The organism is Halomonas smyrnensis AAD6 (assembly GCF_000265245.1).
GTDB classification, from domain to species: domain Bacteria; phylum Pseudomonadota; class Gammaproteobacteria; order Pseudomonadales; family Halomonadaceae; genus Halomonas; species Halomonas smyrnensis.
This window is the reverse complement of the sequence record NZ_AJKS02000002.1, coordinates 168,426-281,893: the sequence shown is the minus strand read 5'-3', so window position 1 is coordinate 281,893 and position 113,468 is coordinate 168,426. Positions and strand designations below refer to the sequence as shown.

At 65.3% G+C, this 113,468-nt stretch carries 100 protein-coding genes, 1 other RNA gene, 6 pseudogenes and 1 riboswitch (2 of these 108 cut by a window edge); of the genes and pseudogenes, 54 read left to right on the top strand and 53 right to left on the bottom strand.

Features of this window, described 5'->3' with window-relative positions:
- Positions 1-723, bottom strand: the 5' portion of a protein-coding gene (locus UYS_RS0203390) for a LysR substrate-binding domain-containing protein (protein ID WP_016854085.1). 183 nt of this gene lie to the left of the window's left edge; 723 of the gene's 906 nt are visible here — the first part of the coding sequence; its start codon is at positions 721-723; its stop codon lies off the left edge, out of view.
- A gap of 243 nt (positions 724-966) precedes the next feature.
- Between UYS_RS0203390 and UYS_RS0203385 the strand changes: the two genes are divergently transcribed.
- From UYS_RS0203385 to hglS, 3 genes are read left to right on the top strand one after another with little or no spacing between them, the layout of a single operon-like run.
- The gene (locus UYS_RS0203385; RefSeq protein ID WP_016854084.1) at positions 967-2,214 is read left to right on the top strand and encodes a 2-aminoadipate transaminase; all 1,248 of its coding nucleotides are present in this window, start codon (positions 967-969) and stop codon (positions 2,212-2,214) included.
- A complete protein-coding gene (locus UYS_RS0203380) occupies positions 2,211-5,387 on the top strand; it encodes an FAD-binding and (Fe-S)-binding domain-containing protein (RefSeq protein ID WP_016854083.1) in 3,177 nt (1,058 codons plus the stop codon). Before UYS_RS0203385 ends, UYS_RS0203380 begins: the two co-directional genes overlap by 4 nt.
- A gap of 59 nt (positions 5,388-5,446) precedes the next feature.
- Positions 5,447-6,808, top strand: coding sequence for a 2-oxoadipate dioxygenase/decarboxylase HglS (gene hglS / locus UYS_RS0203375; RefSeq protein WP_016854082.1), 1,362 nt, complete (start codon positions 5,447-5,449; stop codon positions 6,806-6,808).
- A gap of 530 nt (positions 6,809-7,338) precedes the next feature.
- On the opposite strand, the gene UYS_RS19030 is transcribed toward hglS, so the two are convergent.
- Positions 7,339-7,554, bottom strand: coding sequence for an ogr/Delta-like zinc finger family protein (locus tag UYS_RS19030; RefSeq protein ID WP_301339551.1), 216 nt, complete (start codon positions 7,552-7,554; stop codon positions 7,339-7,341).
- 267 nt (positions 7,555-7,821) lie between these two features.
- Here UYS_RS19030 and UYS_RS0203365 point away from each other — a divergent pair, with 267 nt between their 5' ends.
- Together UYS_RS0203365 and UYS_RS0203360 are read left to right on the top strand one after the other, a co-directional pair.
- Entirely contained in the window at positions 7,822-9,072 is a 1,251-nt protein-coding gene (locus UYS_RS0203365) for a glycoside hydrolase family 68 protein (RefSeq protein ID WP_016854079.1), read from the top strand.
- Between the two features lie 10 nt (positions 9,073-9,082).
- Positions 9,083-9,433, top strand: coding sequence for a phage holin, lambda family (locus tag UYS_RS0203360; protein WP_016854078.1), 351 nt, complete (start codon positions 9,083-9,085; stop codon positions 9,431-9,433).
- A gap of 705 nt (positions 9,434-10,138) precedes the next feature.
- Here UYS_RS0203360 and UYS_RS0203355 read toward each other — a convergent pair.
- Positions 10,139-11,047 (bottom strand): LysR family transcriptional regulator, encoded by a 909-nt coding sequence (locus tag UYS_RS0203355; protein WP_016854077.1) that lies wholly within the window; start codon positions 11,045-11,047, stop codon positions 10,139-10,141.
- A gap of 144 nt (positions 11,048-11,191) precedes the next feature.
- On the opposite strand from UYS_RS0203355, the gene UYS_RS16800 reads away from it, so the two are divergent.
- The 8 genes and pseudogenes from UYS_RS16800 to luxS all read left to right on the top strand — a co-directional run bounded on the left by UYS_RS16800 (position 11,192) and on the right by luxS (position 24,893).
- Positions 11,192-12,325, top strand: coding sequence for a 4-oxalomesaconate tautomerase (locus UYS_RS16800; RefSeq protein WP_202802760.1), 1,134 nt, complete (start codon positions 11,192-11,194; stop codon positions 12,323-12,325).
- A 58-nt stretch (positions 12,326-12,383) separates the two neighbouring features.
- Positions 12,384-13,502, top strand: coding sequence for a Bug family tripartite tricarboxylate transporter substrate binding protein (locus UYS_RS0203345; protein ID WP_026068318.1), 1,119 nt, complete (start codon positions 12,384-12,386; stop codon positions 13,500-13,502).
- Between the two features lie 78 nt (positions 13,503-13,580).
- On the top strand, positions 13,581-15,530 hold the full coding sequence (locus UYS_RS0203340; protein WP_016854074.1) for a tripartite tricarboxylate transporter permease: 1,950 nt from the start codon (positions 13,581-13,583) through the stop codon (positions 15,528-15,530).
- 76 nt (positions 15,531-15,606) lie between these two features.
- Positions 15,607-18,353 (top strand): annotated as a pseudogene (gene acnA, locus UYS_RS16795) (aconitate hydratase AcnA).
- Positions 18,354-18,651: 298 nt separating this feature from the next.
- Entirely contained in the window at positions 18,652-21,639 is a 2,988-nt protein-coding gene (locus UYS_RS18795) for an HD domain-containing phosphohydrolase (RefSeq protein WP_016853434.1), read from the top strand.
- A gap of 38 nt (positions 21,640-21,677) precedes the next feature.
- A complete protein-coding gene (locus UYS_RS0203325; RefSeq protein WP_016854073.1) occupies positions 21,678-23,087 on the top strand; it encodes a D-alanyl-D-alanine carboxypeptidase family protein in 1,410 nt (469 codons plus the stop codon).
- Between the two features lie 125 nt (positions 23,088-23,212).
- A complete protein-coding gene (locus tag UYS_RS0203320) occupies positions 23,213-24,088 on the top strand; it encodes a DMT family transporter (protein WP_016854072.1) in 876 nt (291 codons plus the stop codon).
- A gap of 280 nt (positions 24,089-24,368) precedes the next feature.
- Positions 24,369-24,893: an S-ribosylhomocysteine lyase gene (gene luxS, locus UYS_RS0203310; RefSeq protein ID WP_016854070.1), complete on the top strand. Its 525-nt coding sequence runs from the start codon at positions 24,369-24,371 to the stop codon at positions 24,891-24,893.
- 206 nt (positions 24,894-25,099) lie between these two features.
- On the opposite strand, the gene thiE is transcribed toward luxS, so the two are convergent.
- The 16 genes from thiE to UYS_RS0203230 form a co-directional block, all read right to left on the bottom strand.
- On the bottom strand, positions 25,100-25,726 hold the full coding sequence (gene thiE / locus UYS_RS0203305) for a thiamine phosphate synthase (protein ID WP_016854069.1): 627 nt from the start codon (positions 25,724-25,726) through the stop codon (positions 25,100-25,102).
- Positions 25,716-26,540, bottom strand: coding sequence for a hydroxyethylthiazole kinase (thiM, locus tag UYS_RS16785; RefSeq protein ID WP_016854068.1), 825 nt, complete (start codon positions 26,538-26,540; stop codon positions 25,716-25,718). The genes thiE and thiM overlap by 11 nt, the downstream gene beginning before the upstream one ends.
- A gap of 32 nt (positions 26,541-26,572) precedes the next feature.
- A riboswitch (TPP riboswitch) is annotated at positions 26,573-26,675 on the bottom strand.
- Between the two features lie 48 nt (positions 26,676-26,723).
- Entirely contained in the window at positions 26,724-27,014 is a 291-nt protein-coding gene (locus UYS_RS0203295) for a hypothetical protein (RefSeq protein ID WP_016854067.1), read from the bottom strand.
- Positions 27,015-27,122: 108 nt separating this feature from the next.
- A complete protein-coding gene (locus UYS_RS0203290; RefSeq protein WP_016854066.1) occupies positions 27,123-28,481 on the bottom strand; it encodes an ATP-binding protein in 1,359 nt (452 codons plus the stop codon).
- The gene (locus UYS_RS0203285) at positions 28,478-29,152 is read right to left on the bottom strand and encodes a response regulator transcription factor (protein WP_016854065.1); all 675 of its coding nucleotides are present in this window, start codon (positions 29,150-29,152) and stop codon (positions 28,478-28,480) included. The genes UYS_RS0203290 and UYS_RS0203285 overlap by 4 nt, the downstream gene beginning before the upstream one ends.
- A gap of 71 nt (positions 29,153-29,223) precedes the next feature.
- A complete protein-coding gene (locus UYS_RS0203280) occupies positions 29,224-30,042 on the bottom strand; it encodes an SDR family oxidoreductase (protein WP_016854064.1) in 819 nt (272 codons plus the stop codon).
- Positions 30,029-30,721 (bottom strand): iron-containing redox enzyme family protein, encoded by a 693-nt coding sequence (locus UYS_RS0203275; protein WP_016854063.1) that lies wholly within the window; start codon positions 30,719-30,721, stop codon positions 30,029-30,031. Before UYS_RS0203275 ends, UYS_RS0203280 begins: the two co-directional genes overlap by 14 nt.
- The gene (locus tag UYS_RS0203270) at positions 30,718-32,214 is read right to left on the bottom strand and encodes an AMP-binding protein (protein WP_016854062.1); all 1,497 of its coding nucleotides are present in this window, start codon (positions 32,212-32,214) and stop codon (positions 30,718-30,720) included. The genes UYS_RS0203275 and UYS_RS0203270 overlap by 4 nt, the downstream gene beginning before the upstream one ends.
- The gene (locus UYS_RS0203265; protein WP_016854061.1) at positions 32,198-32,833 is read right to left on the bottom strand and encodes a thermostable hemolysin; all 636 of its coding nucleotides are present in this window, start codon (positions 32,831-32,833) and stop codon (positions 32,198-32,200) included. The genes UYS_RS0203270 and UYS_RS0203265 overlap by 17 nt, the downstream gene beginning before the upstream one ends.
- 126 nt (positions 32,834-32,959) lie before the next feature.
- The gene (locus UYS_RS0203260) at positions 32,960-33,259 is read right to left on the bottom strand and encodes a DsrE family protein (protein ID WP_016854060.1); all 300 of its coding nucleotides are present in this window, start codon (positions 33,257-33,259) and stop codon (positions 32,960-32,962) included.
- A gap of 14 nt (positions 33,260-33,273) precedes the next feature.
- A complete protein-coding gene (locus UYS_RS0203255) occupies positions 33,274-34,065 on the bottom strand; it encodes an ABC transporter ATP-binding protein (protein WP_016854059.1) in 792 nt (263 codons plus the stop codon).
- A complete protein-coding gene (locus tag UYS_RS0203250; RefSeq protein ID WP_016854058.1) occupies positions 34,062-34,814 on the bottom strand; it encodes an ABC transporter permease in 753 nt (250 codons plus the stop codon). The genes UYS_RS0203255 and UYS_RS0203250 overlap by 4 nt, the downstream gene beginning before the upstream one ends.
- A complete protein-coding gene (locus tag UYS_RS0203245; protein WP_016854057.1) occupies positions 34,811-35,839 on the bottom strand; it encodes an ABC transporter substrate-binding protein in 1,029 nt (342 codons plus the stop codon). Before UYS_RS0203245 ends, UYS_RS0203250 begins: the two co-directional genes overlap by 4 nt.
- Before the next feature lie 201 nt (positions 35,840-36,040).
- Positions 36,041-36,676, bottom strand: coding sequence for a peroxiredoxin (locus UYS_RS0203240; protein ID WP_016854056.1), 636 nt, complete (start codon positions 36,674-36,676; stop codon positions 36,041-36,043).
- A gap of 98 nt (positions 36,677-36,774) precedes the next feature.
- Positions 36,775-37,284: a C40 family peptidase gene (locus tag UYS_RS0203235; RefSeq protein ID WP_237738415.1), complete on the bottom strand. Its 510-nt coding sequence runs from the start codon at positions 37,282-37,284 to the stop codon at positions 36,775-36,777.
- A 73-nt stretch (positions 37,285-37,357) separates the two neighbouring features.
- The gene (locus tag UYS_RS0203230; protein WP_016854054.1) at positions 37,358-37,702 is read right to left on the bottom strand and encodes a hypothetical protein; all 345 of its coding nucleotides are present in this window, start codon (positions 37,700-37,702) and stop codon (positions 37,358-37,360) included.
- Between the two features lie 267 nt (positions 37,703-37,969).
- On the opposite strand from UYS_RS0203230, the gene gloA reads away from it, so the two are divergent.
- Together gloA and UYS_RS0203220 are read left to right on the top strand one after the other, a co-directional pair.
- Positions 37,970-38,503, top strand: a complete 534-nt coding sequence (gene gloA, locus UYS_RS0203225) for a lactoylglutathione lyase (RefSeq protein ID WP_016854053.1) — start codon at positions 37,970-37,972, stop codon at positions 38,501-38,503.
- 111 nt (positions 38,504-38,614) lie between these two features.
- Entirely contained in the window at positions 38,615-39,571 is a 957-nt protein-coding gene (locus tag UYS_RS0203220) for an ABC transporter substrate-binding protein (protein ID WP_016854052.1), read from the top strand.
- A gap of 76 nt (positions 39,572-39,647) precedes the next feature.
- Here UYS_RS0203220 and UYS_RS0203215 read toward each other — a convergent pair whose 3' ends face one another.
- The 6 genes from UYS_RS0203215 to UYS_RS18635 form a co-directional block, all read right to left on the bottom strand.
- The gene (locus tag UYS_RS0203215) at positions 39,648-40,103 is read right to left on the bottom strand and encodes a DoxX family protein (RefSeq protein WP_083868074.1); all 456 of its coding nucleotides are present in this window, start codon (positions 40,101-40,103) and stop codon (positions 39,648-39,650) included.
- A gap of 350 nt (positions 40,104-40,453) precedes the next feature.
- Positions 40,454-41,356: a LysR family transcriptional regulator gene (locus UYS_RS0203210; RefSeq protein ID WP_016854050.1), complete on the bottom strand. Its 903-nt coding sequence runs from the start codon at positions 41,354-41,356 to the stop codon at positions 40,454-40,456.
- Positions 41,357-41,465: 109 nt separating this feature from the next.
- Positions 41,466-42,506: a metal ABC transporter solute-binding protein, Zn/Mn family gene (locus tag UYS_RS0203205; protein ID WP_016854049.1), complete on the bottom strand. Its 1,041-nt coding sequence runs from the start codon at positions 42,504-42,506 to the stop codon at positions 41,466-41,468.
- 38 nt (positions 42,507-42,544) lie between these two features.
- Entirely contained in the window at positions 42,545-43,438 is an 894-nt protein-coding gene (locus tag UYS_RS0203200; RefSeq protein WP_016854048.1) for a metal ABC transporter permease, read from the bottom strand.
- A complete protein-coding gene (locus tag UYS_RS0203195) occupies positions 43,422-44,156 on the bottom strand; it encodes a metal ABC transporter ATP-binding protein (RefSeq protein WP_016854047.1) in 735 nt (244 codons plus the stop codon). Before UYS_RS0203195 ends, UYS_RS0203200 begins: the two co-directional genes overlap by 17 nt.
- Entirely contained in the window at positions 44,156-44,305 is a 150-nt protein-coding gene (locus UYS_RS18635) for a hypothetical protein (protein WP_016854046.1), read from the bottom strand. The genes UYS_RS0203195 and UYS_RS18635 overlap by 1 nt, the downstream gene beginning before the upstream one ends.
- A gap of 244 nt (positions 44,306-44,549) precedes the next feature.
- Here UYS_RS18635 and UYS_RS0203185 point away from each other — a divergent pair, with 244 nt between their 5' ends.
- Entirely contained in the window at positions 44,550-45,092 is a 543-nt protein-coding gene (locus tag UYS_RS0203185) for an outer membrane protein (protein ID WP_016854045.1), read from the top strand.
- Positions 45,093-45,185: 93 nt separating this feature from the next.
- Here the strand turns inward: UYS_RS0203185 and UYS_RS0203180 are convergent, their stop codons facing one another.
- A complete protein-coding gene (locus tag UYS_RS0203180; protein ID WP_016854044.1) occupies positions 45,186-46,190 on the bottom strand; it encodes an aldo/keto reductase in 1,005 nt (334 codons plus the stop codon).
- Between the two features lie 607 nt (positions 46,191-46,797).
- On the opposite strand from UYS_RS0203180, the gene UYS_RS18355 reads away from it, so the two are divergent.
- Positions 46,798-47,223, top strand: coding sequence for a hypothetical protein (locus UYS_RS18355; protein ID WP_156821527.1), 426 nt, complete (start codon positions 46,798-46,800; stop codon positions 47,221-47,223).
- Here the strand turns inward: UYS_RS18355 and UYS_RS0203175 are convergent.
- Positions 47,212-48,228: an IS30 family transposase gene (locus tag UYS_RS0203175; RefSeq protein WP_026068315.1), complete on the bottom strand. Its 1,017-nt coding sequence runs from the start codon at positions 48,226-48,228 to the stop codon at positions 47,212-47,214. The genes UYS_RS18355 and UYS_RS0203175 overlap by 12 nt on opposite strands.
- Positions 48,229-48,501: 273 nt before the next feature.
- On the opposite strand from UYS_RS0203175, the gene UYS_RS18725 reads away from it, so the two are divergent.
- Entirely contained in the window at positions 48,502-48,765 is a 264-nt protein-coding gene (locus UYS_RS18725; protein WP_202802764.1) for a hypothetical protein, read from the top strand.
- 52 nt (positions 48,766-48,817) lie between these two features.
- Here UYS_RS18725 and UYS_RS18350 read toward each other — a convergent pair.
- A pseudogene (locus tag UYS_RS18350) lies at positions 48,818-48,949 on the bottom strand (transposase); the annotation flags it as partial.
- Positions 48,950-49,297: 348 nt separating this feature from the next.
- Between UYS_RS18350 and UYS_RS18345 the strand changes: the two are divergent.
- The 4 genes from UYS_RS18345 to UYS_RS0203150 all read left to right on the top strand — a co-directional run bounded on the left by UYS_RS18345 (position 49,298) and on the right by UYS_RS0203150 (position 52,788).
- Complete coding sequence (locus UYS_RS18345; protein WP_156821526.1) at positions 49,298-49,471, top strand: hypothetical protein; 174 nt, start codon at positions 49,298-49,300, stop codon at positions 49,469-49,471.
- A gap of 361 nt (positions 49,472-49,832) precedes the next feature.
- The gene (locus tag UYS_RS0203160) at positions 49,833-50,819 is read left to right on the top strand and encodes a Bug family tripartite tricarboxylate transporter substrate binding protein (RefSeq protein WP_026068314.1); all 987 of its coding nucleotides are present in this window, start codon (positions 49,833-49,835) and stop codon (positions 50,817-50,819) included.
- Complete coding sequence (locus UYS_RS0203155) at positions 50,816-51,268, top strand: tripartite tricarboxylate transporter TctB family protein (RefSeq protein ID WP_016854040.1); 453 nt, start codon at positions 50,816-50,818, stop codon at positions 51,266-51,268. The genes UYS_RS0203160 and UYS_RS0203155 overlap by 4 nt, the downstream gene beginning before the upstream one ends.
- Positions 51,268-52,788: a tripartite tricarboxylate transporter permease gene (locus UYS_RS0203150; RefSeq protein ID WP_016854039.1), complete on the top strand. Its 1,521-nt coding sequence runs from the start codon at positions 51,268-51,270 to the stop codon at positions 52,786-52,788. Before UYS_RS0203155 ends, UYS_RS0203150 begins: the two co-directional genes overlap by 1 nt.
- Positions 52,789-52,913: 125 nt before the next feature.
- Here UYS_RS0203150 and UYS_RS17855 read toward each other — a convergent pair whose 3' ends face one another.
- Positions 52,914-53,576, bottom strand: a complete 663-nt coding sequence (locus UYS_RS17855) for an IclR family transcriptional regulator (RefSeq protein ID WP_083868072.1) — start codon at positions 53,574-53,576, stop codon at positions 52,914-52,916.
- Positions 53,577-53,692: 116 nt separating this feature from the next.
- Between UYS_RS17855 and UYS_RS16780 the strand changes: the two genes are divergently transcribed.
- From UYS_RS16780 to UYS_RS0203120, 5 genes are read left to right on the top strand one after another with little or no spacing between them, the layout of a single operon-like run.
- Positions 53,693-54,868, top strand: coding sequence for a CaiB/BaiF CoA transferase family protein (locus UYS_RS16780; protein WP_083868071.1), 1,176 nt, complete (start codon positions 53,693-53,695; stop codon positions 54,866-54,868).
- Positions 54,865-55,710 (top strand): citryl-CoA lyase, encoded by an 846-nt coding sequence (locus UYS_RS0203135; protein WP_016854035.1) that lies wholly within the window; start codon positions 54,865-54,867, stop codon positions 55,708-55,710. Before UYS_RS16780 ends, UYS_RS0203135 begins: the two co-directional genes overlap by 4 nt.
- Before the next feature lie 46 nt (positions 55,711-55,756).
- Entirely contained in the window at positions 55,757-56,761 is a 1,005-nt protein-coding gene (locus UYS_RS0203130) for a TAXI family TRAP transporter solute-binding subunit (RefSeq protein WP_016854034.1), read from the top strand.
- Between the two features lie 27 nt (positions 56,762-56,788).
- Positions 56,789-58,693: a TRAP transporter permease gene (locus UYS_RS16775; protein WP_016854033.1), complete on the top strand. Its 1,905-nt coding sequence runs from the start codon at positions 56,789-56,791 to the stop codon at positions 58,691-58,693.
- Positions 58,690-59,619 (top strand): SMP-30/gluconolactonase/LRE family protein, encoded by a 930-nt coding sequence (locus UYS_RS0203120; RefSeq protein WP_026068313.1) that lies wholly within the window; start codon positions 58,690-58,692, stop codon positions 59,617-59,619. Before UYS_RS16775 ends, UYS_RS0203120 begins: the two co-directional genes overlap by 4 nt.
- Before the next feature lie 257 nt (positions 59,620-59,876).
- Here UYS_RS0203120 and UYS_RS17850 read toward each other — a convergent pair.
- Positions 59,877-60,866 (bottom strand): annotated as a pseudogene (locus tag UYS_RS17850) (IS5 family transposase).
- Positions 60,867-61,219: 353 nt separating this feature from the next.
- On the opposite strand from UYS_RS17850, the gene UYS_RS0203105 reads away from it, so the two are divergent.
- The 3 genes from UYS_RS0203105 (at position 61,220) to UYS_RS0203095 (ending at position 66,914) form a co-directional block, all read left to right on the top strand.
- Positions 61,220-61,783 (top strand): hypothetical protein, encoded by a 564-nt coding sequence (locus tag UYS_RS0203105; RefSeq protein ID WP_016854030.1) that lies wholly within the window; start codon positions 61,220-61,222, stop codon positions 61,781-61,783.
- A 69-nt stretch (positions 61,784-61,852) separates the two neighbouring features.
- Positions 61,853-64,330: a hypothetical protein gene (locus UYS_RS0203100; RefSeq protein WP_016854029.1), complete on the top strand. Its 2,478-nt coding sequence runs from the start codon at positions 61,853-61,855 to the stop codon at positions 64,328-64,330.
- A complete protein-coding gene (locus UYS_RS0203095) occupies positions 64,314-66,914 on the top strand; it encodes a site-specific integrase (protein WP_016854028.1) in 2,601 nt (866 codons plus the stop codon). Before UYS_RS0203100 ends, UYS_RS0203095 begins: the two co-directional genes overlap by 17 nt.
- 592 nt (positions 66,915-67,506) lie before the next feature.
- Here UYS_RS0203095 and UYS_RS18340 read toward each other — a convergent pair.
- The gene (locus UYS_RS18340) at positions 67,507-67,935 is read right to left on the bottom strand and encodes a hypothetical protein (RefSeq protein ID WP_156821524.1); all 429 of its coding nucleotides are present in this window, start codon (positions 67,933-67,935) and stop codon (positions 67,507-67,509) included.
- Positions 67,932-68,537, bottom strand: coding sequence for a DUF6036 family nucleotidyltransferase (locus tag UYS_RS0203090; RefSeq protein WP_016854027.1), 606 nt, complete (start codon positions 68,535-68,537; stop codon positions 67,932-67,934). Before UYS_RS0203090 ends, UYS_RS18340 begins: the two co-directional genes overlap by 4 nt.
- A 162-nt stretch (positions 68,538-68,699) precedes the next feature.
- Here UYS_RS0203090 and UYS_RS0203085 point away from each other — a divergent pair, with 162 nt between their 5' ends.
- Positions 68,700-69,017, top strand: a complete 318-nt coding sequence (locus tag UYS_RS0203085) for a hypothetical protein (protein ID WP_016854026.1) — start codon at positions 68,700-68,702, stop codon at positions 69,015-69,017.
- Between the two features lie 88 nt (positions 69,018-69,105).
- Here the strand turns inward: UYS_RS0203085 and UYS_RS16765 are convergent, their stop codons facing one another.
- Positions 69,106-69,375, bottom strand: coding sequence for a BPSL0761 family protein (locus UYS_RS16765; protein WP_016854025.1), 270 nt, complete (start codon positions 69,373-69,375; stop codon positions 69,106-69,108).
- Positions 69,376-69,874: 499 nt separating this feature from the next.
- On the opposite strand from UYS_RS16765, the gene UYS_RS0203075 reads away from it, so the two are divergent.
- The 5 genes from UYS_RS0203075 to UYS_RS0203055 all read left to right on the top strand — a co-directional run bounded on the left by UYS_RS0203075 (position 69,875) and on the right by UYS_RS0203055 (position 74,421).
- Positions 69,875-70,279, top strand: coding sequence for a hypothetical protein (locus tag UYS_RS0203075; protein WP_016854024.1), 405 nt, complete (start codon positions 69,875-69,877; stop codon positions 70,277-70,279).
- Between the two features lie 604 nt (positions 70,280-70,883).
- Entirely contained in the window at positions 70,884-71,090 is a 207-nt protein-coding gene (locus UYS_RS0203070; RefSeq protein ID WP_016854023.1) for a hypothetical protein, read from the top strand.
- A complete protein-coding gene (locus tag UYS_RS0203065; RefSeq protein ID WP_016854022.1) occupies positions 71,087-71,725 on the top strand; it encodes a hypothetical protein in 639 nt (212 codons plus the stop codon). Before UYS_RS0203070 ends, UYS_RS0203065 begins: the two co-directional genes overlap by 4 nt.
- Positions 71,722-73,248, top strand: a complete 1,527-nt coding sequence (locus tag UYS_RS0203060) for a DEAD/DEAH box helicase (protein ID WP_016854021.1) — start codon at positions 71,722-71,724, stop codon at positions 73,246-73,248. The genes UYS_RS0203065 and UYS_RS0203060 overlap by 4 nt, the downstream gene beginning before the upstream one ends.
- A gap of 177 nt (positions 73,249-73,425) precedes the next feature.
- Positions 73,426-74,421, top strand: coding sequence for a site-specific integrase (locus tag UYS_RS0203055; RefSeq protein WP_040477860.1), 996 nt, complete (start codon positions 73,426-73,428; stop codon positions 74,419-74,421).
- 123 nt (positions 74,422-74,544) lie between these two features.
- On the opposite strand, the gene galE is transcribed toward UYS_RS0203055, so the two are convergent.
- Positions 74,545-75,564, bottom strand: coding sequence for a UDP-glucose 4-epimerase GalE (gene galE / locus UYS_RS17845; RefSeq protein ID WP_192813910.1), 1,020 nt, complete (start codon positions 75,562-75,564; stop codon positions 74,545-74,547).
- Positions 75,565-75,820: 256 nt separating this feature from the next.
- Here galE and UYS_RS0203040 point away from each other — a divergent pair.
- Positions 75,821-76,060 (top strand): annotated as a pseudogene (locus UYS_RS0203040) (transposase); the annotation flags it as partial.
- Positions 76,061-76,063: 3 nt separating this feature from the next.
- Here the strand turns inward: UYS_RS0203040 and UYS_RS18790 are convergent.
- A pseudogene (locus UYS_RS18790) lies at positions 76,064-76,782 on the bottom strand (IS30 family transposase); the annotation flags it as partial.
- Positions 76,783-76,786: 4 nt separating this feature from the next.
- Here UYS_RS18790 and UYS_RS16755 point away from each other — a divergent pair.
- Positions 76,787-77,667: pseudogene (locus tag UYS_RS16755) on the top strand (DDE-type integrase/transposase/recombinase); the annotation flags it as partial.
- A gap of 205 nt (positions 77,668-77,872) precedes the next feature.
- Here UYS_RS16755 and UYS_RS17830 read toward each other — a convergent pair.
- Positions 77,873-78,799, bottom strand: a complete 927-nt coding sequence (locus tag UYS_RS17830; RefSeq protein WP_337587455.1) for a glycosyltransferase family 4 protein — start codon at positions 78,797-78,799, stop codon at positions 77,873-77,875.
- Between the two features lie 206 nt (positions 78,800-79,005).
- Between UYS_RS17830 and UYS_RS0203025 the strand changes: the two genes are divergently transcribed.
- A complete protein-coding gene (locus tag UYS_RS0203025; RefSeq protein ID WP_026068309.1) occupies positions 79,006-80,208 on the top strand; it encodes an ISL3 family transposase in 1,203 nt (400 codons plus the stop codon).
- Here the strand turns inward: UYS_RS0203025 and UYS_RS18335 are convergent.
- The 11 genes from UYS_RS18335 to smpB form a co-directional block, all read right to left on the bottom strand.
- A complete protein-coding gene (locus tag UYS_RS18335; protein WP_156821523.1) occupies positions 80,139-81,269 on the bottom strand; it encodes a restriction endonuclease subunit S in 1,131 nt (376 codons plus the stop codon). The genes UYS_RS0203025 and UYS_RS18335 overlap by 70 nt on opposite strands.
- Positions 81,266-83,245 carry a type I restriction-modification system subunit M gene (locus UYS_RS0203015; RefSeq protein ID WP_016854012.1) on the bottom strand — a complete coding sequence of 660 codons (1,980 nt, stop codon included), beginning with the start codon at positions 83,243-83,245 and terminating at the stop codon, positions 81,266-81,268. The genes UYS_RS18335 and UYS_RS0203015 overlap by 4 nt, the downstream gene beginning before the upstream one ends.
- A gap of 127 nt (positions 83,246-83,372) precedes the next feature.
- Positions 83,373-83,882 (bottom strand): helix-turn-helix domain-containing protein, encoded by a 510-nt coding sequence (locus UYS_RS0203010; RefSeq protein WP_016854011.1) that lies wholly within the window; start codon positions 83,880-83,882, stop codon positions 83,373-83,375.
- A 160-nt stretch (positions 83,883-84,042) separates the two neighbouring features.
- A complete protein-coding gene (locus UYS_RS17685) occupies positions 84,043-84,618 on the bottom strand; it encodes a hypothetical protein (RefSeq protein ID WP_016854010.1) in 576 nt (191 codons plus the stop codon).
- Between the two features lie 101 nt (positions 84,619-84,719).
- Complete coding sequence (locus tag UYS_RS16745; protein ID WP_016854009.1) at positions 84,720-86,651, bottom strand: DUF927 domain-containing protein; 1,932 nt, start codon at positions 86,649-86,651, stop codon at positions 84,720-84,722.
- Complete coding sequence (locus tag UYS_RS16740) at positions 86,641-87,591, bottom strand: toprim domain-containing protein (protein ID WP_083868067.1); 951 nt, start codon at positions 87,589-87,591, stop codon at positions 86,641-86,643. Before UYS_RS16740 ends, UYS_RS16745 begins: the two co-directional genes overlap by 11 nt.
- A 6-nt stretch (positions 87,592-87,597) precedes the next feature.
- Complete coding sequence (locus tag UYS_RS16735; RefSeq protein ID WP_016854007.1) at positions 87,598-87,861, bottom strand: helix-turn-helix transcriptional regulator; 264 nt, start codon at positions 87,859-87,861, stop codon at positions 87,598-87,600.
- 103 nt (positions 87,862-87,964) lie between these two features.
- Positions 87,965-88,621 (bottom strand): hypothetical protein, encoded by a 657-nt coding sequence (locus tag UYS_RS0202985; RefSeq protein WP_156821522.1) that lies wholly within the window; start codon positions 88,619-88,621, stop codon positions 87,965-87,967.
- 115 nt (positions 88,622-88,736) lie between these two features.
- On the bottom strand, positions 88,737-89,963 hold the full coding sequence (locus tag UYS_RS0202980; RefSeq protein ID WP_016854005.1) for a tyrosine-type recombinase/integrase: 1,227 nt from the start codon (positions 89,961-89,963) through the stop codon (positions 88,737-88,739).
- A gap of 283 nt (positions 89,964-90,246) precedes the next feature.
- Positions 90,247-90,625, bottom strand: a transfer-messenger RNA (tmRNA) gene (gene ssrA, locus UYS_RS17825).
- A 42-nt stretch (positions 90,626-90,667) separates the two neighbouring features.
- Positions 90,668-91,159: an SsrA-binding protein SmpB gene (smpB, locus tag UYS_RS0202975; protein ID WP_016854004.1), complete on the bottom strand. Its 492-nt coding sequence runs from the start codon at positions 91,157-91,159 to the stop codon at positions 90,668-90,670.
- Positions 91,160-91,288: 129 nt separating this feature from the next.
- On the opposite strand from smpB, the gene UYS_RS0202970 reads away from it, so the two are divergent.
- Together UYS_RS0202970 and UYS_RS0202965 are read left to right on the top strand one after the other, a co-directional pair.
- Positions 91,289-91,732, top strand: a complete 444-nt coding sequence (locus UYS_RS0202970; RefSeq protein ID WP_016854003.1) for a type II toxin-antitoxin system RatA family toxin — start codon at positions 91,289-91,291, stop codon at positions 91,730-91,732.
- A 1-nt stretch (position 91,733) separates the two neighbouring features.
- On the top strand, positions 91,734-92,033 hold the full coding sequence (locus UYS_RS0202965; RefSeq protein ID WP_016854002.1) for an RnfH family protein: 300 nt from the start codon (positions 91,734-91,736) through the stop codon (positions 92,031-92,033).
- A 12-nt stretch (positions 92,034-92,045) separates the two neighbouring features.
- Here UYS_RS0202965 and UYS_RS0202960 read toward each other — a convergent pair whose 3' ends face one another.
- Positions 92,046-92,468 (bottom strand): outer membrane protein assembly factor BamE, encoded by a 423-nt coding sequence (locus UYS_RS0202960; RefSeq protein WP_016854001.1) that lies wholly within the window; start codon positions 92,466-92,468, stop codon positions 92,046-92,048.
- Positions 92,469-92,540: 72 nt separating this feature from the next.
- On the opposite strand from UYS_RS0202960, the gene fur reads away from it, so the two are divergent.
- Positions 92,541-92,987 (top strand): ferric iron uptake transcriptional regulator, encoded by a 447-nt coding sequence (gene fur, locus UYS_RS0202955; RefSeq protein WP_016854000.1) that lies wholly within the window; start codon positions 92,541-92,543, stop codon positions 92,985-92,987.
- A gap of 93 nt (positions 92,988-93,080) precedes the next feature.
- On the opposite strand, the gene recN is transcribed toward fur, so the two are convergent.
- Positions 93,081-94,754: a DNA repair protein RecN gene (gene recN / locus UYS_RS0202950; RefSeq protein ID WP_016853999.1), complete on the bottom strand. Its 1,674-nt coding sequence runs from the start codon at positions 94,752-94,754 to the stop codon at positions 93,081-93,083.
- Between the two features lie 233 nt (positions 94,755-94,987).
- Between recN and grpE the strand changes: the two genes are divergently transcribed.
- The 4 genes from grpE (at position 94,988) to UYS_RS0202930 (ending at position 99,983) form a co-directional block, all read left to right on the top strand.
- The gene (gene grpE, locus UYS_RS0202945; protein WP_016853998.1) at positions 94,988-95,617 is read left to right on the top strand and encodes a nucleotide exchange factor GrpE; all 630 of its coding nucleotides are present in this window, start codon (positions 94,988-94,990) and stop codon (positions 95,615-95,617) included.
- 121 nt (positions 95,618-95,738) lie between these two features.
- Positions 95,739-97,667 (top strand): molecular chaperone DnaK, encoded by a 1,929-nt coding sequence (gene dnaK, locus UYS_RS0202940; RefSeq protein WP_016853997.1) that lies wholly within the window; start codon positions 95,739-95,741, stop codon positions 97,665-97,667.
- 93 nt (positions 97,668-97,760) lie between these two features.
- A complete protein-coding gene (gene dnaJ, locus UYS_RS0202935; protein ID WP_016853996.1) occupies positions 97,761-98,903 on the top strand; it encodes a molecular chaperone DnaJ in 1,143 nt (380 codons plus the stop codon).
- A 186-nt stretch (positions 98,904-99,089) separates the two neighbouring features.
- A complete protein-coding gene (locus UYS_RS0202930) occupies positions 99,090-99,983 on the top strand; it encodes a DMT family transporter (protein WP_016853995.1) in 894 nt (297 codons plus the stop codon).
- Here the strand turns inward: UYS_RS0202930 and UYS_RS0202925 are convergent.
- Genes UYS_RS0202925 through UYS_RS0202915 form a run of 3 tightly spaced genes read right to left on the bottom strand, consistent with a single transcriptional unit; the run spans position 99,961 to position 102,921 of the window.
- Positions 99,961-100,710: an ABC transporter ATP-binding protein gene (locus UYS_RS0202925; RefSeq protein WP_016853994.1), complete on the bottom strand. Its 750-nt coding sequence runs from the start codon at positions 100,708-100,710 to the stop codon at positions 99,961-99,963. The two genes, UYS_RS0202930 and UYS_RS0202925, sit on opposite strands and share 23 nt — an antisense overlap.
- Positions 100,704-101,792 carry a FecCD family ABC transporter permease gene (locus UYS_RS0202920; protein ID WP_016853993.1) on the bottom strand — a complete coding sequence of 363 codons (1,089 nt, stop codon included), beginning with the start codon at positions 101,790-101,792 and terminating at the stop codon, positions 100,704-100,706. The genes UYS_RS0202925 and UYS_RS0202920 overlap by 7 nt, the downstream gene beginning before the upstream one ends.
- A 1-nt stretch (position 101,793) precedes the next feature.
- Entirely contained in the window at positions 101,794-102,921 is a 1,128-nt protein-coding gene (locus UYS_RS0202915; protein ID WP_016853992.1) for an ABC transporter substrate-binding protein, read from the bottom strand.
- A gap of 272 nt (positions 102,922-103,193) precedes the next feature.
- Here UYS_RS0202915 and UYS_RS0202910 point away from each other — a divergent pair, with 272 nt between their 5' ends.
- The 6 genes from UYS_RS0202910 to greA all read left to right on the top strand — a co-directional run bounded on the left by UYS_RS0202910 (position 103,194) and on the right by greA (position 110,467).
- Positions 103,194-103,475, top strand: a complete 282-nt coding sequence (locus UYS_RS0202910; RefSeq protein WP_016853991.1) for a DUF2218 domain-containing protein — start codon at positions 103,194-103,196, stop codon at positions 103,473-103,475.
- A gap of 38 nt (positions 103,476-103,513) precedes the next feature.
- Positions 103,514-104,407, top strand: coding sequence for a DMT family transporter (locus tag UYS_RS0202905; RefSeq protein WP_016853990.1), 894 nt, complete (start codon positions 103,514-103,516; stop codon positions 104,405-104,407).
- 71 nt (positions 104,408-104,478) lie between these two features.
- Positions 104,479-105,285, top strand: a complete 807-nt coding sequence (dapB, locus tag UYS_RS0202900) for a 4-hydroxy-tetrahydrodipicolinate reductase (protein ID WP_016853989.1) — start codon at positions 104,479-104,481, stop codon at positions 105,283-105,285.
- 284 nt (positions 105,286-105,569) lie between these two features.
- Positions 105,570-106,715: a glutamine-hydrolyzing carbamoyl-phosphate synthase small subunit gene (gene carA / locus UYS_RS0202895; protein ID WP_026068306.1), complete on the top strand. Its 1,146-nt coding sequence runs from the start codon at positions 105,570-105,572 to the stop codon at positions 106,713-106,715.
- Positions 106,716-106,763: 48 nt separating this feature from the next.
- Entirely contained in the window at positions 106,764-109,994 is a 3,231-nt protein-coding gene (gene carB / locus UYS_RS0202890) for a carbamoyl-phosphate synthase large subunit (RefSeq protein ID WP_016853987.1), read from the top strand.
- The gene (gene greA / locus UYS_RS0202885; protein WP_016853986.1) at positions 109,991-110,467 is read left to right on the top strand and encodes a transcription elongation factor GreA; all 477 of its coding nucleotides are present in this window, start codon (positions 109,991-109,993) and stop codon (positions 110,465-110,467) included. The genes carB and greA overlap by 4 nt, the downstream gene beginning before the upstream one ends.
- A 167-nt stretch (positions 110,468-110,634) precedes the next feature.
- Here the strand turns inward: greA and yhbY are convergent, their stop codons facing one another.
- Positions 110,635-110,961: a ribosome assembly RNA-binding protein YhbY gene (gene yhbY, locus UYS_RS0202880; protein ID WP_026068305.1), complete on the bottom strand. Its 327-nt coding sequence runs from the start codon at positions 110,959-110,961 to the stop codon at positions 110,635-110,637.
- Between the two features lie 177 nt (positions 110,962-111,138).
- On the opposite strand from yhbY, the gene rlmE reads away from it, so the two are divergent.
- Positions 111,139-111,798, top strand: coding sequence for a 23S rRNA (uridine(2552)-2'-O)-methyltransferase RlmE (gene rlmE / locus UYS_RS0202875; RefSeq protein ID WP_016853984.1), 660 nt, complete (start codon positions 111,139-111,141; stop codon positions 111,796-111,798).
- Positions 111,799-111,984: 186 nt separating this feature from the next.
- Positions 111,985-113,468: the 5' portion of an ATP-dependent zinc metalloprotease FtsH gene (ftsH, locus tag UYS_RS0202870; protein ID WP_016853983.1), read on the top strand. Its footprint extends 484 nt past the window's final position; only the first 1,484 of its 1,968 coding nucleotides appear in the window; its start codon is at positions 111,985-111,987; the stop codon falls past the right edge of the window.

Genomic DNA, 113,468 nt, shown 5'->3' with positions numbered 1-113,468 from the left:
CACCAGCGCCAGGCCTCCCTCCGCCATCGCCGTGCGGATCAGCATCTGGAAGGTCTCGAAGCGAGTGCCGTGATAGCTGCGGGCGGTGGTGATGCCTTGATCGTCGAACCATCGATGCCAGGCGTCCGGGCGGGTGGACAAGTGCAGCAGGTGGCAGTCGGCCAGGTCCGAGGCCCGTTCGAGTCGCCAGCGGGCCAGATAGGCCGGCGCCCCTATCGCCACCACTTCCTCATCGAACAACTTGTGGCACTCCAGGCTGGGCCAGCGACCGTGGCCGTGGAAGAAGGCCACGTCGATGTCCTGCTCCTCCAGGTCGAAGGCCTGTACCCGGTCGGTGATGCTCAGGCGGATGCCCGGGTGGGCCGTGAAGAAGGCCGGCAACTGGGCGCTCAGCCAATGGCTGCCGAAGGTCGGCAGGGTCGCTACCCGCAGGACCTCGCCGTGGCCGCTGTAGGTCATGATGGCATTCGCCGACATCTCGATCTGGGCGAGGATCTTGCGCACCTCGGTCAGGTACAACGAGCCCTCAGGCGTCAGCACCAGGGTGCGACGGACGCGCCGGAACAGCTTGTGCTGGAGGTAGTCCTCCAGTTGGGCGACCTGCTTGCTGATGGCGCTCTGGGTCAGGCTCAGCTCCTCGGCGGCCCGGGTGAAACTCATGTGCCGTGCGGCCGCCTCGAAGCATTGCATGTTGGTGGTCGAAGGCAGGTGGCGTGCCGTCATGGGGTCTCGGCTCCCGCGCAAAAGCGCCATTCTAGCCAATCACACGACCTGATGCCGATGCGGGGGTGCGATAAACCATTCCCATCTAGCATTCATGTCGCGGGGCACTGGGGTTTAGGCGGCTTTCTTTTTCATGTTCATGAAATTAAGGAATGGATAGCGCGTTTTTTTTCGTTTGAAGGCCTCGTGGGGCGCTGGTTTCATCATCGCTACAACGACTCCCGAGGATTCAAGGAACCGCGCATGGACTTTCCCCACATCAGTGGCTCGCTGGGCATCGTGCATCCCCTCTGCATCGAGCAGGGGCGTAATGCCGAGGTCTGGGACGAGCAGGGCCGGCACTATATCGACTTCATCGGCGGCATCGGCGTGCTCAACCTGGGACATGGTCACCCGACCGTCGTCGAGGCGGTCAAGGTCCAGGTCGAGACGCTGATGCATTCTGCCTTCAATGCCCTGCCGCACCGCGGCTACCTAGAGGTGGTCGAGGCCCTGGATGCCTTCGTGCCGGTGGACTACCCGCTGTCCTGCATGCTCACCAACAGCGGCGCCGAGGCCACCGAGAACGCGCTCAAGGTGGCCCGTGCCGCCACCGGTCGCCAGGCGGTGATCGCCTTCGACGACGGCTTCCACGGCCGAACCCTGGCGGCGCTCAACCTCAATGGCAAGGTCAAGCCCTACAAGAGCCGGCTCGGCGCCCTGCCGGGGCCGGTGTTCCACTTGCCGTTTCCCAGTCAGGACAGCGGCGTGAGTGCCGACGAGGCCATGGCGGCGCTGACGCGTCTCTTCGAGGTGGAAGTTCCCAGCGACGAGGTGGCGGCGATTATCGTCGAGCCGGTTCAGGGGGAGGGCGGCTTTCGCCTGCTCGATGCCGGCTTCGCCGGCCGCCTTCGGTCTTTGTGCGATGAGCACGGCATCGTGCTGATCCTCGACGAGATCCAGTCCGGCTTCGGGCGGACGGGCCAACGCTTCGCGTTCTCTCATCTGGGCATCGAGCCCGACCTGTTGCTGATGGGCAAGAGCATGGCCGCGGGCCTGCCGCTGGCCGCCGTTGTAGGCAAGCCAGCACTCATGGATACCCTGCCCAAAGGCGGGCTGGGCGGCACCTATTCAGGCAATGCCGTGGCTTGCGCCGCCGCCAGGACGGTCATGAACCTGATGAGCGAAGATCGCCTGCACCAGTGGGGCGAGGCCCAGGAAGCGGCCATCGTCGCGGCGCATGATGACTGGCGCGAGCGCTTCCCGATGGTGGGCGCCCTGACTGGGATCGGCGCCATGCGCGGCATCGCCTTCGAGGACACCGAACACGCCACCGGCGCCGAGCACCTGGCGGCGCTGCTGGCGGCCGGCCGAGAAGCCGGCGTGCTGCTCATGCCCAGCGGGCGGCGGCGCAACGTGCTGCGTCTGCTGGCGCCGCTGACCATCGAGCCCGAGATCATGGACGAAGGCTTGGCACGTATTACCCGTGCGTTGGAGACGCTGACGCCATGATCGCCCGGCTAGAGACGAGTCAGGCCACCGTTGAGGTGTATCGTCACTTCCTCGAGGCCCTCGCAGACGCCGGCTTCGAGGGCGAGATCGCCCCCGACTACGCCAACCGCACGGTGCTGGCCACCGACAACTCGATCTACCAGCGCCTGCCCCAGGCGGTGATCTATCCCAGCAACGCCACCGATCTCGAGCGCCTGGCCCGGCTGGCCGCTCGCGACGAGTTCCGCCGGGTGGCGCTCGCCCCCCGCGGCGGCGGCACCGGCACCAACGGCCAGTCGCTGACCGACGGCCTGGTGGTCGACGTCTCCAAGCACATGAACGCCATCCTCGACATCGACGTCGAGGCGCGCCGGGTGCGCGTCCAGGCCGGCGTGGTCAAGGACCAGCTCAATGCCGCGCTCAAGCCCCACGGGCTGTTCTTCGCCCCCGAGCTCTCCACCTCCAACCGCGCCACCCTCGGTGGCATGATCGCCACCGATGCCAGCGGCCAGGGCAGCTGCGAGTACGGCAAGACCCGCGACCATGTGCTCGAACTCGACAGCGTGCTGCTCGGCGGCGAGCGCCTGGTCACCCGCCCGGTGGACGACGACGAGCTCGAGGCGCTGTGCCAGCGCGACGACGCCGTGGGCCGGGTGCATCGCATGGCCCGCGAGATCATCGACACCGAGCGCGAGCGCATCCGCGACACCTTCCCGCCGCTCAACCGCTGCCTGACCGGCTACGATCTCGCCCATCTGCGCACCGAGGACGGCAAGTTCGACCTCAACAGCGTGCTGTGCGGCGCCGAGGGCTCGCTGGCCTTCACCAGCGAGGCGGTGCTCAACGTGCTGCCGATCCCGAAGCATTCGACCCTGGTCAACGTGCGCTACGCCGGCTTCATGGACGCCCTGCGCGACGCCAAGGCGCTGATGGCGAGCTCCGCCTCTCCAACGTCCATCGAGACGGTGGACGACAAGGTGCTGGGCCTGGCCCAGCAGGACTTCGTGTGGGACAGCGTCGGCGAGTTCTTTCCTGACACCGGCGACACGCCGACCCACGGCATCAACCTGGTCGAGTTCAACGACGACGATCCCGAGCGCCTGAGTGAGCGGGTCGCGGCCTTCTGCGAGCACCTCGCCCAGGACGACAGCGTCACCCGCCTGGGCTACACCCAGGCCGTGGGCCGCGCGGCGATCACCCGGGTCTACGGCATGCGCAAGCGCGCCGTGGGCCTGCTCGGCAACGTCCAGGGCGAGAAGCGCCCGCTGCCCTTCGTCGAGGACACCGCGGTGCCGCCGGAGCAGCTGGCCGATTACATCGCCGAGTTCCGCGCCCTGCTCGACGCCCGCGGCCTGGCCTACGGCATGTTCGGCCACGTCGACGCCGGCGTGCTGCACGTGCGCCCGGCGCTGGACATGAAGGACCCGGCCCAGGAGGCGATGATCCGCGAGATCTCCGACGAGGTCGCCGCGCTGACGCAGAAATACGGCGGCCTGCTGTGGGGCGAGCACGGCAAGGGCGTGCGCTCGGAGTACGCCCCGGCCTTCTTCGGCCCGCTCTACCCGAGCCTGCAGCGGCTCAAGGGCGCCTTCGACCCGCATAACCAGCTCAATCCGGGCAAGATCGCGACACCGCTCGCTGTTTCCACGCCGCCCGAAGACGCGGGTAGGGCTCCCTCGGCAGAGAGCGAGACCTCGGAAGCCGAGAACGACGACGAGCAGGCCGTGAAGTGGGTCGATCCGGGACTGCTGGCCATCGATGGGGTGCCGACCCGCGGCCAGCACGACCGCCGGATCGACGAGCGGGTCTGGCAGGCCCACGGCGACGCCGTCTACTGCAACGGCAACGGCGCCTGCTACAACTACGACCCCGACGACGCCATGTGCCCGTCGTGGAAGGCCACCCGCCAGCGCATCCATTCGCCCAAGGGCCGCGCCAGCCTGATGCGTGAATGGCTGCGCCTGCAGGGCGAGGCCGGCGTCGACGTGCTCGAGGCCTCGCGCGACGCCCGACGCGGCGGCGCCTGGGGCGCGCTCAAGGCCTTCCCCGGCAAGCTGAAGAACACCCTGGCCAAACGCCGCGGCGAGGACGACTTCTCCCACGAGGTCTACGACGCCATGGCGGGCTGYCTGGCCTGCAAGTCCTGCGCCGGCCAGTGCCCGGTGAAGGTCAGCGTGCCGACCTTCCGCTCGCAGTTCCTCGAGGTCTATCACGGCCGCTACCTGCGTCCGCCCCGCGACTACCTGATCGGCGGGCTGGAGTTCATGATGCCGGCGCTGTCCCGCGTCGCGCCGCTCTACAACGCCGCCCTGGGCAACCGCTGGATCAGCCGCCTGCTGGCAGGCCCCGTGGGCATGGTCGACAGCCCCCGGTTGTCCCGGGCGCGCCTCGACAAGCAGCTCGAGGCCTGGGGCGTGCCCGAGGCCACGCCGACCACGCTTGGCCGACTCACCGCGGCTCAGAAGGCCAACAGCGTGGTGCTGGTGCAGGACGCCTTCACCAGCCACTTCGAGTCCCGGCTGGTGATGGACGTGGTCGAGCTGCTCGAGCGCCTCGACGTGCGGGTGTTCGTCGCGCCCTTCGCGCCCAACGGCAAGCCGCTGCACGTGCAGGGCTTCCTCGGCGCCTTCGAGCGCACCGCCGAGAAGCAGGCCGAGCGCCTGCGGACGCTGGCCGAGGCCGGCGTGCCGCTGGTCGGCATCGACCCGGCGATGACCCTGACCTACCGCCAGGAATACGTGAAGGCGCTGGGCGCCGAGGCCGTGCCCGAGGTGCAGCTGCTGCCCGAATGGCTGAGTGAGCGGTTGGCAGAGCGAGCGCCCGAGCTGGCACCGCAGGGCGCCCGCCTCGACGACCCCGGCTACCGGCTGCTCGCCCACTGCACCGAGAAGACCAATGCCCCGGGCACGCCCAGGGCCTGGCAGCGGCTGTTCGCCGCCTTCGGCCTCGAGCTCGAGGTGGTCGCCACCGGCTGCTGCGGCATGTCCGGCACCTATGGTCACGAGGCGCGCAACCTCGAGACCTCGAAGACCATCTACGCCCAGTCCTGGCAGCCCAAGGTCGAGGACCCGGCCAACGCCGGACGGCTGCTGGCCAGCGGCTACTCCTGCCGCAGCCAGGCCAGGCGGCTCTCGGATGCCGCCCTGCCCCATCCGCTGCAGGGGCTTCTGACCGCGCTCAAATGTGCCACCTGAGGTCCCGTGCACTAAAAACGCTGTGATACTTCCAACAAGAGACCAACGAGGTAGATGACATGACCACTCATTCCTGCGTCTCCGCCGACGAGATCCGCGACCGCTTCTCCAAGGCCATGTCGGCCATGTACCAGGCCGAGGTGCCCCAGTACGAGGCCCTGCTGGCGCTGGTCGACGAGGTGAACCGCGAGACCCTGACGCGCGATCCGGCCCTGGCCGAGCGCCTCGAGGCCTTTGATGAGCTGGGCCGCCTCGGCGTCGAGCGCCACGGCGCCATCCGCGTCGGCAGCGCCGAGGAGCTGGCCATGCTGCGCCGGCTGTTCGCGGTGATGGGCATGCATCCGGTGGGCTACTACGACCTCGCCGAGGCCGGCGTGCCGGTGCACTCCACCGCCTTCCGCCCGGTCGACGACGCGGCGCTGGCGCGTAATCCCTTCCGCCTCTTCACCTCGCTGCTGCGCCTGGAGCTGATCGAGAGCGCCGAGCTGCGCGAGCGGGCCGCGGCGATCCTCGCCCAGCGCGACATCTTCACCCCCGAGGCCCGGGAGCTGATCGCGCTGGCCGAGCGCCAGGGCGGGCTCACCGACGAGCAGGCCGAGCGCTTCGTCACCGCGGCGCTGGAGACCTTCCGCTGGCACCGCGACGCCACCGTGGATCTGGCCACCTACGAGGCGCTGCACGCCGAGCACCGGCTGATCGCCGACGTGGTCTGCTTCCGCGGGCCGCACATCAACCACCTGACCCCCCGCACCCTGGACATCGACGAGGTCCAGCGGCGCATGCCGGCGGCCGGCATGAGCCCCAAGGCGGTGATCGAGGGCCCGCCGCGGCGCGACTGCCCGATCCTGCTGCGCCAGACCAGCTTCAAGGCGCTGGAGGAGCCGATCCGCTTCGCCGGCGATCACCGGGGCACCCACACCGCGCGCTTCGGCGAGATCGAGCAGCGCGGCGTGGCGCTGACCGCCGAGGGCCGGGCGCTCTACGATCGCCTGCTCGCCGCTTCCAGGGAGCGCACCGCCGGGCTCGCCCATGAAGATCATCAGCGGGCCCTGGCCGAGGCCTTCGCCGACTTCCCGGACGACGAGGCCACGCTGCGCCGCCGCGGCCTGGCGTTCTTCGAGTACCGGCTGACCGACGCCGGTCGCGCCTCCGGCTTGGTCGACGCCTCGGACCCAGAGGCGCTGATCGAGCGCGGCCTGGTGGTCGCCCGGCCGATCACCTACGAGGACTTCCTGCCGGTCAGCGCGGCGGGCATCTTCCAGTCGAACCTGGGCGATGGCGGCGGTGAGGCCTACGCCGGCCACGCCAACCGCGCGGCCTTCGAGGCCGACCTGGGGGCGGCGGTGACCGACGAGCTTACCCTCTACGCCGAGCGGGAACGCGCCTCGCTGGCCGCGGTGCGCGAGGCGCTGGCCGGCTAAGCCGGCGGCCCCAACGCGCCCGGTTCCGGCGCCGCCTTGCCTCGCGAGGGCGGCGCTCGGCTATGATGGGGGGCCGCCCATGGACCGGGACCCCGCATGCCGCTGCTGTCTCTCCTCGATACGCTGTCGCCGCTGTCCGGCGGCCTCGACCTCACGCTGATTGATCTCGCCCGGCATCAGTGGACACCCCGTTAAGTCAGTACACTGAACGAGGTGAACCATGGCCAGGCAAGCAACGTCGATGAAGTAGACCCTTACCCGCTACTTCCGGGCCTACAGCCAGCGTCCCGCGGCAAGGCCTACGTGCCAAGACAGCCCGCAAGTTCACGACGAACGGCGGCGACAACGCCTGTGCCGAGAGCGTCTTTCACCGCTTCAAGGTCGAGGCCATTCATGGGATCAAAATCTGAATCGATTAAGATGACCGGCCAAATTTTTTCGCCACCTAACAATGAAAGATGACCGCGGCCATATGCATCTATCTATCAAGAATAAAATAAGGGGCGGGGGTCAGAGTGTCGATGGAGACATTAACAGCCAGCAACAGGTGTCTTGATGTCGGGCATTTTTTTTGGCATCTCTTCCTCAGAAGCAGGAGCGCTGATGATCTTCTCCAGGCTCTCTATAGTCTTGAAGGTACAAGAGCAAGAAATGCTCTGGCACTGATAATAGGCTTCCTTCATCGTTCTCGTGATATAGCGACTCGTTCTCGTGTGTGCCGAACTTTCGCATACTGGACAGCGCATCATAGTGGGTGCCTTTGTTGGTGATGGAAAAATGCATGATAAGCCGAAGTTTTCTTGTCTATATCAATAAGATAAAGCTTATTCACGCATTTATAATCCAACCCTAACCCAAGCACAACCGGAGCGTGATTTTTCATCAATCACACAACATTTACCTGTTACCAAAGGGGGGCATGTTGTGTGAGAGGTGGGCAAACATGCTTCCCTTTCGACAAGGAAGCGCTCATGTTCTTATGAAGCCTCATTCATCAACATGAGTATTACACAATGTCTATCCAAGATAAGATTCAAACCGCTTCCTGGTCTCGTGCAGATGCACTTAAAGTGACGTTCGATGACCCGACCACGACTCAACCCGAGGTCGGCTATGACTTCCCGGTGCTGGACGACGATCTCTTCATCTGGGATACCATGCCGCTCCGGAACCTGAACGGTGATGTGGTATCAGTCGATGGCTGGTCGATCATCTTCACTCTCACCGCTGATCGCAAGCCCGAAGAGTTTACCTATGAAGATGGTAGTTACGATATTGACTCCGACTGGACGGACCGTCATGGGCGGGCACGCATGTGCTACTGGTACGCTAAGGATAGTAAAAGCTGGACCTTTGGCGGACGGGTAATGCAAGAAGGCGTTTCCCCGACCACGCGAGAGTGGGCTGGCACGCCTATTTTGCTCAACGACAAAGGTGATATGGAGCTCTACTATACCGCCGTCACCCCCGGGGCGACCATGGCGAAAGTCAAAGGCCGTATCGTCACCACGGAAACGGAAGTCGAGCTGCATGGTTTCGATGATGTAAAAGAGCTCTTCACCGCCGATGGTGTCTACTATCAGACAATGGATCAAAATCCGCTCACCAACTTCCGTGATCCTGCTCCTTTCATTGATCCGAATGACGGCAAGCTGTACATGCTGTTTGAAGGCAATGTGGCCGGCAATATCGGTGAGCATGTCATCACTACCGAAGACATGGGGCATGTTCCGCCTGGCTTCGAGGAGGTCGGCGGTGCCCGTTTCCAGAGTGGTTGCGTTGGCATTGCCGTTGCGACCGACCTGACAGGGGATAACTGGGAGCTCCTCCCGCCGCTGGTCACCGCAGTTGGCGTGAACGACCAGTTGGAGCGTCCGCACTTCGTGTTCAAGGATGGGAGGTACTATCTCTTCACCATCAGTCACCAGTACACCTATTCCGATGGCCTGGATGGCCCTGATGGGGTATATGGCTTTGTTAGTGACTCCTTGTTCGGGCCGTTTGAGCCGCTGAACGGGTCAGGCCTTGTGCTGGGCAACCCCTCTTCCCAGCCGTTCCAGACATACTCGCACTGCGTGATGCCGAATGGCCTTGTGACATCCTTTATCGATAGCGTAGAGAAAGGTGGCAAGACCGAAGACTACCGCATCGGCGGCACTGAGGCGCCGACTTTGGAACTCAAGATCGAAGGAAATAATACCTATGTTGTCAAGGAGTACGACTACGGATTTATTCCTCCGATGGGCAATGTGGTAACCAAATAAGGAAGGCGCGATGTATGGTGGCGGACTCTTTGTCCGCCACCTTATAAAGGGCGGGAAAATGGACATATCGAGTGTGATCGTCGTCGCAAAAGATCTCTTCAAGGGAGATTCACTCCTCACAGGAATGCTGGTCTCTGTCGTCATATCAACATTGAGAGTTGTCTCAAAAGGAGGGGGGAAGCTAGAGGTTTTGCTTGAAGCAATGCTATGTGGCTGTTTGACCTTCGTGTCTTACTCCCTGATGAACTATCTCGGTGTGTCTGATGAGTTGACGGTTACCGTAGGAGGCGTCATAGGGTTCATGGGTGTTCAGAAAGTACGCTTTTTCATAGATAAAGCCATCAGCAGCAAGGTATCATAACCATGCTGCACATAGGCTATGGGATCTTTCTTATCTCCTTTAATCAAGAGGCGGTGGAAATAGCTATTACTTTCAGCTTCTAGTGCGTTATCTTGATCATTCCATGATAGATGCTAGTATCGTGTGGCATGATAAATGTCGACCAATAAGCACATGTGGCAAGCGGACAGTAGGGGTCCAGATATGTTAACAGAGCACTTTGACATAGTTGAAGTTAGGCACTCATCACTTTTGAAGGAAGTCAATGAGCTTTTGAAAGAAGGGTGGAGATTGTTGGGAACGTCACATGGCGTTGATGAGAATAGCTATCCCATTGTCATTTATGCATTGGGCCGGGAGGAATAGTGTAGGGCATGGATACACACCAGGCCGTCTCGAGCTCGCCTCTCACCGGCCTATCGTGGATCTCGCAAGTGCTGTCGATGACAGCCCGGGTGGCCTCTCCCGGCAACAACGAGGTGCCCTGTCCAAGAGCGCTGCGCCTCCTGCAAGCGATCGCCGCGACCGCGGTCGGAGGCCTCCTTCTCTGCGTGGCGACATCTGGCCGTGTTCTGCCACCTGCATCAGGCAAGCCCGCCATAACGTCTCGCGGCTGAATTTCCTGCCGGACGAAAACCGACGAATTCTGCCTCCGTCGTGCAAGACGGCACTCTTCATGATCGATATTTTTTAAGCATGATCATTCACCATCAAATCCAGTAACTCTCATGAGAATGTAGATTTCCCCCAATGTTCGAGCAGCATATCGATGAACAACTGGGCTGTACTGGAAATACTATGCGAGTTGCTTCTCACCAGCCCGATGGTGCGCTGAACGCGTGGCTCAGGAAGCTCACGTGAACACAGGGTGTCATGGTCGGGGCCAGGCATGGTCATTTTGGGCAGGATCGCCACGCCAAGGCCTGATTCGACAAGGCCTAGAGAGGTGGAGAGGTGCTGGACTTCGTAGAAGCTATTCAACCTGATGCCTTCAGCCGAGAGCGTATTGTCCAGTAGCATCCTGTTGCCACTGTCTCTGCTCACGGTGATCAACCTGACCTGTTCGAGGTCGGACCATACGACCTGGTCTTTATACGCCAGGGGATGATCGGAACGTAGCGCTAGAACGAACGGGTCTTGTAGCAGCGGTGTGAAAGAGACTTCGGGGCTTTGTGCGCTGAACATATTGATGCCGAAGTCGGCTTCACCGCTGATGACTTTCTCCAATCCTTCCTTGGCGCTGACATCGAGGATCTTGATGCGAATTCCCGGCCATGCCTCGCTGAAGCCACGTATCACGCTAGGCAAGAAATAGAACGCTGCGGTGGGGATGCAGGCGATGGTGACCGTTCCCTTCTGGTGGGTGGCCAGCTCACGAATGCCCAGGATCGATGATTCGTACTCCTCGATCATGCGCCTCGCACGGGGAAGGAAGTCCGTTCCGATGGGGGTCAGCCGCGTGCGCCGAGTGGTTCGTGCCAGCAGTTCGACCTCCAGCAGCTCCTCGAGCTTTTGAACTCGTCGGGATAGGGCCGGTTGAGAGAGATGGAGACGTTGTGCGGCCTCGTGGAAGGAGCCCAGCTCTGCGACCAGGATAAAGGCTTGTAAATCAAGGAACTCTAGGCGATGCAGCATATCCTTACTCTTGCATGGAGTAGTGGCTATTGATAACAATAGCACATTAATGCGAAAAGCAAATTATTTGTCGATTTTATTTGCATTTGAGGCATTAAAGGGGCCCTGACATGCTCATATCACAACTTCCAGACGCGATATGGCATGACGACGATGAACAGCATTCCCTGCATGATCATGCGTGGTGGTACTTCTCGAGGCCCTTTCCTGCGTATGAGAGACCTTCCCGACAGCCAGGAAGAGCAAGCCGAGATCCTTCTCAACCTTATGGGATCGGGTCATGCTCTCCAGATCGATGGCATCGGAGGAGGGGATCCGCTGACCAGCAAGGTCGCCATCGTGGAACGTTCCTCCGATCTCGAGGCGGACGTCGACTACTTGTTTGCCCAAGTCGATGTGCTCAGCCGTCGCGTCGATTTCAATCCGAACTGTGGCAACATGCTGTCCGCGGTGGGGCCGTATGCCATCGAGACGGGACTGGTGGAGGTCCAGGAAGGAACCACTATCGTCCGCGTACGCAATCTCAACACCCAGCGCCTGATCGAGTGCCACGTGCCGACGCCGGGTCGTCAGGTAACCTATGAGGGCGATACGCGTATCAGCGGCGTCCCGGGGGAGGCCGCCGGCATCCAGCTCAGCTTCCTCGATATCGTCGGGACCAAGACCGGTGCGCTGTTGCCGACCGGGCGAGCCAGCGACACGATCGAGGGCATCGAAGTGACCTGTCTCGATGCCGCCACTCCCATCATCATGATCGATGCGGCCGACCTCGGCCTCAGCGGCCAGGAATCACCCGCGGAACTGGATGATCATCGCGCCATGCTGGAGCGGCTGGAGCGGATTCGTCGCGAGGCCGGGCATCGAATGGGCCTGGGGGATGTCAGCCAGAGTGTCTTGCCCAAGCCCGTGTTGGTGTCGGCACCGGCCGATGACACCAGTACGCTGTGCACCCGCTACTTCGTGCCTCACCGCTGCCACAAGGCCATTGCCGTGACGGGAGCCATCGCCGTGGCCACCGCGGTCAGTGTCCCGGGCACCGTGGCCAACCGAATCGCGGTGGAGGCGGGAAGACTGGAGGCCGATGGTCAGCTGCCGCAGGTAAAGCTGGAACATCCCTCCGGGTTCATCGACCTGGATGTCGAGCACCGTTGCGGAAACCCTGTCGACATTGCTCGTGTCTCCCTCATTCGCACCGCCAGGAAGATCATGAGCGGGACCATCTTCTACTCGCTTCCTTCCGCCCCCGGCCCGGATATGCTGACGTCAAAAGCCAGCTGAATGATGGGATCTCCACCATCAACCGCCATGACAACGACAACACGCCAGGAGTAATGCCATGAATATCCAAAAGACTGCGACGGTTTCTCTCTCGTTCAAGCGGCTCAAGAAAGCCGCGTTGCTCGGGCTTGCTATCACCGGCCTGGGCCTCACGACCTCCGCCCAGGCTCAAGACCCTGAAGTGCCCGGTAACATCAAGTGGACCATTCCCTTTGGCGTCGGCGGCGGTACGGATGTCTGGGCACGCTTTTTCTCCCCCTGGCTCAGCGAGTCACTGCCGGGAGAGCCGACCATCATGATCGATAACGTGCCCGGTGGTGGCTCCATCAATGGTGCCAACCTGTTCGCCGTGCGTGCGAAGTCGGATGGTAGCCACTGGTTAGGAACCTCGGCCTCGACGCAATATCCGGCCATGCTGGAGGATCCTCGCGTCCGCTACGACTACAGCGATTGGACGCCCATCCTGGCCACACCGACGGGTGGGGTGGTCTACGCCCAGCCCGATCTCGGCGAGACGGCCGAGACGGCGCTGGACGCTCTGTTGGCACAGCCGGTCAAGCTGGCGGCGCAGAACCCCACCGGCGTCGAGCTTCCGGTACTGATCGCCCTGGATATGCTGGGCGCCGACGTTCAGGCCGTGTTCGGCATGCGCAGCCGGGGGGAAGGACGCCTGGCATTCGAGCGTGGTGAAGCCGACATCGACTTCCAGACCACCTCCGCCTATCTGAGCAACGTCACGCCGCTGGTGGAGGCCGGCAAAGCGGTGCCGCTGTTCTCGCTTGGGGCGCTGAACGATGAAGGCGAGATCGTCCGCGACCCGGCGTTCCCTGATCTACCCACCTTCAATGAGGTCTACCAGGCTCGGCATGGCGAGGCACCGACGGGCAATGAGTACCAGGCGTTCCGCAAGTTCTTTGCCTCCGGCTATGCCCTGCAGAAGCTGATCATGGTGCCGAAGGACACCCCCCAGGCCCTGATCGAGACCTATCGCCAGGCGGCCCGTGACTTCGTGGGCACCGACGCGTTCAAGGAAGATGCCGCGGCGCAGCTTGGCCCCTATACGCCGGTCATCGGCGAGACCGTCCAGCGCCACCTTGAAGATGCCATGTCCATCGATGACGCAACGCGCGACTGGCTGGCCGACTGGCTGCAGTCGGAGCACGGCGCCAAGATCTGACCCGCAGTGGATTCTGCCGGCCCGTGAGGGCCGGCAACCCTGGCTCCTCTCGATCACACAATACAAGAGCCATACGCCATGCTCGATATCCTTCTCTCCAGCCTGGGGCAGCTCTTCACCCTGTCCCATCTGCTCTTCATGATGCTGGGCGTGCTGGTCGGCCTCGTCGTCGGCATCATCCCCGGCCTCGGGGGCATCGCCGGCATGTCGCTGCTGTTGCCCTTCCTCTACGGCATGGAACCGACGGTAGCCCTTGGCATGCTGATGGGCCTGGTCGCCGTGATCCCCACCGGTGATACCTTCGCCTCCGTGCTGCTGGGTATCCCCGGCTCCAGCGCTTCCCAGGCGACCGTCATCGATGGTTTCTCGCTGGCCAAGCGCGGCCAGGCCGCACGCGCGCTGTCCAGCGCCTTCCTGTCCTCGATGATCGGGGGCATTATCGGTGCCGTCGTGTTGACGGGGTTTATCCTGATCGCCCGTCCGCTGGTGCTGTCGTTCTCATCCTCCGAGCTCTTCATGCTGACCCTGCTCGGCCTGTCGATGGTGGCCGTTCTCTCCGGACGTGACCTCTTCAAGGGGCTGGCCGCCTGCGGCCTGGGCCTGCTGGTGGGCGCCATCGGCATGGCACCGGCCACCGGTGAATTTCGCATGAATTTCGGGCTCGACTATCTCTACGATGGCCTGCCGCTGGTGGTGGTGGGGCTCGGGATCTTCGCTCTCCCTGAGATCGTTGACCTTCTGGTCAAGCGGGGGGCCATCGCCGAAGAGCCATGCAATCTTGGCGAAGGTTGGCGCAATGGCATCCGCGATGTCCGTGAACAGCGTGGTCTCGTGGCGCGCTGTGCCGCTATCGGTAGCCTGATCGGCACCATTCCAGGCCTGGCCGGCTCGGTGGTCGACTGGCTGACCTATGGCCATGCCGTGCAAAGCGCCAAGGACAAGTCCGAATTCGGCAAGGGGGATATCCGTGGTGTCATCGCCCCCGAATCCGCCAACAATGCCTGCGCCTGTGGCGCCATGGTCCCGACCCTGTTGTTCGGCGTGCCGGGCTCGGGCACGGCCGCGGTGTTCCTGGGCGGGCTGTTGTTGCTCGGGCTGCAGCCCGGCGTCGGCATGATCGAGACCCACCTCGACCTGACCTACACCATTATCTGGTCGCTGGCCCTGGCCAACATCCTGGGGGCCGCGCTCTGCCTGGTGCTGGCTCGTCCGGTGGCTAGCCTGACTCGGGTACCCTTCGCCACGCTGGCCCCCTTGATCACGGTGCTGATCATGTTCGCCGCCTTTCAGGCCACGCGCTCCGCGGGTGACCTGCTCGCCCTGGGGGCGGTCGGCGTCCTGGGGGTCCTGTTCAAGCAGGCAAACTGGTCGCGCCCGGCCTTCCTGATCGGTTTCGTGCTGGCCCCGGGAGCGGAGGGCTATTTCTACCAGGCGGTGCAGTTCCAGGGCATGGACGCCTTCATGCGCCCCGGCGTATTGATCATCGGTGCGTTGATCCTGGCCGCCATGTTCATTCCCATGATGACCGGTGCATGGCGCAAGCGTCGCCAGGCCTCCACGGTCGGCGCCGCCGCCACGGTCCGCCCCGAACCTCCCACCCTGGGTAGCATCGACGTGGTGCTCTTCGTCGCCCTGCTGGGTACGGCTATCGTGGCATGGATCGAGATGGCCGACCTGAGCTTGATCGGCGGCATCATGCCGCGGCTGGCCATCGCGATTCTCGGCGTTTCCTGCTTGATGGAGATCGCCCGCTGCCTGGTGCGCCGCCCCCAGTGGCAGCATCAAGTCATCGGCCTGCAGGGCCTCTGGCTGGTGGGCTTCTTTGCCCTGGTAGGTGCCATACTGCTATTCGGCTTCATCACTGCGGCGACGTTGTTCAGCCTCGTTTTCCTGCTGGCCATTGCGCGTCTCAAGCCTTGGGTGGCGGTTTCCATGTCGCTCGGGGTCACGGCCTTCCTGGTGGGCATGGCCGAATTCCTGACGCTGACCTATCCGAGTGGGCTGATCGACCCCTGGCTGTTCGGTTGACCACGTCCTGTCTGACACGTTTACCGTGGGCCGGCGACCATCCGCGTTGCCGGCCCGCGCCACGAAAGGAGACCCCATGAGCACTTCGTCCCTACCGGAGACGCTGCAGACCCTCGACGCCGCCGGCACCACCTTCCACTACCATAGCCTGCCCAAGGCCGCCGAGACGCTGGGCGACATCGAGCGTTGCCGATGACGCTGAAGATCCTGCTCGAGAACCAGCTGCGCTTCGCCGATCAGGAAGGCGTCGAGCGCGAGGACATGCAGGCGCTGGTCGACTGGCAGAAGACCGCCTCGTCCGATCGCGAGATCGGCTACCGCCCGGCCCGGGTGCTGATGCAGGACTTCACCGGCGTGCCCGGCGTGGTCGACCTGGCCTCGATGCGCGCCGCGGTCGAGACCCTCGGCGAGCAGCCCTCGCGCATCAACCCGCTGTCGCCGGTGGACCTGGTGATCGACCACTCGGTGATGGTCGACCACTTCGGCGATCCCAGCGCCTTCAAGGACAACGTCGCCATCGAGATGGAGCGCAACCGCGAACGCTACGAGTTCCTGCGCTGGGGCCAGCAGGCCTTCGACAACTTCCGCGTGGTGCCGCCGGGCACCGGCATCTGCCACCAGGTCAACCTCGAGTACCTGGGCAAGACGGTGTGGACCAAGGAGGAGGACGGCAAGACCTTCGCCTATCCCGACACCCTGGTCGGCACCGACTCCCACACCACCATGATCAACGGCCTGGGCGTGCTCGGCTGGGGCGTCGGCGGCATCGAGGCCGAGGCGGCCATGCTCGGCCAGCCGGTGTCGATGCTGATCCCCGAGGTGGTGGGCTTCAAGCTCACCGGCAAGCTGCGCGAGGGCATCACCGCCACCGACCTGGTGCTGACGGTGACCCAGATGCTGCGCAGCCGCGGCGTGGTCGGCAAGTTCGTCGAGTTCTACGGCGACGGCCTCAAGGACCTGCCGCTGGCCGACCGCGCCACCATCGCCAACATGGCCCCGGAATACGGCGCCACCTGCGGCTTCTTCCCGGTCGACGACGAGACCCTCACCTACATGCGCCTGACCGGCCGCGACGAGGAGCAGATCGCCCTGGTCGAGGCCTACTGCAAGGCCCAGGGCCTGTGGCGCGAACCCGGCGCCGAGCCGGTCTTCAGCGATACCCTCGAGCTCGACATGGGCGACGTCGAGGCCAGCCTGGCCGGCCCCAAGCGGCCCCAGGACCGCGTCAACCTGGCCGACATGCCGACGGCCTTCGCCAAGGTGATGGAAGACGACGGCAAGCCGCTCGAGGCGCCCTCCGAGAAGGGCAAGCTGATGTCCGAAGGCGGCCAGACCGCGGTCGGCGTCGAGGAGAGCTACGAGCACCACGACAGCCAGCAGGTCGACCTCGAGGGCGAGGCCTTCCGCCTCGACCCCGGCGCGGTGGTGATCGCCGCCATCACCTCCTGCACCAACACCTCCAACCCCAGCGTGATGATGGCCGCCGGCCTGCTGGCGCGTAACGCCCGGGAGCGCGGCCTCGACACCAAGCCCTGGGTCAAGACCTCGCTGGCCCCCGGCTCCAAGGTGGTCACCGACTACCTGGCCGCCGGCGGCGTGCAGGACGACCTCGACGCCCTGGGCTTCAACCTGGTCGGCTACGGCTGTACCACCTGCATCGGCAACTCCGGCCCGCTGCCCGGCCCGATCGAGCAGGCCATCACCGACGGCGACCTGACCGTGGCCTCGGTGCTGTCCGGCAACCGCAACTTCGAGGGCCGCGTCCATCCGCAGGTGAAGACCAACTGGCTGGCCTCGCCGCCCCTGGTGGTGGCCTATGCCCTGGCCGGCAACGTGCGCAAGGACCTGGCCCGCGACCCGCTGGGCATCGACCGCGACGGCAAGCCGGTCTACCTGCAGGACATCTGGCCCTCCCAGGCCGAGATCGCCGAGGCGGTGGAGAAGGTCCGCACCGAGATGTACCGCAAGGAGTACGCCGAGGTGTTCGAGGGCGACGAGGTGTGGAAGGCCATCGACGTCCCCGAGAGCGAGGTGTACCAGTGGGACGAGGCCTCCACCTACATCCAGCATCCGCCGTTCTTCGACGGCATGGGCCGCGACCCCGCCCCCACCGAGGACGTCCACCGCGCCCACGTGCTGGCCATGCTCGGCGACTCGGTGACCACCGACCACATCTCGCCGGCCGGCGCCATCAAGCCCGACAGCCCGGCGGGCCGCTACCTGCAGGAGCGCGGCGTCAAGCCGGTGGACTTCAACTCCTACGGCTCGCGGCGCGGCAACCACGAGATCATGATGCGCGGCACCTTCGCCAACGTGCGCATCAAGAACGAGATGCTCGACGGCGTGGTCGGCGGCGAGACCCGCCACGTGCCCTCCGGCCAGCAGATGGCCATCTATGACGCGGCCATGCAGTACCAGCAGGAAGGCACCCCGCTGGTGGTGATCGCCGGCAAGGAATACGGCACCGGCTCCTCCCGTGACTGGGCCGCCAAGGGCACCCGGCTGCTCGGCGTGCGCGCCGTGCTGGCGGAGTCCTACGAGCGTATCCACCGCTCCAACCTGATCGGCATGGGCGTGGTGCCGCTGCAGTTCCCCGAGGGCGAGACCCGCGAGACCCTGGGCCTGACCGGCGATGAGCGCGTCTCCATCAAGGGCCTCGACGATCTCGCCCCGGGCGGCAGGGTCGAGGTGACCATCGAGAGCGACAAGGGCGAGCAGACCCTCGAGGCGCTGTGCCGCATCGACACCGCCAACGAGCTGGAGTACTACCGCCACGGCGGCATCCTGCACTACGTGCTGCGCAAGATGATCGGCGCAGCCTGATTGGGGTATCCCCAGGCACTTTGGGAGTGACAGGCCCCGCCGGGGGATACCGGCGGGGCTTCGACGATCTCTTCCGGCTGGTGCTGACGCTGCTCTCGCTGCGGCTGGTCTGGCTCGGCGTTTCGCGCCTCTGGGGTAGCTGAGCGGAGACTCCGAGAGGGCTATCCGAGCCAGGCGCACGGCTCCCCACGTTGAAAGGCGTTCCCGCAAGGTGCCGCCATCCTCGGCGGACTTGGCGTATCTTGAAGGCAGTGCCGGCACCTCGTCGGCGCCCGACTCGCCGCTGCCGAGGCCGCCCATGCGCCGTTCCTTCTCCCTTCGCGCGCTGACCGCCGTGTCGATCGTCGGCCTGATGCTGATCGTGGCCGGGGTGCTGCTGTGGCACGGCGTCCGCGGTGCCGACAAGATGATGGTCCGCGCCGTGGAGGACACCGGCCGTCAGCTGGCCGTGACCACCGAGGAGCGGGCGCGGCGGCTGATCGACCCGGCCCGGGTGGTGGTGGCGCTGCTGGCCCAGGACGATCTGGCGTCGCGCCAGCGGCTCGTCGATCGCCTGCGCCATCTGCCGCTGCTGGCCGCCTCGCTGGAGGTGCACTCGGCGGCCAGCGCCGTCTACGTGGGCTACGAGGACGGCGACTTCCTGCTGCTGCGCCCGGCCGGGCGGGTGCCGCAGGCGCGGTTGCCCGAGGTGCCCGAGGCCGACGAGGCGGCGTATCTGGTGCAGGCGGTCGACCGCGATGCCGGCGGCAATGCCCAGGCCGAGTGGCGGCTCTACGACCGCGACCTGAACCTGCTCGGCCGGCGGCTCCAGCCGGGCGACGTCTTCGACCCCCGGGAGCGCCCCTGGTATCGGCGGGCGATGGCGGCCAGCGGCCCCTGGCTGACTGAGCCCTATGCCTTGTTCACCACCCGCGAGATCGGCATCACCTTGGCCCGGCGCAGCCGCGACGGTCGGTCGGTGGTGGGGCTTGATGCCTCGCTGGCCGATCTCGGCAGCGAAATGGACGCGCTGGGCATCACGCCCGGCACCCGGCTGGTGGTGGTGTCCCGCGATGGCCGGCTGCTGGCGCATCCCGACGTGGAGACGCTGCTCGCCGCGCCTGGCGGATCGCCGCGGCTGGCGACGCTGGACGAGCTCGATGACCCGGTGCTGCGGCGGCTCGGCCACCTGACCCGGGACGAGGGCGCCTCGCTGGGCGCCGCGGCCCCGGGCGAGGCGGCCTCCGGCGACGACGCCTTCGGCGCCTCCGCCAGCTTCCGGGTCGACGGCGAGGACTGGTTCGGCATGCGCCTGCCGTTCCGCATCCCCGGCGTGGAGCCGGCCACGCTGCTGATGGTGGTGCCGGAGCGCGAGCTGCTCGCCGGCACCCGCGAGCTGCTGTGGCAGCGTTCGCTGGTGGCCGTGCTGCTGGCCCTGGCGCTGCTGCCGCTGGGCGTGTGGGTCGGGCATCGGCTCAGCCGCCCGCTGAACGCCCTGGCCGAGCAGGTCCGGGCGCTGGGCGACTTCGACTTCTCGGCCTGCCGCGGGGTGCGCTCGCCGGTGCGCGAGGTGCAGCAGCTGAGCGGCGCGCTGACGGGCATGGCCGAGGGCATCGCGGGCTTCCAGCGCATGACCCGCACGCTGAGCCGCGAGCCGCGGCTGGACACGCTGCTCGCCACCGTGCTCGAGGACCTGCTGAACATCACCGACAGCCGCCACGGCGCCATCTACCTCGAGGACGAGAGCGATGCCACCCGCTTCGTCTGCGAGGCCGAGCGGGGCCAGGGCGATCCCGACGATCCGCTGCCGGCGTGCCTGACCCTGAAGGCCCCCGAGGAGGGCGGCATGGCGGCGCTGGAGCGCCGGGCCGCGGCCAGCGGCTATCTGGTGCAGCCGCTGTGCAATCGCAGCGGCCATCGCATGGGGCTGCTGGTGCTGGCGCTGCGCGCGTCGGGGCAGGGCGGCGATCGCTCCTGGCGGCGCTTCGTCGAGGAGCTCTCCGGCGCGGCGGCGGTGGCGATCGAGACCCGTCGACTGCTGGAGGGCGAGAAGCGCCTGCTGGATGCCATCGTCGAGCTGATCGCCGGCGCCACCGACGCCAAGTCGGCGCATACCGGCGGCCACTGCTCGCGGGTGCCGCAGTTGGCCGAGATGCTGCTGGAGGGCGCCCATCGCATGACCACCGGCCCCTTCGCCGACGAGACGCTGGACGACGAGCGCCGCACCGCCTTCCACCTGGCGGCCTGGCTGCACGACTGCGGCAAGCTGACCACGCCCGACGAGGTCATGGAGAAGGCCACCAAGCTGGAGACCCGCTACAACCGCATCCACGAGATCCGCACCCGCTTCGAGGTGCTGTGGCGCGACGCCGACGTCGCCTACTGGCGCGGGCTGGCCGAGGGCGGCGACGAGCCCACGCTGGCCGCGGCGCGCCAGCGCCGGCAGACCGAGCTGCAGGAGGCCTTTGGACGGGTGGCCGAGCTCAACCGCGGCGGCCAGGCGGTCGATGCGGACGGCCTGGCGCGGCTCGAGGCGATCGCCGACTGGCGCTGGTGGCGCCACTTCGACGACCGGCTCGGCGTGTCCGAGGAGGAGGCCGCACGATTGGCCCGCGAGCCCGAAGCCCCGCTCCCCGCCGAGGAGCGGCTGCTGGCCGACCGCCCCCGGCATCGCCTCGACTGGGCCGTCGCGCCGCCGCCGGTGGCCGAGGACGACCCGCGCAACCGCTGGGGCTTCGCCATGCAGCCGCCGGAGGTGGCCGGCGACCAGGGCGAGCTCTACAACCTGCGGGTGGCGCGCGGCACGCTCAACGACATCGAGCGCTTCCGCATCCAGGAGCACATCGTCCAGACCGTCATGATGCTCGAGTCGCTGCCCTGGCCGGCGCACCTGCGGCGGGTGCCGACCATCGCCGGCAACCATCACGAACGCATGGACGGCCAGGGCTATCCGCGCCGGCTGGTGCTGGCCGAGGCCAGCCTGGAGGAGCGCATCATGGCGGTGGCCGATGTCTTCGAGGCGCTGACCGCCGCCGACCGGCCCTACAAGCCGGGCCTGACGCTGTCGCGCTCGCTGTCGATCCTGGCCGGCATGGCCCGCGATGGCCATCTGGACCCCGATGTCTTTGCCCTGCTGCTCGACAGCGGCGTGTGGCGCGACTATGCCGCACGCTTCCTGGCCGCGGCGCAGATCGACGAGGTGGACATCGAAGCGCTCAAGCACGAGGCTGGATGTCCGACAACGAAAAGTGGAAATGGCGCTGCGGGCCGCGTTTCGTCCTGTACAGGGCAGGCCCCTAGGTCATAATGCACTTATAAAGCGCGTCATTTTTCAGGGGAACACCGATGCTGCCGACTCAGATTTCCGGCTGGCGAGCGAGTCTGCTTGCCGTCCTCGTCATGGTCAGCCTGCTGCTGGCACCGCTCGCCCAGGCCGAGAACCCTCGCTACGCGGGGATCGTCATCGACGCCGATACCCACGAGATCCTCTACGCCGAGAACGCCGATGCGCCGCGTTTCCCGGCCTCGCTGACCAAGATGATGACCCTCTACCTGCTGTTCGAGGCCATCGAGGGGCGCAGCATGAGCCTGGGGCAGCCGCTGCCGGTCTCGCAGGCGGCCGCGGCCATGCCGGCCACCAAGCTCTACCTCAAGCCGGGCGACAGCATTCCGGTGGAGACCGCCATCGAATCGCTGGTGGTGCGCTCGGCCAATGACGTGGCGGTGGTCATCGCCGAGGCGCTGGGCGGCAGCGAGCGCCACTTCGCGCGGATGATGACCGAGCGCGCCCGCGAGCTCGGCATGGGCCGCACCACCTTCCGCAACGCCTCCGGCCTGCCGGACGACGCCCAGGTCACCACCGCCCGCGACATGGCGGTGCTGGCCCGTCGGCTGATGCTCGATTTCCCCCAGTACTACCACTACTTCTCGCTGCAGGACTTCACCTGGCGCGGCAACACCTACCGCGGCCACAATCGCCTGCTGGCCAACTACCCGGGCGCCGATGGCCTCAAGACCGGCTTCATCCGCGCCTCCGGCTTCAACGTCGCCACCTCGGCGGTGCACGACGGCCGGCGCATGCTCTCGGTGGTGATGGGCGGCTTCACCGCGGCCTCCCGCGATGAGCACATGGCCGACCTGCTGAATCGCGGCTTCGCCCGCGCCGCCCTGGCCGACGGCCACGGCTGGCTGGCGCGCACCGAGATCGCCGCCGAGCGGCTGATGCCGCTGCCGGGCCGCACCCTGCCGCCGGCCGGGCAGATGCTGGCGAGCCGCGACACTGCCGCGCCGGCCGCGACGTCGGCCGCCGCCCAAGCGGCCGAACCGGCCCCGACGCCGGCGGCCAGCGAGCCGGCCGGCGCCGACACGCCGGGGCCGGTGGTGCAGGACGCCGCCGCGCCCTCGCCGGACGAGACGATCGTGGCCTCGGCGCCGAGCGCCGACGCGGCCATCGGCGGGTCGGCCGAGGCGGATCCGCTGACCGCACTGATCGACCGCGACGAGCGGGCCGGCGGCCGCTGGGGCGTGCAGGTCGGCGCCTTCAGCGATGCCGATCACGCCCGTCGCCTGGCCGACCGCGCCGCCGCCCGATTGGCCGCCGAGCTGGACGAGGCGCGGGTCGATGTGCCTTGGGCGGAGAGCGCCGGCGTCTACCGGGCGCGTCTGGTCGACCTGGGCGAAAGCCAGGCCCGTAGCGCCTGCCAACGCCTGCAGTCCCAGGGCATGGACTGCATGGTGGTGCAGGCCTCGCTCTGAGGCGTTCCCGCCGGCACGCCGCCCGGCGTTGCCTCAACCGCGCGAATCGCCTAGCGTAGTGACATCACCCCCTCGGTCCCGCCGACGGGGTGATTTTTTCTTCACTCTGCGCAGGGAGGCCGCGCATGACATCCTCGCTGAAAGGCATCCTGTTCATGTGCGGCGGCGTGCTGTGCCTGGCGCTGGGCGATGCCGTCACCAAGTGGCTGGGCGCGGTGCATTCGCCGCTGCAGATCATCTTCTTCCGCACCCTGGTGTCGCTGCCGCTGATCGTGCTGATCGCGCGCGTCAGCGGCGGCCTGCGCACCCTCGGCACGCGGCGCCCGGGCGTGCACCTGCTGCGCGGCCTGATCTTCACCGCCACCATGATCACCTTCATGTGGGGCCTGGTGCTTCTACCGCTGGCCACCGCCACGGCGATCGCCTTCGCCGCGCCGCTGTTCGTGACGCTGCTCTCGGTGCCGCTGCTCGGCGAGCGGGTCGACCGCCCGACCTGGCTGGCCACGCTGCTCGGCTTCGCCGGCGTGCTGGTGGTGGTGCGGCCCGGCGCCGCCGGTTTCCAGCCCGCCATGCTGGTGGTGGTCGCTGCGGCGCTGTTCTATGCCCTGACCATGATCACGGCACGCCGCTACGGCGAGGGGGAGCACCTCTGGGCCATGGTCTTCTATACCACCCTGGTGCCCTGCCTGGCCGCCTCCCTGACCCTGCCCTGGGTCTGGCAGACGCCGGCGCCGATCCACTGGCTGGGCTTCCTGGGCGCCGGCGTGCTCGGCGTCGGCGCCATGGTGGGCCTGACCCAGGCCTTCCGCTACGCCCCGGCGGCCATCGCCGCGCCCTTCGACTACACGGCGCTGCTGTGGGCGACCCTGCTGGGCTGGGGCTTCTGGGGCGAGATGCCGGACCCCTGGGTGTTCGCCGGCGGCAGCCTGATCATCGTCAGCGGCCTGGCCATCGCCTATCAGGAACGGCGCGTCAGCCTGAACCGTCGACCCACCCACTGAGGCGCCGACGCAAGCGGCCATGCTGGTGGGGATGATCGCGGTGGATCTCGCCGCTCATGATGACCTCCTTGGGGGTATCATCTCGTCGAGGCCAGGCGTCACGGTGCTCAGGGCCGCCATGGTGTCATGCCAAGCCTTCACGTCATGATCTCATGCTAGTCCCCGCCCGGCGTTTTTCCAGCCGCTGGGGTTGGCGAACCGCCGACGCAACGAGCTACCATGCCCGCATCGAGCACGGCCCAGGCGGCCGCGTCCTTCCCCATGACCTGCAGGAGCCGACATGCCCCTACTCGACAGCTTTACCGTGGACCACACCATCATGAGCGCCCCCGCGGTGCGCGTCGCCAAGACCATGCGCTCCCCCTCGGGCGATACCATCACCGTCTTCGACCTGCGCTTCAACAAGCCCAACGAGGACCTGATGAGCGAGAAGGGGGTTCACACCCTGGAGCACCTGTTTGCCGGCTTCATGCGCCAGCACCTGAACGGCGACGGCGTCGAGATCATCGATATCTCGCCCATGGGCTGTCGCACCGGTTTCTACATGAGCCTGCTGGGCAGCCCGAGCGAGCAGAGCGTTGCCGAGGCTTGGCAGGCCGCCATGCACGATGTGCTGAACGTCGAGCGCATGGAGGAGATTCCCGAGCTCAACGAGCACCAGTGTGGTACCTACCTGATGCACTCCCTGGAGGAGGCGCAGGAGATCGCCCGGGGCATCATCGACCAGGGCATCGGAGTCAACCGGAACGACGACCTGGCCCTCAGCCCCGAGAAGCTCAAGACGCTCGGCAACGACCTGGGCTGAGTGCCTCGCCGTCCGCCGCGCTCAAGGGGGCGCGGCGGCAGCAATGATCCCCCCACCTTCCGCGCCACGCTCGGCGTCAGACGCCTCCGCCAAGCGGCGGGGGCGTCGTCGGTGTGTCTCCAGCATCGCACTGGATCGGACCGCGTCTTCGAAACCGCGGGATGAGCCAGCCGATGGCTTCCTGCCGCGTCGAGGCTGACGGACCCCTAGCCCGTCGCGGTTGCGGCAGAAAAGCGCCGCGCGGCGGCCTCTGGGTCCGGGGTGCCGCAGATCGCCGAGACCACCGCCAGGCCGTCGGCACCGGCGCGGCGCACCGCCTCGATGTGCTCGACCTTGAGCCCGCCGATCGCCACCGTGGGCAGCGGGCTGGCCGCGGCCAACGCCGCCAGGCCGTCGACGCCCAGCGGCGCGGCGTGGTCCTGCTTGGTGGCCGTGGCGAACACCGGGCCGAGGCCCAGGTAGTCGAGGCGTCCGGCGTCCAGCCGGGCCAGCTGTTCGTGGGTCTGCACCGAGAGGCCGAGGATGGCGTCCGGGCCCAGCGCGGCGCGGGCATCGGCGACCTCGCCGTCGTCCTGGCCGATGTGCAGGCCGTCGGCCCGGCTGGCCAGCGCGACCTCGAGGCGGTCGTTGATGATCAGCGGCACGCCGCTGCCGGCCAGCGCGGCCTTCAGGCGGCGGGCCAGCGGGATCATCTCGGCGTCGGAGGCGTGCTTGTCGCGCAGCTGGACGACGCTGACGCCGCCGCGCACCGCGGCCAGCACGGTCTGCTCGACGCCATGGGCGGCGCACAGCTCGGGGTCGGTGACCAGGTAGAGGGACAGATCAAGGCGCATCGGTGAGCTCCAGGCGGTCGGCCAGCGGCGTGGATGGGGAAGGGGATAGCGTGTCGGGATCCAGGGCGTAGAGGGCGTCGAGGAAGGCCACGGCGAAGCTGCCGGGGCCGGCGGCGCTCTCGGCGGCGCTTTCTCCGGCCGCGGCGTAGGCGGCCAGCGCCGCCACCGTGGCCGCGAACGGGTCCTCGGCGCCGGCCAGGAAGGCGCCCACCACGCCGGTCAGGGCGCAGCCCATGGTGGTGACGCGGGGCATCAGCGCATGGCCGCCGGCGACCCGCGCCAGGCGCCGGCCGTCGGTGACCAGGTCGACCTCGCCGGTGACCGCCACCACGGCGCCGCTCTCGCGGGCCAGCGCCACGGCGGCGCGCTCGGCGCTGTCGGCGCTGTCGGTGCTATCCACGCCGCGCCCGCCGCCGCCCTGTCGGGCCAGCGCCAGGATCTCCGAGGCGTTGCCGCGGATCGCGCTCGGCCCCAGCGCCAGCAGCCGGGCGCCGGCCTCGCGACGAAAGCGGGTGGCGCCCACCGCCACCGGGTCGAGCACCCAGGGCGTGCCGGCGCCATTGGCGGCGCGGGCGGCGTCGTCCATGGCGTCGAGCCAGTGGGGCGAGAGGGTGCCGATGTTCAGCGTCAGGGCGGCGGCCAGGCCGGCGAACTCGGCGGCTTCCTCGCGGGCGTGGACCATGGCGGGCGAAGCGCCCAGCGCCAGCAGCGCGTTGGCCATGAAGTTCATCGCCACGTGGTTGGTGATGTTGTGAACCAGCGGGGTGGTGCGGCGCACGCGCACCAGATGCGGCGCGGGATCGAGGGAATGCATCGGGCCTCCTGGCGACGGGAGGCGCGGCCGCGAAGTGAGCCGGCACGACTCCCTCCGCCGGCATTATCCGGGTCAGGTGGTGAGGGTGCCTCTCAGCCGTGGCGGATCACCGCCACGGCGCCCCTGTCGTCGGGCCTCACTATCGCCCTTCGCCCGAGGCATGTAAAGCCGGCGGGCGGCGCGTCAGGCGGCCAGCTGGAGCACGATCAGGGTCAGCAGGCTGGCCTGGGCGACGGTCTGCAGATCGGCGGTCATGCCGCTGTCTTCCTCCTCGGGTTCGAGGTTGGAGTCGGCGTTCAGGGAGCGCAGCAGCAAGGCGCCGCCGGCGGCCAGGGCGATCAGCGCCAGCGGCAGGCTGCCCACGCTCCAGGGGCCGATCAGCCATTCGATGGCGAGCAGCAGCGCGCCGCCGAGGGCCAGCCACAGCGGGCGGCGCAGGGCGGCGTCGAGGGAGGGGGAGGCAATGGCGGTCATGGCGGGCTCCTGTCCGGGTTGTCGTTGTCCGATCGATGTCACCACGGTAGCGGCCTTGGCTTACCGTCGGCTTAAGCGACGATAAGGGCCGGGCATGACGATGCCATGTCAGGCGCGGGGCAGCCAGACCCGCACGCGCAGCCCGCCACCGGGGGCGTCGCCCAGCGTCAGGCGGCCACCGTGGCGCTGCACCAGCCGGTCGACGATGGAGAGCCCGAGGCCGGCGCCGGCCCCCGAGCCGCCGCGGTGGAAGCGCGCCAGCGCCTGCTGGCGGCTCGCCTCGGGTATGCCGGGGCCGCTGTCGTCCACCTGCAGCATCAGCGCCCGGGCCTGGGCCGTCAGCGCCACATCGATGCGGCTGCCGGCGGGGGAGTGGCGGATGGCGTTGCCGACCAGGTTCTTGATCAGGGTGGTGACGGCGCCGGGCTCGGTGGTCAGGGTCCAGTCGGCGTCGTCGGCCTCCAGGTGCAGGCTCTGGCCGTGGTCGGTGGCCAGCGGCATCAGCTCGGCCAGCGACTCGCGCACCTCGCGCAGCAGATCGATGCGCTGGTCCGGGGCGCCCTCCTGCTCCGGATCCAGGCGCGCCAGGGTCAGCAGCTGGCCGACCAGCCGGGTGGCGCGGGCCAGGCCGTCGCGCAGCAGGGTCAGCGCCTCGCGCCGATCCGCCGGATCCTCGGTGGCCAGGGCGTTCTGGGCGTGCAGGTCGAGCACCGTCAGCGGGGTGCGCAGCTCGTGGGCGGCGTCGGCGATGAAGCGCTTCTCGCGGGAGCGCAGGGCGCGGATGCGTGCCAGCAGGCCGTTGAGGGCGCCGACGATGGTGGCCAGCTCGCGGGGCAGCGGGTCATCGGGCAGCGGCTTGAGGCGGTGAGGGTCGCGGGCCTCGATCTGGGCGGCCAGCCGCGACAGCGGCCGCAGCCCCCAGCCGATCGCCCACCACAGCAGCGCCCCCAGCGCCGGCAGCCCCAGCAGATCCGGTACCAGGGTGCGCAGGGCGATGCCGCGGACCAGCTCGCCGCGCACGTCGCCGCGCTCGCCGACCAGCACCCGCAGGTCGCCGTCGCCGAGGGCGAAGACGCGCCACTTGTGCCCCTTCAGGGTCTCGTCGCCGTAGCCCGCGCGGCGTTCGGTGAAGGGCGCGGTCGGCGCGCCGGCGGAGCGCAGCAGCAGTCGCTCGCCGCGCCAGGCCTGGAAGGCCACCTTGCCCTCGTAGCGGTGGCCGTCGTCCGTGCCCGGGGCGTCGCGGCGCAGGGCGCCGTCGAGGCTCGCCAGCAGCGCCTCGCGCCGTGCCTCGGGCAGCGGCGCACGCACCAGGCCCTCCAGCAGCCGGGCCTGCTGGGCCAGGCGGGCGTCGAACAGCTCCTCGACCTCGTGGGCGGCGTCGCGGTAGCTGGTCACGCCGATCGCCAGCATGCACAGCGCCACCACCAGCAGCACGATGCCCAGGGTGCGGCGGCGGATCGAGCTCATGTCTCGTCCGACGCCTTGTCCATGATGTAGCCGATGCCGCGCAGGGTGCGGATCAGCTCGGGCGCCAGCTTCTTGCGCAGGTGGTGGACGTGGACCTCGATGGCGTTGCTCTCGACGTCCTCGTCCCAGCCGTAGAGCAGGCGGGTCAGGGTATCGCGGGTGAAGGCGTGGCCCGGGTGGCTGAGAAACTCCTGCAGCAGGGTGAACTCGCGGCGCGACAGCGTGACCGGCTCGCCCCGGAAGGTGACGCGGCGGTTCTCCGGGTCGAGCACCACGCCGCGGTGGCTGAGCTCGCTGCTGGTCAGCCCCTGGCTGCGGCGCAGCAGGGCGCGCAGCCGGGCCTTGAGCTCGGCGACCTCGAAGGGCTTGGTCAGGTAGTCGTCGGCGCCGGCATCCAGGCCCTGGATGCGTTCCTCGATGCCGTCGCGGGCGGTCAGCACCAGCACCGGCACCCGATTGCCGGCGCGGCGCAGCCGTTCGAGCAGGCCGATGCCGTCGAGCCGGGGCAGGCCCAGATCGAGAATGACGGCATCGAAGGGCTCCTCGTCGCGCAGGGCGTTGAGGGCTTCGATGCCGTCGTCGAGGATGTCGACGGTGTAGTGCTCGGGCTTCAGCGCCAGGCGAATGCCCGACGCCAGGCTGGGATCGTCCTCCACCAGCAGTATGCGCATGGGCGTTCCTTGTCGGTGCTCCGATCATGCCGATACTCGCCCCGAAGACCGCGCCTGTCGACCCTGGCGGTTCAGGGTGGCGGGGCGATGAAGCGGCGGATGGTGGGCAGCTGGCGGCGCAGGGCGCGATCGATCAGCCCCGGACACAGGGCGTTGAGCCGGGCGAAGACCGGCTCGGCGCGGCCCAGGCGGGTCTCCTTGCGGCCCCGCTCGATGGCGCGGCGGATCTGGACGGCCACCGTCTCCGGATCGTCCATGGCGTTGCCCAGCGCCCGGTTCATCTCCTCCATGGCCGGGGCGTTCATGGCGGTGCGGGTGGCCCGCGGGGCGATGTAGTGCACCGCGATCGGCGAGTCCGCGAGCTCCCGGCGCAGCGCCTGGGTGAAGCCGTAGAGCGCGAACTTGGTGGCGCAGTAGGTGGCCTGGCCGGGGTAGCCGATATGGCCGAAGGCCGAACCCAGGTTGACCACCAGGCCCTGCTCGGCGCGGCACAGCGTCGGCAGCATGGCGCGGGTCAGCTGCAGGGTCGCGGTCAGGTTGATCGCCACCAGCTGCTCGATGGCCTCGTCGTCGCTGTCCTTGAACAGCTCGGCGCGATTGGCGCCGGCGGCGTTGATCAGCATGGTGCATTCCAGCCGCTCGGCGACGGCCACCAGCCGGGCGCGATCCTCTGCGCGGGTGAGGTCGGCGGGCTGGGCCGTGATCTGGCCGGGATGCAGGCGGCACAGCCGCTCCAGGGTCTCGGCGTCGCGGCCGGTGACCAGCAGCTGGGCGCCGGCGGCGGCGAGTTTGTCGACCAGCGCCTGGCCGATGCCGCCGCTGGCGCCGGTGATCAGCACCCGCTGGCCGGGCCAGCCCTCGGTGAGATAGTGCGGTTCAGACCAGCGCATCGGTCAGCTCCCGGGCGGCTGTGCCCCCCGTGCAGCGGGCGGTGACGCCCCGGAACATGGCGCCGTAGAGGCGATAGACCATGCGCGCACCTTCGATCACCGCGTTCAGATCGTCCTCCTCCAGGCGGTCGATCAGCTTCTCGAAGAAGGCCAGGTGGCCGATATCGAGGCTGCCGTGGGAGCTCAGGTAGCGCACGGCGTTGTCGGGCAGCCCGAGGCTGGCCTGGAGCTGTTCGGCGGCGCGGGTGGCCACCGCGGTGCTGGTGCCCTCGAGTACCTGGACCATGCCGAAGAAGGCCACCGGATTGCCGTGCTCGATCCGGTCTCGCACGTAGGCCACCATCAGCGTCGTGGCCGGGTCGGGCGTGGCGGCGGCCGCCGCCTCGGGGTCGCCGCCGGCGGCGCGGATGTCGTCGAGGATCCATTGCTCGTGTCCGTGTTCCTCCTCGATGTACTCCACCAGGGCGCCGCGCAGCCAGCCCAGCCGGTCGGGCAGGCGGGCGCCGCAGGCCATCATCAGCGGCACCGTGAAGCGCACGTGGTGGTAGGCCTGGCCGAGGAAGGCCAGGTACTCGTCGCGCCCGACCTCGCCCTGCATGGCGCGGGTCATCATGGGCGTGTCGAGCAGCCATTCGCGCTCGGCGCGGGTGGCGTCCTGCAGGCGTTGATAGGCACTCATGAAGTCACTCCTCGATGGTCGTGATGGGTCGGGCGCGATGCGTCGGTCGTGGTGTCGTCCTCGCCGGGGCGGGTCAGCCAGTCCCGGTAGGCGGCCAGGATGGCCTCGCGGCGCAGGCGGCCGTTGGCCGTCAGCTGGTCGTTGTGGGGGGTGAAGGGCGCGCAGCGGCGCCATTCGCTCACCCGGGAGTAGTCCGGCAGGGTGGCGTTGGCGGCCTTGATCTCGGCGTCGATGGCCGCGTCGGACAGGTCCGCGGCGGCGGGCACGATCAGCGCCCGGTTGTGGGCCAGGGCCTCGCCGTGGACCAGGGCCTGGGCGATGCCCGGCCGGGTGGCGAGCACGCCCTCGACCCACTGGGGATCGACGTTGCGCCCATAGGCGGTGATGAAGACCTCGCGGCGGCGTCCTTCCAGCACCAGGGCGTCGCCCTCCCAGCGGCCCAGATCGCCGGTGGCGTGCCAGCCGGCGACCGGCGGCTCGCCCAGATAGCCGAGCATGGTGGCGCCGCTCACCTCGACCTCGCCGTCGGCGCTCAGGCGCACCCGGGCGTGGAGCAGCGGGCGGCCGACGCCGTGGGGCGCCTCGCCGGGCCGGTTGAGGCACACCACCGAGGCGCACTCGGACAGGCCGTAGCCCTCCGCCACCGGCCAGCCGGCGGCCAGGGCCCGCTCGAGCAGCGGCGCGGCGACCCGGGCGCCGCCCACCGCCACCAGCCGGAGCCCCTCGGGTGCGCTCGGGGCGGTGTCCACCAGCGCCTGGAGCTGCTGGGGCACCAGGATCAGGCTGTGCGGCCGGTAGCGTTCGATGGCGGCCAGCGCGGCTTCGGCGTCGAAGCCGCTGGCACCCTGCCAGCCGAGCTCGGCGGCGCCGGGCAGCGCCACGCCGGCGCCGAGCCACAACGGCAGGTAGAGCCCGCCGAGGTTCTCGAGCAGGGTGGCCAGCGGCAGCATCGCCAGATGGCGCTCGATATCGGCCGGGGCGACCGCCTCGGCGAGGCTGATCGCCACCGCCAGCACCGCCTCGGTGTCCAGGCACACGCCCTTGGGCGCGGCGCTGGTGCCGGAGGTGAAGGTGATGCGGGTGGTGCCGGGATGCAGGGCTGGTGGGGCCGGAACTGGGCGGGTGGCGATGCCGCCCGGGCCGGGCGTACCGAAGCCCAGGGCCTCGCCGCCGGGGCCGATCCAGGCGTCGAGGCCGGCCCGCTCGACCAGGTGGCGGCGCTGGGCGTCGCCGAAGAAGGCCGGCACCGGCACCGCGACGCGGGAATCGGCCAGCAGCGCCAGGTCCCACAGCGCCCATTCGACGCCGTTGTCCAGCGCCAGGCCCACGCGGCTCGCGCCGGCCGCCGCCAGCCGCGCTCGACGCTCGTCGATGGCGGCGGCCAGCTCGCCGTAGCTCAGCCGCTGCGTGCCGTCCCACAGCGCCGTGGCCTCGGGGGCGAGCTCGGCGTGGGCGGTCAGGCGGTCGAGGAAGCGCTCACGCCGGTCGGACATGGTCGCCCTCCCGCAGCGTCGAGAGCAGGCCGGCGGCGTGCAGCCGCTCGCGGGCCAGGCGCAGGTCGCCGGCCATCACCCAGGGGTGCTGATCGTAGTAGTGGCCCCAGGCCTCGCGGTCCTGGCCCAGCCAGGCCGGATCGGCCAGGCGCAGCGGCATCAGCTCGATGCCCAGCCGGCGGATGCCGTTGATCACCGCCGGGATGGCCGTGAACAGCACCCAGTGCAGGCCTTCCTCGGCCAGCTGGTCGATCAGGTAGGGAAACAGCACCCGCTGCAGCCCGCGCCGGCTGCTCACCAGGTTGCCGATCTCGGCGATGCCGCCGCGGGCGATCGGCGTGCCCAAAGCCTGGGTCAGGCTGGCCTCGGCGGAGGCGTCGAGATAGCCCTCCTGGAACAGCCGGCCCTCGTCGGCGCGACGCACGCCCACCGCGGCCACGGGCCGCTCCTGCTGCCACAGGCCGAACAGGCGCGGCAGGTACTGGGTGATGCGGGCATCGTGCTGGGTGGCGAAGCAGTGGCTGACCAGCTGCTCCAGTCGGTGGCGCTCCGACCAGTGGCGGGCTTCACGCCACTCGATCGGCGACTCGGGGGCGGGGCGTATGACGGTCAAGGACATCGGGGTGTCTCCGTGACGATTCCCCGACAGTCTGGGATTTAATACTTAACCGGCCCTTAATATCGCCAGACGCATACGCAAACGCCGGCCCGAGGGCCGGCGTCATGCGCGTCATGGCGCCGTCGTCTAGGCGCGGATATAGGCCCAGCCGTCGGCCTGCAATTCGGCCAGGGTGACCACCGCGGCCTCGACCTCGGCGATGCCGTGGGGATTCTCGAGCCCCTGGGCCTTCAGCGAGTTGCGGCACAGCCGCAGCCGCGCGTCGGTGTCGTCGGGCTCGGCCAGGGCGGCGGCCACGGCGCCGCCGTTGGCGACGATCAGCACCTCGGCCCCGGGGCGGGCGTTCAGCAGGTTGCGGGCGTTGCGCCGGGCCCGGGCCAGGCCATCGGCGGTGGGGGCGTGGAGCAGGACGCGCAGGTCGCTCATCGGGGCTTCCTCGTTCAGTGCTCGCCGATGGCGGCCTCGACGGCCTGCACGGTGTCGGCGAAGTCGGGATGATCGCGGCGCTCGGTGGCGGGCAGCGTGATCTCGTGGCGCGCCACCACGCTGGCCGGGCGGTTCGCTGCCTCGCGGCCGAGCACCACCACCCGGTCGGCCAGCAGCACCGCCTCCTCGATGTCGTGGGTGACGAAGACGATCGCCGCCTCGGTGCGCTGGCGCAGGTCGATCAGCTCCTGCTGCAAGCGCCGGCGGGTGATGGCGTCCAGCGCCGAGAACGGCTCGTCCATGAACAGCACCCGCGGGCGCACCGCCAGCGCGCGGGCGATGCCGACCCGCTGCTGCTGGCCGCCGGACAGCGTGTGCGGCCAGCGCTCGGCCATGCCCTCCAGCCCGACCAGGGCCAGCGGCTCCAGCGCGCGGCGGCGGCGCTCGTCGCGGGACAGTTCGAGCCCCTCGAGGCCCAGCTCCACGTTGGCGCGCACCCGCCGCCAGGGAAACAGCCGCGGGGCCTGGAACACCATCGACCAGGCGCGGCTGTCGGCGTCGCGGCCGTGGGGGATGCTGACGCGGCCGGCCTGGGGCGTCAGCAGGCCGGTCAGGGCGCGCAGCAGGGTCGACTTGCCGACCCCGGAGGCGCCGACGATGGCGATGAACTCGCGGGGGTGCACGGCCAGGTCGACGCCGTCGAGCACCGTGGTGCCGGAAAAGCCGAGGCGGATGCCGCGGGCGGTCAGCACGGGGGCGTCATCGCTGCCGGCGTCGTGGCCTTGGGCGGTATCGGGCTGGTTCATGGCTGCCACCTCAGCAGCCGACGCTGCAGCAGGACGAAGAGGAAGTCGAACAGCGCGTAGAGGCCGGCGATGGTGAGCATGTAGACCACCACGATATCGGTGGCCAGCAGGCTCGAGGCCTCCATCATGCGCTGGCCGATGCCGGGAATGCCGAACAGCTCGGCGGCCACCACCGTCATCCAGCCCTGGCCGAGGCCGGCGCGCAGGCCGCTCAGGATGCCCGGCGCGGCGGCCGGCAGGCTGACCCGGGTCAGCCGCGACAGGAAGCCGACATGGCCGAAGGCGCGGGCCACCTCGTCGTAGCCCGGGTCCACCGAGCGCACCGCGCTGTGGCTGGCGAAGTAATTGATCCAGAACACGCCGATGCTGATGATGAAGGCCGCCGCCGAGGGATTGATGCCGAACCAGATGATGGCGAAGGGAATCCAGGCCAGCGGCGGAATCGGGCGCAGCAGCCGCGCCAGCCAGGCGTGCACGGCGTTGAAGCGCGGCAGCAGCGCCGCCGCCACGCCCACGGCGATGCCCAGGAGCGAGCCGATCAGCACGCCCACGGCGTAGTGGGAGAGGCTGGCGGTGACCACCTCGAGCCAGATGCCGTCGGCGATCTCGGCCCACAGCACGCCGGGAATCACCGACGGCAGCGGCACCAGGCTGCCGGGCAGCAGGCCGCTGCGCAGCGCCAGCTCCCACAGCGCGATGAAGCCGGCCAGGCCGCCCAGGCTCAGCAGGGTGTGTCTGGAACGGCTCATGAGTCGTCGTTCTCGGCGATCACGGCGTCATACAGCGAGGTGTCGAACAGCGCGTCCAGGTCCACCGACTGGCGCAGCGAGCCCTGCTCGAGCTGGAAATCGTGCATGCGCCGGGTACCCTCGCGGATGGCGTGCGGGTCGGCGACGTAGTTCGACGACGGCGAGGCCAGGGCCGCCTCGACGGTTTCCAGCGGAATCAGGCGCTTGCCGACGAATTCGCGCACCGACGGGGCGGCGCCCTCGGGATCCTCGGTGAGCATCTCGGTGGCGCGCAGGTGCAGGGCCATCAGCTGTTTCATCGCCTCGGAATGCTCGGCCAGCGTCTCCTCGCGGGCCGCCAGCACGGCGCCGGGCTGGCCGGGCAGCATCTCGTCGGCGCGGGCCACCACCCGGGCGCCGTCGTCGCGCTGCTGCACCGTGGTCAGGATCGGCTCGAGGATCGAGGCGGCGTCCACGGCGCCGGCCAGCAGCGCCTGCTGCACGCGGTCGGCGCCCATGGCGACGATGTTCACGTCGTCGGTGTCGATGCCCAGCTGCTCGGTCAGCCAGTAGCGCAGCACGGTGTCCGGCACCGAGCCCTGGGGGAAGGTGGCGATCTTGGGCGGGCGGCCCTCGGCCTCGGTGAAGTCGGCGATGGCCCGGGCGGCGTCGTCGCTGTCGGCGAAGCGCTCGGCCAGCGTGCCGCGGGCGACCACGCCGATCTGCTCGCGGATGCTCGAGGCCAGCACCTTGATCGGCACGCCGTTGGCGCGGGCGACCATGGCCGGGCCGATGCCGAAGTACATGACGTCCAGCTCGCCGGAGGCCAGCGCCTGGACCATGGCCGGGCCGCTGGAGAAGCGGGTCAGCTCCAGGTCGAGGCCGGCGTCGTCGGTCCAGCCCTCGCCCTCCATCACGAACAGCTGGGCGACGGGCAGGATCGGCATGTAGCCGACCTCGAGGGTGGTGTCGTCGGCGTGGGACTGGCCGGCCATGCCCAGGGACAGGGCGGCCAGCAGGGCCAGGCGGCGGATGTGTCGGGACATGCGGGGCCTCTACCGGATACGTAAAAGGATGATGCTACGCGGCATTAACTTATTCCATAAGCCTCTGTTAGGACGATTTGTTCATACTCATATGTTCTTTCTCCCATGTTCTTGCGGCACGGTTCGACCGGCCGGAAGCAGCGACGCCGGCCCCGGGGCCGGCGTCGAAGCGCTGAAGTGAGTGCTGGCTTACTTCCGGGCTTACTTGCCGGGCTGCTTGACCAGGCGCAGATAGGGTTTCTGCTCGTCCCAGCCCTCGGGGAACAGCTTGGCGGCTTCCTCGTTGCTGAGCGCCGGCACGATGATGCAGTCGTCACCTGGCTTCCAGTTCACCGGCGTGGCCAGCTTGTGCGAGTCGGTCAGCTGCAGGCTGTCGAGCACGCGCAGGATCTCGTCGAAGTGGCGGCCGGTGCTGGCCGGATAGGTCAGCATCAGGCGGACCTTCCTGTTCGGATCGATGATGAAGACGCTACGCACCGTCAGGGTGTCGTTGGCGTTGGGGTGAATCATGTCGTAGAGGTCGCTGACCTTGCGGTCGGCGTCGGCCAGCAGCGGGAAGTTCAGGGCGCAGCCCTGGGTCTCCTGGATGTCGCCGACCCAGGCCTTGTGGTCCTCCAGCGGGTCCACCGACAGGCCGATGGCCTTGGTGTTGCGCTTGTCGAACTCCGGCTTGAGCCGCGAGACCTCGCCGAGCTCGGTGGTGCACACCGGGGTGAAGTCCTTGGGGTGGGAGAACAGGATCACCCAGCTGTCGCCGGCCCACTCGTGGAAGTGGATCGGGCCTTCGGTGCTCTCCTGGGTGAAGTCCGGGGCGATATCGCCGAGTCGCAGTGCCATGGTGTCCTCCTGAATCGTGTTCGAAGTCCGCGGTGTCGGATGGCGTCAGCGGCATCGCGGCGCGATGCCGGCAATCGGAGAGGTCGGATGGACCCCGCTCAGGGCGCCGGAGCGGCGGCGCCCAGGAAACGCTCCTGCCAGTAGTCCAGCGACAGCGAGGTCACGCTGACCCGGCGGCCGCGCCCCGGGGCGTGGATCATCTCGCCGTCGCCCAGGTAGATGCCGACGTGGCTGGCATCGCCGCCGCCGGCGGTGTCGAAGAACAGCAGGTCGCCGGGGCGCGCCTCGTCGATCGGCGGCAGGCGCGCGAACTGGCGGCGCGAGGTGCGCGGCACCGAGATGCCGACCCGGGAATAGACCCGCTGCACCAGGCCTGAGCAGTCCAGCCCGCTGGCGTCCGTGCCGCCGAAGCGGTAGGGCGTGCCCAGCGACTGGCGCGCCTCGGACAGGATAATCGCCCGGTCCATCGACAGCCCCTCGGCGTCGCGGGTGGCGAGCTGGGGGCCGGCGCAGCCGGCGAGCGTCAGCAGCATCGCCAGCGGCAGCAGCCGCGCGAGGCGCATCGCGGCGCGGGGTGCCGGGGCGGGTGAGGCTGGAGTCGTTGCCATGGGCATCTCGCGGGGCGTCCGTTTTTCCCTCTCGTCGTTCCCAGCCTAGCCGTCCAGCCCGCGGCTGTGAACATCAGCGGAAGGCGATTCTAGTGCCGTGGGTCAGCATCTCGTCCGGGGTCATGGCATGGCCGGGCACGCCGATCATCTCGTCGCCGCACTGGTCCGCCCAGGTCAGCACGCCGTGGCTCAGGCCCAGGCCGCCCAACAGGTCGCGGATCTCGCCGGTGCCGAGGTAGGTGCAGGTCTTGCCCTGCTTGTCGGAAAGGGTGGAGATGCCGTTGGCGTGGTGGAAGCGCACCGTGTAGATGCCGTCCATGGATTCCACCTCGACGATCGGCGAGAAGCCGTGGCCGAGGGCGTGGGAGAGTTCCTTGAGGGTGATGTGATCCCCCAGGCTCTGGTCGATGGTGGCCATCTCGTCCTCCTGATGCGTCGCGGGTTGTACAGAAAATGTAGAATCAGGTGGCGTCCCTCGCCAGTGGCGAATGTGCATGACCCTGGCCGGCGTTCGCCGGAGCCTCCATGGGGCGGGCGTTCGACGGGAGAACGGCGATGTGTATAACCTGTGTATCGAAAATTCGCGAGGCACAAGGGGCGCCCCGGGGTGGAAAAGTCGCCGGCGTGCCTCCATACCTGAGACATCCCTCGGTTCGAGACCTCACCCACGGCATCAGGAGACACCATGAGCTTCAACGGCGAGCAACACCCCGGCGTGAAGACCGCGACCGGCGACACCGACGGCTTCCGCCTCAACCACACCATGCTGCGGGTCAAGGACCCGGAGGCCGCGCTGGCCTTCTACTCCCGGGTCTTCGGCATGAGCGTGCTGCGCCGCCTCGACTTCGAGGAGATGCAGTTCTCGCTCTACTTCCTCGCCAAGCTCGAGGACGGCGATCGGGTGCCGGAAGACACCGACGAGCGCACCGTCTGGACCTTCTCCCAGAAGGGCCTGCTGGAGCTGACCCACAACTGGGGCACCGAGGACCAGCCGGACTTCGCCTATCACGACGGCAACGCCGAGCCCCAGGGCTTCGGCCACATCTGCTTCACGGTGCCGGACCTGGGCGCCGCGGTGGCCTGGTTCGACGCCAACGAGGTCGAATTCATCAAGCGCCCCGACCAGGGCAAGATGAAGGACGTGGTCTTCGTCAAGGACGTGGACGGCTACTGGATCGAGGTGGTCGAGGCCGCCAAGATGGCCGGCAAGGGCGACTGACTCGTGGCACGGGCCGTCGCCGAGCGTTGACGGCCCGGCTTGTCGATATCGCCCGGGGGCACTAGGGTCTGTGACGTGTTACAGCACGGCGCAACCCGCCAAGGAGTCCCGATGTCCCTGTCCCGTCGTCCCCTCTCTCTCGTGCTGGCCGGCTCCCTGCTGGCCATGAGCGGCATGGCCCAGGCCGAGGAACCGGCCGAGGTTCGTTTCTCTTCACCGGCCTGGCCCGGTGTGACCGTCAAGACCGAGCTGGCCTCCATCTTGCTCGAGGCGCTGGGCTACGAGCCCCGTGCGGAAGAGCTCGGCTCCACCATCACCTACCAGGCATTGAACCAGGACGAGCTGGATGTCTTCCTCGCCGCCTGGCTGCCCGCCCAGCAAGGCATGTACGACACCGCCACCGACGAGGGCAGCCTGGTCGACCTGGGCAACAACGTCGAGGGGGCCCGCCTCGGCTTCGCGGTGCCGGCCTATGTCTACGAGGCCGGCCTGACGTCGGCCGAGCAGCTGGACGATCCCGAGTTCGCCGACCAGCTCGAGCGCACCATCTACTCCATCGAGGTGGGCTCCGGGATGAGCGACACCCTCAATGGCGCGGTAGAGGCCGACACCTATGGCCTGGGCGACTGGACGCTCTCCGAGACCTCCACGCCGGGCATGCTCAGCGCGGTGGACAGCGCCATCGACCGCGAGGAATGGATCGTCTTCGCCGCCTGGACGCCGCACTGGATGAACATCGAGCATGACGTGCGCTACCTCGACGATACCCAGGACATGTGGGGCCCGGACGGTGGCCGCAGCGACGTGAAGACCCTGGTGACGACCCGGTTCGCCGAGGCGAACCCCAATGCCACCCGGCTGCTCGACCAGCTGAGCTTCACCGCCGACCAGCAGAGCGCGATGATTCGTGGCTTCAGCTTCGAGGAGCGCGAGCCCGACGCGGTCGCCCTGGAGTGGCTGCGTGAACACCCGGCGAGGGTCGAGGCCTTCCTCGAGGGGGTGACTACCCGCGACGGCGAGCCGGCCTGGCCGGCGGTGCAGCAGGCGCTGGAGATTCCCGACGCCTGAGGCGCGATGCGCTAGCGCACGACGCGACGAGGCCGCCCTTCGGGGCGGCCTCGCTGCGTTCGGGGAGCCGATCGCCTCAGGCGAAGCGGCGGCTGATCACCAGGCGTCCGCCGCCGAGGCCGGCCTGTACCAGCAGGGCGATGGCCCAGAACAGCGGGAACTCCCAGCCGCCGCCCTCGTTGGAGAAGACCCAGCCGTTGCCGGCGTGCACCCAGGTGGCGCCGAGCAGCGTCGGGATCATGGCCAGGGCGATCCAGCGGGTGTAGACGCCCAGCAGCAGAGCCAGGCCGCCGCCGACCTCGGCGAGGATCGTCAGGTAGGCGAACTCGCCGGGCAGGCCGAGGGACTCGAAGTAGCCGACGGTGCCGGGCAGCGTGAACACGAACACCTTGAGCAGGCCGTGGGCCAGCGTCATCACGCCCAGCGACAGGCGCAGCAGGGTGATGGCCGCCGGCTGCAGGCGGTCGAGCGAGGCCGAGGGGGTGGCGGTGGACACGGAAGCGGAAGCGGGGCGAGTGGCTCGAGTGGTCATGGTCAATCTCCGTCGGGGCGCTGGGGAGCGCGATGTCTTGGTATGGGTGACACTCTAGCCGCGACGTAAACGGAGATAATCTGCCGCATTGGCACATGACTGTTGCGTTTTAGGTGACAAAGAACGGCGACGCCAGAAACGTATGCCCAGGCACTGTCAGCCAAGTCGTCGCGCGAAGGCTAGCGCTAGGCCCGTTCCCTACGGGCCAACGCACTTCCCACTTCCATGTGGGTCGCAAGGCAAAAATCGGCGAAAAGCCGGAGTTTACGGGGTGTAAATGAGGACTTTGACCGTGCTCGCGCACGAGCTGATTTTTAACGCCGTATAGCCGAGCGCAGACACTTGGCCGGCTAGAGCCCCAGTTCGCGCTCCCATGAGGGCGGCTCCCCCCAGGCCTCGGCGAGCAGCGACAGGAAGCGGTCGACCTTGGCCGGGAGGTGACGGCGGGCCGGGTAGAGGCCGTGCACGTCGAGCGCCGACGGCGGCTCCTCGAGCTCGAGCGGCACCAGGCGGCCCTCGCGGATGCTGTCGGTGACCAGGAAACTCGGCTGCTGGACGATGCCGAGCCCGGCCTCGGCGGCGTGAGTGAGCACGTCGCCGTTGTTGCTCTCCAGCGGGCCGCCGACCGAGACGCCGCTGCCGCCGAACCGCCATTCGCCGCCGCGGCCGCCGGTGCGATAGCGCAGGCAGCGGTGTCGTTCCAGGTCCGCCATCCGGCTTGGGGCGCCGTGTTCGGCCAGGTAGGCCGGGGACGCGCACAGCACCAGCTTGCAGCGGGTCAGGCGACGGGCCACCAGGGTGGAGTCGGGCAGACTGCCGATGCGGATCGCCAGGTCGTAGCCCTCCTCGAGCAGGTCGACCCGGCGATCGTTGAGGTCCAGGCGCACCTCCAGGGCGGGATGCTCGACCATGAAGCGGGCCACCAGCGGCGTCAGGTGGCGGGTGCCGAAGCTCATCGGCCCGTTGAGGCGCAGCCGGCCGCGCATCTCGCTGACGCCGCTGCCGACCTCCGCCTCGGCCTCCTCCAGCGACTGCAGGATGCCCTGGGCGCGCAGCAGGTAGCGCTCGCCGGCCTCGGTGAGGTGCAGCCGGCGGGTAGTGCGCTGGAGCAGGCGCACGCCGAGATGATCCTCGAGCTCCATCACCTGGCGCGAGACGCGCGTGCGGGACAGGTCGAGCGCCTCGGCGGCGCGGGTGTAGCTGCCGAGCTCGGCGACCCGCACGAAGGCGGTCATGGCATCCAGCAGGTTCATGGGGGCGCTCCCTGGCGTGGCCGACGGGGCTATCTTCGCACGGCCGCCCCCGAAACGACGACGGCGCCACCCGAGGGCGGCGCCGTGTGGAGCGAGCCTGGCAAGTGGTTCAGTGGTCGTGGTCGGCGTGGTCGTGATCGGCGTGGTCGTGATCGGCGTGGTCGTGGGCCGCGTCCAGGGTGGCCAGGGCGTCGTGCAGCAGCCAGGCGTCGTGGCGCACCATGCCCAGCCAGGTGCTGGCCTCGCCCTCGGACGCCAGGGCGCCGGAGTAGAGGGTGCCGGCGATCGGCAGGCCGGTCTCCTCGGCCAGCTGCTCGATGATCGCCGGGCTGGTCATGTTCTCCTGGAACAGCGCCTGAACGCCCTGGTCGTTGATCACCTCGATCAGCTCGGCCATGCGCGCGGCGCTGGGCTCGGCCTCGGTGGAGAGCCCGGCCGGCGACAGGAAGTCGACGCCGTAGGCGCGGGAGAAGTGGTTGAAGGACTGGTGGCCGGTGATCACCGCGGTATGCTCGGGCAGCTCGCCCATCAGCGCGCGGACCTCGGCGTCCAGGGCATCGATGCGCTGCTGGTAGTCCGCCGCGCGCTCGCGGTAGTCGGCCTCGTGGGCCGGGTCGACGGCGATCAGGCCGTCGCGGATGTTGTTCACGTAGAGCTCGCCGAGGCCCAGGTCCAGCCAGGTGTGCGGGTTCATGCCCTCGTGAGCGTGGGCATGGCCGGCGTGGCCGTGATCGTCATGATCGTGTGCGTCGTGGCCGTGGTCGTCATGGCCGTGCTCCGCCTCGTCCGCGTCGGCGGCCTCGCCGAGCGCCTGCTCGATGCCGTCGGTGGCCACCACGGTCGGCCCCGCGTAGTCGCTGGCCTCGACCAGCCGCGACATCCAGCCCTCGAACTGCAGGCCGTTGAGCACCACCAGATCGGCCTCGGCCAGGGCGCGGGCGTCGGTGGGGCGCGGGGTGAAGACGTGGGCGTCGCTGTCGGCGCCGACCAGCGAGGTGACCTCGACGTGATCGCCGCCGATCTGCTCGACCATGTCGGCAAGCACGCTGAAGCTGGCGAGCACCTGCACGCGCTCCTCGGCCTGGACGGCGGGCAGGGTCAGCAGGGCGGCGGCGCCGGCGGCGAGGGCAGAGGGCTTGGCGAAGGTCATCGGTAGGCTCCGTGGCAGGGAAAGAGACGGGCGAGGCGTCAGTGGTCGGCGGTCGGCGCGTTCAGCGGCGCGGCGCGCCGGCGATAGCGGGCGGTGAGGCTGTGCTGGCGGCCGAACAGGGCCGAGGCCACGTAGGCCACGCCGGCCATCAGGATGATCGCCGGGCCGGAGGGCAGGCTCAGATGATACGACAGCAGCAGGCCGCCGGCGCTGGCCACCATGGCCACGCCGATGGCGATGACGATCAGGCCCTCCAGGCGATTGCTCCAGAAGCGCGCGGTAGTGGCCGGCAGCATCATCAGGCCCACCGCCATCAGGGTGCCCAGCGTCTGGAAGCCGGCGGTGAGGTTGAGCACCACCAGCCCGAGGAAGAGGCCGTGCACCAGGCCGCCGCGCACGCCCTGGCCGCGCAGGAACAGCGGGTCCAGGCATTCCACCACCAGGGCGCGGAAGATCACCGCCAGCGACACCACGATCAGGCTGGCGATGCCGGTGATCAGCAGCAGCGCGGTGGAGTCCACGGCCAGGATCGAGCCGAACAGCACGTGGGTCAGGTCGACGCTGCTGCCGCCCAGCGACACCATCATCACCCCCGCGGCCAGCGAGATCAGGAAGAAACTGGCCATCGCCGAGTCCTCGCGGTGGCCGGTCATCTGCGACACGCTGCCGGCCATCACCGCCACCAGGACCCCCGAGAGGATGCCGCCGAGGCTCATCATCGGCAGCGAGAAGCCGGCGAACAAAAAGCCCAGCGCCACGCCGGGCAGGATGGCGTGGGACATGGCATCGCCGATCAGGCTCATGCCCCGCAGCATCAGGAACACGCCCAGCGGCGGCGCGGCCAGCGACAGCGCCATGCCCGCCACCAGGGCGCGCTTCATGAAGCCGTAGTCGAAGGGAGCGGCGAGCCAGGCGTCAAGCAGAGCCAGCATGGGAGACCTCGGGGAAATCGAAGGGCAGGCGCGGGGCGCGGGCCGGCTGGCCGGCGTTGTACTCCAGCAGCGCCTCGGGGCTGACCCAGCGGCCGTGGCCGCCGGAGAGCATCAGCACGTCGTCGGCCAGGCGCGAGAGCTGCTCCATGTCGTGCAGCACCACGATCAGGGTGGCGCCCTTGGCGGCCATGTCGCGCAGCACGTCCATCAGCACCTCGACGGTCTCGGCGTCGACGTTGGCGAAGGGTTCGTCGAGCAGCAGCAGCTCGGCCTCCTGCATCAGGGTGCGGCCGATCAGCGCGCGCTGGCGCTGGCCGCCGGAGAGCTCGCCGAGCTGGCGGTGGGCCAGGTGCGAGATGCCCAGGCGGGCCATGATCTCGCGGCCACGGCGATAGTGCGGGCCGCAGTAGCCCTTGAAGGCGCCGTGGCTGGGCCAGGTGCCGCTCATGATCAGCTCCTCCACGCTCATCGGGAAGGACAGATCGAGGGCCAGCTGCTGGGGCAGCCAGGCGCGGCGTTCCTTGGGTACCTGGCTCTCGACGCGGCCTGACACCGGCGTCAGCATGCCCATGATGGCGGCGATCAGGGTGCTCTTGCCGGCGCCGTTGGCGCCGATCAGCGCGGTCACCGCGCCGTCCTGGAAGCGGCCGTCGAGGTGCTCGAGCACCGTCTGGCCGCCGCGGGCGAGTTGAAGGTCGTGCAGTTGCAGGCGTGCCATCAGGCGAAGCCTCCCGTGGCCCAGGCCACCGCCAGCCACAGGAACGCCAGCGGGGCCGCGACCAGCAGCAGCCGGCGCGGGGCGGACAGCGACATCAGCGAGAAATGGCAGGGCCCTTCGGGGCGATGGCGATGGGAGCGATGCGCCATGGTGATACATCTCCGCGAAAGTGGCATGCGTTATAACATAACACTAGAGGGGCTCGCCAGCGCCGCATCCCGCGACTGGCGCGGCATCGATGCCTGCGCGGCGCCGGGCTCCTGAATCCTGGCAACCTGGCGCCGCCCCGGGCCCGCCACGGGCGGCGGACACCGCACCCCCCGCGACCTGACCCGGCGGCGGCCGGCGCGCTACACTACGCGCCCCATCCCGTGTCGAAAGGAATCGAGAGATATGTCCCGCAAGACGCCCCTGCGCTCCCTGCTCGCCGCCACCCTGGCCACCGGCCTGGCCGTGACCGCCGCGCCCGCCTTCGCCACCGGCCTCTACCTGGGCGGCGGCCTGGGCCAGATGCACGGCGATCACGACTTCGACGACGAAGCCGACATGTATAAGCTGACCGCCGGCTACAACGTCGGCTGGCTGCCGTTCCTCGACCTGGGCGCCGAGCTCGGCTACGTCAACGGCGACAGCCTGAACGGCGAGGTGGACGGCCGCTCCGGCACGCTGGACGTGGAGGCCTTCGAGGCCATGGGCGTGGCCGGGATGAGCTTCGGCCCGCTGGGCGTCTACGCCAAGGCCGGCCTGGCCGACTGGGACGCCGAGCGTCGCGGCCGCGGCCTGACCCGCGACTACTCCGGCACCGACCCGGTCTACGGCCTGGGCGCGCGCTTCGAACTGCTCGACCTCACCGGCCGCGTGGAGGTGGAACGCCTCGATGCCGACGAGATCGGCGATATCGACATGGTCACCGCCGGCGTCGTCTACACCTTCTGACCTGACCGCGCCGCCGTTGCCGAATGACGCGGGGCGCGCCGATGGCGTGCCCCGCGTTTTTGTTTCCACTTGCTGTACCCGGGCCGGGCTCCGTCAGGCGCCGAATTCCTCGGTGTCGACGTCCGCCTGGGCGGCCTCGCCGTAGCGGCCGCCCTGCACTTGGTCGGGCGTCAGCAGGGTGTCCAGCCGGGCGACGGTCGCGGCGTCCAGGCGCAGCGATGCCGCCGCCAGGTTCTCGCGCATGTGCGCGACGGAGCGCGAGCCGGGGATGGGGAGGATGTCGTCGCCCTTGGCCAGCAGCCAGGCCAGGGCCAGCTGGCCGGAGGTGGTGTCCAGCTCCCTCGCCACGTCCTTGAGGTCGTCCAGCAGGCGGAGGTTGTGCGGAAAATGCTCGGCGCTGAAGCGCGGCATGCTGCGGCGCATGTCGCTCTCCTCCAGGCGCGCCGGGTCTTCCACCGCGCCGGACAGGAAGCCCCGGCCCAGCGGGCTGAACGCCACCATCGCCGTGTTTGCCTCGCGACACGCCGCGATCAGCCCGATCTCCGGGTTGCGCGTCCACAGCGAGTACTCCGACTGCACCGCGGCGATGGGGTGCTCGGCCCGGGCCCGGCGCAGGGTCGCGGCGGACACCTCTGACAGGCCGACGCCGCCGATCTTGCCTTCCTCCACCAGGCGCCCCAGCTCGCCCACGCTCTCCTCGATCGGCACGCGCTTGTCCCAGCGATGCAGGTAGTAGAGGTCCAGATGGTCGGTGCCCAGCCGCCCGAGGCTCGCCTCGCACTGCCGGCGCAGCGTCGCCGGACGGCCGTCGATCACTTTCTTGCCCTGCTCGGGATCGATGGCCATGCCGCACTTGCTGGCCAGCAGGATCTCGTCGCGCCGGCTCGCCAGCGCCTTGCCCACCAGCGACTCGTTGGCCGTGGCCCCGTAGAGGGTCGCGGTATCGACGTGGCGATAGCCCATGTCGACGGCCGCCTGCAGGGCGCGCACCGCCTCGGGCTCCGGCATCGGGCTGCCGTAACCGTGGGAGAGGTTCATGGCGCCCAGGCCGATGCGGGGCGAAGCGACGTCCTTGAGGCGAGCGAACACGGTCGACATGGAGACTCCTCGTGGGGGTGTGGCTGAGAGAGAGGGCAAAGCGGAAGAGGGAATCATGCCGGCTCAGGCCCGGTGGATCCACTCGGCGAGCGCCGCGGCATGGCCCACGATGATTCCTGCACCGACCCGGTCTACGGCCTCGAGGCTGACGAGATCGGCAAACTCGATATGGTTACCGCTGGGGGGCTTCTACACCTTCTAACAGCTTGGCCGTTGCCTGATAATGCGGGGCACGCCGATGGTGTGCCCCGCGTTTTTTTCCCTCATTCTTTATTTCTACCTCGTGCCTTGCCGGGGCTTTACGCTAGCCGCCCTTTTAATGTTGCGCTGCGTCAAGGGTCCATGGAAACGTTGGTGGACATGGATATGCGACAGTGGTGAGTTATGCTTTTATAGTTGTGCCAATGCTTTTTGGGTCTTTATCCTTAAAGGCAGGTGGATGCCGCTGGCATAATAGTTGTCTTGTAATCCATGGGATTTATTTTTTATCTGTGCTTGTTGTTTGATAGAAGAGGTCAAAAGGTGTTGGTTGAGTGCCGGGCATTTTGACGAATGGTTGGTTTGATTTTTTGAACCTGGCAGGTTTTAGGTTTTTTTTGGAGGTATAGTGCTAATGGAGTTTTGTGTTTTATCAAAGAGTGAATGGGTGCCTTCAGGTGGTAGAGAAACTGCCTACCTTAAGATTGATCTTTGGAATGATTATTCCTACATTACCATGTTTCATTTGTCGCTCCACGACAAGAATGGGGTGTTTCATGACATAGGTGATATTAAAATCGGGTTTAAAGGTCAGACTACCGATGTTAGTACCTATAGTACGCTGCCTAAGAAGTTTCCTTGCTTGGGAGAGGGCTTTTTTTCGCTAGGGGTGGGTGGAGAATTTTCTAAAACAATGGCGCGTCTTCCGGGTTCCATTGGAGAGTCTGTCTTACGCTCTCTGAGAGATATTGCTGTTGAGCCGGATATAATTGAATCTATTAAAGGTGAAGATGGGCGGATGCAGGTTCTGAGTGCAACACCGTCAATGCATTGATGACGGAGCATCATGGTACTGCGCCATCAGTTCACTCATCATTTCAATGGGACATTTGAAGTCGAACCGCTTCCGCGGGCGCATGTTGAGCTCAAGCGCTATCTCATCCAGTTCTTGCTGGCTGTAGACCGATAGATCCGTTCCCTTGGGCAAGTACTGCCGTATGAGCCCATTGATATTTTCGTTGGCACCTCTTTGCCACGGGCTATGCGGATCACAGAAATAGATGGCAACACCGGTATTCTGGGTGATCTGTGCGTGCTGCGTCATTTCGCGCCCCTGGTCATACGTCATGCTCTTCCGTGCAGCCAACGGCATGCGGTTCAGCGCAGCGCTAAAGCCTTCCACGGCAGAGGTAGCGGTCGCATCGTGCATCTTGGCCAAGATCAGATAACCGCTTTTCAGTTCCACAAGGGTACCGATAGCCGATGCATTGCCCTTGCCTTTGATCAGGTCACCTTCCCAATGCCCTGGGAATTCACGTTTCTCCACCTCGGGAGGGCGGAGGTGAATGCTGACCATATCAGGGATCTGGTTGCGCCGGTCGACTTGCCCACGCCGCGGCTTGCGAGTCGATTTTCCTTGCCGCAGGCAGTGGATCAACTCTTTTCGTAGCTCGCCGACGGGCAACGCATAGATGGCGTTGTAGATCGTTTCACGGCAGACGTAGGCGTCTCGGAGGTCAGGGATATTCATATGCTTGAGCTTGCCGCTGATCTGCTCGGGGGACAAGCGCTGACGCAGCATGTGCTGAATCAAGACGAAGCGTGGACTTCCAGGAAGCAGCTTGCGCCTTGGCCGACAGACTGTCCGGCGATCCTGGCGACGCTGTTGCGCATGCGACACACGATATCTGCCATCGGACGCTCCATTGCGGCGTATCTCTCGGCTGATCGTCGACGGAGACCGCTCGAGCAGAGCTGCCACCTTCCTGATGCTCAAGCCCTGCGCGAGGCTGACTTGGATCGTCGCACGTTCTTCGATGCAGAGTTCAGAATATGACATGGGTACAACACCTTACCGATTCGGTCAGGTGTTGCACTCAGAATTTGCGGCCAAGCCCATTTGGAAGCAAAAAGCAGACAGCTGATGAGCGCCATGCATCCGCGTGACATGCTATCAGTGTGATACTTCTCTACGAAGATGAAGGCATGAGCGACGACCTGTTACCGTACTTTCTTCGAGTCTATAGTCGCTTGATCATCGCGCCCCGCGCATGAACTACTAAATCCAGACTTCATCGATATTGCCCGGCCCTATGCACAAGAATTCGAAGGCATGACGAAGATTCTAGTCAGCCTTGACGAATTACAGGAAACCCGCACTCGGCTCATTGCGGATATCCGATCCCGTCTCGATGAAGACACCAAACGCTTCCTGCTGACTCTGCATAGCGGCAGTCCGGACTTTACCGCCATTGACCGCCCACAAGCTGCCGACCTCTCCGCCGTGCGCTGGAAACTGATCAACTTGAAAAAGCTGATCGAGAAGAATACTGAAAAACATATCGCCCAACGTGAAGAATTGGAAGCACTCTTCTAAGCGCCAGGTCCTCCGGCGCATTGGCCGCTTTGCGCTTTAAATGCATCGTCTGGCGCGCCGGGAAGCGATAGCTCCACGCCGATTCCACCAGCATTCGCCGAGCGTGGCTGTTACCTGTCAGCGTGATCGCCCCCTGCCGGCGACGTGAGCCACTACTGTGCTCGCTGGGAACCAGCCCTAGAAACCTCACACTGGGACATCTTCCGCTTGATAGGTATGCTGATGGTCAAGACGCCAACAACCCAACCTCTGAGGGAGACCAACATGAGCAGTGAAGCAACGAGGCCCGATGACCGGCGAGAGGAGCTCCTGGGCACGTCACGCTCGGGGCGCCCTGTCGTATTAGGAGGCGCACGAAAGGCAAGAGGTGTCTGGGCCAGCTCAGAGGCCATGGCGCGTGCACACGCAGAGGCCCATGAGGTATCGATCAAGACGGTCGGACGCCACCGGCAGGAACTGCTCGACTCCATGTGATCCCCATGGCGGGACCAGACACGATCAGCCCACCCTTGAAAGAAGGGTGGGCTTTTTCATGCCCGAATTACCTGTCCATGAGCGTCTCCTGCGCCTCGAGCGGACCACACGCGAGCAGAAGATCGAGCTGACCGATGACCAGATACGTCATCTGGAGCGCTTCAGCTCGGAGTTACCGCTTCCCAGCACGCAAGACATGCACCTTTCAGCGGCGGGTGAAGAAGCCTCCTGACGTTGCGGTTCATCGGTCTTTTCCCCGCGTCATTGGCTGCCCCTGCCCCGGGGTCAACGCCTGACGGCTGGGGTCCAACTAGGTGGGGAAGCCCCCACAACTGTCTGCTGATATGCGCCATTGGGGCCAATGTGGCCGCGAGGGCGTGATCAAGTACCTCGAGAGTGTCTAGCCATCCGCTACACGGCGCCCCTCGCGGCGCCGTTCGTCGTTTGAAAGTCCCGCATGCGGGACACAGTCAAGTTGCTCGACTTTGGTCGAGTTTTTTGTGCTGGCGTCTTGACGGACACCCATTACATACCTAGTTTCCCCAGACGCAACAAGTTCTAACAAGAGAAACTGAAACGCTTGAGGTAACACCATGACAACTGCTCGACGCCTCCTCATCGCTGCATCCCTCGCTGCTGCCAGCGTCACCCAAGCCCATGCTTTCGAACCGGAAGGCAAGGTGGAGTGCCTGGCACCTGCCGATCCTGGCGGTGGCTGGGACTTCACTTGCCGGAGTGTCGGCACGGTGATGGAAGACCTGGAACTGGTGCCGCGCAGCGTACAAACCGTCAACATGCCGGGGGCTAGCGGCGGCGTGGCCTATGCTCACGTGGTCAGCAAGCGTGAGGGGGACGACCAATTGCTGGTTGCCGCCTCTACCGCCACGACCACCCGCCTGGCTCAGGGACAGTTCCAGGGCCTAGATGCCGAGATGGTCAACTGGATCGGTGCTCTGGGAGCGGATTACGGCATCATCGCGGTGGCCGACGACGCGCCTTACCAGTCCTTGCAGGATGTGGTGGATGCGCTGCAAAACGATCCTCAGGCTGTCACCTTCGCCGGTGGCAGTTCGAAGGGCGGCTGGGACCATCTCAAGGTGTTAATGATGGCCCAGGAAGCCGGGATCTCGGATCTGCCACACATCAAGTACCTCTCCTATACCGGCGGTGGTGAGGCCATGACCCAGGTGGTCGGTGGGCATGTCAATGCTTTCACCGGCGACATCTCCGAGGCCCAGGGCTTCCTGGAATCCGGTGACCTGCGGGTCCTGGCCGTGCTCTCCGAGGAGCGCCTGCCGGGCGAGTACAGCGACATCCCCACCGCCCGCGAGCAGGGCATCGACGCCATCGGTCCGAACTGGCGCGGCTTCTACATGCCGGCCGACGTCTCCGACGACGCCAAGCAGTACTGGATGGATGCCATGGACAGCCTGTACACGAGTGAGGAATGGAAGGACGTGATGGCCAGCAACGGCCTGATGCCGTTCCACATGAGCGCCGGTGAGTTCGAGCAGTTCGTCAAGGAACAGATTGACGATATTGAGACCCTCTCCAAGGATATCGGGCTGATTCAGGAATGACCTTCAACGACCGCATCTTCGGGGTCCTGTTGATCGCCCTGGCCGTCGCGTACGGCTGGGGTGCTACCCAGTTTCCCGAACCGTTCGGCGGGTCCGAGGGCGTCGGCCCCGAGACCTTCCCGCTGCTGCTTTCCGTCGTGCTGGCGCTGTCCAGCCTCTATCTGATCGTGCGTCCCGACCCGGATAACGCCTGGCCCTGGAGCCGCACCGGCGCCGAGCTGCTGATCGCTGTGGCGGTGCTGATCGTCTACACCGCGCTGCTGCAGCCGCTCGGCTTCATCCTCAGCACCCTGCTGGCGGTGGGCACGCTGTGCTGGCGCATGGGCGCCCCCCCGGTCCGGGCCTATGTCACCGGTGGCGTGGCCGGCGTGGTGGTGTTTCTGATCTTCAACTTCGCCCTCGACCTGGCGCTGCCACTGGGGCCGCTGTCTGTCCTGGAGGTGAACTGATGGAAACCTTGGGTTACCTGATCGACGGCTTCGGCGTCGCCCTGGCGCCGCATAACTTGATGTTCGCCCTGTTCGGCGCCTTCCTCGGCACCCTGATCGGGGCCCTGCCGGGGCTCGGTCCATCCAACGGCGTGGCGATCCTGATCCCGCTGGCCTTCACCTTAGGACTCGCGCCGGAGACTGCCCTGATCATGCTCACCTCGGTCTATGCGGGGGCCATGTACGGCGGGCGTATCTCCTCGATCCTGCTCAACATCCCCGGCGACGAGCCGGCGATGATGACCTGTCTCGACGGCTATCCCATGGCCAAGAAAGGCAAGGCCGCCGAGGCGCTGGCGATCTCCGCTATGGCCTCCTTCATGGGCAGCCTGATCGCCACCGTGGGGCTCATCCTGGTGGCGCCAATTCTCGCCGACTTCGCGCTCTCCTTCGGCCCGGCCGAGTACTTCGCGCTGTTCCTGCTGGCCTTCGCCACCCTCGGCGGCATTACCGGCAAGAACCCCATGAAGACCGTGGTGGCCGCCTGCCTGGGCCTGATGATTTCCACGATGGGCATCGACAACACTGGCGTGCAGCGCTACACCTTCGGCGTGCTGGAGCTCTACGAGGGCGTCGACTTCATCATCGCCATTGTCGGTCTGTTCGCCATCTCCGAGCTCTTGTTCTTCATCGAGGACAAGGCCGGCGGCGGCAAGGAGAAGATGACCGTCAACAAGCTGTCGCTGAAGTGGTCCGACATCCGCGGCATCATGCCGTCAAGCATCCGCGGCGGCGTGCTGGGGTTCATCGCAGGGGTACTGCCGGGTGCCGGGGCTTCCCTGGGCAGCTTTATCGGCTACACCCTCGAGAAGAAGATGGTCGGCAAGAAGGGCTACTTCGGCGAGGGCGATCCGCGCGGCGTGGCCGGCCCCGAGGCGGGCAACAACGGTGCCTCCTCCGGCGCGCTGGTGCCGATGCTGACCCTCGGCGTGCCGGGGAGCGGTACCACTGCGGTGCTGCTGGCGTTGCTGATCTCGCTTAACATCACCCCCGGGCCGCTAATGTTCACCCAGAACGCCGATATCGTCTGGGGCGTGATCGCGGCGCTGCTGATCGGCAACTTCCTGCTGCTGGTGCTGAACATCCCGCTGGTGGGCATCTTCGTCAAGCTGCTCTCAGTTCCGCCGATGTTCCTGCTGCCGATCGTCACCATGGTGGCCTTCGTCGGCATCTACTCGATCAGCAACTCGGCTTTTGACCTCTACTTCATGGTGGCCTTCGGCGTGGCGGGATATGTACTGCGCAAGCTGGAGATTCCGCTGGTGCCGATCATCCTCGGCCTGCTGCTGGGACCGGAGATGGAGAAGAATCTGCGCCACGCGATGGACATCTCCAGCGGCGACTGGACCATCCTGTGGGACAGCGGCCTCGCCATCGGCCTGTGGGTGTTCGCCGGACTGGGACTGATCCTGCCTTACATCATGGGGCCTCTCTTGAGACGCCGGATGGCATCCGAGACGAAGACCGTCAGCGAAGGCTGATTGATGCTTGACGATATGCAGTAACGCCCGGTTTAGGGGTTCCACCCTGAGCCGGGCCTTGGTATGCCAGGTAAAGGCAGTATCGAGCTTCCCGACGTGTATCAGACACACTCCGCAGACCAGTGTTAGAAGGTGACGGGCCCATGCGGAAGATGAGCCTCTAGCTCTTCTGCTTTCTCTCTCAAGACGTTGCGATGTTGCTCCAGCGCTTCGGTAAAGCGCTCGCGAGGCCCGGAAAGTGCCAGGGCACCCAACAGTTCCCCATTAGGACGACGAATAGCGATGGCGGCGGCTGCCACCGAGGGCTCTCGTTCGCCCCTCGATACCTGGACGTTACCGGGCTCACCATCACCTCGTAACACGCGTGCCGCGGCTCCTCGGTCCAGGGGAAGACGCGCGCCCTGCTCCAGATGGTGGCGAACCTCGTGTCGCCCATTCTCCCTATACAGGCACACTCGTTCATCGTCGTCGCGGATATAGAAAGATGCCGTTTCGCCGCTGGCATCGCGCAATGCCTCGAGTACCGGACGTACCAAGCCCTCGAGCCGCACACCTTCCCCGGCCAAGGGGGCCAGGCGCGCGCATGCGGGCCCAATGCGGTAGATCCCGCGCTCATCCCGAACCACGAATCCAAACACCTCCAGAGACGCCATGAGGCGCAAGATAGTGCTTTTGTAATAACCAGTCGCTTGGGACAGTTCTGTCAGTGAAAACTCACGGCGTTGTTCATTGAAGGCTTCCAGCAGAGAGAGTGCTCGCTCTACCGCCTCTACACGTCGTTGGGCCACGGTGCCTCCATAGTGTGCGACCAAAGGATGATGTTGCGACAGGCGAAACCAGGTTGCAACACTGCCAAGGGCTAACTATTCTCCCTGAGGAAACAGGTTCTATTGGAGGCAACAACATGTCAATGCCGCTCAAGGGCTACCGGGTCCTCGACCTGACAAATGTCCTGGCGGGGCCATTCTGCTGTCACCAGCTGGCCCACCTGGGCGCCGAGGTGATCAAGGTAGAACGTCCCGGTGGAGGAGATCTGGCCAGGCAACTGGGTGCTGATGCCGAGCTGAATCGCGAGCATATGGGCGTGTCCTTCCTGGCACAGAACGCGGGCAAGGGATCCGTCACCCTGGATCTGAAACAGTCTGAGGACCGCGAGAAATTCATCAGCTTGGTCAAGGACGCCGACGTGCTGGTGGAAAACTTTCGGCCTGGTGTGATGGCACGGCTAGGTCTCGAGTTCGACAAGCTCAAGGAAGTTAACCCTCGCCTCGTCTACTGTGCCATTTCCGGGTTTGGGCAAGACGGCCCGCTATCCACCTTTCCCGCCTATGACCAGATCATTCAGGGCATGGCGGGAGTGATGAGCGTGACAGGGGACGCCGAGCATTCGCCTTACCGGGTTGGTTATCCGCTGGCCGATACCATTGGAGGGCTGACGGCAGCCATGGCGATCAATGCCGCTTTGGCAGAGAAAGAACGCCAGGCCAGGTTTATCGATGTCTCGATGCTCGAGTCCGTGCTCGCGACCATGGGGTGGGCGGTCTCCAACTTGCTAGTGGCAGATCGCGCCCCGGCCCCGATCGGTAATGACAACGTCACCGCCAGTCCTTCGGGGACCTTCCGCACCGGTGATGGCCTGCTCAATATCGCCGCCAACAAGCAGGAACAGTTCGAGGCTCTGAGCCGGTTGCTACAGCATCCGGAGTGGATTGAGGACCCGCGTTTCGCCGAGCGTCAGGCGCGGCTCGAACATCGTCAAGAACTGAAGGATCTGATCGAGTCCGCCTTGAGCGAGAACACCACCGAACACTGGTGGCACGCCCTCGTGGCTGCGGGCGTGCCTGCCGGGCCTGTCTACAGCGTCGAGGAAGCACTCAACCATCCTCAGGTTCGCGATAGGGGGCTGATCGAGCGCTTCGACGAGGCCGGCATTGGCCGCCCTCTTGAGATCGTGAGCGGCGGTTACCGGTTTGATGGCCAGGCCCCTCGCGTACCGACGCCCCCGCCCTTGCTGGGCGCCGACAATGATCGCTGGTTCGGGCCGCGCACCACCAATCACGTTGAGGAGTCAGACGCATGACCCAGGATTCTCTCGATACCCAGGCCGCGGAGTGGTGGCACACCGAGATCATCGATATGAAGCCCGGGGAGATCCGCTATCGCGGCTATCCCATCGAAGCGCTGATCGGCCGCATTGGTTTCGCCGAGATGATCTGGTTGATGACCCGCGGCGAACTACCGACTCAGGCCCAGTCGACTTTGCTGGAGGCGGCCCTGATGAGCGCAGTGGACCATGGTCCACAGGCGCCGAGCATCGCCATCGCGCGCATGGCCATGACCTGTGGCAGCAGCCTCAACAACGCGATGGCCTCGGCCGTCAACGTGCTCGACGACGTCCATGGTGGCGCAGGTGAGCAGGCAGTAGAGCTCTATCAGTCTATCGAGAAGCGCCTCTCAGGCGGCATGCCCTTGGTCGAGGCCACAGAAGCGGAGCTGAACGCCTGGCGTGAGCGCCACGGCAAGATCGTGCCTGGTTTCGGGCACCGCTTTCACCCCGTCGACCCGCGAGCACCACGTCTTTTGCAGTTGATCGATGAGGCGGCCGAACGTCATGAGGTCGATGGTCGCTATGCCGCTATCGCCCGCGAGATCGAACGCCAGCTGGCAGAAGCGAAAGGGAAACCGATCCCGCTGAATATCGATGGGGCCACGGCGGCGATCTATGCCGAACTGGCATTTCCCGCACCGCTGGCCAGAGGGCTGTTCTGTCTGTCCCGCTCCGTGGGCATCCTCGCCCACGCCTGGGAGCAGAAGTGTCAGGGAGGACGCAACAAGGGGCCTATGCCCAAAGGATGGCTGTGGCACTACGACGGCCACCCTCCCCGCCGCGTCGGCGACGCGATCCCCGAAACGTCAGCTTAGGTTGCTAACAAACGTAGCACGCCATCCTCGAAACGGAGATGACATCATGTACAACAATTCTTTCAAACATTTGGTTGCCTTCACCGCTATCACCTCATGCCTGGCTAGTGCCAGCGCCGTTGCCGAAGACCTGGTCGTCAGCGCTACCTCTCAGACCTCTGACGACTATGCGCTGGCGGTGGCCTGGTCGAACCAACTGGCCGATGCCGAAGGTGGTCTGCGTTTGACGGTGGTGGATAACGGAAGCGTCAAGGGACTTCGGCAACTGGCGGCCTCGCGCGTAGACGTTACCGTCATTGGCGCCCCTCATTACCTCGATGCGGTAGAGGGAAAGGGCAACTTCAGTGAGGACCCGGAGCGCTATACCAGTGCCTATCAGAACTTCAAGAGCCTGTTCGCCATCAGCACCAGTGCCGGCCAGTACGTGGTACGCGCGGATGCCGGTATCGAAGGCTTCGACGATCTGGCAGGCCACAGCCTCGCCATCGGTCGCCCGGGCGGCAATGCTGGGCGCGTTTCCAGCGCCTTCCTTGAAGCTTATGACATGAGCCCTGGGGAGGACGTGGATACCCAGTTCATCGATTACAGTGATGCCTTCAATCAGATGGCCAATAATCGCCTGGACGGTACCTTCGTGTGGGGCGGTCTGCCCCAGGCGGCCATCGACAATGCTTCCCGCACCATGGATCTGCAATTCATCTCACCGGATGAGACTCACATGCAGGCCTTCCGCGAGCACATCACGGCCGGTGAACACTATCGCCTGAAAAGGATCACCGCCGAGGAAATCGAGGAGGCCTATCAGGGGCGTGTCAGTGCGGAGAGCGACATCCACTTCTGGAGCTTCCCCTACATGTTCGTCGTCGATGCCGACATAGATGACGATACCGCCTATGAACTGACCAAATCTCTCTGGGGCAATCTGGACGAGATCAAGAAGACCAGCAGTGCCCTGAACCTGCTGCGCCTGAACGAAGCAGCTTCAGGCTTGACCGCCGATATGCATCCAGGGGCGGCACGCTACTTCCGCGAGATCGGTCTGATCGAATAACACTGGCCCCGGGGCCAGGAGGTTTCCATGTCGGTATCCCCCTCCCACACTTCAGGGCCCGCGCTGCGGGCCCTAGGCTTGACCGCCTGTGCAGCGCTGACGGCTTTCATCGTCTGGACGACTGTCGGGGTTCGCTATCCCGGTCAGATCATGTACGGCATCAGCCTAATGCTCGGGCTGGTGGCGACTTTCGCCCTCAAACCCGGGCTGCTCGCGCAGCGCCTTCCCGCTGCGGACCAGGCACTGTCGTGGCTCCTGATCGTCCTGACATTGGCCAGCAGCGGCTACTACCTGCTCGAATACCAAGACATCGCGGCCTTTCGTGAAGGGTTGCCCAATCATCAAGACATGCTGTGCTACGCCGTCGGTACGCTACTGGTCCTCGAGGGCGCTCGTCGAGTCGAAGGCTGGACCCTGGTCGCCATTACCGGTGGCGCCATCCTTTACCTGCTCTATGGTCACTGGCTCCCCGGTGTCATGGGACACCGCGAGTTCTGGCTCGATGAGGTCCTGGAGGTCAGCTATAGCTATCAAGGCATCTACGGTATTGCCTTGGCGGCCGTGGTCGACGTGGTGCTCATGTTCGTGATTCTCGGGGCCGCGCTTCGGCATACCGGGGCAGGAGACTTCTTCAACTTCCTGGCCCTTCGCCTGGCAAAGGGCAAGCGCTCCGGGGCGGCTCAGGCTGCCATCATCGGTTCGGCCATGTTCGGCTCGGTGAATGGATCGGCTCCAGCGAACGTCATGTCGACCGGCGTGTTGACGATTCCCATGATGAAGCGGGCAGGTTATCAAAACCGTTTCGCCGGCGCCGTGGAGGCCGTGGCTTCCTGTTCGGGACAGTTGATGCCGCCCATCATGGGGGTCGGCGCTTTCATCATGGCTGAGATCACCGGCATTCCCTATCCGAGCATCGTGCTGGCGGCGGTGATACCTGCCTTCCTGTACCTACTGGCCCTGTCCGGGGCTGTCGCTTTCGAAGCCGGTCGGCTCAACCTGATGCCCGAACAGAGCGGTGATGAGCCTTTCGATGCCAAGCGTCGTTCACAAGGCATAGTTCTGATAGCCGGCTTCACGACACTGATCGGTCTACTGTTGGCGGGCTATTCTCCCACCTGGTGCGGTATGAGCGCTGCCGCCGTGGTGCTGATGGTCGCCATGCTGCTACCGAGCACACGGCTCAGCCTGAGCGGGCTGCGGGATGTGCTGGTCGACGGTGGTCGAGACGGTCTCGCGGTGCTGGTTTCCTGTGCTGCCATCGGCATCGTCATTGGTGCTGTCAGCGTGACTGGCCTCGGCGTGACGCTCAACCAAGCCATCGTCAGCCTGGGCGAAAACAATTTAGTCCTGGCACTGATTTTGGCGGCCTGCTGCTCGATCCTGCTGGGCATGGGTTTGCCGACGGCCGCCTCCTATCTGATGGTCATCTTCGTCGCCGGCCCCGCGATCTTGGACTTGGGTATCGGTCTGCTCCAGACGCATCTGTTCGTGTTCTACTATGCCGTGCTTTCGGCGATTACGCCGCCAGTGGCACTGGCCGTATTCGCTGCCGCAGCCATCACAGGAGATCGCTCGATCAGTATTGCCTTGAGTGCCCTTCGCTTGTCGGTGGTCGCCTTCCTACTGCCGTTTGCTTGGGTGTTCCATCCTGAAATCAATCTCGAGGCGTTATCGGCCGGCAGCCTTCCCATGCTTGTACTGACCGTCGCCATGATGGCATTGGCCACGCTCGCGATCAGTGCCGCCAACGTTGGCTTCTTCAAGCGTACGCTCAAGGGCTGGGAGCGTCTCGTGTTGGCGGGGGCGGGTATCGCAGCACTGACACAAGGACTGGCAATTTCGCTGGCAACTACTCTGATCATATTGCTGGTCGCTGCCAAGGTACGGCATTCGGCAATGATCGCGAAAACGGATTCGGAGACATCATCATGAGCCTGTATGCTCCCCCTGAAACTCGCTATTGCGAAGTGTTCAGTCAGGTGCCGGAAGAGCTGAAACTTTACGATGAGCTCTCCGGCTGGATCGACGCCAACAAGCCTGGGCAGCAAGTACCGAGCTTTCTGGAAGGACCGGTGTTCGATGACAAGGGAAACCTGTATCTCACCGATATTCCCTACGGTCGCATCTTTTGTGTGTCACCCGATGGCTGCTGGCGAGTCGTCAGCCAATACGATGGTTGGCCGAATGGCATGGCCTTTGGGCCGGATGGTCGGTTGTGGATCGCGGACTACCGCCACGGCATCCTGGCGCTATCGACAGAGGGGGGCTCCCCGGAGCCCATCCTCACCCATTGCGGCAGTGAGAGCTTCAAGGGCGTCAACGATCTGTTCTTCGATCGACGCGGCAGACTCTACTTCACCGATCAGGGACAGACGGGGCTGCAGGATCCCACCGGCAGAGTCTACCGATTCGAGCCTGACACGGGCCGCCTGGATCGGCTGCTGGCGAACGGGGTCAGCCCCAACGGACTGGTCTGCGATCTCGAGGAAAAGGCCCTGTACGTGGCCATGACCCGAGGCAACGGCGTCTGGCGGCTGCCGTTGCGCGACGACGGCCCCATTGGAAAAGTGGGGCTCTTCGTGGCTCTGGCGGGTGGTGTCTCCGGCGCTGATGGCCTCGCACTCGATGAGGCCGGCAACCTTTTCGTATGTGACGCGGGTAACGGCTGCGTATGGGTGTTTGATCATCATGGTGTGCCGCTTTGGCGCCTGCGTTCTCCGACCGAGGGGCGAACGCTCACCAATCTGGCCTTCGGTGGCACGGACCGGCGCACACTTTATATGACCGAGTCGGCCACTGGGACGGTGTTGAGCATCCGAATGGACACCCCTGGAAAGAGCAGCACATATCCTATCTAAGATGTAGGGGTTTGAAGGCTCGGCAAAATGACGATCGACAGCTATCCCAGGATGGTAAAGACATGGCCGCTGAGTGTCGCTCCCTCCGCGCCCTACTTCATGAATAGCTTGATGCCACTCTACGGAATTGCTGAACAATTCGATTCTGATCGGTTGAACCGATCAGCTTGGCCAGATCACGGCCTCAGCGATCATGACATGACCACGCAAATGGCCTGATTTTCCTGGCAGCCGGGTTTCCGGCTGCCAAGTCAGATTCAAGACACACTGGCCACGTCAGTAGCGTCATGGCACCTTCCCGCCAACACCAGGTTGCCGAGGACGAACAGGGTGAACAGCTGCGTCTGGTTCTTGGCCAGCCTCTCGTAGCGCACCTTCCGGTAGCCGAAGAGGTGCTTGATGACATGAGACGGGGGCTCCACCTTGGCACGGATGCTGGCCTGGGTCACTTTGATCGCCAGCAGCAGTGTCTTCATGGGGCTGTCTTCCCTCTTTTTGAGAGTGCCACGCTTAGCCGCGATGTATCACCGGGCCCTCCCCCAGCCCCCCCTTATCTTCGTCCGGGTACTCCGCATACCGGTGTAACCGGCATCGCCGTAACTCGTTTGTCGTCATCCTGGATCAGGTGGCCTGCCATGATGACATCGGCCACGCTGACCGAGGGGTTGGCGACACTGTGGGCCAGGCCGGTGACGGCATCGGCGCCGATATGGGCCCTCGTGCCGAAGTAGCACTGGTGCCCTTCTTGGTCTGCTTCATCTCCGGGTCGCTCTGCTTGGCCTGGTTCTTGGTGGAGGGCCCGGCTGCCACGTGGTGGCGTCAACGATGGTGCCCTCGCGCATGAACATCCCCTGCTCCGCCAGGCCGGCGTTGATCTCCTCGAAGATCCGCTGAGTCAGGACATGCTTCTCCAGCAGACGACAGAAACGCAGCAGCGTGGTGACGTCCGGCACACTCTCGATGGCCAGGTCGATACCGATGAAATCGCGCATGGCCTGACTGTCATAGATGGCATCTTCCAGCGTCTCATTGGCAAGCGCATATCACTGTTGGAGGAAGTAGATCCTCAGCATGCGCGCCAGGCCGATGGGCAGCCGGCCGCACTTGCTCGGGGAAGTAAGACGGCGACAGCGCGTCGATCAGTCATTGCCAAGGCACCGGGACATCCATCTGGGCCAGAACCGTTCTCGGCATGTGACCTTCTTCTTGTTCTGGTGCTCAGCTTGAGCGAAGGAGATCTTCTTCATCGGGTGGATCTGTCAGACGGTGACAGGAAGGTCCGATTCTCCCCCGCCGGTGCCGATCAAGCAGCTGCGGCAGAATTCATGCAGCGCTTCCTTGACGCACATGGAGACAGCCTAACAGCAGCGAGAGTGACGGTAGACAGCCGTTTCTTCCGCGCAACCATCCAAAAAGCATCAACCGAAGAATGAAAAACATATCCTTTATATTCAATTACTTATGAACAAACCTGGCGTCGACGACCTGAATGCAAAAAAAATAAATCGCCTCCATGGCCGCAAAGTGCCGCTAGCTGACCCCTGTATTCATGGCAGGTACGAACGACGTGCCTGTTGATGACACCATACAGAGGACTGTGATGATGGAAATTCAGAATCAACGCCGGGTGATGTTGACGCCCTACAGCAATCTGCATATCCCCCAGTGTAGCGCTGAGATCAGCATGGAGGATCTCAACCTGGGGACCCAAAACAAGCAGGGCCAGTGTGTCGAACACGCCGTGGACTGTGACTCTCAACGGCCGGTCGGCTTTATCCATCGCAACGGTCACGTCGAACTGCTCAATCGCGCATTGCTGTCTGATCTGGCGGATCAGCTGGATGCCGAGGAGTCGGTGGTCTGTGACCTGATCCCGATCAGTGAAGTAACAGAGCAGGAGGAAATGGCGCTGCGGTTTTGGCACGGGGAACGCGCTTGGTGCCAACAGCATCGCCGTTCCCGCTACAACCCCCAGATGCTGAGCTGGCAGGATATTGTGAGGACTCTGTTCGAAAACGAGGTCCTGGCACGGGCCGTGGCCCACTGTTTGCTGGGTCGACAAACCCTGCGGCTGATTGACATCGAATGGCTCTGCGCCGAGCGGGCCGCAGTGTCAACGATCAGCGAGTACCAGACGCAGCTTCAAGAAACTGCAGCAGCATAAACGTTGAATACCGCGGCGAGGTCAGCGACTGAGCCTCACCGCGGCTTTGATTTCACGAGACGACGCAATATGACTCAGACCTCCATCACGCGGCATCAACTCCCTCGGCAGATCATCAATGACTGGGACGACGTCATGGATCAGGTGACCACCCTACCCGAGGCGGATATCCACCTTGTGTGGGCCGCCATCCGCTACTCTCTGCCCCCCGTCAGCCGACTGGATGCCCTCCAGGGGCTACATTTTTATATCAACGACCACCAACCTCATGCCACAGGGTCGGCTGACGCACTGGTTGATCACCTACCGATTCCAACCGACAAACGCCAGAATATCGCCACTTCCCATCCGCTTTACACGGCCATGATGCACCTGACGGCGGCCGATCATGTAGCGCATAACTTTCTGCAATCGTGCCGGCGAATGTTGAGCGACTATTTTGCTCATGTGTCGGAAGAGGCTCACCCAGTAACGCTATACAATCACATCTTGCAAAGTCGGGATGTCCTGCTGGCACTCAGTCAGCAGGGCCTTTCCGGGCCTGCGGACGGTGAAACAGATGATGATTATCTGGTGGGACAGGTGAACCATTATCTGACCCGCGCTAACGCGACGGAGGATGGAAAAAGAAAGGCCATCACGTTCCTGAAGCTCTATCACGGTAAAAATGGGCTAACCAGTGACCATCTCATCCCGCGTGAACCGGGCATCCGCACTGGCGATCGCGGCAAACAGCGCCGAAAAACGAAACAAAAACCGCGCGATAAGGCCCTGGACCAGGAGCTGCTGCAGAGCCTGCAGCAACGGACGTCACGGCATCAGGCATCATCGGGCGCAGGCACCACCACGGGGGACCCCGATGCCCGACAGCGCGTGTTGCAGCCGGAGGGAGAGTTCGACGAACTCATCAGGCATGGTCCGTATCGGCATGCTGCTGCCAGCGCCTCCAAGGCCGCTATCGAAGCGGATGAACACGACATCGTGCTGCAGCGCCGAACACCCAGCACCATGACGGTCGACGATGACCGTGCCGTCGTGCGTCACGTCCAGCGGATGTCGCTGGTCGATACCCTCACCTCCATGACCGATATTCATCGTCTGACACCCCATCAGCTGCAAGAGGCATTGGCCAGCTGTCGCCATGATCCCGCACAGTGGGCACTGAGCATGCTGCTGGTATGCACCGGCATGCCGCTGGCCAGGCTGGAAACGCTCACGGTCGTCATGACTCCCACAGAAGACCACCCGCAGGAGGACGATGAAACGCCCCAGGTCGTACACGACGGGACCCTGCTGACCTATCGCCTGCTCGACGGCCCCAGCCGCCTCCCCGACAGCCATGATCATCGCTGGGTCACCCTGGCCCTGCCCCATGCGCTGATACAGGCCATCCATCAGGCGGTCGAGCACCATGGCGACACGCCGTTCCGTGGCAACGCCAAGTCCCTGAGGCAAACCTGGGCGCGGCAAGCAGACCATTCCGCCGGCCTGCCACCGACACCACACCGCCTGACGGCCAGCAGTTGGATGCTGATACGTCCCGCGGCGCGGGACGATGTCGCCGCAAGAGCGCTGAGCGGACAATTCGGGATCGCTCTGTCGGCCCCTGCCGCCTATCGCGCCTTGGCCCCTGGCGAGCTCAATACCCTCTTTCAGCACGCGGTGGGCTGCCTGCTCCCCAGCCTGACGCCCTGGTCACCGCCCGATTGGCTGACCCTCGCCCCAGTGGCATGGGGCGTGACGCCGAATCCCCATGCCGCACACTGGTCAACCGGCTCTCCCCATGCGGTGCCGGTCGGCGCCTTTCGCTCGTGGTTTGAATGGCTGCAACGCGGGATGGGATCCACCGTCCGCCGGTTCATGAGTCCACTGCGCCCAAGCGAGCGCTCGCCCGAGACCCTGCTCGAGGTCCTGGCCATCTCCGCGGCTCACTGCTATCTCGTGTTCCTGCTGTCGACGGGCTGCCGCCCCCAAGGCTCGCGGGTGCGTTGTGAGCGCGTGGAAGATTATCTGTGGCTGGCCGACAAGGATTCATGGCGCGCACGTGAAAGTCGATGGATACCCATGGCCAAGGAGCTGCAGGCCAGTCTCGACGCCCATCAGACGCTCGTGGCAGAAGCGACGGACTGGCTGCGGCGTCGAGGGTTTGAGGTCACGGACCACCGTCTCGCCGGGGAGTATGACCTCTGCGCCGAGATCAACCGTGCTCAGCGTTCGCGCATGGCGGTCACGGCGATGACCCACCGAGGGTTTATCCAAACGCTCTCCACGCTACAGCCAACGGATGCGCGACCTGTCCTGGCGCCTGAAGACGCTGTCCGCAACATCACCCGTCATAGCGTCGCCACATATTGCCGAGGACGGCTGCCCATGCCTCAGCTGGACGCGACATTGGGGCATGTCCACGGCTTTCGACAGCAGGGACCCGGTAGCTCGGCGGCCGCCCCTGGCCGGCGGGTCTGGCAAACGACCATCTCCGACCTGCTGAAAGAAGCCGATTATCACCCTCTCAACAGGAGCTCGCTGTCACATGCCCTCGGCCAATGAGATGACCGCACTCGATATCTGGCATCACCTACAGCGGGATCACCAGGATCATCCGCATTCGCAGCGCGCTGGCGACGTCGACACGATGTCGCAATCGGACCTGCGTCGGACCGATCGGCCAGAACGCTCGGCGCTCGTGTGGGAGGTCTGCCAACGCCTGCCGGCACACATCGACGAGCACGGCAGGGTGACGGCCACGGCCGTCGGCCAGATGGCCGATGAACTCTATGAATGGACCATCGCCCATCAGAACACGCCACCGCGACGTCACCACCACCGACGTAGCGTGGTGATGCTCCTCGCCTCGCTCAATGCGTTGCCAGGACTAACGATCCAGATACCGACGCAACCCGTACGTCCGCCTCGTCCCAGTCATGCCCCCACCTCGATTCAAGAGGCTCAGGGGCTGGCCGCCATGCTCCTGGTGGATCGCCATCTCGATACCTGGCGACAGCATACCCAGCACCGTGACCGCGGGTTGCTCACGGTGGCACTGCGCCTGAGCTGTCGACTCGGCATGGGATCGGAGGTGCTGCTCGGGACGCTGGCCATGCTAGGGACACGGCATGTCGACACCGCCACCCGCCAGATCCGCCTGCCTTCGCAGCTGCAACATGACCGAGACAGCCTACCCACCGGGCAGGCGAATCCCTCACAGACACTCGGTACCGCCTCACCGCAGGATCCGGCTTACCAGCCGATGCACTACTACACCCTGACGCTGCCCCGGGCCGTATGGGAGCCTCTCCGGCACCTGGTCCATACGGCCGCCGGCGATCAAGAGCGATGGCTGGCGTTAAAGAGCCCGTCCGCCCCGATAGCCACGCTCAAGACGCGTCAAAAACAGCTTCGCGAGCGACTCGATCGCGCTGCCAAGGCGCTGGTCAGGGAAATGAAGACGCAGCATCCCCAACATCGCGCGCTGCTGGAGCGCCTGTCAGGCTGGCCCAGAATGAGCCGGTGGGGACCCATGATGGCGCAGCGCAAGGGGCTCGCCGCGATATGGCTCGACATCCTCTCCGAGTACCCTCTCCCCACCGATTCTCGCGAGCCCATCACCGTCGGCGCGGATAGAGGACGCTATGCGCCTGCCGGTGGGGCCAGTCGTCACCATGCGCGGTCTGATAGCGACGTGCTGCGTTTTCTTGATGACGGACAGGCAACGCCAAGGCCTCATGAAGCGGCCAGCATGCCCCGACCGGATGATCTCGCCATCACTGCCCCTGGCGCAGGCGAGGGCAGCGCCGAGCCGTTGTCCATCGAGCAAAGCTTTGCCCTTCGCCATGCCGTACGGACCTTTTCCCGCCAGCTCCCCACCCTCACCACGGGGAAACGGTTATCGGGCCAGGTGTACCGGGAGCCCCTTCAGCAGCTGCGCCGTCGCACATTCGACACGCTCACCGACATCGTCGGCACATCAGACAGTTTCGGGCACTGGCTCGTGGCCTTTTCCTGTGCCCGACTGATCAGCCATGGCGACACCATTTCCAGCGTACAGACCTACCTGGGTCGTCTGATGCCAACGCCCCTGCTCCTCAACGAGGCCATCGCGGATGTGCCAGGCTGGGATCAGGACAGCGTTGACGAGCTCTGTGCGGAGGGCCAGTCCTACGGGCGATGGAACCATAACACCCGCCAGCATTTCCTGCGCACCATGGGCATGTTTGTCCGGTTCTGCCAGGACTACGGCATTCTCGATGATGTCGTTCCACCCTCCTCGACAACAGCGCGGATCTCGACCCGTCGCACCCGCCTGATCAACCCCGTGCAAATGGATCATGCCTGGAAGGCCCTGGTCGGCCACGCACGTCCCAGCCAGACCAACACGCAATTTGCGCTGACATTGGCCCTGGGCTATTACGGCGGCCTACGCGCCTCGGAAGTCTATCAGCTGACGCTGCGGGATGTTCGCCTTGAGTCGCCGACCGTGGAGGAGGACTGGGCGGCGCTTCAGGGTAGCTATGCGTGGGGCCGCCACTTGTCGACGGATGCGGACCCTTTCCCTATCCCGCCGTGCTGGATCTATATTCGCCAGGGCAAGACACCTTCCGCCCGGCGACGGATCCCGCTGCACCTGCTGGCCCCTCCTGAGGTCATCCACTGCATGAACCAGTGGTGGGAGACGCGACGTACCGTGGCCCCCACCCTGCCCCTCAAGGAGATCGGCCTGTTTGGCCCACTCTTCAGCCCTCAGGCCTACCGCCGCCAGGGATTGATCGATCCACTGCTGAACTGGCTGCGCAACCGCTGGGGTGAGGGTGTCGATTTCCACGGCCTGCGCCATTGCGCTGCCTCCTGGTGGCAATTGCGCTTGCAGGCCGCCCAGCATGACGATTTCCGTGAGACCCTTCACTACACGTTCCACTGGATGTTTCAGCCATCCAGCCTGGAGGCGTTTCTGACGTACCTGTGTGGTGCCGAAGGCGATGACGCCATCGAGCGGGGAACCCTAATGGGCCAGTTGGCCAAGTTGATCGGCCACCGGCACGTGAACACCCTGCTGCATACCTACACGCATTCGCTGGGCATGATCCACAGCCATGAGGTGAACCGGACGTGGTCCAACCGCAAGGTCGCTGGCTGAGGTGTCGATGTCCCTTGAGCCTGCGCCGATGACAGCGACGTAGAGACCTGCCGAAAAAGCCTCGTGGCAGAAACTGACGAGCGGCCAGAGGTTAGCGGTCACTCAACCCAGGAGGGCTTCGATGCCCTCGTCATCCAGACTGCCTGAGCAGCACCCAGTGCCTTCTGGTTCATTAGGTCCATCCCCCACCACCCATCCGACCCAATCAACCTTCGCCACGGTTCGCATGAGCACGAACCGGGCCCTGGTGACCTTCTCCCCAAAAACAGGGGGAAGGTCACTGGAGGGCCGAGCCCGCTATCCAGCGGCCCTCCAGTAGCATCGGATCTAGCCCGATAGATACAGCCAGTGCCTCCTAGCTGCCCCAATTCGTAAGATAGGCAAGCCGCCTTCCGTTTTGAATCCTCATCCAGCCGATAGGCCGGTCTTGGCGAGCGAGGCGTCTCATGGGAGTCCGAGCGATGGGTAAGATGGTTACGTAGGGAGCGGATGGTTTATGCGGCCCGACCAACGGCTTCATTACCGCTGGAAGATTTCATAGCACGTGCGTTATCGGGTGTGACCTGACAGAGCGATGAAAGAAGACATGTCATCAGGCACTCAGGCCATGCCGATGCCTTGTCGCGTCGGCATGGGTACGCGTTTGCAGAGGGAGCAGCGCTTTGCGTAGTGGCGCGGTAGTATCATTCAGGCCCCATCGCTTGCTGGGTGAATATCGCCCTTGGGTGGGCATGTCGTCGCTGCCGAGCAGTTGCCGGTGGTACAGCCGGGTCAGCTGCTGCAGGTGTCGGGCCGTATCAGGGCGACATACCGGGTACTGACTAAGTAGCTCAAGCACACAGAGCGTCCGCTGGAAGTCCTCGCGAGGCATCACGCCGCGCAGTCGCTCCAACTCCGCCTTTGTTGGCTGATAACCTCGATACCAGACGGCTTCGGCTAGCTGCTTCACATCATCGACCGCACGCTCGAGAGAGCGTGAGCCTACCCGATACAGCCGTTTACGCGTGAAGGAAACCGTCATGACTCAACCTCGCTGCGGTGATAGTCATCAAGTACCACGTTCAGATTGCCCAATATACGGGTTTCGTCGCCCACATAGTAGCTGATCGCTTCACGGGCCAGTTGTTCGAATTCGTCTACGTCAACATGGGCAAGCTTTAGCAACGCCTGGATATCTTGCTGGTCGCGCTCTCCAAAACGACCAAGCTTGGAGATGGCCACATCCATCGCGCCGGCAACGTAGACTTCGACGTTGGGGACGTCACTTTGCGACACCAGTCGAATGACGCGATCTTCGTAGTCTTCGTGCAGCGGGGCGAGTGTTGTGTTGAAGCTGGCGTCCAGCTCCAGGATCTGCATCACCCCCTCTTCGTCCGCAAACACATAGGCGTCCTCGTCCAGCAGGGCAACGATTTCGGACTTATCGGCATAGCCGTGAGATGCCACCTCCGCATCCACATCCGCGCTTCCGCGCACCTGTGTGTGAATATGGACCGCACAGCCGCCGAAAACAATAACTTGGAAAACACCCTCCTCACCACTGGCGTATAACGGCTCCAGCACATCGAAAAAAGCCACGAGAGCACGCCCTAGCGCGGTATCGGGCTCGATGGTCGGATACACCCCGGGCTCAATAGGCATTTGCCCCCCGTGTCGCTTGGTATCGGCAACAAGCCGTTTCTGATCATGAGGATACCATGCTCCTACACGCAAGCTGTGCCCCACCGTGCCACCTGTCACTAACCCATTGATTCAATGCCGATATGCTTTATGCCTGGCCACTAAGTGCGCGTCCGAGACTGCCGCATCATCGAGGTCAGAAACGCCACGCTCGGCGGCGCGGACGACCGGGTCATCAACGCGAAAAGCCACAACTTGGTGGATGCCCACATCCATGTCACCGCCATCCCCCCTCATTTCACGCTGCTAGAGAGGCTCGCATCCTTCCGCGTGGGCGACATGCCCAGCGAGCTACTGGAGGCCACGCTGATGTGCAGTTTCACCGCGGGCCCCGACAACGATTACGGCCTGGTCAATACCGTCGAGGAAAACAGGGCATCCTCCAGTCCAACAGCAATGGCTTCCTGCGCCGGGCTAACCTGATCTGTATGAAAGATCGCGGGTGCTCCTCGTCGCGCGCCTCCCTTCAACCACGTCAGGCGCTGACTACGCATGCCAAAGGTAGCCTCCGTTATGCCTTCACTGTCGCACTATGCCGGCCATCGCCCCCCGGCTGCTTCACCTCCGTGCTCGAGCTGAAGACCGTCGGGAACAAGGTCCCCTCCTCGGCGCTCTCCTCCAGCTGCCCCGCCATCCGCATGTCCTCCTGGGTCGGGTAGTGCCTGAGCAAGCGCCGGGCTTCGTGGCGGTGGGACTCGGGGAGCGACAGGTTCTGGGCGATGTCGATCAGGAATGCTCGTGCCTGGATCACGGTACGCGTACGCTCAGCAGGTGTTGTCATACAGCCCTCTTCGCTCGGCTGGGTGGATAGGGTGGCCTGCCCTGTCGCACGGCCTTGACCGCGCTAGATCACGACCACCGCAGGATGGACACACTGGAGATCAGACTATCCTCCCACAGGTAGCGATGCCAGAACTGGCCACCCATCGGGAACCGACACGGTGCCGATGAAACGCGGTAGGATGGGAGCCTTAAAGCATCCTGCATCGACGGGGGTGAGAGCGCGATGTCGCCACCGCCGGCGATAGCCTCACCCCATAGGCCAGAGACGCGGCCGCGGCCTGCTCTCACCATTCGCGTTGACGAGCTAGTCGCTTGGCGACGGCATCCGCGAAGCGCTTTCCAGGGCGTAAGACACTGGAGCTTGATGCGCGCAAGCCATACACGGGAGCGGACACTGACTCCCGCGGGTGTCTCGAGACCACGGCAACCGACCCCCATGAGGCCCGGGGCGGTGCCAAGGTTGGAGGATAAACAGCCGTGTAGGGGGATAGATAGCGATGACGAACAAGCACCATACCACCACGGGACTACAGACAGCCGTCAGGCTCTTGGGGAAGTGGGGCGCCAACAACGAGCAGGGCACTGCGATCCTGCGTGTCTCCCCGGATACCTATTCGCCTGCCAAGCGCTGTGAGCCCGAATGGCAGGTCAACTTGGATGACGACCAGCTGACCCGGATCAGCTACCTACTCAACATCCATGCCGCGTTGCAATTGATCTTCGACGCCCCGTCGGACGTGTACGGCTTCATGTCGATGGCCAACCACAACGACAGCTTCAATGGCCGGTCACCGCTGGACGTCATTGCCCAAGGAGGCCTCACCGAACTGCGCGAGGTGTGGCTGCACGTCAACATGCTGCGCCCGGTGGTCATCGGGGATGAAGGCAGGGTCAATCTGTAACGGCCCTGTGCTTGAGGGGGTAATAACGCTATCCAGAAAAGCCTCCTCGGCATCCCCTGCCAAGGGCGGTATCCATGTGTCCGCCGTCCTTGGCAAATCCACCCGCTGTAGCACTTCCCCCTGTCCACGGCCGAACATCCGCATGAAAGACTAAGGGCGAAGCCCGCTATCTCCACAACCACGAACAAATAACTGGCGTGGAGTGTCGGGACTGCCACCTGAGTCGGCTCAGCCATGCTCCCGCTCCCCTCTTCTCTCAATAGCTCGAGATGTCTTCCGACTCGATACGGCTTTCCGCGCCTCGAGTCCTCCGCCGTTTCAGGATGTTGGCAAAGGTTTACGCCAGACAGGCGTTCTGCTAATTTAAATCTGCCGAGCCAAAATGCTCGGCCGGGTTTGGCGACCCGAATACACAAAGGCGCACAAGCGCCCTTGCCATGGCTGGCGCTTTTTTTGTGTCTGTCATGTGTCTATGGCGGTCGTGCGCGGGAGACCTTCGGGTCTGCCGGTTTCTTTGTGGCCGGTTCGCCAACCCGCGTGCGGCCGCCCCCATCACTGCATTGGCGACAGCGGGGGTGGCTCCCAACACAAAGGAGCCCTACCCATGATTCATCTGTCTCCATCCCCCCATCGCAGCGATCGCCGTGCGCGTGCTGCCGCCCATCGCGCCATGGCCATGTCGGCCTTGGCTTCCAACAGCAGCGAGCGAGTTCGCTACCGCCGATACCATGCGCATATGCGCAAGGCAGCCGCCCTGGCACGTGCGGCCGACCTCGAGGGCACCGATGCCCCCTGGGAGGTCGAATCATGAACGCACCCCATACCTCTCTCCCTCCGCACAGCTCCCATACGTTCTCCGGCATGATTGCCGACCATCTCAACGCCCTGCTGGCCCAGTATGCGCAGTCCGGCACGCCCATCACCGCCTGCGAGTTGCGTGACGAATTGCTCCAGCACCCCGACCTCGACGGCGCGGACAGCAAAACCGTCTATCTCAAGGTTCGCGATCGACTCCGGTCGTTGACGCGACAAGGCCTGACGCAGCGTGTCGGGGTTCAGGGAAAGCATCGCCCTATCTTCCAGATCCTCGACCTGCCGGAGGATTGCTTCCCTTCTCCCGAAGCGCCTCCCCTGTCGACTCTTCACAGTACTGAGGCGTCCTCAACCGCCACCGCACGTTCATGCTCCCCGGCCTCGAATGCAAAGGAGACTTCCCGCGACTTTGCCGAGTTTCTGTCTCAAGAATGCCATCGCCTCAAGCTCGACATGCAAGCGGCACTGGGGGAAGCCAGCCACTACGCTCACATCCTGTCGCAGTATCCGGACCAGCAGGCCTTGATCCAGCCGCTGCATGAAGCCGCCTGCCAACGCGGCAGCGAAGCCAAAGGGGCGCTGGATGCCGTCATCACCCTGCGCAAGCAGCTTGGAGAGGAGGCAGCATCATGAACATCCGCCACACCAATCGCTTGATGGCGTCGATCGACTGCCCGGCACTGCGCCCCTGGCAGGCCCGCTGTATCGAGCAGGCACTGCAAACGCTGTCGGATGCCCATCCACATTTCCTGTGTCAGGCGACACCCGGCGCCGGCAAGATGTTGATGGCGGCGGTACTGGCCGATGAGCTCTTGCAAAACAGTGGGGTCGAGCTGGTGGTTTACCTGGGGCCCACCACCGCGGTGGTTGAACGCGCTCGGGCCACACTGGAGCAGGTCACTGGGCTCAGCATGAACGGACGCCTGGGCACCGGTGGCGTGGCCTTGACCTACCATGCGCTGCATCACCGTCTCACGGAACTGCAGCAGCTGTGTCAGCACAAGCGCGTGCTGCTGATCTGGGACGAAAGCCATCATGCCGCGGGACAAACAGATGCACCCGACAGTGCCAACCAGTGGGGCCTGGCCCTGATGGCGCTGGAGCGCCAGGTGCACTACACCCTGGCACTCTCGGGGACACCGTGGCGCACCGATGGCAGCTGCCTGCCGCTGCTGCGCTACCTGGAGGCGCCGGCCGAGGACGATACGTGCGGCAGTGATGCCGCCTCCACCTCACCGAAGCAACTACAGCCGGATTTCGTCTACACCCTCACCGAAGCAATCCAAGATGGTATTTGTCGCCATCCCCACTTTCAGCTGATCGACAATCGTTCGATCCGCCTCACTCGCCATCACCCCCGCAGCGGACGGCGAGAAACCCGACGGTTTGCCAGTATTCCTCACCTCCTCCGGCACCCTGCGATGCACTACAGCAGCCTCTTGCGCCATGAGGCACCGATGCGACACCTGCTGGACCAGGGCTGCGAGCAGCTGGCCAAGCTGCGTCAGCGGGACCGGGACGCCGCCGGCCTGGTGGTCGCGTCCGACATCCTGCATGCCGAAACGATTGCCGAGGCGCTGGAGGATCGGCACCAATCGGTGTGCCTGGTCACCAGCAAGGCGGCTAATGCCCATGCCCGTCTACATGCCTTCGGCGATGACAGCACCCAGTGGATCGTCTCAGTCGGCATGGTCAGCGAGGGCGTCGACATCCCCCGGCTGCGCGTGTGCTGCTACCTGAGCCAGATCCGTACCGAGCAGCATTTTCGGCAAGTGCTGGGGCGGATCATCCGCCGCGAGGGTGATGATGATGCCGAGTGTTTCCTCTATGCCCTCAATGAGCCGCACCTGCGGCACTATGCCCGACGGATCGCGGAAGACCTGCCCGAGGATCTGGCCACGGTCTCCTTTCCGATGCCGGAGACGGCGTCAGACCCGGCCACCCCTTCGGACCATGAGGCGACAACACCACCGCTGACACCACAGGATGCGGCACCGCCCGCTGACAGCGCGAAGGCGACCAAAGCCGGCCAGGCAGGTGAGCCATCGACAGAGGTTACCTTGGACGTCGCAGGCAGTGCCGAGCACCTGGATCCCGATGTGGCCTTCTCGCGAGCCTTCTTTGAACGCCTGGTGGCCTTGCGGCTAGCGCCCTAACCCGCCAATCCGGTGACGGCTCATCGTCGACCACGTCGCGTCCAGGACCTCATTGCCGACTCCACGTCGCATGTGGCGGTGCCGGAATGAGGTTGGGCATGACACTCACGTCGTACGGCCAGTGACAGGACGCTTTTGCCTCTCTGACGCGGCCTTATTATTCCAGGGTGCATCGTTATGTCGTTCAAACGAAAACCTCGACATCTTACTGCCTCGACACGGCATTCCGCCCGCTCGGGGCTCTCCGTCAGCCACGAAGGACTCTCCCGCGAGGCCCGGCGCCTGCTTACCCAGAGCGTTTCGGCCAACAGCGTACGCGCCATGCGGGCCGATATCCGCATCTATCAGAAAGCCGGTGGCCCCCTGCCTGCCACGGACACCGATATCGCCAATTACTTGTCCGCACAGAATGCCCTGGGCAAGAAGCCCGCCACACTGGAGCGATATGCCAATTCACTGCACATGTGGCACCGATATATGAACCTCCCCTCGCCCGTCAAAACCATGGCGGTGCGCAGTGTCTTGCGCGGCATCAAGAAGAGTCGCGACATGCGACAGGCGTCTGCCCCTGCCCTGCGTCTCAAGGAGCTGCATCGCCTGCTGGAAGCCGTTGGTAGTGAGTCACTGCATGGGTTGCGGGATAGCGCCCTATTCCTACTGAGCTTCTATGGCGCCTTCCGACGCAGTGAAATCGTGGTGATCGCCGTCGAGGACCTGCAATGGTTGCCTCAGGGTGTCACCATTACGCTGCATCACAGCAAAACCAATCACACGGGGCGCGTCGAGACCAAGAGCATCCCGCGAGCCCCCGCGAACACGTCCTACTGCCCCGTCGCGATGCTCGAAAACTGGCTCGCCGCCTCCGGCATCACTCGTGGGGCAATCTTTCGGGGCATTAGCTGCAAGGGAAGCCTTGGGGCCGGCCGTATGTCGGCCGGCAACGTTTATGTCCGAATGAAGCAAGCCATGGAGAAGGCCGATCTGATCTCGGAGGGGTACACGCCGCATAGCTTCCGAGCAGGGTTCATTACCGAAGCGCATCTCCGTGGCAAGAGTGACCTTCAGATCAAACGAGTGAGCGGACACCGCGACCAGAGGACCTTCGAGCGCTACATTCGGATTGCCGATGCCTTCGAAGACAATGCCGGGGACTTCTTTTCCCTGGAGGATTGAGCCCCATAACGAAACAGCCCGGCACAAGGCCGGGCTGCTGGTTCATACATACTGTTAAGATGCTGATTTATAAACCAGCTACTGATAAGAGGGCCCTATCGAACAACAAGTGACACTGACAGACTATGCTGGTGAGTAGCCTTCAGGGTTATTTACCTGCCATCGCCATGTATCTTGCATCATGACATCAAGGCGTCTCTTAGCTGTCCAGCCCAACTCGCGTTCGGCTTTGGCCGGATCCGCCCAGCATTCGGCAATATCTCCTTCCCGGCGCGGGGCGATACGATAAGGAACCTCTCGGCCTGAAGCCGCTTCAAACGCGTTGACAATTTCGAAGACCGAATATCCTTGCCCCGTGCCTAGGTTCCAGATGTTGACACCAGACTGGCGGGCAATAGCCTGCATGGCGCAGAGATGGCCTTCCACCAAATCACTCACATGGATGTAGTCGCGAACACCGGTACCATCCGGTGTCGCATAGTCATCACCAAAAACGTAAAGTACGTCACGACGACCGACCGCAACCTGAGACACGAACGGCACCAGATTGTTGGGGATATCGTTGGGGTCTTCTCCAATTAAGCCACTCTCGTGGGCTCCTACAGGGTTGAAGTACCGAAGCAGCGCAATAGACCAACGCGCGTCTGCTTTGGCCAGATCCTGCAATACCTCTTCTACTATCAGCTTGGATCGGCCGTAGGGATTGGTTGGGCTTCCGGTAGGCAATGCCTCGTGGATGGGCATTGTTGCTACCTCGCCATACACGGTGGCTGAAGAGCTGAATACCAGCCGCCTGATACCGGCAGCCTCCATAGCCTGGCAAAGGGTAAGGGTGCCACTGACATTGTTGTCAAAGTAACGTAGCGGATGCTCGACACTCTGTCCAACAGCCTTGAGACCTGCAAAGTGCAAGACATCACTGATGTCGTGGGCGCTAAAGAGGTTATCAAGCAGCGGGCGATCACGGATATCCCCTTTCACAAGAATTACCTGACGCCCCGACATTTGTTCAACACGCCGAAGTGATTCCGACGAGGCATTGGATAAATTGTCAAGTACGATCACGTTGTGACCATGCTCCAAAAGTGAAAGAACCATATGCGAACCAATATAGCCAGCTCCTCCTGTTACCAGAATCGACATCAACTATCTCCTTCTATGGTGGATTCGGTTAAAGAGCTTCCAAGTCCATAATAAATAGTCTGGATCGTGTTGGGCACGATAGATAAAGCCAGCCAAAGAAAACCGCTGAACAATTCGGCCCTTATTGAACCATCCCATTTTTCTCGGAGGCTCGTTGGTTTAAGTCAGGCCGCCTTCTTGGCCTGACACTGTTTTGAATCGCCCCGGGTTTCGTAGACACCTCCAGGCCTTATACTGAAGGCACCAAGGAGGTCCCATGAGCCGCCAGCGATATAGCGAAGAATTCAAGATCGAAGCCGTCAAGCAGGTGACGGAACGCGGTCATCCCGTCACGGAGATGGCCGCCCGACTGGGGGTATCCGGCTACAGTCTCTATCAATGGATGAAGCGCTACGCCAAACCTGCGGAACAGCGGCAACAGGACGCGGATCTCCAGGCGGAGAACCGGCGCTTGAAGGCCGAGCTGAAGCGCGTATCAGAAGAACGGGACATCTTGCACTCAACCGGTCAATGCAACAGTGGTTGATAAGACCTCCGCAGGTGTCTTGCACTTCAGCGTCTTTCTGGGGCGCTCGTTCAGCCGCATGGCCACCTGATCAAGGTCTTGTTGAGTGAACGTGGATAAATCCACCCCTTTGGGTAGTACTGCCTCAGCAGGCGGTTGGTATTCTCGTTGGTCCCCCGCTGCCATGGGCTCTGGGGATCGCAAAAATAGACTTGGATATCGGTCGCAACAGTGAAGTCTTTATGTGCCGCCAGCTCTGTGCCCCGATCCCATGTTAGGGACCCCTTCAGTGCAGCCGGCAGGCATTGGGCCTCTCTCACCAAGCCTGCGATCACACTGGCCGTATCCTTGCCATCTACTTGAACCAACATAGTGAAACGAGAGTGGCGTTCGACCAGGGTCGCGATATGCGAGTTTCTGGCACCGGTGATTAAGTCACCTTCCTAGTGTCCTGGAATCGCCCGATCCTCCGCCTCCGGAGGACGCTCGCGGATAGAGAGTGCATCCTTGATCTGCCCGCGCGGTTGGCTCGTAGCATGCTTGGAACGCCGCATCATGCGCTTAGAGCGCAAATGCTGTATCAGCTCTTTCTTCAGCACACCGTGTGCTTGGATGTACAGGCTGCGGTAGATCGTTTCGTGCGATACCTGCATCCGCCGGACTCCCGGAAAGCGGAGTTTGAGCCAGCCCGAGATTTGAGCAGGGGACCACTGTAGCGTCGCCGTCTCGACCATCCGGCGCTGGCGGTACCGTGACGATGTCCAGGACCGACCGCACACGCGTCACAACCTGCTGGCCACGCTCACTTCCGAACTAGGAAGATGCTGATCGCGGCGCGCGAATTCCTGCGCCTCGGCCTGGATGATCTGCTCGTCGTGGCGCGTGAGTTCCTCAATCCTGGCTTGTCGCGTTCTGGTCTGCATCGCATGCTCAAGCGGCGCGAGGTGCCGACACTGGCAGAGCTGTCTAGACGGGACGCGGGCGACGATGAGAAACCCCGGCACAAGCCCTTCAAAGATTATGAGCCGGGCTACGTGCACATCGACATCAAGCACCTGCCCCGGATGCCCGATGAGGAGCAAAAACGCTACCTGTACGTCGCCATCGATCGCGCCACGCGCTGGGTCCATCTGGAGGTGAGACGCAGCCAGTCCGCGAAGGATGCGCGGGCGTTCATGAAGCGGGTGGAGGAGAAGGCTCCCTTCCAGGTCCAGACGGTACTGACCGACAACGGCAAGTCATTCACCGATCGCTTCACGCGGGCGGGGGAGCGCAAGCCCAGCGGGAATCACCCGTTTGACCAAGAGTGCCAGGCCCTTGGTATCGAGCACCGTCTGATCAAGCCGGGAAGACCGCAGACAAACGGCATGGTGGAGCGCTTCAACGGCCGTATCAGCGATGTGCTGGCGACTCGGCGCTATACCTCAGGCGAGGACCTGGAGCAGACGCTCAAACGCTACACCTGGCTGTACAATCACCACATCCCGCAGAAGGCGCTGCACCATCAATCACCGATTGCGATGATGAAGGAATGGCAGACCAAGCGTCCTGAGTTATTTACCAAGCGGGTAGTCAATCACACGGGACCCGACAGCTAGAAGACGTGACACCCTGAGTACATCTTTCATTAACTGGTTATAGGGTTTAAGATCTTAGGTTGGCGCTGCAACACGTGGCAGTACAATCACCAGATCCCGCAACAAGCACTGCACCATAATTCACCTATTGGGGTTATGAAAAATGAAAGACTAATTGACCTGACTTATTTACCAAGCCGGTGATAGACCACACGGGACACGACAGTTATCTCTTGCGCAACAATAAATCATCGTACAATTTAAACACACTCTGATTGCGCATTTCTAAATGATACTTCGAAACCACCTTCTTTTGAGCTTCCGAGGCAAGACTTTTACGCAAGGATGGATCGTTGATTAAGCGGAACAATTGAACCGACAACTGCTCATCGTCTTCTGAAGGAAATAATAAACCATCTTGATCATGTGCAACGAGATCATTATTTCCGGGAATATCGGATACGACGACTGCCAAGGCCGAAGCCATAGCCTCTAGAATGGCTAAAGGCATACCTTCCCAACGAGAGGGTAACACAAATACATCGAGTGCCGAGAGTAGGCGAGCAATATCAGTACGCCAGCCAAGAACCATAACATGACTCTCCAGCCCATAAGAGACGATTTCTTTTTCTAGCTCACCTCGGAGTTCACCATCACCAATAAAGACAAACTTGACAGACTTATCTGTACTCTCCACGATTTTTTTAGCTGCGTCAAAGAGACACTTTGGGTTTTTTTGGTGCCAAAGCCGACCAACCATTCCAATACAAATAGTATCTATGCTTGCACCAAAGACTTCACTTCGTATCTCAGAGCGAACAGTCTCTTCAGATCGCCCAAACTCCTCAAGACGGATGCCGTTGGGAATAAGATGGACCTTTTTTTCCGAGACTTTTAAATCATCGATTAATTTTTTACGATCAGATTCATTTAGAACAATCAACGCATCACAAAACCGAGCACCAACAAACTCAACCCAATAATAGATCAACCTAACCAGCCCATTACTCGCAAACGGGAACGCAAAACCATGAACAGTATGGATAACAACAGGCACTCTGGCAATATGGGCGGCCAGCCTTCCCAACAAGCCAGTTTTAGACGAGTGGGTGTGCAGGATTTTTGGCTCTAATATCCGAAGTTGGCGCACCAGTCCCCATAATGCTTACCAGTCCCTAATTGGCGACATCGGCCTAACCAAATCATTGACGTAATATGACGGGGCGCCCAAAATTTTGGTTCTTCGCAGATCGGCGTGAAACAGGCAGGGCTTGAGGCGAGGGCTGGATAGAGAAACGGCGGTGAATCCGAGTAAGCTGATATTCGCCAAAACGTCAGCCTACGGACACCGCCGTTGCCATGGATGCTACCCCGCTCAGCCTGTTCTGGAAAGGGTTCACTGTCGCCCACCACGAGTTCCTGGATCCTCAGACGCTACGGCTCCAGTTGGAGCCCGATGACCGGACCCCGCCTGTCTGCAGCGGCTGTGACCACGCCTGTTGCCTGGTCCATGACGTGCATCGCCGGCGCGTCCGCGAGGCGCCGCTGCTGATCTACCGAGTGGAGCTGGATGTCCCGGTGCGGCGCCTGCGCTGCCCGACCTGTGGTCCGACACGAGAGCGCATCGACTGGCTACCCGGGCGCTCGCCGGTCACCACCACACTGCGCCAGTGGGTGGAGCGCCTGGTCACGTTGCTGCCGATCCGGCATGTCGCGGATCTGGTCGGCTTGCACTGGCATACCGTCAAGACCATCGACAAGCAGCGCCTGCAACGCGACCTGCCGGCACCGGATCCGACACGCTTGCGGCGGCTGATGATGGACGAGTTTGCCCTGCACAAGGGACACCGCTACGCCACCGTGGTCGCCTGCGCCGACACTCAGCAGGTGGTATGGATCGGCGAAGGCCGCTCCCGCGAGGCGATCCGCCCCTTCTTCGCGTGGCTGGGCGAGGCACGAGAGCGGATCGAGGCCGTGGCCATGGACATGAACTCGGCCTTCGATTGTGAGGTGAAGGACCAGTGCCCCAACGCCGAGGTGGTCTACGACCGCTTCCACGTGGTGGCCAAGTACGGGCGCGAGGTGATGGATCGGGTACGCGTCGATCAGGCTAACCAGCTGCGCGACGACAAGGCGGCCCGCAAGGTGATCAAGGGCAGTCGTTGGCTGCTGCTGCGCAACGCCGACAATCTCAAGCCCGAGCAGGCGGTGAAGCTGGAGGAGCTGCTGGCGGCCAATGCGTCACTGACCACGGCGTACCTGCTCAAGGATCAGCTCAAAACCCTGTGGTTTGCCGACGACGAAGCCACCGCCCGAAACGCCTGGCAGGAGTGGCATGCCATGGCGACCAGCAGTGGCATCGAGGCCTTGGAACGTTTCGCCAAGCGGTTGGCTCCGTACCTCGAAGGGATCCTGTCCAGCGCCCGGCACCGGCTGAACACCAGCGTGCTGGAGGGCATGAACAACCGGATCAAGGTCATCAAGCGGATGGCCTACGGGTATCGCGACACGGCGTACTTCTTCCTGAAGATCCGTGCCGCATTTCCCGGCAAAGTGCGATGAACCAAAAGTTTTTCCTTGAAAAACCGTGCCAGAGCTACATGCTGACTAACATACGCTGTTTCAAACTCGCTGGGCACCACGGCAACTGAACCAAGGTAGGCGGTGATTGAGAAAAGCACATCGCCTTCTTGAACTTTCGTTCTTTCTCCTTCCTCCCCGCCAGGCACACTGACACGCTGAAGGTCTGTCATATCAAGTTTAATGCGATCACGAGTCAGATTTCCAATGCGTATAAATGCGGACCCTTCATCGGAGTAATGAGACGCCCAGCCACGTGATCCACTTGTGAGAAACGCCAAATCACGTTTAATTGGAAGTATGCTCCAATGCGCCGGCACCTCGCCCAGCCACTCGACCCCGGAGTCTTTCTTCGGCACGTCGGGGTCGAGGCCCTTGGTCACGGCATGGGAGATCACCGCCTGGCGTTTCTCCTTGAGCAGCGCGATCAGGCGCTGCTGCTCCTCCACCAGGGCATCGATGCGGGCGGTCTCGTGGTCAAGGAAGGCGGCGATGCGGGCTTGCTCAACCTCGGGTGGGAAAGCAGCCCTCTCGTTCAGGTAGCTGTGCTGGTCAAGGTTCTGGATGCCTGAGGTCTGCTTAATGGAAGGAACATTTAGCCCGATGGTGTAGCCTGCCGCATGAACATACCGCCAGAAAGAGGGGTTCATCCCGGATGCCAGCCTAATTCTCGCAATAAAGTTGGCGCAAATTGCCGGAGCTTCATCTTCATAGAGCGCAACGAAGCCAACCGGCTGCTTTTCTCCACCGCCGGACTTCTCCAGTAATAAATCTCCTTGGGAAACCACGCGACTGTTGAACTCGGCAGTAGTCACACTCCGGTAGGTCGGGTTATCCAAGCTGGCACGCATACGGTTGCGATCAAAGTCTGCCACCCTGATGCAGATCACATCGTTTTCGTCGCCTTGAGCATCATTCCCCCAGATCCCGTTCTGGCATGATTCAGTGGATAATTTTAAGCGTTCCACCGCCCAATGCGCCGGCACTTCGCCCAGCCACTCGACGCCAGAATCCTTGACCTCGGGGTACTTCGGAAAACTCATGCCGACAGCTCCTCGATCATCGCCTTGATCCGGTCAGTGCAGGCCTTGAGGTCGGCGTCGATGACCTCTAGCGGACGCGGCGGCTCGAAGGTGTAGAAGTGCCGGTTGAAGGGAATCTCGAAGCCGACGATGCCGATGCGGCCATCCAGTTCGTCGCGCTTGTCCTCGTCGATCCAGGCGTCGGGCACGTGGGGCTTCACCTCGCGATCGAAGTAGTCGAATACCGACTCGTCCAGCGGCACGTTCTCGTTGTCGCGCAGGCCGCTGTCCGGCTCGGGGTTGCCCTTCTTGTCGGTGCAGACGTCGGCTTCACTGTCGCGCTCGGAGAGGGCGCTGAGGATGGCCTTGAGGACCGGGGCACCGACCTTGAGGCCGGTGGGCTTCAGCGCCGCCTTCAGCTCCTTGGTGAAGGCGTCCCGGTTGGTGTAGCAGCGCTCGGGGTCCAGAGTGGCGCAGGCGGCCCTGAGCGACTCTCTGTCGGCCTCTGGGAGCTTCTGGAGGGGCTTCTCGTCGTCGAGCCTGGCCAGCCGCTCGGGGCTCGCCTGGAAGTTGAGGCGCAGCGGGCGCTCGACGGTGATACGCCGGTAGCCGAAGGCCTCGACCGGGAAGATCTTGCTCTCCTCGGTCTCCTTGAAGGCCCCATAGCACCGCACTATCTCGTCGATGTCGCGGTCGGTCACGTACTGGCGCTTGCTGCCCAGCGACTTGCGCATCTTGGTGTAGCGCTCGGTGGCGTTGATCAGCTGCACCTGGCCGCGCCGCTCGGCCGGCTTGTGGTTGGAGAGCACCCACACGTAGGTAGCAATGCCGGTGTTGTAGAACATGTCCGTGGGCAGGGCGACGATCGCCTCGACCAGGTCGTGCTGCAGCAGGTAGCGGCGGATCTCGGACTCCCCGCTGCCGGCCCCGCCGGTGAACAGCGGCGAGCCGTTGAGGATGATGCCGATCCGCGAGCCGCCGTCCTTGGGGCTGCGCATCTTGCTGACCAGGTGCATCAGGAACAAGAGCGAGCCGTCGGAGACGCGGGGCAGGCCCGGGCCGAAGCGACCGTCGTAGCCCTTCTGCTTGTGCTCGTCGGTGACCTGCTTCTGGACCTTCTTCCACTCAACCCCGAACGGCGGGTTGGCGAGCATGAAGTCGAAGCGCTCGGCGGGCAGCTGGTCGTCGGAGAGGGTGTTGCCGAGCTTGATCTGGGCCACGTCCTGGCCCTTGATCAGCATGTCGGCCTTGCAGATGGCATAGGACTCCGGGTTCAGCTCCTGGCCGTGCAGCGACACCGTGACCTTATCGCTGACCTGCTGGATGTACTCGTCGCTCTCGGAGAGGAAGCCGCCGGTGCCCGCCGTGGGGTCGTAGACGGTGGCAATGCGGTGCGGGCGCAGGGTCTCGTCCTGGCCGGTCAGCACCAGCGAGGTGGTCAGATGCACGATGTCGCGGGGCGTGAAGTGCTCCCCAGCGGTCTCGTTTGAGCTCTCGGCGAACTTGCGGATCAGTTCCTCGAAGATCACCCCCATGCCGTAGTTGGTGATCCGCTCCGGGCTCAGGTCGATGCTGGCGACCCGCTGCACCACCTGGTAGAGCAGGTCATTGGCGGCCAGCTGCTGGACGAAGTCCTCGAAGTGGAAGTGATCGAAGATCTCACGGGCGTCCTGGCTGAAGGCCTGCACGTAGCTCATCAGGTCGTCGGCGGTTTGGGTATCGGACAGCGTGCCCAGGGTCAGCGGGGAGGCATTGAAGAACTGCTGCTCGGCCGCGCGCAGCAGCAGCTTCTCGCGCACCGCCTCGGGCTTGGCTTGGTGCTCCTGGGCGCCTGCCAGCACCGCCGCCTTGGTCGGCGCCAGCACGCACTCCAGGCGCCGCAGCAGGGTGAACGGCAGGATCACCCGCCCATACTGGGACTGCTTGAAATCGCCGCGCAGCAGGTCCGCGACGGACCAGATGAAGGCCGCCGTCTGAGAGTGACTGTCCGTGTTCACGATGCTTCCCCACGTTGGTGAATCTGGTGATGTTGATTGTGGCCATCATACACAGCGAAGCGAAGTGAGGGGCAGGGGTAGGCCGCCACCCATACAAGCCTGCCCTCCCTTTGAGCGACGGCGGGTATCAATACTCCTCGGGGGCAACCTCGGCCATCAGCTCAGCGAAGCTCTTCAGCCCATCGGTGGGGGCATCGTTCAGGTTATAGGCCTGCCGCTCCAGCCGGATGGCCTTGGCCAGGGCCTCGAGGCCGCTGTTGAGACTGCGCCCGAACCGATCGAAGTTCTCCTCAGTAATGGGCATCATCGCCAAGGAATTCGCCAGGCGCTCGGAGATCGCTCGCCATCTGGCAATGGCCTGACGATGCTCGAGCAGGAGCGAGACCGCTTCGTCACTGGCCTCCTCGATGACGTCGCAATCCTCGGACTGCGCGATTCCACTGCGCGAAGGCTCGCGGCTAAGCTTAATACGCGTAGCCTCGCGCACGGGCTCGGTCAGGTCACGCAACCACCCCTCGGCCTTAGCCTTGCTACGGATGGTTGATTCGGGGATGCCGTGCTTGGCGGCGAGATGGCGGATGGAGAGCTGGCCGACGCGGTAGTCGCGCTGGCAGGCCTCCCAATCGTGCTTGCTCATGATGCGATCCTCCCGGATGGCGTGATGAGAATGTCCAAAGTTACTGTAGGACTGAAGGTGCACCGACATGAGCGTAACTGTCGGGGAGTATCATCAGCCATCAGTCATCAATAGGCGTAACGAATAGCTGTTGGCAGACAGCCCTCAGGGTTGCTCTAGTTTACATTGTCGCCCCTCTCAGCATCGCATTAGCAGCCCTCCTGCCGGCATTGGCGCGGCGGTGGGCCTGGGGCTCGGCATATGCCGCTGCCGCCCATGCTTCGACATACTGGCGGGCCAGTTTGTCGGCCTCGACTGCGGGCCGGCCCGTCAGACGGTGCAGCAGGTAACACCAGTCATCCGGCACCAGCTCGCAGTGGCGGGCAACATAGGTCATCCAGGGCGGCTCAACGTCGCTTGATGCTGCCGCCAGGGCTTCGATTGGCGGTGGCGCGGGGTAAGCCGGCCAAACCGCCTTGGCAGCCTCCACAGCAGCGGAATCCCCCAGCAGGTGACCTGCATGCCGGCGGGCGTCATCAACATCGAGTGCTACTTCGAAGGCGTCATCTACCACGGTCAACAGCTCGGCCCGCACCTGCTGACTCAAAGGCACTAGTGTCTCGCGTAGGCGATGCGCAAGCTTGGGCCCAAGGTCGCGCCCCGCATCGGCCAGGGCGGCAAGCAGCATCTCGATCTCACGCTCTTGTCCTACTTCGCGTTGCTCTGCCTGCTTGTCGTGCTGTCCCACCTGTCCCATGCGTCCCGACGGCTCAACTGCGGGGGGTTGTGGCGGGACGCGTGGGGGACAGGGGGTGTCCCGCGGCGTCCCAGCGAAGGCGCGATAAACGTCTTCCAGGCTCATGCCAGTCCCTCCTCATTCTCACTTGGGCGGACCGCATATAGGCGGCGGCGATTGCCGTTGATCCGCACGCGCACGGACCGCGCTCCAGCATCGCGTTCGACGAGCCAGCCGGCCGTCTCAAGGGCTTCGGTACCGCGCTTAAGGTCGAAGCCACCCAGCGCCTCGACCAGCCCCTCGCTATTGAACAGGTAGGTGCGACCCTTGGTATCTTCACGCCACCAGCCGGCCCGGTTGTAGACCGTCGGGGTACGGGCCGGGTCGCTCTCGACGCTGCTGAAACGGGAATCGCCATGTCGCTCGATGAAGCCGGACACGTTGGCCAAAATCTGCTCATGCTCGGACCTGACGCCGCCCTGTCCGGCAGCCCAGGCGTGGAACGCCTGGATAGCGGCGGCCATCGCCTCGCTTTCCTGCCATCCCGTCAATCCGAACTCAGTGGCCAGCTCACCGGCCAGGCCGATCAGCGCCAGCACCTTGGCGGCCCGACCGTGGAGTGATCGCGTCGCGGCGAAGCCAGGTAGTTGTGCGAAGCGATCCACCTCGGCTGCCAGGTCGCGTTTCTCGGCCACCAGCCGCTCAATAAACGCCGGCCCAAGGTGGCCATAATGGCGAGTCACCTCGCTTTTCAGGTGATCCGCGAAGGCGCGACCATTGGCCAGGTGGTGCAGGTAGTCGAACGCCCCGTGGCGACGCTTGGCGGGGATGTCTAGCAGCCGGACGGCCTGCCCGGCATGAGGGCGCTTTCCGGACTCTGTCATGTGGGCAGCCAGGGTGCGCTCGCCGCTGCTTAGCAGCGCGACGCGCCAGCGATTGGGGAGACGAGCACTGCCACTGCGGTTGGCGCGCGCCTTGCCGGTGCCGTTGCCCAAGGCATAGACGGTGGCGCCAATCTCGCGGCCATCGGCCTCGCCGATCTCGTCGAGTATCAACGCCGTATCGCTCAGGGCGGCGGCTACACCCTCCAACCCATTGCTGGTGGCGCGCCAGGTGCGCTTGAAGTCGGGCCCGCCCCATACGCTCGCCGCGACCTCCAGCAGAGTGGTCTTGCCGTTGGATGAATCGCCCACCAGATGAATGCCGGCGGCCTGGCGGTGCGTCAGGTTCAGCAGCGGACCTGCCAGGGCCGTGGAAACGGCTAGCACCATCAGCGGATTGCCGCTGCAAAGCCGTCCAATTTGCTCTTGCCAGCTCGCCAGACTGCCGGCGGTGGTGAAGTGATCCTGAGTGGAGCTCTCGCTCTGGAAGATGATGCGGTTCGCCAACTCGCCCTGGGCAATGGTGCACCGGGGCATGACGAACGCCCGCCTCTCATCCATCTGATGCCAGCCCACGCGCGTCGCCGCCACCACTACCTCATCAGGCACCTGCTTCGCCGCCCACTGATTCAGCTCCTTGAAAGCGTCGGGCTCGATGCGAACGCCCATGTCCAGCAGCTCGCCGCGCATCTCCTCGCCGCTGCCCTTCAGCAGCCGCAACGGCATCGCCCACTGACGCCACGAGCCATACAACGGCTTGAGGCGAAGCAGAAGCCCGTGGTTGTTGCCACGTTCATCGTGGGTGGCGGCCAGGCACTCGATGGGGGTGCATACGCGCTTTTCGAAGGGCTCGGCGTCTCCACCACCCCGGGGGTAGCGCTGCCCGTGAAAGTAAAGCCCCGGCGGCCCGAACTGGGTAGGGGTCAGATAGCAGGCGAAAGAAGGCCTGCTGGGCGCCTTGGCCTGGGTCGGCTCGGCCGCGCTAGGGTCCACCTCGCGGGCGATGGGACACAACGGGACAAAAGGCGTCTCGGTAGTGTCCCGGTTGGAAGCCGCGTCATTGCTGGGCTGGGACACTGGGGTCAAGTGGGACACGTCCGGCGGCGTATTGGCAGACTCAGGCGAGTCCGGCTGCCAGATGGCGGTCTCGGAGTCGCGGTACTCACTCACCATGGCCACCTCCCAGCCGGCAAAGGCGCACGTCGGCAAAGTCGGTGCAGGTCTTGCAGCCCTGGCAGAAGCTCGGCATCAGCAACCTGGCGTCGATGGCCAGTGCAGCATGTCGGGCAGCGACTCTTCCCTTGTTGGTGAGCCCCCGGGCCGGCAGATGGCGATCATCATCACCACAGATGGTGATGTCAGCATCGGGGAGCCGCTGGCGCAGGTGACGAGCGACCGGGGTCAGGTTGTCGGCGTTGCGCGCGACCACGACCGGGCAGCCCATGGCGTCATGCAAGACGGCGGCGGTACTCCAGCCCTCGGCCACCAGCAGGCGCTCGTCGCCAGCCAGGCGGCCGATCAGGCTTGCCACGCCTCTTACGCGACCTCCCGCCAGGGTGCGCTTGCTGCCGTCGGGGAAAATGCGCTCCAAGTTGACCAGCTCCCCATCGTGGTACATCGGCATCAGCAGCATCTCGCCGCGCTGGCGCAGGTTGTGGGACGGCAGCCGCTTGCGCTCCAGATAGGGGTGGGCCGGATCAGCGGGGCGGGCCTCGGTCCACCAGCGACGTGCCCTCTCGGCTACCTGCGCCTCTCGCTGCTGGCGCTCACGGTCGCGTCGATCGCGGTCGCGCATGGTGTTCAGGCGAGCCAGGGCTGCGGCATCGGGATCAGTTGGGCCGTGCAGCGTCACAAACTCGGAAACGCCCGAGTGCCAAAAGCCAAAGCTCGCCGCCTGAGGACTATGGATGCGATACCAGCCGTTGGCGTTGCCCTTGGGCTTATCGGGCGCGTCGAACCGCTCAAAACGACCTGAAGCCTTGGGCACCAAGATCGCGCCATGGGCAGCCAATGCGTCAGCCAATGCGGCCTCGATGGTGCTATACACTGGGCGCGTGGCGGTATGGGGCCGGCCCTTTGCTGGCGGCTGGGCCTTTCTCGTTTCGGGCTGCATGGATTGCTACTCCTTCGCCTCACGGCGATGGTGAGTGGGAGAGCGCTTTAGTAGGTCTTCCCTAGTCAGCTCACGCCTGGGCCCCTTCCTGGACTCAATACGCTCCTCGATCCAATCATTGATCTCGGACTCGATCCAGGCGACGGCGCGAGGGCCCACCGGTACCGGGGCTGGGAAGTTGCCAGCGTTAATAAGGCGGTGGAGGGTGGAATTCGAGATGGCGCAGCGGCGCAGCACCTCGGGGCGGCGGAGTAGAATGGTCTTGGTCATGCTTGGTTCCTCGCGGAAGGATTGCACGACCAAGGCTAGGAGGAGGCAAATGCCCGAAAAATGGGCGCCCGTACGAAAAAGGGGGGTTTCCGTACGGGAGGAGTTATTTTCTGGATGGGCGCCCCGGCCTTACAGCGTAGTCCGGTGCCACTTCACGAATCAGCTCCCTGATCTTAGGGGCTGAACTAGGCCAATACCTCCGTGGACCTTCATTACCTTGGTTCTGCTGTCTCTTGACCTCTTTCCTGACAGTATCGAGTACCCGTTTGACCACCTCTCCAATACGGAGCTCCTTGGCATGGTCCTGCTCCCATACCTGGCGGGCGCAATTCTTTATCCATTGGCGTCCACGTTCGCGCTCTGCCTCGACCTTCCTCAAGGGTATCTGCCGTTCCTCATCGGAAATGTAATGCCTGTAAAGCTCCTTGTAGTCCCTTGAGTCCGGCATGGTCAGCTTGCCGTACAGGTATCCAAGTGCCAGTAGGAAGTGGCCTTTGCTCATTGGAGCAAGCTCTTCCTTGGAAACTTGTGCTTGGACTTTTCGCACCATCTCCATGCACATGTCGGTGGCATACTCGGCAGCTGTCGAGGTGCTGTCATCGCTGGATGCCAACACCTTTTGGAGCTCATCCATCATCTGGTTGAGTAGGTCTTTGCCATTGAGCATGTCTCCCTCGCTATTGACGAGGCGAAGATGGGGAACGGTGCTTGTATGTTGTTCTGGCACTTTCAGCCCAAGCCGCTGGTCATCGTTTGGCATAAGCGTGACTCCTTGCGCGCTCAAGAAAAGATGGCTGACGGGTATGGTGGATTTGCCATGCTTTCGGGTGATCCACCGGAGTCAGCACAATGGGGTGTGGCGTTTTCCGCGTATCTCAGTCGGAGCGGATCGGCGCCACGCTATCGGCGCCTTCTCGAAGGGCGTCCAAGTAATTGGCCCAGCTTTGCAGCATCTCTCGGCGCTGTTCCAGATGTGAGGTCCGATTGTAGGCACGACCGTTACTGTCCTTCACGGCGTGCGCCAGTTGCTGCTCGATGTAGTGCTCTGGGTAATTCAGCCGCTCGGCCAGGATCGTGCGGGCCATTGCCCTAAAGCCGTGTGCTGTCATCTTGCCCTTGAATCCCATCTGGTCCAGCGCGGCCTTGATGGTGTTGTTGCTCATCGGGCGCTTGCTGCTACGGACGCCGGGAAAGACGTACTCGGCTCGTCCGGTCAGTCCATGAAGGTAGTGCAGGATCGCCACGGCCTGAGTCGACAGTGGCACGATGTGGGCTTGCCCCGTCTTGCTGGCATGGAAGGTCCATGTGGCTTCCTCCAGGTCGATGTCGCTCCATCGGGCCTGGCGCAGCTCGCCGGGACGGGTGAAGACCAAGGGCGCCAGCTTCAGCGCGGCGATGGTGACGGGCTGGCCGCCATAGCCCTCGATTGCTCGCAGTAGGCCGACGACCTCCTTGGGGTCAGTTACGGCGGCATAGTGCTTGGTCTTGTGGGGGCGCAGGGCACCGCGCAGATCGGGCGTTGGGTCGCGCTCGACGCGCCCGGTGGAGATGCCATAGCGGAATACCTGGCCGCACAGCGTCTTCACGCGGTGGGCGGTCTCGATGTGGCCGCGCTCCTCGATGCGGCGCAGGCACCCCAGTAGCTCGGGCGGAGTGATCTCGGAGATGGGCCGCTTGCCGATGGATGGGAAGGCGTCACGCTCCAGGCGCCGCTTGTTTCGCTGGTAGTGGGCGGGCACCACGTTGTGCTGGTGAACCTTCTCCAGCCACTCGATGGCCACGGCCATGAAGGTATTGGCGGCGGCCTCCTCGCCTTGCTGGCGGGCGATGCGCTTGGCGGCGCTCGGGTCGATGCCTTGGGCAAGCTGGCGCTTGGCCTCGTCGCGGGCCTCACGCGCAGCCACCAGGGAGGTGTCGGGATAGACGCCGATGGCCAGCCGCTTCTCCTTGCCGGCGTGGCGATACTTCAGCCTCCAGTATTTGCTCCCGCTGGGGGATACCTCCAGGTACAGGCCGCCGCCATCGGCCATCTTGAATGCCTTGTCTCTCGGCTTGGCCATCTTCACGGCGGTAGCGGACAGCTTATTGAACTGGCGGCTCATTGGGGGCACCTCGGGGCGGTGATCGCCTTATGCCCCCTTTCGGCGGCGCCAGATGCCCCCAAGGGTAGGGGTAGACTGTCGGCCAGCCAGGCGCCGGATGGCGCGGTTTCTGGCAGGTTTGGGGGCATCAGGGTATCGGCTTCAGCGATGTGCCCCCAGATATGCCCCCTTCGGTGGGGGCATGTCAAGGAATGCTATGAAACGTCCAGACACAAGAAAGGGGCCCGGAGGCCCCTGTTCATGCGGTTTCTAGTGCTTCTTGGGAAGTCCTGAAACCTAGGTTTGGTGGAGGCGGCGGGAATCGAACCCGCGTCCGCCGACACTCGCCCATCGGCTCTACATGCTTAGTTCCGTCATTTGATTTAACGTCGCTGGCTCCGACGGGCAGGATCCAGAAACGCGATTCCTCTAAGATTTAACGGTTGACGCGAGGACAAGGCCAACCGCGATCCCATCAATCTGAGCTCGTGCCCTTTGGTGATGAATGGGCACATCACCGCCGGGTAGGACTAGAAGCTAGCGGCGTTTAAGCTGCCAGCGCGCCCTGAGCGTAGTTGTCGTCGTTTGCGACTATTTAATCGTGATGTTGGATTTACGAGATACATCACGCTCTCGGCATGCACCTCAGGGGTTGTCATCGGCGTCGAAGCCATGTCGCCCCCAAAACGTGGCCATCTTATCAGGATGGTCGAAATTATGACACCTCAGCCGCGGTTTTGTTCGCGCATGATGCGGCCCTTCTGGCGCTGCCAGTCGCGGTCCTTCTCGGTGGCTCGCTTGTCGTGCAGCTTCTTGCCCGAGACCAGCGCCAGCTCGCACTTCACCTTGTTGCCCTTCCAGTACAGCTTGAGCGGCACGCAGGTGTGCCCCTTGTCCTGGGTGCGCGAGAAGATCCTGGCGATCTCCTTCTTGTGCAGCAGCAGCTTGCGCGTGCGGGTCGGGTCGGCGACCTCGTGGGTGCTGGTGGTGTTGAGCGGCGTCACGTGGCTGCCAAGCAGCCAGGCCTCGCCGTTCTTGACCAGGATGTAGGTGTCGGTGAGCTGTGCCTTGCCGGCACGCAGGCTCTTCACCTCCCAGCCGGCCAGCGACAGGCCGGCCTCGAAGGTCTCGTTGATGTGGTACTCGAAGCGCGCCTTCTTGTTCAGCGCGATGGCGTTGCTGCCAGGACCCTTGCCTTTACCTTTATTGCTGGCCATGGAACCTCGTGTCTGTGCTTGCCGGTGGCGGCCTGCCCCCTCCGATATGGGGGGAAGCGTGATACCATTCAAGGCCGAAATAACCGCTCATGATACGCCCTGGGCCCCTTGAAGTCAGCGGAGAGGTCAATGCCAACGGTCAATCGGTCCGCCCTGGTGCGGCACACCCCCCAGGAGATGTTCGATCTGGTCAACGATTTCGAACGCTACCCGGAATTCCTGCCGGGTTGTCGTCGGGCGCGTCTGATCGAACGGGATGACGCGCACCTGGTCGGCGAGATGACCCTGGGGCGCGCCGGCATCGAGCAGAGCTTCACCACCCGCAACGACCTGCACGAGCCCGACCGCATCGAGCTGTCGCTGGTCGACGGCCCCTTCAAGCGGCTGCGCGGTCGCTGGCAGTTCCTGCCGATGGGCGACGGCGCCTGCAAGGTGAGCCTGGAGATGGAGTTCGAGTTCGCCAACCGCCTGCTGGGCATGGCCTTCGGCAAGCTCTTCCAGCAGGTCGCGGGCCAGCTGGTGGACTCCTTCACCCGTCGCGCCGACGATCTCTACGGTCGGGGCCGTTACTGAGATGCTGCGCGTCGAGGTGGCCTTCGCCCTGCCGCAGCGTCAGCGCATCGTCGAGCTGACGGTGCCCGAGGGGACCACGGCCCGGGAGGCCGTGGCCCGGGCCGGGCTCGAGGCGCTCTTTCCCGAGGTGCCGGCCGAGACCTTCCGTGAGGCCGATCTCGGCATCTTCGGCAAGGCGCTGCGCGACCCCGAGGCCCACGTGCTCGAGGACGGCGATCGGGTAGAGGTCTATCGCCCGCTCGAGCTCGACCCCAAGGCAGCGCGGGCGGCCAGGGCCGCCCGCGCATCGCGCTCTTCCTGAGGCCTTTCTCGGCTATTCCTCGTTCGGCACCACATTGAAGAGGTTGCCGCGCGAGCCGTCGGCCTCGCCGGACGGGCCGATGCCCTGCTTGGAGATCAGTGCCGGCGGTTGGGAGAAATCGCCCTCGTGCTCGACGGAGGCCAGGCGATTGCCCTCGAAGGTCAGCGTCAGGCGGCGCTGTTCGATGTCGCCGTAGGCCTCGTCCAGGCGATAGACGTAGTCCCACTGGTTGGCATCGAAGGGCGCCTCGAGCAGCGGGCTGCCCATCAGGTCGATGACCTGCTGGCGCGTCATGCCGGCGTGCAGCTGTTCGGTCATCGCCGGGGTCACCAGGTTGCCCTGGGCCAGGTCGCGCTTGTAGACGCCGAAGTAGCTGCAGCCGCTGACCAGCGTCAGGGCGACGGAAAGGGTGACAATTCTGCTCAGCTTTTGCATTTGCGGCCGTTCTTCACTATCGTGGTTTCGGTCGATCATAACCGACCCTACCCGATACTGCGAAGAGCAACCATGGCCGACCAGAACCATGAACTGCGCAAGGCCGGTCTCAAAGTGACCCTGCCGCGCGTCAAGATCCTGCATATCCTCGAGAATGCCACCAATCAGCATCATCTGAGCGCCGAGGACGTCTACAAGACGCTGCTCGACTCCGGTGAGGACGTGGGTCTCGCGACCGTCTATCGGGTGCTGACTCAGTTCGAGTCCGCGGGCCTGGTGACGCGCCACAACTTCGATGGTGGCCACGCGGTCTTCGAGCTGACCCAGGAGGAGCACCACGATCACATGGTGTGCCTGGACAGCGGCGAGATCGTCGAGTTCTTCGACGAGACCATCGAGCGCCGCCAGCAGGAGATCGCCGAGGAGAACGGCTACGAGCTCGTCGATCACGCGCTGGTGCTCTACGTTCGCCCGAAGGGGTCCAAGGCGACCCGCCAGGAGCTGAACCTGAAGAAGTAAGCGCCGGCGACCGCCACCGAACAGCGAACGGCCCCGATCCATCGGATCGGGGCCGTTTTCGTTGGCGGCATTGTGTGCAAGGAGAGGGGTGCCTCAGTGGCGGGCGCGCTGGCTGGCGTCGAGCATCTCCCGGGCGTGGGCCAGGGTCTGGTCGGTCAGCGTCATGCCGCCGAGCATGCGCGCCAGCTCGCCGACGCGGCCGGCCTCGTCGAGCAGCGCCATGCGGGTCAGGGTGGTGTCGTCCTCGGCCTGCTTGGCGATGTGCAGATGCTGATGGGCCTGGGCCGCGACCTGGGGCAGGTGGGTCACGGTCATCACCTGGCCGTTGCCGCCCAGCCGGCGCAGCAGCTGGCCGACGATCTCGGCGGTGGCGCCGGACACGCCCACGTCGACCTCGTCGAACACCAGGCTGGGGATGGTGGAGTGCTGGGCCGCCACCACCTGGATCGCCAGGCTGACGCGGGACAGCTCGCCGCCGGAGGCCACCTTGGCCAGCGGGCGGGCCGGCTGGCCGGGGTTGGCGCTGATCAAGAAGCGCACCCGGTCGAGCCCCTCCGGGGCCGGCGCCTCGCGCTCGCTGACCTCGACCTCGAAACGGGCCTTGCCCATGGCCAGGAAGGCCAGCTGGTCCTGCACGGCGGTGCCGAAGCGCGCGGCGGCGGCGCGGCGGGTGGCGCTGACGGCCTCGGCCTGTTCGCGCCAGCGGGCCTCCAGGGCGTCGACCTCGGCGGCGAGCGCCTCCAGGTCGTCGCCGCCGTCTTCCAGCTCGGCCAGCTCGGCGGCCAGGCGCTGGTGCAGCTCGGTCAGCTCCTCGGGGGAGACGTGGTGCTTGCGGGCGATGCGATGGACCTCGCCGAGGCGCTCCTCGACCCAGGCCAGGCGTTCGGGGTCGAGCTCGACCCCGGCGGCGAAGTGGTTGAGCTCGCGCCCGGCCTCCTCGACCTGGATGCAGGCGTCGCCGAGCATCGTCAGCGCCTCGGCCAGGGCGCCGCGGTCGCTGCCGGGCAGCGCGGAGAGATGGTTCACGGCCTGCTGCAGCAGCGGCAGGGCGCCGCCCTCCTCGCCGTCGCAGCAGGTGGCGGCGAACTGGGCCTCGCGCAGGCGCTCCTCGGCGTGGGCTAGCTCCTCCTGCTCGGTCTCCAGGCCGGTCAGCTCGTCGTCGGCCAGCGCCAGCTGGTCGAGCTCCTCGACCTGATAGCGTAGCAGCTGGCGGCGGGCGCGCAGCTCGTCGCCGTCCTCGGCCAGCCGCTTGAGGCGACGCTTCGCCTCGCGCCACTTGCGGAAGGTCTCGCCCAGGGCGGCCACCGCCTCGTCGTGGCCGGCGAAGTCGTCGAGCAGCCGCAGGTGGGTCTCTTCACCGAGCAGCGCCTGGTGGGCGTGCTGGCCGTGGATCTCGATCAGGTGGCCGCCCAGCGCCTTGAGGTCGGCGACGGTGGCCGGCTGGCCATTGATCCAGGCCTTGGAGCGCCCGCCGCGGGTCACCACGCGGCGCAGCAGGCAGTCGTCCTCGGGCAGCTCGCGGCCGGCCAGCCATTCCCGGGCCGCGGGCAGGGCGGCGATGTCGAAGCGCGCGCTGAGGTCGGCACGCTCGGCGCCGTGACGCACGCTGCCGGCATCGGCGCGCTCGCCGAGGCACAGCCCCAGGGCGCCGAGCAGGATCGACTTGCCGGCCCCGGTCTCGCCGGTGATGGCGGTCATGCCGCCGCCGAGCTCGAGCTCCAGATGGTCGACGATGGCGAAGTCACGAATGGCGAGCTCTGTCAGCATGATGCCTCCCGGGGCCGGTTTCGGAACGACTGGCGAAACTACTGGTTATTCATCCACTGGCTTGTGCGTTTATACAGTAGTTCAGCGGGGGGAACAACGCACGCCCCGATTCCCGTGTCTTCTCTCCCTTGAGATCGAGGCGGCCAGCCCCATATAGCTGGCAACGACATTTTTCACCGACATATCAGTCTCGCCGGCGGCTACGGCCGCCGGCCGGCATTCAGGAGAGACGCATGGCTAAAGATCCGCAGACCCCGCTGGACGACGAGCTGGCCCGCCAGCAGGACGAGGCCGATACCCAGACTCAGGTCGAGCCGGAGCCCGTCGAGGGCGAGCTGGAAGGCGCCGCAGAGGCCGCCGCAGAGGACGCCGAGGCGGCCTCCGACAACCCGGAGGCCGAGATGCTGGCGGCCAAGGTCGAGGAGCTCGAGCAGGCGCTGGAAGAGGCCAAGGACCAGTCGATGCGCACCGCCGCCGAGGCCCAGAATGTGCGCCGCCGCGCCGAGCAGGAGGCCGAGAAGGCGCGCAAGTTCGCGCTGGAGAAGTTCGTCAAGGAACTGCTGCCGGTGGTCGACAGCCTCGAGAAGGCGCTCGAGGCCATGGGCGAGGACGCCACCGAGGCGCACCGCGAGGGCGTCTCCATGACCCTGAAGATGCAGATCGACGTGCTGAACAAGTTCGGCGTCGAGCAGGTCGAGCCGTCGGGCGAGCCCTTCGACCCGCAGTACCACGAGGCCATGGCCATGGTGCCGAACCCCGAGCTCGAGCCCAACACCGTGATGGACGTGATGCAGAAGGGCTACCTGCTCAACGGTCGCCTGGTGCGCCCGGCGATGGTGGTGGTCAGCCAGGCCGCCGGCTGAGACGAGGCGAAATCGGTGCGGGGCCCTTGAAATGGCGTCGAGGGCCCCCAGATAGACAGCATCCCGCGGTGAACGCCGCGAACGAACGAATCACGTAACACCTAATTTTCGAGGATTTCCTATGGGACGCATCATCGGTATTGACCTGGGGACCACCAACTCTTGCGTGGCCGTGCTCGACGGCGACAGCCCCAAGGTGATCGAGAACGCCGAAGGCGCACGCACGACCCCGTCCATCATCGCCTATACCGACGACGGCGAGACGCTGGTGGGTCAGGCGGCCAAGCGCCAGGCAGTGACCAACCCGCAGAACACCCTGTTCGCCATCAAGCGTCTGATCGGTCGTCGCTTCGCCGACGACGTGGTCCAGAAGGACATCAAGATGGTGCCCTACACCATCGCCGAGGCCGACAACGGCGACGCCTGGGTCGAGGTCAAGGGCAACAAGCTGGCACCGCCGCAGGTCAGCGCCGAAGTGCTGAAGAAGATGAAGAAGACCGCCGAAGACTACCTCGGCGAGTCCGTGACCGAAGCGGTGATCACCGTGCCGGCCTACTTCAACGACAGCCAGCGCCAGGCCACCAAGGACGCCGGCCGCATCGCCGGTCTCGAGGTCAAGCGCATCATCAACGAGCCGACCGCGGCCGCGCTGGCCTACGGCATGGACAAGTCCCGCGGCGACAAGACCATCGCGGTCTATGACCTGGGTGGCGGCACCTTCGATATCTCCATCATCGAAGTGGCCGACGTCGACGGCGAGACCCAGTTCGAGGTGCTGGCCACCAACGGCGACACCTTCCTCGGCGGCGAGGACTTCGACCTGGCGCTGATCAACTACCTGGTCGACCAGTTCAAGGCCGACAGCGGCATCGACCTGTCCGGCGACAACCTGGCCATGCAGCGCCTCAAGGAAGCCGCCGAGAAGTCCAAGATCGAGCTGTCCAGCGCGCAGCAGACCGAGGTCAACCTGCCGTACATCACCGCCGACAACACCGGTCCCAAGCACCTCAACGTGAAGGTGACCCGGGCCAAGCTGGAGTCGCTGGTGGAAGAGCTGGTGACCCGCTCCCTGGCACCCTGCAAGACCGCGCTGGCCGACGCCGGCCTGTCCGCCTCCGAGATCGACGACGTCATCCTGGTCGGTGGCCAGACCCGCATGCCGATGGTCCAGTCCAAGGTCGCCGAGTTCTTCGGCAAGGACGCCCGCAAGGACGTCAACCCGGACGAGGCCGTGGCCGTGGGCGCCGCGATCCAGGGCGGCGTGCTGGGCGGTGACGTCAAGGACGTGCTGCTGCTCGACGTCACCCCGCTGACGCTCGGCATCGAGACCCTCGGCGGCGTGATGACCCCGCTGATCGAGAAGAACACCACCATCCCGACCAAGAAGACCCAGACCTTCTCGACCGCGGATGACAACCAGACGGCCGTGACCATCCACGTGCTGCAGGGTGAGCGCAAGCAGTCCAGCGGCAACAAGTCGCTCGGTCGCTTCGACCTGGCCGACATTCCGCCGGCGCCGCGCGGCGTGCCGCAGATCGAGGTCGCCTTCGACCTGGACGCCAACGGCATCCTCAACGTGTCCGCCAAGGACAAGGCCACCGGCAAGGAACAGTCGATCGTCATCAAGGCCTCCAGCGGCCTGTCCGATGAAGAGATCGATCAGATGGTCCAGGACGCCGAGGCCCACGCCGACGAGGACAAGAAGTTCGAGGAGCTGGTGCAGCTGCGCAACCAGGCCGACGGCATGGTCCACGCCGCTCGCAAGACCCTCGAGGAAGCTGGCGACAAGGCCACCGACGAGGAGAAGCAGGCCATCGAGAGCGCCGCCTCCGAGCTCGAGGAAGCGGTCAAGGGCGACGACCAGGAAGACATCCAGGCCAAGCTCGACAAGCTGACCGAGGCCTCCGGCAACCTGGCCCAGAAGATGTACGCCGAGCAGGGCGAGGCCGCCCAGGGCGCCGACGCCGCCGGCGAGGCCGGTGCCAAGCAGGAAGACGACGTGGTCGACGCCGAGTACGAGGAAGTCAACGACGACCAGAAGAAGCAGTAACCACGACGCCTGACATCGGGTGACGCCAGCGCGGGGGCCAGACTCCCGCGTTGGTGTTTCCGCAACAGCGTCGCGACGGAGGCGGACAGACTCATGTCCAAGCGTGATTACTACGAGGTACTGGGCGTCGAGCGTGGGGCCGATCAGAAAGAGATCAAGAAGGCCTATCGACGCCTGGCCCAGAAATATCATCCGGATCGCAATCCGGACGACGACACCTCGGCGGAGAAATTCCGCGAAGTGTCCGAGGCCTATGAGGTCCTGACCGACAGCGAGAAGCGTGCGGCTTACGACCAGTTCGGCCATGCCGGCGTCGACGGCCAGGCCGGCGGTGGCGGCGGCTTCGGCGGCGCGGGAGCCGGCGGCTTCAGCGACATCTTCGGCGATGTGTTCGGCGACATCTTCGGCGGGGGCGGCGCACGGCGTCATCCCAATGCCCCGCAGCGCGGCAGCGACCTGCGCTACAACCTCGAGCTCGACCTCGAGGACGCGGTGGCCGGCACCAGCGTCGACATCCGCGTGCCGCGTCACGTCGAGTGCGAGCGCTGCGACGGCGACGGCGCCGAGCCGGGCTCCACCAAGGAGACCTGCCCGACCTGTAACGGCATGGGCCAGGTGCGCATGCAGCAGGGCTTCTTCGCCGTGCAGCAGACCTGCCCGACCTGTCACGGCAGCGGCCAGCACATCAAGGTGCCGTGCCACGGCTGTAACGGCGAGGGTCGCGTGCGCGAGACCCGCACCCTGTCGGTGAAGATCCCGGCGGGCGTCGACACCGGCGATCGCATCCGCTTGAACGGCGAGGGCGAGGCCGGGCTCAACGGCGGGCCGGCCGGCGACCTCTACGTGCAGGTGGCCATCAAGGAGCACCCGATCTTCGAGCGCGACGGCCGCCACCTGCAGTGCGAGGTGCCGATCAACTTCGTCGACGCCTCCCTGGGCGGCGAGCTCGAGGTGCCGACCCTGGACGGCCGGATCAAGCTCAAGATTCCGCCCGAGACCCAGACCGGCAAGCTGTTCCGGCTCAAGGGCAAGGGCGTCAAGCCGGTCCGCGGCGGCCCCGCCGGCGACCTGCTGTGCAAGGTGGTCGTCGAGACCCCGGTCAAGCTCAGCGAAGAGCAGAAGGACCTGCTGCGCCAGTTCCAGGACAGCCTGGAAGGCAGCAACAGCCACCACTCGCCGAAGAAGACCAGCTTCTTCGACGGCGTGAAGAAGTTCTTCGAGGACATGAAGCCGTAAGGCGACGACCTCGGTGGCACGCTCGAGGCCCCGCGCTCCTCAGGGAGGCGGGGCCTCGTCGTGTTCGGGCTGGCGCCATGGGCATCGGATATGGGAATTGTTCCCATCTCCGGTGTACCATGGCCGCCTCTCTCGGGCGCGAGGCTCGTCGTGCCCGCTCGACATGAATGACGCTCAAGGACCCTCATGGACAACGTCACGGATCGGCCGCTGGCCGGCATCGTGCTTCGACTGATGTCGGGCATTCTCTTCACGGGCATGATGGTGTGCGTCAAGGCGGTGAGCGACGCGGTACCGCTGGGCCAGACCGTGTTCTTCCGCTCGGCCTTCGCGCTGCTGCCGATCGTGATCTTCATGACCTGGCGACGGGAGTTCCCCGGGGCGCTGGTGACGCGCCGGCCGCTGGGTCACCTGGTGCGCTCGGGGCTGGGCGCGGCGGCGATGTTCGCCTCCTTCGCCGCGGTGGCGCGGCTGCCGGTGGCCGAGGCGACGCTGCTGGCGCAGCTGTCGCCGGTGGCCATGGCGGTGGGCGGCGTGCTGCTGCTGGGAGAGCGCTTCACCCTCCACCGGGCGGCGGCCTTCGCCCTGGTGCTGGCGGGGGTGGCGGCGCTGGTGGTGCCCGACCTGGGCGAGTCCCGCGGGCAGGTGATGGGCTACGGCCTGGGCGTGCTGGCCGCGCTGCTGACGGCCGGGGCGCTGGTGACGGTGCGGCGCATCTCGCGCACCGAGACGGCGGCGTCCATCGCCTTCTACTTCGTGCTGGTCACGGCGCTGGCGGGGCTCGCCACCCTGCCGCTGGGCTGGGTGGCGGTGTCGGGGCAGACGCTGGCGCTGCTGGTGCTGGCGGGGCTGTTCGGCGGGGCCGCGCATATCTGCATGACCCTGGCGCTGCGCTATGCCGAGGTCTCGCGCCTGGCGCCGTTCGAGTACGTGGCGCTGATCTGGCCGGTGCTGGCCGACCTGGCGATCTTCGGGCTGGCGCCGTCGAGCGGTTTCCTGGTGGCCCTGCCGCTGGTGCTGGGCGGGGCGGCCCTGGCGGCGCTGGAAGGGCGTCGGCTCAGACCGCCTCTTCGACAATGAGCTGAGGCCGGCCCCTCGAGCAGCGCTCGATGCGCGCGGTCACCCGGTAGACGCGGTGCAGCAGCTCGGGGGTCACCACCTCCTCGGTGGGGCCGCAGGCGATCAGCTCGCCGTGCCGGAGCACCAGCGCCTGGTCGGTGAAGCGCAGCGCATGGCCCAGGTCGTGCAGGGCGGCGATCACCAGCATGCCGCGCTCCTTCGCCAGCCGGCGCAGGATCGACAGCAGCTGGATCTGGCGATGCAGGTCCAGCGCCGAGGTCGGTTCGTCGAGCAGCAGCACCTCCGGATTCTGCACCAGCGCCTGGGCCGCGCTCACCATCTGCCGCTGGCCGCCGCTCAGATCGCCGATGTCGCGCTCGCCGAGCGCGGCGATGCCGAGCGCCTCCAGCGCGCGGTCGACCTCGGCCAGATCCTCGCGCTGCACGTTCAGGCGCCGCCCCTGCATGCGCGCCAGCAGCACCGACTCGTAGACCGTCAGCACCGCGTTGGCGCCGGTGTCCTGGGGCATGTAGGCCACCGGGCGCTCGCTGGCGGCGCCCTCGAGGCGCACCGTGCCGCCGCCGTCGAGCAGCCCGAAGATGCGCCGGAAGAGGGTCGACTTGCCCGCGGCGTTGGGGCCGAGCACGGCCACCACCTGGCCGCCCGCGAGGGGTGGGGTGGTGACCTCGGAGAGGATGCGGCGGCGGCCGTAGCGGGCCGACAGCCCGTCGAGGGTGAGCGTTACCATGAGGCCTTCTTGTTGCTGAGAACGAGGAACAGGAAGAAGGGGATGCCGACCAGCGAGGTGATGATGCCGATCGGGATGACGGTGCCCGGGATCAGCACCTTCGACAGCACCGAGCCGATGGACAGGATCAGCGCGCCGCACAGCGCCGCGCCGGGCAGGAAGAAGCGCTGATCCTCGCCCAGCAGCAGGCGGGCGATGTGGGGGCCGACCAGGCCGATGAAGCCGATGGTGCCGACGAAGGCCACGGCGATGGCGGCCAGCAGCGAGACCAGCACCAGCACCTCGAGACGCAGCGCGCGGGGCCTCACGCCCAGGCTCTCGGCCTTGGCGTCGCCCAGGCGCATGGCGGTCAGCGCCCAGCCGTGGCGCGCCAGCAGCGGCATGACCACGGCCAGCACGCCCAGCGCGATCCACAGCTTGGGCCAAGTGGCCTTGGTCAGGCTGCCCATGGTCCAGAACACCACCGCGGAGACGGCCTGCTGGCTGGCGAAGAACTGGATCAGCGCCATCAGGGCGTTGAAGATGAACACCATGGCGATGCCCAGCAGCACGATGGTCTCGATGGTCACGCCGCGGCGCATGCTCAGGGCATGGATCGCGAAGGCGGTCAGCATGGCCATGACGAAGGCGTTGATCGGCACCATGTAGTCGACCGCCGCGGGCACGAGCACCACGCCGAAGGCCAGCGCCAGGGCGGCGCCGAAGCTGGCGCCCGCCGAGATACCGAGCGTGAAGGGGCTGGCCAGCGGGTTGCTGAGGATGGTCTGCATCTGGGCGCCGGCCACCGACAGGCTGGCGCCGACCGTCAGCGCCATCAGCGCCACCGGCATGCGGATCTCCCACAGGATGACGCGGGCCTGCTGGCTCACGTCATCCGGGGTGAACAGCGCGGCGATGACCTCGCCGAGGCCGAAGCGGGCCGGGCCCAGCGCCAGGTCGACGCACAGGCTCGCAAACAGCGCCAGCGACAGGGCGGCGAGGATCAGCTGGCGGCGAACCACCAGGGCGCGGTAGGCGTCGCGCCCCGCCCCGGCGGCGGAGTCGGCCCGCGGAGCGGTAGAGGCGTTCGTGCCGGCCGGCATATCAGTCATCCTTCAGCGAGACCCAGTAGCCCGGGGCGTAGTCCACCGGCAGGAAGCGCTCGTGCAGCGTCTGCAGCGTCGCCTCGGGGTCGAGGTCGGCGAACAGTTCGGGGTGGAACCACTTGGCCAGCCGCTGCACGGCGACGAAGTAGTAGGGGCTGTTGTAGAACTGGTGCCAGATGGCGTGGAAGTCGTCGTTGTCCACGGCCGCGATGCCGGTCATGGCGGTGCGTTCGGTCAGGCCCTCGAGCTTGGCCCGGGCGGCCGCCATGTCGGCGCCGGGGCCCACGCCCACCCAGGCGCCGCCGGGCACGTAGGCGTCCCAGTTGCCGCCGGTCACCACCACCTGCTGCGGGTCGGCGGCGAGGATCTGTTCCGGGTTCAGGGTGCCGAAGGTGTTGGGGATGATGCCGTCGGCGATGTTGCTGCCGCCGGCGAGCTCGACGTACTCGCCGAAGTTGCCCGGGCCGAAGCTCATGCAGCATTCCTCGGAGTAGCCGCCGGCGCGGTCGATCAGCACTCGCGGGCGCTCGGGAGCGGCGGCGGCGATGGTCTCGGTGACCCGCGCCATCTGCGCCTCGGAGAAGTCGATGAAGGCCTCGGCGGCGGCTTCCTCGCCGAGCAGCTCGCCCATCAGCCGCATCGAGGGCGTGGTGTGCGCGAGCGGGTCCTCGCGGAAGTCCACGTAGACGATCGAGATGCCCAGCTGGGCCAGCTTGTCGTCGTAGGCGGCATCCTCGGTGGCGGCCTTGGCCTCGAGGTTCATCAGCACCACGTCCGGCGTGAGCGCGGCGGCCTGCTCGACGTCGAAGGTGCCGTCCTTGAAGCCGCCGAAGGTCGGGATGTCCTTCAGTGCCGGGAACCTCGCCGCGTAGCGGGCGTAGTTGTCCGGATCGGCCTGGGAGAAGTCCTCGCGCCAGCCCACCACGTGCTCGAACGGGTTCTCCGGCTGCAGTGCGCCCAGCAGGTAGATCTGGCGCCCCTCGCCGAGGATCACGCGATCCACGGGCGCATCGACGGTGACCTCGCGGCCGGCGACGTCGGTCACGGTGATCTCCTCGGCCAGGGCGGCCGTGGAGCCGAGGGCGAGGGCCGTGCCGGCGACGGCTTTCAACAGTGGGCTGGGCATGGGCGGTGTCGGGCTCGTGGTCATGGGGGTGAGGGCGAGGGTGCTTCTCCGTCTCGCCGGCGTTTGCGACTCATTCCTGTTCGCGGGCGGCCAGTATGCCCGCATCCCTGGGCGCCGTCGAGGCAGGCGGAACGCGGCGTTCCGCCATGCGGGCGCCGGTCGGCGGGGGAGTCCCGCCTGGCCGAACGCGAGGTTGCCGATGCGGGGCTGGCGCCGGCGGGGGAGCTCGTCATAGGCTGGGGGTTCACCTTCCTGGAACGCGGAGAGCAGAGATGCCGATTTCACGTGCCGAGATCGTCACCGAGTCCGGTGACAAGCTGATCAACCGGCTGTGCAAGCACTGGGCCCACAAGCTGGAAGTGGAGCATGACGAGCACCAGGGCCGGGTGACCTTCGACGCGGGCAGCTGCCTGATGACCAGCGAGCCGGGCCGGCTGCACGTGGCCGTCGAGGCGCTGGACGAGGAGGGGCTGGACCGGCTCGAGGGCGTGGTGGCCAGCCATATCGAGCGCATGGCCGGCAAGGAACCGCTGGAGATCGTCTGGGAGAACTGAGCATCGCCGCCTCGCCGGCGCGGGGCGCCCATCTCGGCATGCTGGCCTGGGCGCTGCTGGTGGGGCTGTCCTTCCCGCTCGTGAAGCAGCTCGGCGAGCTGCCGCCGCTCTCGCTCACCGCGTTGCGCTTCGTCATCGCCTGCCTGGGGCTCTGGGCGCTGGTGCGCCGTGCTCCGCAGGCCTGGCCCGAGCGGCGCGCCTGGCCGTGGTTCGCCGCCATGGGGGGCTGCCTGGCGGGCTTCTTCGGCGCCATGTTCTGGGCCGCCCACCATGCCACGGCGCTCTCCATGTCGACGCTGCACGTCAGCGTGCCGCTGCTGGCCTATGGCATGGGGCTGGCGGCCGGCGTGGAGCGCCTGGCCTGGCGGCTGCCGGCGATCCTCGCCCTCGGCGCGCTCGGCGCCCTGGGGCTGGCCGCGGCGGAGGCCTGGCAGCGCGGCGGGGCGTGGCGCTTCGGCGTCGGCGAGGCGGTGTTCTTCCTCGGCTGCCTGTGCTCGGCGCTCTATCCGGTGCTGTCGCGCCGCGGGCTGGTGTCCGGGCGGCTGCCCGACTCGGCGGCGGTGCGCACCTTCTGGAGCCTGGCGCTGGGTGGCGTGCTGGTCGGGGCGCTGGGGGTCGCGCTGGAGCCGGTGGCCAGGCTCGCGACCATGAGCGGGCGCGATGCCCTGCTGATCGTCTATCTGGGGCTCGGCTCCAGCGCCCTGACCTTCTGGCTGATGCAGCGCGCCACGGCGGTGCTCGGTCCGGCCAGCATCACCGCCTACGGCTATCTGGTGCCCTTCGTCTCCATGCTGTGGCTGTTCGTCGAGACGCCGTCGCGCCTCGGCTGGGCGTGGCTGCCGGGCGGCGTCCTGGTGGTGCTGGCCATCGGGTTGCTGCTGATCCGGGGGGATGACGGCGACGCGTCCGGGGAGGGCGCGCGGCGCGGCTGACGGCGCGGCGGCCCCGTGGCCTCTGATATACTCCGGCCATCTTTCGATCCGCCAACGTCAGGAGTCTCCGCATGACCCGTATCGCCATCGTCGGTGTCGCCGGCCGCATGGGCCGCACCCTGGTCAACGCCGTGCAGCAGGATGCCGAAGCCACCCTGGCCGGCGGCATCGTCGAGCCGGGCAGCTCGCTCGTCGGCGCCGATCTCGGCGAGCTGTCCGGCCAGGGCAGGCTGGGGGTCGCCGCGGTCGATTCGCTGGCGCGTATCGTCGACGACTTCGACGTGCTGATCGACTTCACCGCGCCGCAGGTGACGCTTGCCAACCTGGCGTTCTGCGCCGAGCACGGCAAGCGCATCGTGATCGGCACCACCGGCCTGTCCGACGACGAACTGGCCGAACTGGACGGCTACGGCGATCGGGTGCCGATGGTCTTCGCCCCCAACATGAGCGTCGGCGTGAACCTGACCCTCAAGCTGCTCGAGACCGCCGCCAGGGCGCTGGGCGACGAGGGCTACGACATCGAGGTGATCGAGTCCCACCACCGCCACAAGGTCGACGCGCCCTCCGGCACCGCTCTGAAGATGGGCGAGGTGATGGCCGAGGCCCTGGAGCGTCCGCTCAAGGAATACGGCGTGTTCGAACGCGTCGGCCAGTGCGGGCCGCGCACCGACAAGGAGATCGGCTTCGCCACCGTGCGCGCCGGCGACATCGTCGGCGAGCACACCGTGATGTTCGCCACCGAGGGCGAGCGCATCGAGATCACCCACAAGGCCTCGAGCCGCATGACCTTCGCCAAGGGCGCGGTGCGTGCGTCGCGCTGGGTGTCCGAGCGTCCGGCCGGCCGCTATGACATGCAGGACGTCATCGGCCTGAATTGAGCCATCGGTGTGCCGAGGGGGTAGTCGAACGAGCGCGGATGCTTTAAAATCCTCCAAATTTTGGCCGGGCGACGGCCCCTAGCCGCGCAAGCGCTTGTTGCGTCGGCCCAGCATTCCGAGCGAATGACAACAAGCGGGATGAAACCGGTCTTCCATGTCGGGTTTCGTCCCGCTTTTTTACGGGCCTAAGGGCGGTGGGGCGTTTTACCCGTCGGGTGCCTGCCGAGCCTATCCTTGACGAGCTGTCTTTGAAGCTGTCTGTGAACCTATGGGAGGACGTTGCATTGAACAAACCCGCGATACTGGCCTTGGAAGATGGCAGTGTGTTTCATGGCACCGCCATCGGCGCCGATGGGCAAACCAGCGGTGAGGTGGTGTTCAATACGGCCATGACCGGCTATCAGGAAATTCTCACCGACCCCTCCTATACCCGTCAGATCGTCACCCTGACCTATCCCCATATCGGCAACACCGGCATCAATTCCGAAGACGTCGAATCCGGTGCCATCGCCGCCGCCGGCCTGGTGATCCGCGACCTGCCGCTGCTGGCCAGCAACTTCCGCTCCGAACAGTCGCTCTCCGACTACCTGGCCGGCCAGAACGTGCTGGGCATCGCCGACATCGACACCCGCCGCCTGACCCGCATCCTGCGCGACAAGGGCGCCCAGAACGGCGCCATCCTGGCCGGCGCCGACGCCGAGGGCGAGGACGCCGAGGCGCGCGCCCTGGCCGCGGCCAACGCCTTCCCGGGCCTCAAGGGCATGGACCTGGCCAAGGTGGTGTCCTGCCAGTCCGCCTACGAGTGGAGCGAGGGCGAGTGGGCCCTGGGCGCCGGCTACGCCGATGCCGCCGAGGGTGAGCGTCCCTTCCACGTGGTCGCCTACGACTACGGCGTGAAGCGCAACATCCTGCGCATGCTGGCCTCCCGCGGCTGCCGGCTGACCGTGGTGCCGGCCCAGACCCCGGCCAGCGAGGTCATGGCGCTGAATCCGGACGGCGTCTTCCTCTCCAACGGCCCGGGCGACCCCGAGCCCTGCGAGTACGCCATCGCCGCCATCCGCGAGCTGCTCGAGACCGAGCTGCCGATCTTCGGCATCTGCCTCGGCCACCAGCTGCTGGCGCTGGCCAGCGGGGCGACGTCCGAGAAGATGAAGTTCGGCCACCACGGCGCCAACCATCCGGTGCAGGACCTCGATACCGGCCACGTGATGATCACCAGCCAGAACCACGGCTTCGCCGCGGACGAGGCGTCCCTGCCCGAGACCCTGCGCGCGACCCATCGCTCGCTGTTCGACGGCACCCTGCAGGGCATCGAGCGCACCGACCGTCCGGCCTTCAGCTTCCAGGGCCACCCGGAGGCGAGCCCGGGGCCGCGCGATGTCGCGCCGCTGTTCGATCGCTTCATCGAGATGATGAAGGCCAAGCGCTAACCGTCCGATCGCCGCCCCTCGTCCGTCACCTTTTTTGCGGGAAGCACCATGCCAAAACGTACCGACATCCAGAGCATCCTGATCATCGGCGCCGGCCCCATCGTCATCGGCCAGGCCTGCGAGTTCGACTATTCCGGCGCCCAGGCCTGCAAGGCCCTGCGCGAAGAGGGTTACCGGGTCATCCTGGTCAACTCCAACCCGGCCACCATCATGACCGACCCGGTGATGGCCGACGCCACCTACATCGAGCCGATCACCTGGCAGGCGGTGGAGAAGATCATCGAGGCCGAGAAGCCCGATGCCGTGCTGCCGACCATGGGCGGCCAGACCGCGCTCAACTGCGCCCTCGACCTGGACAAGCACGGCGTGCTCGCCAAGCACGGCGTGGAGATGATCGGCGCCAACGCCGATGCCATCAACATGGCCGAGGACCGCGACCTGTTCGACCAGGCCATGAAGCGCATCGGCCTGGAGTGCCCCAAGGCCAAGGTCGCCCACACCATGGACGAGGCCTGGGGCATCCAGGGCGAGCTGGGCTTCCCGGTGATCATCCGTCCGTCCTACACCATGGGCGGCTCCGGCGGCGGCGTGGCCTACAACAAGGAAGAGTTCGAGGAGATCTGCACCCGCGGTTTCGAGCTCTCCAACAACCACGAGCTCCTGATCGACGAGTCGCTGCTGGGGTGGAAGGAATACGAGATGGAGGTCGTTCGCGACAAGAACGACAACTGCATCATCGTCTGCGCCATCGAGAACTTCGATCCCATGGGCGTGCACACCGGTGACTCCATCACCGTGGCCCCGGCCCAGACGCTGACCGACAAGGAATACCAGAACATGCGCGACGCCTCCCTGGCGGTGTTGCGCGAGATCGGCGTCGAGACCGGCGGCTCCAACGTCCAGTTCGGCGTCGACCCGAAGACCGGCCGCGTGGTGGTCATCGAGATGAACCCGCGGGTGTCGCGCTCTTCGGCGCTGGCCTCCAAGGCCACCGGCTTCCCGATCGCCAAGATCGCCGCCAAGTTGGCCGTCGGCTACACCCTGGACGAGCTTTCGAACGACATCACCGGCGGCCGCACCCCGGCGTCCTTCGAGCCGTCCATCGACTACGTCGTGACCAAGATTCCGCGCTTCACCTTCGAGAAGTTCCCCCAGGCCAACGATCGCCTGACCACCCAGATGAAGTCGGTGGGCGAGGTGATGGCGATCGGCCGCACCTTCCAGGAGTCGCTGCAGAAGGCGCTGCGCGGCCTGGAGACCGGCAACGACGGCCTCGATCCCAAGATCACCCGCTTCACCGACGAGGCGATGGCACAGATCAAGGGCGAGCTGCAGGCCGCCGGCGCCGACCGCATCTTCTACGTCGCCGATGCCATGCGCAGCGGCATGAGCGTCGAGGACGTGTTCGCGCTGACCAACATCGACCGCTGGTTCCTGGTCCAGCTCGAGGACCTGATCCTCGCCGAGCAGGCCCTCGCCAAGCGTTCGCTCTCCGAGCTGAGCGCCCGAGAGCTGTTCGGCCTCAAGCGCAAGGGCTTCAGTGATGCCCGCCTGGCGGCGCTGCTCGGCGTGGCCGAGAAGGAATTCCGCAAGACGCGCCAGAAGGCCGGCATCCGCCCGGTCTACAAGCGGGTCGACACCTGTGCGGCCGAGTTCGCCTCCGACACCGCCTACATGTACTCCACCTACGAGGAGGAGTGCGAGGCCGAGGTCAGCGACAAGCAGAAGATCATGGTGCTCGGCGGCGGTCCGAACCGCATCGGCCAGGGCATCGAGTTCGACTACTGCTGCGTCCACGCCGCGCTCGCCATGCGCGACGACGGCTACGAGACCATCATGGTCAACTGCAACCCGGAGACCGTCTCCACCGACTACGACACCTCCGACCGCCTCTACTTCGAGCCGGTGACCCTGGAGGACGTGCTGGAGATCGCCGACAAGGAGCAGCCGGCCGGCGTGATCGTGCAGTTCGGCGGTCAGACCCCGCTCAAGCTGGCCCGCGAGCTCGAGGCCGCCGGCGTGCCGATCATCGGCACCACCCCGGACGCCATCGACCGCGCCGAGGACCGCGAGCGCTTCCAGACCATGATCGACAAGCTGGGCCTCAAGCAGCCGCCCAACGCCACCGCGCGCAGCTTCGACGAGGCCTTCGCCAAGGCCGAGGCGATCGGCTACCCGCTGGTGGTGCGCCCCAGCTACGTGCTCGGCGGCCGGGCCATGGAGATCGTCTACGACGCCTCCGAGCTCGAGAACTACATGACCCACGCGGTGAAGGTCTCCAACGACTCGCCGGTGCTGCTGGACCACTTCCTCAACGCCGCCATCGAGGTCGACATCGACGCCGTCTCCGACGGCCGGCAGGTGGTGATCGGCGGCATCATGCAGCACATCGAGCAGGCCGGCGTGCACTCCGGCGACTCCGCCTGTGCGCTGCCGCCGTACTCGCTGCCGGCCGACGTGCAGGACGAGATGCGCGACCAGGTCAAGCGCATGGCGGTGGAGCTCGGCGTCAACGGCCTGATGAACGTGCAGCTGGCCTGGCAGGACGGCGAGATCTACGTCATCGAGGTCAACCCGCGCGCCTCGCGCACCGTGCCCTTCGTCTCCAAGTGCATCGGCACCTCGCTGGCCCAGGTGGCCGCGCGCTGCATGGCCGGCATCAGCCTGGCCGACCAGGGCTTCGTGGCCGAGATCGTGCCGACGACCTACAGCGTCAAGGAGGCGGTCTTCCCGTTCAACAAGTTCCCGGGCGTCGACCCGATCCTGTCGCCGGAGATGAAGTCCACCGGCGAGGTGATGGGGTCCGGCGAGACCTTCGCCGAGGCCTTCTACAAGGCCCAGCTGGGGGCCGGTGAGGCGATTCCGTCGCTGTCCGGCGAGCGCAAGGCGTTCCTGTCCGTGCGCGAGCCCGACAAGGCGGGTGTTATCGAGGTGGCCCGTTCTCTGTTAACATTGGGCTTCACCCTTTGTGCGACCCGTGGCACGGCGGCGGCCCTTCAAGCGGCCGATCTGCCCGTGGAGATCGTCAACAAGGTCTACGAGGGTCGTCCGCATATCGTCGATCTGCTCAAGAACGACGAGATCGCCTATATCGTCAATACCACCGAGGGCCGTCAGGCCATCAATGATTCCTCGGTGATCCGTCGCACCGCACTCGCCCGCAAGGTTCCCTATGCCACCACCCTGGCAGGGGCCAAGGCCGTTTGTCTGGCGCTCGAGTACGGCAATGCCATCACCGTGCGGCGGCTACAGGAACAGCATGCAGGAGTCAGTCAATGAACAAGGTCCCGATGACCGTCGTCGGTGAGCAGCGTCTTCGCGACGAGCTCGAACACCTCAAGAGCGAGGCCCGTCCTAACGTGATCGCGGCCATCGCCGAGGCGCGCGAGCACGGCGACCTCAAGGAGAACGCCGAGTACCATGCGGCCCGCGAACAGCAGGGCTTCATCGAGGGGCGTATCCAGGAGATCGAGGGCAAGCTCTCCAATGCACAGGTCATCGACGTCACCCAGTTGCCCCAGACCGGCAAGGTGATCTTCGGTGTGACCGTGGGGCTGATGAACCTGGATACCGACGAGGAGGTGGCCTACCGCATCGTCGGCGAGGACGAGGCCGACATCAAGGCCGGTCAGATCTCCGTGACGTCGCCCATCGCCCGCGCCCTGATCGGCAAGGAAGAGGGCGAGGTGGTGCTGGTGCGTACCCCCGGCGGCGACGTCGAGTACGAGATTTCCAGCGTCGAGCACCTCTAAGCGCCAAGCAGCCTCGCTGCAGGCGCCAAGCCGCCCGGAGACGGGCGGCTGGTGTGGAGGCGGCAAATCGGCATAAAAAAGAAGCCCCGCTGACTCTTGTCGGCGGGGCTTCTCGTTGGGCGGCCGTCAGCTATTCTTGGCCGCTTGGCCGCTTGGCCGCTTGGCCGTCAGCGCCGGCCGTGGTGTTCCTCGAAGCGCTTGATGTTGGAGAGCTTCGGGTTGACCCTCGGGTTGTGGCGATAGAAGAGGGCGACCTTGCCGATCTTCTGCACCAGCTCGGCGCCGCTCTCGGCGACCAGGGCCTCCAGCACGGCGGCGCGGTCCTCGCGCTCGGCCAGCGCCAGCTTGACCTTGACCAGTTCGTGATCGGTCAGCGCCCGGTCGAGTTCGGCGAGCACGCCCTCGGTGAGGCCGTTCTCGGAGACCATGACGACGGGGTCGAGATGGTGGCCGATGCTGCGAAATGCTTTCTTTTGTGCCTGTGACAAGCTCATGGTATCTTGCTTCTTCCCGGTTGGCGCGCAGCGCACATGGTACGGTGAATCGCCTCGCGGCGAAAGCGCGGCCGGCTCTCACCGCCTCCTCGACCGGCCCGCAAGGTCAGCTTCCCCATCCCCGGTTTCCGGAATCCGCTCGACCCCCTGTCATCCAGATTTCTCACAGGTGATGCCGTGGCATCTTCCCATGACGCCCGGGCCAAGGGCTCCAAGCGCGGCGCCAGCAAGAGCAGCGCCGGCTGGCTGAAGGAACACTTCGACGACCGCTACGTCCAGCAGAGCTGGCAGGACGGCTATCGCTCGCGGGCCAGCTACAAGCTGCTGGCGCTGGACGAGAAGGACAAGCTGCTGCGCCCCGGCATGACGATCATCGACCTGGGGGCCGCCCCCGGCGGCTGGAGCCAGATCGCCGCCGAGAAGGTCGGCGACCATGGCGTCGTCATCGCCTCCGACATCCTCGAGATGGACGCCCTGGCCGGCGTCGACTTCGTGCAGGGCGATTTCACCGAGGAGGCCGTGCTCGACGAGATCCTCGGCCGCCTCGGCGATCGCCCCGTGGACCTTGTGATGTCGGACATGGCCCCCAATATGAGTGGGATGGCCGCCATCGATCAGCCCCAGGCCATGTACCTGGTGGAGCTGGCCCTGGATCTGGCGCGTCAGACCCTGTCGCCCGGCGGCACCTTCCTGGCCAAGGTCTTCCAGGGCGAAGGCTTCGATGCCTATCTGAAGGAGCTGCGCGGCAGCTTCAAGCGGGTGGTGACCCGCAAGCCGGAGGCGTCCCGGGCGCGCTCCCGCGAGGTCTATCTGCTGGCGGAGGGGTTCCGCGGCTGAGCCGCGCCGCCGGGCGGGTGGCCGATAGTTTCAGGCTAATGCCGCCATGGCCGGACATCATCGCGTGTCTGTGTCACAGTGAGGGCAGGCGCCGTGCCTGGCCTGCTGGCCGAACGGGCGTGGTAGGGTAGTGTCGAAGGGCCAGGCGTATACGGCCGACAGATTCTTGCAATTGAGGGTAGTCCCTTGAACGACATGGCGAAGAACCTGATTCTGTGGTTGGTCATCGCGGCGGTGCTGCTGACGGTGTTCAACAACTTCAGCGTCGAGAATACACCCCAGACGATGAACTATTCCCAGTTCGTCGAAGAGGTGCAGAACGAGCAGGTCCAGAGCGTGACCATCGATGGCTACACCATCAATGGTGAGCGCAACGACGGCTCCCAGTTCCAGACCATCCGGCCGGCGGCGGAAGACCCGAAGCTGATGGATGACCTGCTGGCCCACGATGTCACCGTGATCGGTCAGAAGCCCGAGCAGCAGAGCCTTTGGACGCGGCTTCTGATCGCCAGCTTCCCGATCCTGCTGATCCTCGCCATCTTCATGTTCTTCATGCGCCAGATGCAGGGCGGCGGTGGCGGCAAGGGCGGCCCCATGAGCTTCGGCAAGTCCAAGGCCAAGCTGCTCTCCCAGGACCAGATCAAGACCACCTTCGCCGACGTGGCCGGCTGCGACGAGGCCAAGGAGGAGGTCGAGGAGCTGGTAGACTTCCTGCGTGATCCGAGCAAGTTCCAGCGCCTGGGCGGCACCATCCCCCGCGGCGTGCTGATGGTCGGCCCGCCCGGTACCGGCAAGACGCTGCTGGCCAAGTCGATCGCCGGCGAGGCTAAGGTGCCGTTCTTCTCGATCTCCGGCTCCGACTTCGTCGAGATGTTCGTCGGCGTGGGCGCCTCGCGCGTGCGCGACATGTTCGAGCAGGCCAAGAAGCAGGCGCCCTGCATCATCTTCATCGACGAGATCGATGCCGTGGGCCGTTCGCGCGGCGCCGGCATGGGCGGCGGCAACGACGAGCGCGAGCAGACCCTGAACCAGCTGCTGGTCGAGATGGACGGCTTCGAGGCCAACGAGGGCATCATCGTCATCGCCGCCACCAACCGTCCCGACGTGCTCGACCCGGCGCTGCTGCGCCCGGGCCGCTTCGACCGTCAGGTCACCGTGCCGCTGCCCGACATCCGCGGCCGCGAGCACATCCTCAACGTGCACCTGCGCAAGGTGCCGCTGGGCGACGACGTCAAGCCGTCGCTGATCGCCCGCGGCACGCCGGGCTTCTCCGGCGCCGACCTGGCCAACCTGGTCAACGAGGCGGCGCTGTTCTCCGCCCGCCGCAACAAGCGCCTGGTGGGCATGGAGGAGCTGGAGCTGGCCAAGGACAAGATCATGATGGGCGCCGAGCGCCGCTCCATGGTCATGACCGAGAAGGACAAGCTCAACACCGCCTATCACGAGTCGGGCCACGCCATCATCGGCCTGGTGATGCCGGAGCACGACCCGGTCTACAAGGTCACCATCATTCCGCGCGGCCGCGCGCTGGGCGTGACCATGTTCCTCCCCGAGGAGGATCGCTACAGCCTGTCGCGCCAGCAGATCATCAGCCAGATCTGCTCGCTGTACGGCGGCCGCCTGGCCGAGGAGATGACGCTGGGCCCGAACGGCGTGACCACCGGCGCCTC

Excerpts from the sequence above, each read along its gene's own strand:
- UYS_RS0203270 (WP_016854062.1), bottom strand. The coding sequence starts at position 32,214 with ATGTCCGACCGGCGTGAGCGCTTCCTCGACCGCCTGACCGCCCACGCC.
- gloA (WP_016854053.1), top strand. The coding sequence starts at position 37,970 with ATGAGCTTCAACGGCGAGCAACACCCCGGCGTGAAGACCGCGACCGGC.
- UYS_RS0203235 (WP_237738415.1), bottom strand. The coding sequence starts at position 37,284 with ATGGCAACGACTCCAGCCTCACCCGCCCCGGCACCCCGCGCCGCGATG.
- UYS_RS0203215 (WP_083868074.1), bottom strand. The coding sequence starts at position 40,103 with ATGACCACTCGAGCCACTCGCCCCGCTTCCGCTTCCGTGTCCACCGCC.
- UYS_RS16745 (WP_016854009.1), bottom strand. The coding sequence starts at position 86,651 with ATGGTGAGTGAGTACCGCGACTCCGAGACCGCCATCTGGCAGCCGGAC.
- UYS_RS0203320 (WP_016854072.1), top strand. The coding sequence starts at position 23,213 with ATGACATCCTCGCTGAAAGGCATCCTGTTCATGTGCGGCGGCGTGCTG.
- UYS_RS0203060 (WP_016854021.1), top strand. The coding sequence starts at position 71,722 with ATGAACATCCGCCACACCAATCGCTTGATGGCGTCGATCGACTGCCCG.
- UYS_RS16735 (WP_016854007.1), bottom strand. The coding sequence starts at position 87,861 with ATGACCAAGACCATTCTACTCCGCCGCCCCGAGGTGCTGCGCCGCTGC.
- UYS_RS0202920 (WP_016853993.1), bottom strand. The coding sequence starts at position 101,792 with ATGCCGGCCGGCACGAACGCCTCTACCGCTCCGCGGGCCGACTCCGCC.
- UYS_RS17685 (WP_016854010.1), bottom strand. The coding sequence starts at position 84,618 with ATGGGACAGGTGGGACAGCACGACAAGCAGGCAGAGCAACGCGAAGTA.
- UYS_RS0202985 (WP_156821522.1), bottom strand. The coding sequence starts at position 88,621 with ATGCCAAACGATGACCAGCGGCTTGGGCTGAAAGTGCCAGAACAACAT.
- dnaJ (WP_016853996.1), top strand. The coding sequence starts at position 97,761 with ATGTCCAAGCGTGATTACTACGAGGTACTGGGCGTCGAGCGTGGGGCC.
- UYS_RS0202960 (WP_016854001.1), bottom strand. The coding sequence starts at position 92,468 with ATGCAAAAGCTGAGCAGAATTGTCACCCTTTCCGTCGCCCTGACGCTG.
- UYS_RS0203185 (WP_016854045.1), top strand. The coding sequence starts at position 44,550 with ATGTCCCGCAAGACGCCCCTGCGCTCCCTGCTCGCCGCCACCCTGGCC.
- UYS_RS0203210 (WP_016854050.1), bottom strand. The coding sequence starts at position 41,356 with ATGAACCTGCTGGATGCCATGACCGCCTTCGTGCGGGTCGCCGAGCTC.
- UYS_RS0202910 (WP_016853991.1), top strand. The coding sequence starts at position 103,194 with ATGCCGATTTCACGTGCCGAGATCGTCACCGAGTCCGGTGACAAGCTG.
- UYS_RS0203070 (WP_016854023.1), top strand. The coding sequence starts at position 70,884 with ATGATTCATCTGTCTCCATCCCCCCATCGCAGCGATCGCCGTGCGCGT.
- recN (WP_016853999.1), bottom strand. The coding sequence starts at position 94,754 with ATGCTGACAGAGCTCGCCATTCGTGACTTCGCCATCGTCGACCATCTG.
- UYS_RS0203290 (WP_016854066.1), bottom strand. The coding sequence starts at position 28,481 with ATGAGCTCGATCCGCCGCCGCACCCTGGGCATCGTGCTGCTGGTGGTG.
- UYS_RS0202915 (WP_016853992.1), bottom strand. The coding sequence starts at position 102,921 with ATGCCCAGCCCACTGTTGAAAGCCGTCGCCGGCACGGCCCTCGCCCTC.
- UYS_RS0203065 (WP_016854022.1), top strand. The coding sequence starts at position 71,087 with ATGAACGCACCCCATACCTCTCTCCCTCCGCACAGCTCCCATACGTTC.
- UYS_RS0203275 (WP_016854063.1), bottom strand. The coding sequence starts at position 30,721 with ATGAGTGCCTATCAACGCCTGCAGGACGCCACCCGCGCCGAGCGCGAA.
- UYS_RS0203345 (WP_026068318.1), top strand. The coding sequence starts at position 12,384 with ATGAATATCCAAAAGACTGCGACGGTTTCTCTCTCGTTCAAGCGGCTC.
- UYS_RS0202925 (WP_016853994.1), bottom strand. The coding sequence starts at position 100,710 with ATGGTAACGCTCACCCTCGACGGGCTGTCGGCCCGCTACGGCCGCCGC.
- UYS_RS18345 (WP_156821526.1), top strand. The coding sequence starts at position 49,298 with ATGCCCGAATTACCTGTCCATGAGCGTCTCCTGCGCCTCGAGCGGACC.
- UYS_RS19030 (WP_301339551.1), bottom strand. The coding sequence starts at position 7,554 with ATGCGCTGTCCAGTATGCGAAAGTTCGGCACACACGAGAACGAGTCGC.
- UYS_RS0203260 (WP_016854060.1), bottom strand. The coding sequence starts at position 33,259 with ATGAGCGACCTGCGCGTCCTGCTCCACGCCCCCACCGCCGATGGCCTG.
- thiE (WP_016854069.1), bottom strand. The coding sequence starts at position 25,726 with ATGCGCCTTGATCTGTCCCTCTACCTGGTCACCGACCCCGAGCTGTGC.
- UYS_RS0203175 (WP_026068315.1), bottom strand. The coding sequence starts at position 48,228 with ATGTCATATTCTGAACTCTGCATCGAAGAACGTGCGACGATCCAAGTC.
- UYS_RS16740 (WP_083868067.1), bottom strand. The coding sequence starts at position 87,591 with ATGCAGCCCGAAACGAGAAAGGCCCAGCCGCCAGCAAAGGGCCGGCCC.
- UYS_RS0203010 (WP_016854011.1), bottom strand. The coding sequence starts at position 83,882 with ATGAGCAAGCACGATTGGGAGGCCTGCCAGCGCGACTACCGCGTCGGC.
- UYS_RS0203365 (WP_016854079.1), top strand. The coding sequence starts at position 7,822 with ATGTCTATCCAAGATAAGATTCAAACCGCTTCCTGGTCTCGTGCAGAT.
- luxS (WP_016854070.1), top strand. The coding sequence starts at position 24,369 with ATGCCCCTACTCGACAGCTTTACCGTGGACCACACCATCATGAGCGCC.
- greA (WP_016853986.1), top strand. The coding sequence starts at position 109,991 with ATGAACAAGGTCCCGATGACCGTCGTCGGTGAGCAGCGTCTTCGCGAC.
- UYS_RS0203325 (WP_016854073.1), top strand. The coding sequence starts at position 21,678 with ATGCTGCCGACTCAGATTTCCGGCTGGCGAGCGAGTCTGCTTGCCGTC.
- smpB (WP_016854004.1), bottom strand. The coding sequence starts at position 91,159 with ATGGCCAGCAATAAAGGTAAAGGCAAGGGTCCTGGCAGCAACGCCATC.
- UYS_RS16765 (WP_016854025.1), bottom strand. The coding sequence starts at position 69,375 with ATGACAACACCTGCTGAGCGTACGCGTACCGTGATCCAGGCACGAGCA.
- UYS_RS18795 (WP_016853434.1), top strand. The coding sequence starts at position 18,652 with ATGCGCCGTTCCTTCTCCCTTCGCGCGCTGACCGCCGTGTCGATCGTC.
- UYS_RS18340 (WP_156821524.1), bottom strand. The coding sequence starts at position 67,935 with ATGACGGTTTCCTTCACGCGTAAACGGCTGTATCGGGTAGGCTCACGC.
- UYS_RS0203280 (WP_016854064.1), bottom strand. The coding sequence starts at position 30,042 with ATGCGCTGGTCTGAACCGCACTATCTCACCGAGGGCTGGCCCGGCCAG.
- UYS_RS0203355 (WP_016854077.1), bottom strand. The coding sequence starts at position 11,047 with ATGCTGCATCGCCTAGAGTTCCTTGATTTACAAGCCTTTATCCTGGTC.
- UYS_RS0203250 (WP_016854058.1), bottom strand. The coding sequence starts at position 34,814 with ATGAGCCGTTCCAGACACACCCTGCTGAGCCTGGGCGGCCTGGCCGGC.
- UYS_RS0203200 (WP_016854048.1), bottom strand. The coding sequence starts at position 43,438 with ATGCTGGCTCTGCTTGACGCCTGGCTCGCCGCTCCCTTCGACTACGGC.
- UYS_RS0203075 (WP_016854024.1), top strand. The coding sequence starts at position 69,875 with ATGACGAACAAGCACCATACCACCACGGGACTACAGACAGCCGTCAGG.
- galE (WP_192813910.1), bottom strand. The coding sequence starts at position 75,564 with ATGTCGATTCTGGTAACAGGAGGAGCTGGCTATATTGGTTCGCATATG.
- UYS_RS18335 (WP_156821523.1), bottom strand. The coding sequence starts at position 81,269 with ATGAGTTTTCCGAAGTACCCCGAGGTCAAGGATTCTGGCGTCGAGTGG.
- UYS_RS0203285 (WP_016854065.1), bottom strand. The coding sequence starts at position 29,152 with ATGCGCATACTGCTGGTGGAGGACGATCCCAGCCTGGCGTCGGGCATT.
- grpE (WP_016853998.1), top strand. The coding sequence starts at position 94,988 with ATGGCTAAAGATCCGCAGACCCCGCTGGACGACGAGCTGGCCCGCCAG.
- hglS (WP_016854082.1), top strand. The coding sequence starts at position 5,447 with ATGACCACTCATTCCTGCGTCTCCGCCGACGAGATCCGCGACCGCTTC.
- UYS_RS0203220 (WP_016854052.1), top strand. The coding sequence starts at position 38,615 with ATGTCCCTGTCCCGTCGTCCCCTCTCTCTCGTGCTGGCCGGCTCCCTG.
- UYS_RS0203155 (WP_016854040.1), top strand. The coding sequence starts at position 50,816 with ATGACCTTCAACGACCGCATCTTCGGGGTCCTGTTGATCGCCCTGGCC.
- UYS_RS0203265 (WP_016854061.1), bottom strand. The coding sequence starts at position 32,833 with ATGTCCTTGACCGTCATACGCCCCGCCCCCGAGTCGCCGATCGAGTGG.
- UYS_RS0203160 (WP_026068314.1), top strand. The coding sequence starts at position 49,833 with ATGACAACTGCTCGACGCCTCCTCATCGCTGCATCCCTCGCTGCTGCC.
- UYS_RS16780 (WP_083868071.1), top strand. The coding sequence starts at position 53,693 with ATGTCAATGCCGCTCAAGGGCTACCGGGTCCTCGACCTGACAAATGTC.
- UYS_RS0203385 (WP_016854084.1), top strand. The coding sequence starts at position 967 with ATGGACTTTCCCCACATCAGTGGCTCGCTGGGCATCGTGCATCCCCTC.
- UYS_RS0203130 (WP_016854034.1), top strand. The coding sequence starts at position 55,757 with ATGTACAACAATTCTTTCAAACATTTGGTTGCCTTCACCGCTATCACC.
- UYS_RS0202980 (WP_016854005.1), bottom strand. The coding sequence starts at position 89,963 with ATGAGCCGCCAGTTCAATAAGCTGTCCGCTACCGCCGTGAAGATGGCC.
- UYS_RS0202970 (WP_016854003.1), top strand. The coding sequence starts at position 91,289 with ATGCCAACGGTCAATCGGTCCGCCCTGGTGCGGCACACCCCCCAGGAG.
- yhbY (WP_026068305.1), bottom strand. The coding sequence starts at position 110,961 with ATGAGCTTGTCACAGGCACAAAAGAAAGCATTTCGCAGCATCGGCCAC.
- UYS_RS0203105 (WP_016854030.1), top strand. The coding sequence starts at position 61,220 with ATGATGGAAATTCAGAATCAACGCCGGGTGATGTTGACGCCCTACAGC.
- UYS_RS16800 (WP_202802760.1), top strand. The coding sequence starts at position 11,192 with ATGACGACGATGAACAGCATTCCCTGCATGATCATGCGTGGTGGTACT.
- UYS_RS18635 (WP_016854046.1), bottom strand. The coding sequence starts at position 44,305 with ATGGCGCATCGCTCCCATCGCCATCGCCCCGAAGGGCCCTGCCATTTC.
- UYS_RS0203360 (WP_016854078.1), top strand. The coding sequence starts at position 9,083 with ATGTATGGTGGCGGACTCTTTGTCCGCCACCTTATAAAGGGCGGGAAA.
- UYS_RS0203230 (WP_016854054.1), bottom strand. The coding sequence starts at position 37,702 with ATGGCCACCATCGACCAGAGCCTGGGGGATCACATCACCCTCAAGGAA.
- thiM (WP_016854068.1), bottom strand. The coding sequence starts at position 26,540 with ATGCATTCCCTCGATCCCGCGCCGCATCTGGTGCGCGTGCGCCGCACC.
- UYS_RS0203150 (WP_016854039.1), top strand. The coding sequence starts at position 51,268 with ATGGAAACCTTGGGTTACCTGATCGACGGCTTCGGCGTCGCCCTGGCG.
- UYS_RS16775 (WP_016854033.1), top strand. The coding sequence starts at position 56,789 with ATGTCGGTATCCCCCTCCCACACTTCAGGGCCCGCGCTGCGGGCCCTA.
- UYS_RS0203195 (WP_016854047.1), bottom strand. The coding sequence starts at position 44,156 with ATGGCACGCCTGCAACTGCACGACCTTCAACTCGCCCGCGGCGGCCAG.
- UYS_RS0203120 (WP_026068313.1), top strand. The coding sequence starts at position 58,690 with ATGAGCCTGTATGCTCCCCCTGAAACTCGCTATTGCGAAGTGTTCAGT.
- UYS_RS0203205 (WP_016854049.1), bottom strand. The coding sequence starts at position 42,506 with ATGACCTTCGCCAAGCCCTCTGCCCTCGCCGCCGGCGCCGCCGCCCTG.
- UYS_RS0203255 (WP_016854059.1), bottom strand. The coding sequence starts at position 34,065 with ATGAACCAGCCCGATACCGCCCAAGGCCACGACGCCGGCAGCGATGAC.
- UYS_RS0203100 (WP_016854029.1), top strand. The coding sequence starts at position 61,853 with ATGACTCAGACCTCCATCACGCGGCATCAACTCCCTCGGCAGATCATC.
- UYS_RS0203295 (WP_016854067.1), bottom strand. The coding sequence starts at position 27,014 with ATGACCGCCATTGCCTCCCCCTCCCTCGACGCCGCCCTGCGCCGCCCG.
- UYS_RS0203245 (WP_016854057.1), bottom strand. The coding sequence starts at position 35,839 with ATGTCCCGACACATCCGCCGCCTGGCCCTGCTGGCCGCCCTGTCCCTG.
- UYS_RS0203240 (WP_016854056.1), bottom strand. The coding sequence starts at position 36,676 with ATGGCACTGCGACTCGGCGATATCGCCCCGGACTTCACCCAGGAGAGC.
- UYS_RS0203180 (WP_016854044.1), bottom strand. The coding sequence starts at position 46,190 with ATGTCGACCGTGTTCGCTCGCCTCAAGGACGTCGCTTCGCCCCGCATC.
- UYS_RS18725 (WP_202802764.1), top strand. The coding sequence starts at position 48,502 with ATGACGAAGATTCTAGTCAGCCTTGACGAATTACAGGAAACCCGCACT.
- UYS_RS0203095 (WP_016854028.1), top strand. The coding sequence starts at position 64,314 with ATGCCCTCGGCCAATGAGATGACCGCACTCGATATCTGGCATCACCTA.
- UYS_RS0202905 (WP_016853990.1), top strand. The coding sequence starts at position 103,514 with ATGCTGGCCTGGGCGCTGCTGGTGGGGCTGTCCTTCCCGCTCGTGAAG.
- UYS_RS0203055 (WP_040477860.1), top strand. The coding sequence starts at position 73,426 with ATGTCGTTCAAACGAAAACCTCGACATCTTACTGCCTCGACACGGCAT.
- UYS_RS0202965 (WP_016854002.1), top strand. The coding sequence starts at position 91,734 with ATGCTGCGCGTCGAGGTGGCCTTCGCCCTGCCGCAGCGTCAGCGCATC.
- UYS_RS0203025 (WP_026068309.1), top strand. The coding sequence starts at position 79,006 with ATGGATGCTACCCCGCTCAGCCTGTTCTGGAAAGGGTTCACTGTCGCC.
- carB (WP_016853987.1), top strand. The coding sequence starts at position 106,764 with ATGCCAAAACGTACCGACATCCAGAGCATCCTGATCATCGGCGCCGGC.
- UYS_RS0203340 (WP_016854074.1), top strand. The coding sequence starts at position 13,581 with ATGCTCGATATCCTTCTCTCCAGCCTGGGGCAGCTCTTCACCCTGTCC.
- fur (WP_016854000.1), top strand. The coding sequence starts at position 92,541 with ATGGCCGACCAGAACCATGAACTGCGCAAGGCCGGTCTCAAAGTGACC.
- UYS_RS0203135 (WP_016854035.1), top strand. The coding sequence starts at position 54,865 with ATGACCCAGGATTCTCTCGATACCCAGGCCGCGGAGTGGTGGCACACC.
- dnaK (WP_016853997.1), top strand. The coding sequence starts at position 95,739 with ATGGGACGCATCATCGGTATTGACCTGGGGACCACCAACTCTTGCGTG.
- UYS_RS0202930 (WP_016853995.1), top strand. The coding sequence starts at position 99,090 with ATGGACAACGTCACGGATCGGCCGCTGGCCGGCATCGTGCTTCGACTG.
- dapB (WP_016853989.1), top strand. The coding sequence starts at position 104,479 with ATGACCCGTATCGCCATCGTCGGTGTCGCCGGCCGCATGGGCCGCACC.